This is a genomic window from Acidovorax sp. 22279, assembly GCF_052045435.1.
GTDB lineage: Bacteria > Pseudomonadota > Gammaproteobacteria > Burkholderiales > Burkholderiaceae_C > Acidovorax > Acidovorax delafieldii.
The window spans coordinates 56983-170237 of record NZ_JBQEOV010000001.1 but is presented as its reverse complement, the minus strand read 5'-3'; the positions used below and the strand labels follow the sequence as shown (position 1 = coordinate 170237).

Sequence of the window (113255 nt, the reverse complement as noted above, 5' to 3'; positions counted from 1 at the left end):
GTCGTGCGGGGTCCCCGGGCCGTCCGGACCGACAAGGGGCCTGTGCGAGAATCATTTCCACACACGATTGACTTGTGCAAACAGGTGGCGCCCCGGCCCCTCCTGGCTGCGGCAAGATGTGACATCGTGATCCACGCCCTGCCGTGATCCGACCATGCCCAGTGGCATGCGCACCGGGAGCAGGGCCCCACCGGAGTCCCTGTCCTGCATGTCTGAAATCTCGCCCCTCCCCGAGCCTGCCAGTACCGCCGAAGCGGGTGATGTTGCGGCTGCACGCAAGCGGCCCAAGCCCGGGGAACGGCGCGTCCAGATCCTGCAGGCCCTGGCCGCCATGCTGGAGCAGCCTGGGGCCGAGCGCATCACCACTGCCGCGCTGGCCGCGCGCCTGTCGGTCAGCGAGGCGGCGCTGTACCGCCATTTCGCCAGCAAGGCGCAAATGTTCGAGGGCTTGATCGATTTCATCGAGCAGTCGGTGTTCACACTGGTGCAGCAGATCACGGGGCGCGACGTGCCCGGCCCCACACAGCCTGCCGACGTGGGCGCGCGCCAGGCGGCGCGCATCGTGGCGCTGGTGCTGCAGTTTGGCGAACGCAACCCGGGCATGGTGCGGGTCATGGTGGGCGACGCACTGGTGTTCGAGCACGAGCGCTTGCAGCAGCGCATGAACCAGTTCTTTGACCGCATCGAATCCACCCTGCGCCAGTGCCTGCGCGCGAGTGCAGCCGCATCCAGCACGCCCACAGTCGATGCCCAGGTGGCGGCCAGCGTGTTGACGGCCTTTGTGGTCGGGCGCCTGCAGTGCTACGCCCGCTCGGGGTTTCGGCGCCTGCCCACCGAGCACCTGGAAGCCAGCCTTGCGCTGATGTTGTAGCGGTCCGCGCTGTTGAGGCGGCGCGTCACGGCGGGGGTGGCGCGGCTGCAACGGGTGGTTTGGATGGGTCTCCCTATTTTTTTCGGGGGCTTGGGGGCTGCAGGGAATTTGCTGCAGAATAGAACGAACGTTCGTTTTTATTCGTGCCCATGTCCTCCATCCCCGAATCCCGCCAGGTCACCCGCATCCCGCGCGCTCGCAGTGGTACCGGCCGTGCCTTGCAAAAAGGCCAGCAGACCAAGGCGGCCATCGTCGAGGCCGCGCTGGGTCTGGCCACGCACATCGGGCTGGAAGGCCTGTCCATCGGGGCGCTGGCAGACGTCACCGGCATGAGCAAGTCGGGCGTTTTCGCCCACTTTGGCTCCCGCGAAGAGCTGCAGATTTCGGTGATCCGCGAATACCACACCCGCTTCGAGCAGGAAGTGTTCTACCCCGCCATGTCCGCCCCCCGTGGCGTGGCGCGTTTGTCGGCGCTGTTCGACAACTGGATGAAGCGCACCTCCATCGAAATCGACTCGGGCTGCATTTACATCAGCGGCGCGGTCGAGTTCGATGACCGAACCGGCCCCGTGCGCGATGCGCTGGCCAGTTCGGTGCTGACCTGGCATGCCGCCATGCGCCGCGCCATCGAGCAGTGCAAGGAACTGGGCGAACTGCGTGCCGACACCAAGGAAGAGCAGATGCTCTTCGAGATCCACGGCCTGATCCTCGCGCTGCACTACGAGGCGCGGTTCCTGCAGACCCCGGGCTCCATCGACCGGGCTGTCGTGGGCTTTCACAACATTCTGGCGCGTTACAGCGCGCCGACAGCGGCAGCCAAGGCACCCACAGTGGCGCGCCGCAAAGTTTCCAACCAAACCACCACATCCAAGGAGTAAACCCATGCCCACCTATACGCCGCCCCTGCGCGACATGCAATTCGTCATGCACGAAGTGCTCAAGGTCAGTGATGAATTCAAGGCGATGCCACCCCACGCCGAAGTGGATGTGGACACCATCAATGCCGTGATCGAAGAGGCCGGCAAGTTTGCTGCCGAAGTCGCCTTCCCGCTCAACATCAGCGGCGACACCGAAGGCTGCGTGCTGAACAAGACCACGCACGAAGTGAAGACCCCCACCGGCTTCAAGGACGCCTATGCTAAGTACGTCGAGGGTGGCTGGGCGGCGCTGAGCTGCGACCCCACCTACGGCGGCCAGGGCCTGCCCTTCGTGCTGAACCAGTGCCTGTACGAGATGCTGAACTCGGCCAACCAGGCCTGGACGATGTACCCCGGCCTGTCGCACGGCGCCTACGAAGCCCTGCACGCCCATGGCACCGACGCCCAGAAGGCCCTGTACCTGCCCAAGCTGACCAGCGGCGAATGGACCGGCACCATGTGCCTGACCGAACCCCACTGCGGTACCGACCTGGGCCTGATGCGCACCAAGGCCGAGCCTCTGCCTGACGGCACCTACAAGATCACCGGCAACAAGATCTTCATCAGCGCCGGCGAGCACGACATGGCCGCCAACATCGTTCACCTGGTGCTGGCCCGCCTGCCCGATGCGCCCAAGGGTAGCAAGGGCATCAGCCTGTTTGTGGTGCCCAAGTTCAACGTGAATGCCGACGGCTCGCTGGGCGAGCGCAACCCGATCTTCTGCACGGGCCTGGAGCACAAGATGGGCATCCACGGCAACGCCACCGCGCAGATCGCACTGGACGGCGCCATCGGCACCATGGTGGGCCAGCCCAACAAGGGCCTGGCTGCCATGTTCGTGATGATGAACGCCGCCCGCCTGGGTGTGGGCAACCAGTCGCTGGGCCTGACGGAAGTGGCTTACCAGAACGCGCTGGCCTATGCCAAGGACCGCATCCAGTCGCGCAGCCTGTCGGGCCCCAAGGCCAAGGACAAGGACGCCGACCCCATCATCGTGCACCCCGATGTGCGCAAGATGTTGCTCACCGCCAAGGCCTACGCCGAAGGTGGCCGCGCCCTGCAGATCTTCTGCACGCTGTTGCTGGACAAGGTGCACAGCCACCCCGATGAAAAGGTGCGCAAGGATTCCGAAGAACTCGTGGCCCTGCTGACCCCCATCGTCAAGGCCTTCATCACCGACAACGGCCACATCAGCACCAACGCGTGCATGCAGGTCTTCGGCGGCCACGGCTTCATCAAGGAATGGGGCATGGAACAGTACGTGCGGGACAACCGCATCAACATGATCTATGAAGGCACCAACACCATCCAGTCGCTGGACCTGCTGGGCCGCAAGGTGCTGGGCAACAACGGTGCCACGCTGAAAAAGCTGGGCAAGCTGATTGGCCAGCTGGTGGAAGAAGAAGGCGTGAACGAGCGCATGGCCGAGTTCATCAACCCCGTGGCCATGCTGGGCGACCAGATGACCAAGTTCACCACCGAGATCGGCTTCAAGGGCATGCAAAACCCCGACGAAGTGGGTGCTGCTGCTGTGGACTATCTGCGCGTGGCCGGCCACCTGGTGTTCGGCTACCTGTTCGCCCGCATGGCCCAGGTCGCCCTGCGCGAGATCGCCGCCGGCAACACCGACCCGTTCTATGGCGCCAAGCTGCAGACCGCGCGCTTCTACTTCGCCAAGCTGTTCCCCGAAACCGCCACGCTGATGCGCACCGCCCGTGCCGGCAGCAAGGTGCTGATGGACACCGATCTGGCCCTGGCCTGATCGGTGCCGGATGCGGATTTCAAGCCTTTTTGCCAGGGAGCGCAGATGTTCAAAGCGGTAGCAGCTATTGTTTTGGTAGCGGGTGCGCTGCCGGCCTGGGCGCAGATGACGCCCGAAGGCCTGTGGCGCAACATCGATGACAAGACCGGCGAGGCCAAGGCCGAGATCCGCATCCGCGACATTGGCGGCGGCGTGCTGCACGGAGCGCTGGAAAAGCGCCTGTCCAAGGACGCCAAGCCCGATGAGGTCTGCGACGAGTGCTCGGACGACCGCAAGGGCAAGCCCATCCTCGGGCTGGAGATCATCCGTGGCGCCAAGAAGGCCGACGGCAAAGAGGTGTGGGAGGGCGGCAAGATTCTCGACCCTGAGAACGGTCGCAACTACACCCTGCGCATGACCCCCATCGAGGGCGGCAAGAAGCTCGAAGTGCGCGGTTCGATCGGCCCGTTTGGCCGCACGCAAACCTGGATCCGCGTCCAGTAAACCCCATTCCCGTGGCCGCGCGCACCCCAGCGGTGTCGCGCAGCGCCCCAACCAGGAACCCAACCCATGTCCCGATTCCAAGTGAAAAAAGTCGCCGTGCTCGGCGCAGGCGTGATGGGCGCGCAGATTGCCGCCCACCTCGTGAACGTGAAGGTGCCCGTGGTGCTGTTCGACCTGCCTGCCAAGGAAGGCCCCAAGAACGGCATCGTCACCAAGGCCGTCGAAGGCCTGAAAAAGCTCAAGCCCTCGCCCCTGGGCGTGGCCGACGACGCGGCGCTGATCCAGCAGGCCAACTACGAAGAGCACATGCACCTGCTCAAGGAATGCGACCTCGTGATCGAGGCCATTGCCGAGCGCATGGACTGGAAGCTCGACCTGTACACCAAGATCGCGCCCCACGTGGCCAAGCACGCCATCCTGGCGTCCAACACCTCGGGCCTGTCGATCACCAAGCTCTCCGAAGTGCTGCCTGAGAGCATCAAGCCGCGTTTCTGCGGCATCCACTTCTTCAATCCCCCGCGCTACATGACGCTGGTGGAGCTGATCAACACGCCCACCACCCAGCCAGAAGTGCTGGACCAGCTCGAAGCCTTCGTCACCAGCGGCCTGGGCAAGGGCGTGGTGCGCGCGCACGACACCCCCAACTTCGTCGCCAACCGCGTGGGCATCGCCGGCATGCTGGCCACGATGAAGGAAGTCGAGAACTTTGGCCTGACCTATGACGTGGTGGACGACCTCACGGGCAAGAAGCTCGGCCGTGCATCGAGCGGCACCTTCCGCACCGCCGACGTGGTGGGCCTGGACACCATGGCCCACGTCATCAAGACGCTGCAGGACAACCTGAGCATCGAGACGGATCCGTTCTACGAAAGCTTCGGCACGCCCGCCGTGCTGAAAAAGCTGCTGGAGTTGGGCAACCTGGGGCAGAAGACCAAGGCCGGTTTCTTCAAGAAGGTCGGCCGCGATGTGATGCGCTTCGAGCTGGAGAGCGAAGAGTACGTGCCCGCCGGCCAGAAGGCCGACGAGGTGTATGCCCGCATGCTCAAGAAGCCCGCTGCCGAGCGCCTGCGCCTGCTGCGCAATGCCGAAGGCGCGCCCGGCCAGTTCCTCTGGGCCATCCTGCGCAACAGCTTTCACTACGCTGCCGTGCACCTTTCAACAATAGCCGACAACGCCCGCGACGTGGACCAGGCCATGCGCTGGGGCTTTGGCATGAAGCAGGGCCCCTTCGAGCTGTGGCAGGAAGCCGGTTGGCTTGACGTGGCGAAGATGATCCAGGAAGACATCGACGCTGGCAAGGCACTGTGCAAGGCACCGCTGCCCGAGTGGGTCTTCAAGGGCCCCGTGGCCGACGCCGGTGGCGTGCACACAGCGCAAGGTTCGTGGAGTGCATCGCAGAACAAGTTTGTGCCCCGCCGCCAGCTGCCCGTGTACGAGCGCCAGATCTTCCCCGAGGCCCTGCTGGGCGAAACCAGCCTGCCCGACTGGCGCACCGCTGGCACCACCATTGCTGAATCGAAAGCCCTGCGCACCTGGACGCTGGACGGCCAAGTGCTCATCGCCAGCATCAAGAACAAGATGCACGCCATCAGCCCCGAAGTGATGGAAGCGCTGATGGAAGCGCTGGAACTGGCCGAGTCTGAGTACCAAGGCATGGTGATCTGGTCCGGCGACGCGCCTTTCAGCGTGGGTGCTGACCTGGAAGCCACCATGCCCGCCTTCATGGTCGGCGGCGCCGATGCGGTGGAAAGCATCGAGCAGGAACTGCAGAACCTGATGATGCGCATTCGCTATGCGCAGGTGCCTGTCGTCGCAGCCATCCATGGCATGGCGCTGGGCGGTGGTTGCGAGCTGGCCGTGTATTCGGCCAAGCGCGTGGCCCACATGGAAAGCTACATCGGCCTGGTCGAAGTGGGCGTGGGCCTGGTGCCCGGCGCCGGCGGCCTGACCTACATCGCCCGCCGCGCGGCCGAGAACATGGCAGCTTCCACATCCAAGGACATCCTGCCTTTCCTGACCGAAGGCTTCACCGCCGCCGCCATGGCCAAAGTGGGTACCAGCGCCATCGAATCGCGCAAGCTGGGCTTCCTCCTGGATAGCGACGTGATCGTGCCCCACAAGGACGAGCTGCTGTTCGTCGCCATCAACGAAGCCAAGTCCATGGCTGCGAGCGGATGGCGTGCGCCGCACAAGCGCCTGTTCCCCGTGGCGGGCCGCAGCGGCCTGGCCACCATCAAGGCACAGCTGGTGAACATGCGCGACGGCGGCTTCATCAGCGCCTACGACTTCAAGATCGGCGCCATGATCGCCGAGGTGGTCTGTGGCGGCGATGTGGATGCTGGCTCGATGGTGAGCGAGGAATACCTGCTCACGCTGGAGCGCAAGGTGTTCTGCCACCTGATCGCCCAGCCCAAGACGCATGAGCGCATCCTGGGCATGTTGTCCACCGGCAAGCCGGTTCGCAACTGATCCGGACGTCGATGGATACCGGTAGACCGACATGAGCGAACACGCCCCCAACAAATTGCAGCGCTCGCTGATGCGCCTGGACGAGGCCCCCGCCTTCATGCGCGGGTTCGTGCAGAACATCATCTTGCGCCGGGCTGTGCCCTTTACCGGCACGGCCGGGGTGAAGTTCGTGTCGCTCACGCCTGAGCGGGTCGAAGTGCATCTTGCCAACGAGCACCGTGTGCAAAACCACATTGGTGGTGTGCACGCCTCGGCCATGAACCTGCTGGCTGAAACGGCCACCGGCATGGTCGTGGGCATGAACGTGCGCGACGACTGCCTGCCGCTGGCCAAGGAGCTGAGCATGGCGTTCAAGAAGCGCGCCACGGGCGGCCTCAAAGCCGTGGCCACGCTCACCGCCGAGCAGCGCGCCGCCATGCGGGCCAGCGACAAGGGCGAGGTGCAGGTGAAGGTCACCGTGACCGACGAAGCCGGTGTGGAGCCGGTCGAATGTGTATTTACGTGGGCCTGGGTTCCTTCCAGCCGCCCCCCCAAGAATTGAAGGAGTTTCACCATGGCTCAAAAACAAGTCCAGGACGCCTACATCGTCGCCGCCACGCGCACGCCCATCGGGCGCTCGGGCCGCGGCTATTTCAAGAACACCCGCCCCGACGACCTGCTGGTCGCCGCCATCAAGAGCGCCATGCTGCAGGTGCCCACGCTGGACCCCAAGGCGATTGAAGACGCCATCATCGGCTGCTCCTTCCCCGAAGGTGAGCAGGGCATGAACATGGCCCGCATCGCCGTGGGCCTGGCGTTCGACCACCCCGTGGGCGGCGTGACGGTGAACCGTTTCTGCGCATCGGGCATTACCGCGCTGCAGATGGCCGCCGACCGCATCCGCGTGGGCGAGGCTGACGTGCTGATCGCCGGCGGCGCCGAGTCCATGAGCCTGGTGCCCATGGGCGGCAACAAGCCCTCGTTCAACGCCGAGATTTTTGCCAAGGACGAAAACGTGGGCATCGCCTACGGCATGGGCCTGACCGCCGAAAAGGTCGCCCAGCAGTGGAAGGTGAGCCGCGAAGCGCAAGACGCGTTTGCCCTCGAATCCCACCTGCGTGCCATCAAGGCGCAAAAGGCCGGTGAGTTCAGCGACGAAATCACGCCCTTCGAAATCGTGGAGCGTTCGCCCAACCTCGCTACCGGCGAAGTGGTGGAAAAGCGCCGCACCGTGAGCCTGGACGAAGGCCCGCGCCCCGACACGTCCCTGGAAGGCCTGGCCAAGCTCAAGCCCGTGTTTGCGGCGCGCGGGAGCGTCACGGCGGGCAACAGCTCGCAGACCAGCGATGGCGCGGGTGCGCTCATCGTGGCCAGCGAGAAGGCCGTGAAGCAGTTTGGCCTGACGCCCCTGGCGCGTTTTGTGAGCTACGCCGCGCGCGGCGTGCCGCCAGAGATCATGGGCATTGGACCGATCGAAGCGATTCCTGCGGCCCTGCGTTATGCGGGTCTCAAGAGCGATGACATTGGCTGGTACGAGCTGAACGAGGCGTTTGCGGCCCAGTCGCTGGCGGTGATCAATACGCTGGGGCTGAACCCTGCGAACGTGAACCCCATGGGTGGCGCGATTGCATTGGGGCACCCGCTGGGGGCTACCGGTGCCATCCGTGCGGCGACGGTGGTGCATGCGCTGCGTCGGCACAAGCTGAAGTACGGCATGGTCACGATGTGTGTAGGTACCGGCCAAGGCGCCGCCGGCATCATCGAAGCCCTGTAGTTGGCTGGCTACTGCGCTGGCCATCTGCGTCGTTGGGCGGTGCTCGGAATCCTCACGTACTTCTAGTACGTTCCGGTTCCTGTGCTCCGTCCGCCTAGCAGCTGATCCCGCTCGCTACGCCCTTGAGGGCGGGGTGTGAAGGCAGGGGGAGGTGCACTGCCTATTTTTCTTTTCCATTCAAGCTGGCGCAGATCGGCATTGAACCTAGGAGACAGACATGAACAAGCAAACCTTGCAGGTCAACGGGGCGGTGTCTTTGGCACTGCGTGTCTACGAACCCGAGGGCGCACCGCGCGCCAGCGTTGTCATCGGCGGCGCGATGGGGGTGCGGCAGTCGTATTACGAGGCCTTTGCGCTGTGGATGGCGCAGCAGGGGTTTCGGGTCACCACGTTCGACTACCGAGGCCATGGCGATTCGCTGCAGGGCGCGATGCGCGATGTGAAGGCGGATCTGTTTGATTGGGCGCAGGACTATGAGGCGGTGATCTCTGGCGCCAAGGCCGCGTTGCCTGTGCAGCCGCTGTACTTGCTGGGCCACAGCCTGGGCGCGCAATTGCCAGGGCTGCTCAAGAAGCCCGAACAGGTGGCGGGCCTGCTCAGCGTGGCCGCAGGCAGCGGCTACTGGCGTGACAACGCGCCGCAGCTCAAGCGCATCGTTCCGTATTTCTGGTGGGTGCTGGTGCCGCTGGCCACGCGGCTGTGCGGGTACTTTCCGGGGCGCACGCTCAAGAAGGTGGGCGATCTGCCTGCGGGGGTGATCCTGCAGTGGCGGCGCTGGTGTCTGGACCCCGCTTACAGCGTGGGGGCCGAGGGGCCTGCGGTGGCGCGGAGTTATGGCGCGGTGCGGTTCCCGGTGCTGGCGCTGTCGATGGCGGACGACGAGCTGATGACCTTGCGTGGCACGCACAACCTGGTGAACCTGTACGCCAACACCGAGCGCCGGGTGGAGAGCATCACACCGGCCGACCTGCAGGTGCGGCGCATTGGGCACTTTGGTTTCTTTCGCGACCAGTTCCGCCAAAGCCTGTGGCCGCGCGCAGCGGCTGCGCTGGCCGCACTGGGCGGTGGCGGAATGCCCCATGGCGAAGTCTCCGGTACGACGGCCTGAGCGGTCGTTTCGCGGCACACTTGCAGCATGACTTCCTCTTCATCCACTTCTTCGTCTGCGTCTTCGTCCTCCGCTACCCACCCGCTGGACGAGGCGCTGCAACTGACGGCTTCGTCCGCTGCGACGGGCCAGTACGAAGGGCAGACCCACCCCGGCTACTGGAACATGGTCGGCCCGTTTGGCGGCATCACCGCTGCCACGCTGCTACAGGCCATCTTGCAGCACCCCGACCGGCTGGGCGATCCGCTGTCGCTCACTGTCAACTATGCGGGCGCTTTGACCGCTGGTGCGTTCACGGTGCAGGCAACTCCTGTTCGCACCAATCGTTCCACCCAGCACTGGACGCTGTCGATTCTGCAGGCCGGTGCCGACGGCGCGCAGGTGGTTACCACCACGGCCACCGCCGTCACGGCCGTGCGCCGCGAGACCTGGAGCGTGGGCGATGTGCCCATGCCGCAGGTGCCCCCACCTGCAGAGCAAAAAGCCATCGTCGCCCCTTTGGGCGCTGTGGAATGGCTCAATCGCTACGAGATGCGCCCCATCGCTGGCTTCATCCCGCGCACCTGGGACGGCAGCGGCGACCACAGCCTGACGCAGCTGTGGATGCGCGACACACCACCGCGGCCGCTCGACTTCGTGGCGCTGTCCGCATTGGCCGATGTGTTCTTTCCCCGCGTGTGGCTGCGCCGTGCGCGCCAGGTGCCTGCGGGCACGGTGTCCATCACCGTGTACTTTCACGCCACAGCAGAGCAGCTGCAGGCCACGGGCACGGGCTTCCTGCTAGGCCAGGCGCGCGGGCAGGAATTCCGCAATGGTTTCTTTGACCAGACCGTGCAGCTGTGGAGCGAGGCTGGCACCATGCTGGCCACCAGCCACCAGATCGTTTACTACAAGGAATAGGAAGTCGGCCTGTCGCCCTGTGCCGTACCGCATTCCTCTCGTCCCAATCCATCCGACCCGGAACCTTCACCACCATGACCGAAGCCACCCAAGACATCCTCGTCCACTCCGAAGCGGGCGTGACCACCATCACCTTCAACCGCGTGGACAAGAAGAACTCCATCACGCGCGACATGTACGCCGCCATGGCTGATGCGCTCGATGCCGCCAAGGCCGATGCCAGCGTGCGCGTGGTGGTGTTCCAGGGCGACGTGGCGATCTTCAGCGCGGGCAATGACATTGGCGATTTCTTGCAGCAGCCGCCCGCCACGCAGGACTCGCCCGTGTTCCGTTTTCTGCGCGGAATCGCCACCTTCCCCAAGCCCGTGATCGCCTCGGTGTGTGGCCCGGCCGTGGGCATCGGCACGACGATGCTGTTCCATTGCGACCTGGTCTATGCGGGCGACAACGCGGCGTTCTCCATGCCGTTCGTGAATTTGGGCCTGTGCCCTGAGGCCGCATCGAGCCTGTTGGTGCCGCAGATGTTGGGGTATCACCGCGCTGCGGAAGCCTTGCTGCTGGGCGAGCCTTTCATGGCCGAGGCCGCGTTGGAAGTGGGGCTGGTGAACCGCGTGGTGCCGCCCACCGAGTGCAACGGCGTGGCGCAGGCGCAGGCCAAGAAGCTGGCGGCCAAGCCGTTGTCGTCGCTCATCGAAACCAAGCGGTTGATGAAGGGCGGGCAGACGGCGAAGGTGCTGGAGGTGATGGCGGAAGAGGGCGAGAGCTTTGGGCGCATGTTGCGTGAGCCTGCAGCGCGGGAAGCGTTCTCGGCTTTTATGGAGAAGAGAAAGCCTGATTTCAGCGCGGTTTGAGTCGTTGGTTCTGATGTTTTTTTGGCTGCTGGCGCTTGTACATAAAGCGCTGGCAGCTATTATTTTTATAGTTCGTTCTCGCCCCGTCCGTTTGGGTTGAGCCTACCGAAGCTTGTTTTGGCGGTGGCTACTGCATGCCCGTGTGAAGTGCGGGAGCCGGGAGTCGCCCGGCGTGCGAGTAACTTTCTTTTGCTTCGCCAAAAGAAAGTCACCAAAGAAAAGGCGACCCCCAGTCTGCGACCCCTTCGCTGGCGCTGCGGGGCAAACCTGCGTCGTGTCGGTTGCGGGGTGCGCCGTGGAACTCACTGCGCTGCGTTGCAGCTTCGTTCAAACATTCACGGCGAGTCAGAGCACGAAGCATGGGCGCTTCGACGCCCATGCCACCCCACAACCGCCCCGCCGCAGGCGCAGCCAGCAGGGGGGGCAGCCGAACATCCAACAGCCGAACATCCAAACAGCCACACGGGCCTTTGCTTCGCTCGGCCGTGCTTGCGCAGCGCGCGGCGCTTGCGCCCGCGAGGTGGGGCCGAGCGCAGCGATGGCCCGAATGGATGTCCGATCCCGGTGGGTTCCCTTCTGTATGCGCCTGGGGCGCGCAGGGCGCGCAGGGCGCGGGGTGGCATGCGCGTCGGAGCGCGCGTGCTTCGTGAACTGACTCATCGCAGTTGTCCGAGCGGAGCGCCAAGAGCGCGCAGCGAGTTCTGCGGTGCACCCCGTGACCGAGCACCCCAGGTTGCCCCGCAGCGCAGCGAAGGGGTCGCAGACAGCAGGGTCGCCCTTTCTTTGGTGACTTTCTTTCGGCGACGCGAAAGAAAGTTACTCGCATGCCGGGCGACTCCCGGCCTCCGTCCTTTGCACAAGCACTCCATTTGATTCCAAATACATAACAAATCAGGGATGAATCGCAAGCGCCGCACCTCAAACAGCACCCCATCGCAATGAGTATCAGACAAGCCATCTATTTTTACAAAGCACTTGCTTGCTAAAAATAAACAGTTTTGCTATCGTGCCTGCATGGATTCACCCGTGCCGCGCACCAGCGCCATCGCCCCCGCTCCCAAGAAACCCTCGGCCCGCCCTCGCAGCAAGGCCGTAGCCTCCTCCGACGCCAATGCAGCCACTGCAGAGGCAACCCCCACCCGCCGCCCCCGCGGCCGCCCCCGCAAGACCGCCGAGGAACTCGACGACGGCAACCGCCGCCGCAAGCTCATGGACGGCGCGGCCAAGCTCTTTCGCACCCAGGGCTTCGCCGCCACCAGCACGCGCGACATTGCTGCGGCGGCAGGCATGCACAGTGGCTCGCCCTTCTACCACTTCGAAAGCAAAAGCGCGCTGCTCTATGCCGTGATGAGCGAGGGCATGACCATGGCCACGCAAAGCCAGCAGCAGGCACTCGATGCGTTGCCCACCACGGCCACACCGCGTGAGCAATTGCACACGCTCATTCGACATCACTTCGAGATCCTGCTCGGGCCCCGCAGCAGCTTTATCCCGGTGATGCTGTACGAGTGGCGCTCGCTCACGCCTGCGCAGCGCAAGGGCATTGCCCGCATCAAGGACAGCTACGAGGCCACCTGGATGCCCGTGCTGGAAGCGCTGGCAAAGCAGGGCGCGCTGCAGGCTGAGCCCGGCGTGGCGCGGTTGTTCATCTTTGGGGCGCTCAACTGGGCGGTGCAATGGTTCTCGCCCAAGAAGGGAAAGTCGCTCGACGCGCTCACCGACGAGGCGCTGGCCTTGTTCATCCGTTCATAACAAACAACCCCATCAAGGCAGAGTCACCATGGCCCCCACTGCGCGCAACGCCTACCAGTCTGTGTTTGCTCCGGGCCTGTTCCAGGGCCAGGTGGTGGTGGTCACCGGCGGCGGCTCCGGCATTGGCCGGTGCACGGCGCACGAACTGGCGCACCTGGGGGCGCATGTGGTGCTGGTGGGGCGCAAGCCTGAAAAGTTGCTGGCCGTGGCCGAAGAGATCACTGCCGATGGCGGCCGTGTGTCCTGCGAGGTGTGCGACATCCGCTCCGAAGAAGGTGTGGTGGCGCTGGTGCAGCAGATCATCGCTGCGCAGGGCCGCATCGATGCGCTGGTCAACAACGCGGGCGGGCAGTTCATGTCGCCGCTTGAATCCATCAGCGCCAAGGGCTGGGAGGCCGTGCTGCACACCAACCTCACCGGCGGCTTTTTGATGGCGCGTGAGTGTTATCGGCAGTGGATGGCGCAGCACGGCGGCTCAGTAGTCAACATCGTGGCCGACATGTGGGGCTCCATGCCGGGCATGGGGCACAGCGGGGCTGCGCGCGCGGGCATGGTCAGCTTCACCGAAACCGCTGCGCTCGAATGGGCGCACAGCGGTGTGCGCGTGAACGCCGTGGCGCCGGGTTACATCGCCTCCAGCGGCATGGACAACTACCCGCCCGAGGCGGCAGACATGCTGCGTGCCATGCCGCGCACAGTGCCGCTCGGGCGCTTTGGCAACGAGGCCGAGGTGTCGGCGGCCATCACCTTTTTGCTCAGCCCGGCAGCCAGCTTTATCAGCGGCACCACGCTGCGGGTGGACGGTGCACGGCCCCAGGTGCGCATGGGCTGGCCGCAGCGCCCGCCTGGTGCCACCGCCGCAGCACACCCGGCCGTGCGGCCATTTGACGGCTTTCACCGCGCGCAGGTGCCGCAGGTGTTTGCACCTTCCCACACCCCCAAGACCGAGGCCGCATGACTGCCGTCTTCACTTCCCGATTCAACCCAGGCGGCGCCGAGGCCACGCAGCGCCGCGCGGCGCTGCAGGTCCGCCTTCATGCCCTGCGCGCGTTGGAAGAGCGTGCCGCCGCCGCCTCGGCCCGGTCGCTGCCCCAGTTTGAAAAACGCGGCCAGCTACTGCCGCGCCAGCGTGTGGCGCTGCTGCTGGATGCGGGTGCGCCCTGGCTGCCGCTGTGCACCCTGGCGGGCTACCTGCAGGACGTGAAAGACCCCGAGAAATCCGTGCCTGGTGGCGGCATGGTCGCGGGCATCGGCTTTGTCAGTGGCGTGCGTTGCATGGTGGTGGCCAGCGACTCGGGCATCGAAGCCGGTGCCATCCAGCCCATGGGCCTGGATAAGATCTTGCGCGTGCAGGAAATCGCGCTGCAAAACCGCTTGCCGTTCATCCACCTGGTGGAGAGCGCGGGCGCCAACCTCATGCGCTACCGGGTGGAGGGCTTCGTGCACGGCGGCACGCTGTTCCGCAACCTCGCGCGGCTGTCGGCGGCGGGCATTCCGGTCATCACCGTGCAGCACGGCTCGGGCACCGCAGGCGGCGCCTATATGCCGGGGTTGTCGGATGTGGTCATCATGGTGCAGGGCCGCTCGCGCGCATTTCTGGCCGGGCCGCCGCTGCTCATGGCTGCGACGGGCGAGATTGCGACGGAAGAAGAACTGGGCGGTGCCGAGATGCACACCGCCGTCTCGGGCCTGGGCGAATACCTGGCCCAGGACGACCGCGAGGCCATTGGCCTGGCGCGCGATGTGGTCGCGCAGCTGGGCTGGCACATGCCCCGACGACCCAGCGCGCCCGCACCTCTGTTGCCGGCAGACGACCTGCTGTCCCTGATGTCCGCCGACCTGCGCCAGCCCGTGGACATGCGCGAGGTGATGGCGCGGCTGGTGGATGGCTCGGAGCTGCTCGAATTCAAGGCCCGCTACGGCCCGGCCACTTTGTGCGCGCAGGGCCACATCGGCGGGCATGCCGTGGGCTTCATCAGCAACAACGGCCCCATCGACGTGGCAGGCGCGAACAAGGCCACGCACTTCATCCAGTGGATGTGCCAGCTGGGCCACCCCATCATCTACCTGCAGAACACCACGGGCTACATGGTGGGCAAGGACAGCGAGCAGGGCGGCATGATCAAGCATGGCAGCAAGATGATCCAGGCCGTGACCAACGCCACCGTGCCGCAGATCACCATCCAGTGCGGTGCCAGCTTTGGCGCGGGCAACTACGGCATGTGCGGGCGGGGCTATGCGCCGCGCTTCCTGTTCAGCTGGCCGGGGGCCAAGACAGCGGTGATGGGCGGCGAGCAGGCTGCGCGCACCATGCAGATCGTGACCGAGGCGGCGCTCGCGCGCAAAGGCATCACGCCCGACCCGGCCGAATCGCAGGCCCAGTTCGACAAGATCGTCGCCATGTTCGAGGCCCAGGCCGATGCGTTCTACACCAGCGGCCTGCTGCTGGACGACGGCGTGATCGACCCGCGCGACACGCGCGCCGTGCTTGCGTTTTGCCTGGACACCTGCGCCGAAGCACAGGCCCGAACGCTGCGGCCCCTGAGCTTTGGCGTGGCGCGGATGTAGGCGCTTCGCACGCAATCTCCACGATGGCCGAGCCTCTCAAACACCTGCTGAACGACACCGTGCCGCCGCGCATCGCGGCCATGGTGCGTCGTGCGTGGCGCAAGTTCGATACCACTGCATTTCTGCAGCAGGTAGAGCCCGGCTACGAATCGCTGGAGCTGATGGCGCGCGGCCAGCGCATTGCGCACGCCCTGCAGGCCCACCTGCCGCAAGACGTGCCGCGCGCGCTGGGTGTGCTGGTCGATTCGATGGACCCGTCGATGGGCATCGATGCCGCCGGTGAGCCCGATGCGGGTGACCGCCCCTACAGCGCCTTCTTGTACCTGCCCCACAGCATCTACATCGGCACACACGGCCTGCAGCATTTCGAGGCGGCCATGGCCGCGCAGCACGCACTCACCCAGCGGTTTACGGCAGAGTTCTGCATTCGCCCCTACCTGCTGCACCACCAGGGCGCCACGCTCGCGCGGCTGCGCGACTGGGCGCAGGATGACAACGCCCATGTGCGCCGCCTGGTGAGCGAAGGCACGCGGCCCCGTCTGCCCTGGGCGCCGCGATTGCCTACATTCCAGAACAACCCGCAGCTGGCCCTGCCGTTGCTCGATGCGCTCAAGGACGACCCATCGTCCTACGTGCGCCGTTCGGTGGCCAACCACCTGGGTGACATCGCCAAGGACCACCCCGGCCTGGCCGTGGGCACCGCGCGTACCTGGCTGTTGGGTGCACCCGCCTCGCGTGAAGCCCTGGTGCGCCACGGCCTGCGTTCTCTCATCAAACGCGGCGACGCTGGCGCGCTCGATGCCCTGGGCGTGGGCCATGCCGTGGCGCTGAACGTGCGGGCCGCACGCGTGGTGCCCGCCTGCGCGCGCATCGGCGACAAGGTGCGCATCGAGGCCGAGCTGCACAACCCCACACCCCAGCCCCAGCGCGTGCTGGCGGACCTGAAGGTGCACTACGTCAAGGCCCACGGCGGCGCGGCGCCCAAGGTGTTCAAGCTGCGGACGCTGGACATACCGCCCGGCGCTACCGTAGCGGTGGGCAAGACGCTGTCGCTGCAGCAGATGACCACGCGGACCCACTACCCCGGCGTGCACCAGGTGGAGCTGGTGCTCAACGGGCGGCCCCAGCCGCTGGGGCAGTTTCAGCTTTCGTGATCGAGGTTTGCAGGCACACAAACGTACAAACGCAACAGCAGGAGACAAGCACCATGCAGTTCACGCACGAGCACCGCGAGATCCAGAAGACCCTCAAGCGTTTCATCGACGAGGAGATCAACCCCCACGTGGACGAGTGGGAAGCGGCCGAGATCTTCCCTGCGCACGAGGTCTTCAAGAAGATGGGCAACCTGGGCCTGCTGGGCCTGTGCAAGCCCGAGGAATACGGCGGTCAGGGCCTGGACTATTCGTACAGCCTGGCCATGGCCGAGGCGCTGGGCCACATCCACTGCGGCGGCGTGCCCATGGCCATCGGCGTGCAGACCGACATGTGCACCCCGGCGCTGGCGCGCTATGGCAGCGAAGAGCTCAAGCGCAACTTTCTGGCCCCTGCGATTGCGGGCGACATGGTGGGCTGCATCGGCGTGAGCGAGCCTGCGGCGGGCAGCGATGTGTCGGGCATCAAGAGCGTGGCGCGCAAGGACGGCGACGACTATGTGATCACCGGCCAAAAGATGTGGATCACCAACAGCCTGCAGGCCGACTGGATGTGCATGCTGGTCAACACGGGCGAAGGGCCTGTGCACAAGAACAAAAGCCTGGTGATGGTGCCCATGCGGGATGGCCCGGGCGGCAAACTCACCAAGGGCATCGAGGTAGCGCAAAAGATCCGCAAGATCGGCATGCACAGCAGCGACACCGGGCTGATCTACTTTGACGAGGTGCGCGTGCCGCAGCGCTACCGCATCGGTGCCGAAGGGCAGGGCTTTATCTACCAGATGCAGCAGTTCCAGGAAGAGCGCCTGTGGTGCGCCGCCAGCACGCTCGAATCGCTGAACCACTGCATCCAGTGGACCATCGACTATGCGCAGGAGCGCAAGCTGTTTGGCAGCACGCTGGCCGACCAGCAGTGGGTGCAGTTCAAGCTGGCCGAACTCAAGACCGAGGTCGAGGCCCTGCGCGCACTCACCTACCGCGCCTGCGACCTGTACGTGAACGGGCAGGACGTGCTGGAGCTGGCCAGCATGGCCAAGCTCAAGGCCGGCCGCTTGAACCGGGAGGTGCCCGACACCTGCCTGCAGTTTTGGGGCGGCATGGGCTTCACGCTGGAGAACAAGGTCTCGCGCATGTACCGCGACGGGCGGCTGGCGTCCATCGGCGGCGGGGCCGACGAGGTAATGCTCGGCATCCTGTCCAAGCTCATGGGCATCGCCAAGCGGCCCGTGCACTGACATGGCCGATTCGCTGTTGATCGACCGCGCGCCGCTGGCCAGCGGCAGCGTGGAAACCTGGACGCTCAACGACCCGGCCAGCCGCAATGCGCTGTCAGAAGCCATGGTGGACGCCCTGCTGGCCGCGTGCGAGCGCGCTGCGACCGATGCCGACCTGCGTGGCGTGGTGCTGCGGGGTGCCGGTGGGCACTTCTGCGCGGGGGGCAGCCTGGGCGGATTTGCCAAGACCATTGGCCAGCCCCTGGCTGAGGGCGAGGCGGACCCGCTGGTACCGCTGAACCGCCGATTCGGCACGCTGCTGCAGGCACTGTGCGCGCTGCCGCAGTGGCTCATCGTGGCGGTGGAGGGCGCGGCCATGGGTGGCGGCTTTGGTCTGGTGTGCTGCGCCGACCATGTGCTGGCCCACACCAGCGCGCAGTTCGCCACGCCCGAGGTCACGCTGGGCATCGTGCCTGCGCAGATCGCGCCCTTTGTGGTGCGGCGCCTTGGCCCGTCTGCTGCGCGGCGGTGTTTGCTGACCGGCGAGCGCTGGGATGCTGCTGCCGCCAAGCGTTTGGGCCTGGTCGATGACGTGGTGGAGGGCGACATGGATGCTGCTGTACGGGCTGCCATCGCACGCCACGCCGCCGCCGCACCCCAAGCTGTAGCCGCCACCAAACGTTTGTTGCTGGCCCAAGCCGAAACGCCGTTGCCCGCGCTGCTGGACGAAGCGGCAATTGCTTTTTCGCAGGCGCTGCGTGGCCCCGAGGCGCCGCAAGGGCTGGCGGCGTTTGCTGCGCGCAAGGCGCCGCCCTGGAGCGCGAAGCCATGAAAAAGATCCTCATCGCCAATAGCGGCGTTCATGCCGCAGGCATGGCGAAGCAGATTGCCCGTGCACGCGCAGCGTGCAGGCGGGCGATGGAGCCGCGAGAGCACAGCCTATGAAAAAGATACTGATCGCCAATCGCGGCGAGATCGCCCGCCGCATCATCCACACCGCCCACCGCATGGGCATCGAAACGGTCTCGGTCTATTCCGACCCCGATGCCAACGCCCTGCACGTGCGTGAAGCCACCCAGGCTGTAGCGCTGGGTGGCGCGGCCAGCGCCGACACCTACCTGCGCACCGACAAGCTGCTGGCCGCCGCCCGTGCCACCGGCGCAGATGCAGTGCACCCCGGCTATGGCTTCCTCAGCGAGAACGCTGACTTTGCCCAGGCCGTTATCGATGCAGGCCTGAGCTGGATCGGCCCGCCGCCCGGCGCCATCCGCGCGCTGGGCAGCAAGGCTGGGGCCAAGGCGTTGGCCCAGTCGCATGGCGTGCCCTGCCTGCCCGGCTATGCGGGCGACGACCAGAGCGACGAACGCGTTGCCACCGAGGCTGCGCGCATCGGCACGCCCCTCATGGTCAAGGCCGTGGCGGGTGGGGGAGGGCGTGGCATGCGCCTGGTCACCGACCTGGCGCAGTTGCCCGCCGCACTGGCCAGCGCACGGTCGGAGGCGCTGGCGGGTTTTGGCTGTGGCGACCTGCTCATCGAACGCGCACTGCTGCAGCCGCGCCATGTGGAGGTGCAGATCTTTGCCGACGCCCACGGTGCGTGCATCCACCTGGGCGAGCGCGATTGCTCGGTACAGCGCCGCCACCAGAAGATCATCGAAGAGTCCCCCAGCCCCGCCGTGGACGCAGCGCTGCGCGAGCGCATGGGCGCCTGCGCCGTGGCGCTGGCACAGGCCGCTGGCTATGTGGGCGCTGGCACGGTGGAGTTCTTGCTCGACGGTAAAGACTTGAGCGACGCCGGGCCGCCCCAAGTCGCGAAGGCCCCCTCGGGGGGCAGCGAACCACGCGAAGCGGGGAGCGTGGGGGCGCAATTCTTCTTGATGGAGATGAACACCCGCCTGCAAGTGGAGCACCCGGTGACCGAAGCGCTCACGGGGCTGGACCTGGTGGAGTGGCAGATCCGCGTGGCTCGGGGCGAGCCGCTGCCGCTCACGCAAGATCAGGTGCATCTGCAAGGCCACGCCATCGAAGTGCGCCTGTGTGCCGAAGACGCGCACTTCCGCCCCCACACCGGCCGCGTGCTGCAGTTCAGCGCGCCGCCCGCCACCGCGTTTGAACGGGCTGCGCCGGGCGCGCTGCGCTTTGACCATGCGCTGGAAGAGGGGGCAGAGGTCACGCCTCACTACGACGCCATGCTGGGCAAGCTCATCGTGCACGCGCCCACGCGGGCCCAGGCCATCGCCGCGCTGGTCCGCGCGTTGCAGGGCACCCGCGTGCTGGGCCTGCCCACCAACCGCGCGTTTCTGGCGGCCTGCCTGCAGCACCCGGTGTTTGCCAGCGGCCATGCGCTGGTGCCGTTCCTGGCGGAGCATGCCCAGGAGCTGCAGCGGTTGCTATCAAATAATGAGCTATCAGTGCATATTACTTCGGCGCTATCGGCCATTTTTGCTTCAAATCCGACGTCGGACCTGCCTTGTGCCATGGCCCGGCCCCTGCGGCTGCGCCACCAGGGCGAGGTGCACTCCATTGCCGTGCGCGAGCTGGGCGGTGGAAGGCTGCAGGTGGAGCAGGCCGGTGCAGAGCCTGTGACTTTGCAACTGCCCCAGCGCGGCGTGCATTGCGTGGCGGCTGGTCCCCGTCGTTGGCACTGGCAGTCGGCCGGCGTGGACGGCTGGGCGGAAGACGCCTCGTGGGAACCCGCTGCGCGCGCGGGTGCGGCGGGCGGTGCGACGGAGTTGCGCGCACCCTTCAACGGCAAGGTGGTCGCGCTGCCCGTGGCCGCAGGCCAGGCGCTGGCGGCGGGCGACACCGTGGTGGTCATCGAATCCATGAAGCTCGAACACAGCCTGGCCAGCCCCGCAGCCGCCACGGTGGCCGAGCTGCTGGTAGCGCCCGGCCAGCAGGTGTCGCCCGGCCAGGTGCTGGCCCGCTTTGCACCCGCCACGCAAGGAGCGCCCGCATGACCGCCACATCCGACGCGACCCCTGTGAGCAACGAAGACCGTACCGCGCTCACCGACACCGTCACCCGCTTTGCCCGCACTGAGATCGCGCCGCATGTGGACGCGTGGGATGCCGCCGGTGGATTCCCCCGCAGCCTGTACCGCCGCGCGGCCGACCTGGGCCTGCTAGGCCTGGGTTACCCCGAGCAGTACGGCGGCACGCCCGCCAGCTACCAGCTGCGCCTGCCGCTGTGGCGCGCGCTCAGCCGCCACGGCGCCAGCGGCGGTGTGCTGGCCAGCCTGCTGTCGCACAACATCGGCCTGCCGCCCGTGCTGGCGCATGGCAGCGACGCTGTTCGTGCCGAGGTCATCCCGCCCGTGCTGGCGGGCGAACAGATTGCCGCGCTGGCGATCACCGAACCCGGGGGCGGGTCCGACGTGGCACAGCTCAAGACCACGGCGCGGCGCGAGGGCGATGAGTACATCGTCAGCGGTGAAAAGGTGTTCATCACCTCCGGCATGCGCGCTGACTGGATCACGGTAGCTGTCAGAACGGGAGAAGCTGGAAGCAAAGGCAGCGCAGGCATCTCCATGCTGCTCATCCCCGGCCACAGCCCGGGCCTGTCGCGCAGCAAGCTCGACAAGATGGGCTGGCTCTGCTCCGACACCGCCCACCTGCGGTTTGACAACGTGCGCGTGCCCGCCCGCTACCTGCTGGGCGAAGAGGGCGCGGGCTTTCGCATCATCATGGCCAACTTCAACGGCGAGCGCTTTGGCCTGGCCGCATCGGCCCTGGGCTTTGCCGAGGCCTGCTACGACGAAGCCCTGGCCTGGGCCCGCCAGCGCAAAACCTTTGGCGCCGCGCTGGTGGAGCACCAGGTCATCCGCCACAAGCTGGTGGACATGCAGATGCGCATCCAGTCCACCGCCGCGTGGTGCGAGTCCGTGGCCGCGCAGGCCGATGCGGGCCGCACCGGCCCCGAGTGGGTAGCGCAGGTGTGCCTGCTCAAGAACCACGCCACCCAAACCATGCAGTTCTGCGCCGACCAGGCCGTGCAGATCCTGGGCGGCATGGGCTTCATGCGTGGCACCGTCAGCGAGCGCATCTACCGCGAGGTCAAGGTCATGATGATCGGCGGCGGTGCGGAAGAAATCATGAAGGACCTGGCTGCCAGGCAGCTCGGCATTTGAAGGAGACAGCCACCATGCACAGCACCGACCACGGCAACAAAGCCATCATCACCTGCGCCATCACCGGCGTGCTGACGGACCCCGGCCAGCACCATGTGCCCGTCACGCCCGAGCAACTGGCCAAAGAAGCCCGCCGTGCCTACGACGCTGGCGCCGCCGTGGTCCACGTGCATTTCCGCAACCAGGAGCCCGGCAAGGGCCACCTGCCCAGCTGGGACCCGCAGGTCGCGCGCGACTGCGTGCAAGCCATGCGCGAGGCGTGCCCCGGTTTGATCATCAACCAGACCACCGGCGTGGTCGGCCCCAATTACCAGGGCCCGCTCGACTGCCTGCGCGCCACCCGCCCCGAGATGGCCGCGTGCAACGCCGGCTCGCTCAACTACCTGAAGGTGCGCAGCAACGGCACCTGGGCCTGGCCGCCCATGCTGTTCGACAACCAGCCCGCCAAGGTCAAGGACTTCATCGACGTGATGCTGGAGACCGGCACGCTGCCCGAGTTTGAATGCTTCGACGTGGGCATCGTGCGCTGCGTGGAGATGTATGTGCAGACCGGCATGTACACGCTGGGCCTGCCCGAATACAACTTTGTGATGGGCGTCGAATCCGGCATGCCTGCGGACCCGGACCTGCTGCCCATCCTGCTCAAGCTCAAGATCAAGGACGCCCCCTGGCAGGCCACCGTCATCGGCCGCAGCGAGATCTGGCCCGTGCACCAGCGCGTGGCCGAACTGGGCGGGCATTTGCGCACGGGGCTGGAAGATACGTTCTATCTGCCGGATGGGACGAAGGCGGATTCGAACGGGCCGCTGATTGAGAAGCTGGCGGAGTACGCGCGCAATGCGGGGCGGGAGGTGGCATCGCCGCAGGAGGCGCGGGGGATGTTGGGACTGAAGGAGGTTAGAGACTGACCAGATTGATGCATCTGTGTCGCGACTCAGTACGCAGCAGCTAACAAAAAAGGCCAGCGTGCTGGCCTTGTTGAATTGACAATTTTTTAGATCTTTTGCAGGCTGCGAAAGTAGTTTCCCGAGATCGTACGGTAGACCGACATGTCATTCTCAGAAGCAGGGGATGCTTTTGCCGAACTCTTGCTGCCAGGTGCAGAGACTACCTTCGGCGTCACAGGCGCAGCCAAGTTGGAGGAGACTCCACCTACGTCTACCAGCAACCGCAACTGAAGCTGCTTAGATCTATGCTGTGACTTTGTCATGGTTGTCCTCACTCGAAAAAAGGCTTGGTAGCTGGAGGTTCTTGGTCTGAATTTCTGCGACCACAACCTCCTCTAACCTCGGAATCGCCTTGAGGCTCACTTGAGTCAGTGGCATCGCCTCCATGCGCCCTGTTAATGCTAACACGCCTGACTTTTTGCGGATCCCGCCTTCGAACATTTCGATGAATCGGCGTGGTGCGATCCCGTCGTACTGCCGGACTTGTACTTTGCCGCGCTCGTCAGAGGATTCAGTCAATGCATCGGAGTGAAGTCTTGTCGCTAAACTTTTCCTATACGGTTCGATGTAGTGGACTTCTGAAATCCCGGCTGCGACCAAGTGTCTGGCGCAAGAGTGGCACGGATAAGTAGTGACGAAAATTTTTCCTCTTAGCACTCGCTCCCCCGCAACGCGACTTGCCCCGAGAATCGCGTGCATTTCAGCGTGAACTGCTCTTGAAAATTCGATCAGGTCCTTGACGCGCGTATCACCCAAGATCGTTTTGACAGCTGTGTCCATTGCCTCGCGGTTGAGTACCCCTCCATCTATGAGGCTCTCGACCACTTTTCGCGCGATTGAACCCTTCTCCTCATCGTTGCGGCAACGTCCACCAACCTGCGCGAAGCAACGTTGATCGACAGAGGAAGACTCATGGTCGGAAAACTGGGATGAAAGTGGTTTTGTCCCGTATAAGCCACCGCCACTTTGGGGAACGTCATTCCATCCCACTGCCAAAAGCTCTCCTGTAGAACTGGTCACTGCGGCACCTACTTGTCTTGAAAGGCAGGCTGAGTTTCGAGCAGCTGAGGTCGCCGCATACATAGCAGTTTCTTCCGCCGTCGGCGTGATAACTACCGTTCTAAATATTAAGTCGAAGAAGCGACGTATACGTTCGTTTATCTGGCCAATAGCCTTTGCCTCGGATGGGCCGACAACGGAGTGGTCCACGCGTAGGAAAAAATCACACTGTGGAAATGTGTTACGAACTGACTGGCCGTGGTCAAATTCCTCACCAGAATCAGTGTCGATCAGTTTTTCGATTTCATCTTTTTGTAGCTTGCCAGGCTTGGCTAGGTTTGCTTCCCGCAGTTCTAGGGGTGAGAAGACACCGACTGCAAAAAGCGCATCGCCATAGATCAGTCTGAGCAAGTCCAGTTCAGCAGAGTTTTTGATCGAATCGATCACATGGCAGATGCGCTGACTCTTGATTTTTTGCTGCTCGGACTTTTCAGACTCAGCCGCAACATCTTCAAAAACTCCGAACTGATGCGCTCGATCGGCAGCGATCTTGGCGATAGCGAGCTTGGCTAACACGTCATTTCCGAACTGCTTACGTAGGGCATCCCCAATCTCTATCAAAGATTGAATCTCTTGAAATTTTGAGTCCGTGTTGATCTGAATATTGACATTGGTCGCATTGAGTCGGATCAGGTTGCTTAAGAGAACTATCTCTGTCTGATAGTTGAACTCAGCGAGCGTGTTCTTGATCTGCCGTGCCGTTTCGTGCAGCGGAGATCCAATCGGGCCGCACAGTGCGATGACTAGTTCCGGCGTTAGGCTGCTGACGGCCTCGCCCGTTGCGTTTACGGATGTGAATGCATTCAGCGTTGCAGGAGCAACACTCGCCAGTGACGCTGACATAAAGCCTCCCTCATGTACGTTTTAACCGCTGGCACTATTTCTTGGACGGCCGTGCCAGTCAGGTAAGAGTTTTCCGAACAATCATTGGTTTGGCAATCAGTAAATTGGCTGAGCCCTTTCAATTGCTTCTTGCATCTGGTCATCCACCTCAAAGCCGGCTCCATACTGCGCCGCCAACTCATCCGCACGTTTGAGGAATGCCTCCAAGCCTGTGCCGTAGATAAACTGCATCGCTCCCCCCGTCCAAGCCGGAAACCCAATCCCAAAAATCGACCCAATGTTCGCGTCATGCACGCTGGTCAGCACCCCCTCGGCCAGGCAGCGTGCGGTTTCGATGGCCTGGCGGTAGAGCAGGCGGTCCTGGATCTCCTGCACGCTCCACTCCACGCCGGGCTTTTCGAACAGCGGTTTCAGCTCCGGCCACAGGTGCTTCCTGGCGCCTGCGGGGTAGTCATAAAAGCCGCCGCCACCCGCACGGCCGGGGCGCTTCAGCTCTTTGACCATGCGCTCAACCAGCAGCTCTCCGGGTGTGGCGGTGTAGGTTTTGCCTTCGGCCGCGTAGTCGGCGCGGGTCTGGTCCAGCACGTGCACGCTTAACGTCAGCGCGGTTTCATCCAGCACGGCCAGCGGGCCTACGGGCAGGCCAGCCTGCATGGCGGCGTTTTCAATGGCGGCAGCGGGGATGCCTTCGCCCAGCATGGCGGCGCCTTCCATCACAAAGGTGCCGAAGGTGCGGCTGGTGTAGAAGCCGCGTGAGTCGTTGACCACGATGGGCACCTTGCCCAGGGCCTGCACGTAGTCGAAGGCGCGGGCCACGGTTTCGTCATCCGTCTGTTTGCCGCGGATGATCTCCACCAGCTTCATCTTGTCCACGGGGCTGAAGAAGTGGATGCCGACAAACTTCTCAGGCTTGCTGCTGGCCGTGGCCAGGCCGCTGATGGGCAGGGTGGAGGTGTTGCTGGCAAAGAACCCGCCAGGTGCCAGCTGCGGCTCGGCCTCTTGCGTGACTTTGGCTTTGAGGTCGCGGCTTTCAAACACGGCTTCGATGATGAGGTCGCAGCCCGCCAGGTCGGCCGCGCTGGCGGTGGGCGTGATGCGGGCCAGCAGGGCCTGCTGCGCCTCGGCCGTCATGCGGCCCTTGTCCACGCGGGCCTGGGTGAGTTTGGCGCTGTAGGCCTTGCCGGCTTCGGCCTTCTCCACACTCACGTCCTTGAGCACGGTGGCAATGCCCCGGCTCGCCTGGGCCCAGTCGATGCCCGCACCCATCATGCCCGCGCCCAGGATGCCGACCTTTTGCGGCTTGTAGCGGGGAGCCACAGCTCCATTGACAGCGGGGCGCGACTTGCCGCTCTTGATCGCGTTCATATCGAAGAAGAACGTGTTGATCATGTTGCGCGCCACGGGGCCGGTCATCAGGCGGGCGAGGTAGCGGCTTTCGATGCGCAGGGCGGTGTCGTAGTCCACCATCGCGCCTTCGACCATGGCGGCGAGAGCTGCCTCGGGCGCGGGGTAGCGGCCGCGCGTGGTCTTCTTGAGCATGGCGGGCGCAACGGTGAGGGCGCCTGCAATCTTGGGGTTGGCAGGCGTGCCGCCGGGCATTTTGTAGTTCTTGTCGTCCCACGGCTGCACCGCGTGCGGGTGGGTGGCGATGTGGGCCAGAGCGGCGGGCAGCAGTTGCTCGCGCGTGGCGACCAGTTCGTGCACCAGTTGCAGTTCCAGCGCCTCGGCGGGGTTGAAGAGCTTGCCTTCCAGGATGTAGGGCTGCGCGCCCATCAGGCCCAGCAGGCGCGTCATCTTGGTCACGCCGGTGGCGCCGGGCATCAGGCCCAGCGTCACTTCGGGCAGGCCGAACTGGATCTTGGGGTCGGCCACGGCGATGCGGTAGTGGGCGACCAGGGCAACCTCCCATCCGCCGCCCAGCGCGGCGCCGTTGAGGCAGGCCACCACGGGGATGCCCAGGGTTTCGAGCGTGCGAAAGTGCTTCTTCATGCGCTCGATTTCGCCAAACGCGTTGGGTGCATCGGCGGGTGTGAGGCGCATGGTGGCCTTGAGGTCGGCCCCGGCAAAGAAGCTGGTCTTGGCCGATGCCAGCACGATGCCCTTGAGCGCGGTGCCCAGGCGTTCGCGGTCGCCCAGCACCTGTGCGGTGACCTCGCCCAGCTCTTGCTGCCACTGGCGGCACATGGTGTTGACGGGGGAGTTGGTTTCGTCAAACGTGATGACGGCGACCTGGCCTTCGGTGCCCTGGGCGGGGATGAGTTCGTAGCGGATGGTTTGCATGATGTTCTTGTCTCCTGCCCGTTCAGATACGTTCAACAATCGTTGCGATGCCCATGCCGCCGCCCACGCACAGCGTGGCCAGGCCGTAGCGCTGGCCCCGGCGGTGCAGCTCGTCAATCAAAGTGCCGAGGATCATGGCGCCCGTGGCGCCCAGCGGGTGGCCCATGGCGATGGCGCCGCCGTTCACGTTGACCTTGTCGTGGGGCACGCCCAGCTCGCGCATGAAGCGCATGGGCACGGCGGCAAACGCTTCGTTGACTTCGAAGAGGTCGATCTGGTCGATGGTCATGCCTGCGCGGGCCAGCGCCTTCTTTGCGGCGGGCACGGGGCCGGTGAGCATGATGGTGGGGTCGGCACCGCTCAGCGCCGTGGCCACGATGCGTGCGCGGGGCGTGAGGCCGTGGGCCTTGGCGGCGGCCTTGTTGCCGATGAGCACGGCGGCTGCGCCGTCCACAATGCCCGACGAGTTGCCCGCGTGGTGAACGTGGTGGATGCGCTCCACCTGCGGGTAGCGCTGCAGCGCCACGGCATCAAAGCCCATGCCACCCAGTTGCTCGAACGAGGCCTTGAGCGCGCCCAGACCCTCCAGCGTGGTCTTTGGTTTGATGAATTCGTCCTCGGCCAGGATGGTCTGACCGATGAAGTCGCGCACGGGCACGACCGAATTCTTGAAGTAGCCCGCTGCGCGCGCCGCAGTGGCGCGGCGCTGGGATTCGAGCGCGAAGGCGTCCACATCGGCGCGGGTGTAGCCGTCCAGCGTGGCGATCAGGTCGGCGCCGATGCCCTGGGGGACGAACAGCGTGGCGGAGTTGGTCTCCGGGTCTTGCGCCCAGGCGCCGCCGTCGGACCCAATGGGCACGCGGCTCATGCTCTCCACGCCGCCGGCCACCACCAGATCCTCCCAGCCGCTGCGCACCTTCTGCGCGGCCAGGTTCACGGCTTCCAGGCCCGAGGCGCAGAAGCGGTTGACCTGCACACCCGCACAGCGAAAGTCCCACCCGGCCTTGAGCGCCGCGACCTTGGGCAGCACCGAGCCCTGTTCGCCCACGGGCGAGACGATGCCCATGACCACGTCGTCCACCGCCGCCGTATCAAAGCGGTGGCGCGCTTGCAGTTCGGTCAGCAGGCCCACCAGCAGGTCGATGGGCTTGACCTCGTGCAGGGTGCCGTCCTTCTTGCCCTTGCCGCGCGGGGTGCGCAGCGCATCGAATACATAGGCTTCGGTCATGAATGGTCTCCGGTGGTTTCTCTAAACTTCAAGCAGTGCGGCGGTAAAGCAGCTGGGCTGGCTCACGCCACTACAAGGTGCTTTCTGACGCGGGTGCAGTGGTTTTTGCACTATCTTTCGGCAGTTGCTGTCTACATTTCTGGCTATGGAACGAAATACATCCCCTGCATTGCAGCGCATCGCGCGCAGCGCCATCGAATACGACGACACGCGCCAAGGATTTGCGCTGGAGCACCATGTCGTGCTGGCAGCATCCAGTGCGCTGGCAGTGGCGGCCTTCATGGCGCCCAGTCGCAGCTCGGCGGCCATTCGCGGCATTGGCGCAGGCTTGCTGCTGATGCGCGCGCTGAGTGGCAGCCAGGGTGTGCGCTCCTGGCTGAATGTCACCGACCGCCGCCCCGGTGCGCCGCTCAGCCCCGAAGAGGCCCGCGCCGCCTGGTATCTGTAGCGGCATTCGGCGTCCACTGCGGCGTGGTGCTGGGCATCGGGCACTGCGTTATTCACGGCGCGGGGCATTCCGTTATTTGCCTAGGCCCATGGCCCGTGCAATCACTTCTTTCATGATCTCGTTGGTGCCGCCATAAATGCGCTGCACGCGTGCGTCGGCATAGGCGCGGGTGATGGGGTATTCCCACATGTAGCCATAGCCGCCAAACAGCTGAACGCATTCGTCCATCACCTTGCACTGCAGGTCGGTCGTCCAGTACTTGGCCATGCTGGCGGTTTCGGTATCGAGCTGATCGCGCACGATCAGCTCACAGCATTTGTCCACGAACACGCGGGCCACCTGCACCTGCGTTTGAAGCTCGGCCAGGGTGTGGCGGGTGTTTTGAAATGACGCCACGCTCTGGCCAAAGACCTTGCGCTGCTTGACGTAGTCCAGCGTCCAGTCAATGGCGGCCTGGGCGGCGGCCACGGCGGTGATGGCGATCTGCAGGCGCTCCCAGGGCAGCTGCTCCATCAGGCAGATGAAGCCACGCCCTTCCATGGCGGGGCCGCCCAGCAAGTTGCCCACCGGCACCTGCACGTCGTTGAAGAACAGCTCGGAGGTGTCCTGCGCCTTCATGCCCATCTTCTTGAGGCGCTGGCCTTTTTCAAAGCCGGGCATGCCGCGTTCCACCAATAACAGGCTGGTGCCCTTGGCGCCCGCAGCCGGGTCGGTCTTGGCGACCACGATCACCAGGTCGGCATGCCAGCCGTTGGTGATGAAGGTCTTGCTGCCGTTCAGAACATAGTGCGACCCGTCCGCACTTTTGATGGCGGTGGTCTTGATGCCTTGCAGGTCGCTGCCCGCAGCCGGCTCGCTCATGGCGATGGCACCCACCACGGCGCCGCTGGCCATTTGCGGCAAGTACTTCTGTTTCTGGGCTTCAGTGCCGTAGTGAAGGATGTACGGCGCCACGATCTCGCTGTGCAGACCAAAGCCGATGCCGGTGGTGCCTGCACGCGCCAGCTCTTCCATCTGCGCCACCGAGTACAGCTTGTCGGCCCCAGCGCCGCCGTACTCCTCGGGCAGGCTCATGCACAGAAAGCCGTTGGCGCCCGCCTGGCTCCACACCTCGCGCGCCACATAGCCCTGGTCTTCCCAGGCGGCGTGGTGGGGCGTTACCTCTTTGTCGATGAAGCGGCGAAAGCTGTCGGCAAAGGCCTGGTGGTCGGGCTGGAAGAGGGTGCGTTCGATCATGGTGGGGCAACCAGGTTATTTATGCAAAGTTACTGCTTGGTTAAATTCTGCCACCGACTGAGCCCGGATGCACCCCCTGAAACGCAAAAGCCGCCCGAAGGCGGCTTGAAGGAGGCTGGTCAGGCGCTCATGGCTTGACGTAGTCGGAGACCACCTTCCACTTGCCATCGGTGATCTGCGACAGGCGAGAAAGATCGCTGCCCAGGCGCTTTTGTGGGCCAAAGGTGCCCTCGGCGCTGCCGAACATGTCGGGCGGAATCACCATGGTGTCCATGGCCTTGATGAAGCTGTCAGTGCTCAGGTTGGGACCTGCCTTCTGGGCCGCCTTGATGAAGGCGTCGATGGCGTTGTAGCCGTAGACCGAGAACACGGTGGGGTCTTCGTTGAACTTGGTCTTGTACTTGTTGGCCCAGAAACGGATGGGCTGGCTGGCTTCATCCAGGTAGGGGTGTTGCACCGTCATGGTGGCGTACAGCCCATCCATGGGCTTGCCGCCCAGCTTGTGGATGAGGTCGGTGTAGGCGGCGCTGGAGCCCAGGAAGGTGGGGTTGAAGCCTGTCTTGCGCGCCTCGCCGATCGTGCCGATGGTCTCGCGGATGATGGTGCCCAGGATCACGAAGTCGCATTCGGACGACTTCATCTTGGCGACCTGTGAAGAGAAGTCGGTGGCGCCGCGCTTGTACGAGGTCTTCTCGGTGAAGTCCATGCCCATGGACTTGAGTGCCGCCTCGCCCCCGCGCATCACCTCCAGGCCAAATTCATCGTCCTGGTAGATGGTGCAGATCTTCTTGGCGCCCTTTTCCTTGATGAGCTTGGGGGCGGCAAGGCGGATCTGGTCGTAGTAAGTGGCGGCAAACGAATACTTGAGCTTGTGGAAGGGCTCGTACATTTCCCGCGCGGCCGTCACCGGGAAAAAGTTGATCACGTTCTTGCTGAACTGCACCGGCATGGCGGCCAGGTTTTGCGCCGTGCCGATGTGCGCCACCATCATGAAGATCTTGTCCTGGTTCACGAGCTTTTGCGCGGCCAGCACGGCTTTCTTGGGGTCGTAGCCCGAGTCCTCCACCTTCAGGTCCAGCTTGCGGCCATTGACGCCGCCTTGCTCGTTGGCCTCGTCCACGCGCAGCATCATGCCCAGCCGCACCTGCTTGCCAAAGCCCGCCAGCGGGCCGGACAGATCCTGGATGGAACCCAGCGTGATGGTGTCCTTGCTCACGCCCTGGCTGGGCTGCGCCTGTGCAGCACCTCCGGCCATGGCCACGATGGCCAGCGCGGCAATGTGATGAAACTTCATGGCACGTCTCCTTTGGTTGGATCGAACTCGGTTGCTCGTTATAGAACGATGCCCGGGGTGGGGCACCAGCACTTTCCCTATCCTGATGGGCGTAGCCTGTGGTTGCGTGACGTGCGCACCTACCGGTACATCGCCTCAATCTGGGGGGCGTACTTCTGCTGCACCAGCTTGCGCTTGAGCTTCATGGTGGGTGTCAGCTCTTCATCCTCGGCCGTGAGCTGGGTGTCGAGCAGGAAGAACTTCTTGATCTGCTCCACGCGGGCGAACTTGGCGTTCACGCGGTCGATCTCGGCCTGAATCAGCTCCTGCACCTCGCGCGTGCGGGTCAGGCTGGCGTAGTTGGAGAACGGCACGTCGTTGTCCTGAGCGTACTTCTCCACGTTCTCCTGGTCGATCATGATGATCACCGTGAGGTAGGGCAGCTTGTCGCCAATCACCACCGCATCGGTGATGTAAGGGCTGAACTTGAGTTCGTTCTCCAGCTCGCTGGGGGTGATGTTCTTGCCGCCCGCTGTGATGATGATGTCCTTCATGCGGTCGGTGATGCGCAGGTAGCCATCAGCGTCGATCAGGCCCACATCGCCCGTGTGCAGCCAGCCTTCGGGGTCGATGGTTTCGGCCGTTTTCTCGGGCTGGTTGAGGTAGCCCTTGAACACATTGGGGCCACGCACCAGGATTTCGCTTGTGGCGGGGTCGATGCGCACCTCGTTGTAGCTGGCTGCGGGGCCGATGGAGCCGGGTTTGATGCGGCTGGCCGGCACACCGGTGGAGGCGCCGCAGGTCTCGGTCATGCCCCACACCTCCAGCATGGGCACGCCCAGCGCCAAGTACCACTTCACCAGATCGGGCGAAATGGGCGCTGCGCCTGTGACCAGAAAGCGCGCACGGTGGATGCCGATGAGCTTGCGCACATTGTTGAGCGCCAGAAAGCGCGCCAGCATGAACTGCGCCTTCAGCAAACCGCCCACCGGCTGTCCGGCCAGCACCCGATCTGCGATGCGGGTGCCCACGCCAATCGACCAGGCATAGGCCGCCTGCTGCATGCGCGTGGATTCCTTGAGCGCGATCATCACGCCCGAATAGAACTTCTCCCATACCCGCGGCACGGCGGTGAACACCGTGGGCGCGATCTCTCGCACGTTCTCGGGCACGGTGTCGGGGTTTTCCACAAAGTTCAGGCGCGCGCCGGTATAGAGCGAGAAGTATTCACCCCCCATGCGCTCGGCGATGTGGCACAGCGGCAGAAAACACATGGTCTCGTCGGCCTCGCTGCGCGAGATCAGCGTGTTGTAGCCGCGCACGGTGTAGGTGAGCGCGGCGTGCGTGTGCATGGCACCCTTGGGCTTGCCGGTGGTGCCCGAGGTGTACACCAGGATGGCCAGGTCTTCGGGTCGGCAGGCCTTGACGCGCTGCATCAGCGCGTCGGGGTGTTGTGTATTCCAGGCCCTGCCCAGCTCGCGCAGGCCCGCAAGGCTCAGCACATCGGGCTCGTTCAGGCTGCGCAGGCCTTCCATGTCGAACACCACCACCTTGCGCAGCAGGGGCAGGCTGCTGCGCACTTCCAGGGCCTTGTCGAGCTGTTCATCGTCTTCCACAAACAGCACGGTGGTGCGAGAGTCTTCGCTCAGGTAGTGCACCTGCGCCGCCGCGTCAGTGGGGTAGATGCCATTGGCCACGCCGCCGCAGCTCAGCACGGCCAAGTCGGCCAGCACCCATTCGATGTTGGTGTTGGACAGGATGGATGCACACTCGCCGGGCGCAAAACCCAGCGACATCAGGCCGCCCGCAATCTCCCGCACGGCTTCGGCCGTCTGGTCCCAGGTCCAGCTCTTCCAGATGCCCAGCTCCTTCTGGCGCATCCACACGCGCGGGCCACGCTCGGCCACGGCGTTCCAGAACATGGCGGCGATGGTGTCGCCCGCGAGCACGTCGGTGCCTGCGGGCTGGATGTGATCGAGGTCCCAGAGGTTAGACATTTGCGCTTATCTCCAGGTCTTCTTTTTCTTCCAGCGCCGCTCTCCGCGCACGCCGACATCTTTCATCCCGAGGTAGAACTCCTTGATGTCGTCCTTCTCGCGCAGGCGCTCGCAGCTGTCTTCCATCACGATGCGGCCGTTCTCCAGCACATAGCCGTAGTCCGATGCGTTGAGCGCCATGTTGGCGTTCTGCTCCACCAGCAGGATGGTGGTGCCGCGCTCACGGTTGATGCGCACAACGATCTCGAAGATCTCCTTGGTGAGCTTGGGGGACAGGCCCAGGCTGGGCTCGTCGAGCAGGATGAGTTCGGGGTTGGCCATGAGCGCACGCGAGATGGCCAGCATCTGCTGTTGCCCACCCGAGAGCAGGCCGGCGTCCTGCGCGGCGCGCTCCTTCAGGATGGGGAAGTAGCCATACACCGTTTCGATGTCGCGGGCCACGGCGTCGGCATCGCTGCGCGTGTAGGCGCCCATGAGCAGGTTGTCGCGCACCGAGAGCAGTGCAAACACCTCGCGCCCCTCGGGCACATGCATGAGGCCCCGGCGCACGATGGCCGCCGGATCGTTGGCGGTGATGTCGGCGCCCTGGAATTCGATGGAGCCCTTGCGCGGGTCGATGATGCCGCTGATGGTCTTCAGGATGGTGGTCTTGCCTGCGCCGTTGCTGCCCAGCACGGCGGCGATCTCGCCGCGCCGCACCTGCAGGCTCACGCCGCGGATGGCCTTGATGGGGCCGTAGGCGCTCTCCACGTTCTGCAGGCGCAGCAGGGGCTGGTCAGCTGCAGCAACCGCTGCTGCAGATGTGTTGACGGCGGAAAGTACGGCGCTCATGCCCGAACCCCCATTTGTGAACCCGCCGGACGGCGCAGGTTGCTCACATCGTCGATGGTGCCCAGGTACGCTTCGATCACCCCGGGGTGCGACTGCACCTCGCGCGGTGTGCCCATGGCCACGACCTCGCCTTGGTTCATGGCCAGCACGCGGTCGGACACCTTGGAGACCAGCGACATGTCGTGCTCCACCATCAGCACGGTGATGCCCAGCTCGTGCTGGATGTCCTGGATCCAGAAGGCCATGTCGTCAGTCTCCTCCACGTTCAGGCCCGACGAGGGCTCGTCGAGCAGCAGCAACTGCGGCTCGGTGCACAGCGCGCGGGCCAGCTCCACCACCTTGCGCACGCCGTAGGGCAGGCCGGCGACCATGGTGTCGCGGTAGTGCTGCAAGTCGAGAAAATCGATGACCTGCTCGGCCTTCTCCCGGGCCTGAATTTCCCCTTCGCGCACCGTGCGCGTGAAGAACATCTCGGCCCACAGGCTGCTGTGCTGCCGGGTGTGGCGGCCGATCAGCAGGTTGTGCAGCACACTCGCGTGCTCGAAGAGTTCGATGTTCTGGAAGGTGCGTGCAATGCCCAGGCCTGCTACCTTGTGCGGCGGCTGGTCGGTCAGTGGCAGCAGGGCCCCGCCCGGGCCCGCATAGGCGATGGTGCCGGTGGTGGGCGTATAGATGCGGCTGATCAGGTTGAACACCGTCGTCTTGCCCGCGCCGTTGGGGCCGATGAGGGTGAACACCTCTCCACGGCGCACGTCAAAGCTCACGTTGTTGACCGCGAGAACGCCGCCAAAGCGCACGCTGAGGTTCTGGGCGCTGAGCAGGATTTCGTTGTTCATTTCAGCCGATCTGATTTTTGAAACGATTTCTGCCGCTTGAACAGGCCCTTGCGGTAGAACGGGAACATCTGCAGCCAGGTGCGCACCTTGAGCCAGCGGCCATACAGCCCCATGGGCTCGAACAGCACAAAGGCGATCAGCACCGCGCCATAGACCACTGACTGCAGGCCAGGTGACTGACCGATGGAGTCTGGCAACCAGTCCTTGCCCAGGGATATGAGCTGTGGCATCGAGATCAGGAAGATCGCACCCAGGAACGCGCCATGCACTGAGCCCAGCCCACCGATCACGATCATGAGCAGCAGATCGATGGACTGCAGGATGTTGAACTGGTCGGGCGAGATGAACTGCAGCTTGTGCGCGTACAACGCACCGCCGACGCCTGCGAGTGCGGCCGATATGGAGAACGATAGCGTCTTGTAGCGGGCCAGGTGGATGCCCATGCTCTGGGCGGAGATCTCTGAATCACGGATGGCGACAAACGCGCGGCCCGTGGGCGAGCGCAGCAGGTTCAGGATGGCCAGCGTGCTGACCACCGCAATCACGAGGCACAAAAAGTAGAACGACTCCGTGGTCTCGAACGAGTAGCCCGCGATTTGTGGCGGTACCAGGTGCTTGCCGGAGTTGCCGCCGGTCACCGACTCCCAGCGCGCAAAAACTTCTTCCACAATGAACCCGAACGACAGCGTGGCCATGCCCAGGTAGATGCCCTTGACGCGCAATGCGGGCAGGCCTACCACCACGCCCACAGCGGCTGACAGCCCCGCCGCGCAGGCCAGCGACAGCGCAAACGGCCAGCCCATGCCTGTGAGCACGGCCTGCGTATACGCCCCCACGCCCAGAAACGCGGCATGCCCCAGCGAGAACAAGCCGGTGAAGCCCGCCAGCAGCATCAGCCCCAGGCCCACGATGGCGTAGATGAGCACAAAGGTGAGCTGCGCCAGCCAGTACTCCGGCGCCACCCAGGGCGCGGCGACCAGCGCCAGGCACAGCAGGCTGTACCAGAACACATGCCCGCCATGCTTGGCGAGGCGAATGTCTTGCTCGTACGAGGTCTTGAAGAGAAAGCGCATGGGTCAGACTTTCTTTTTCAGCTTCTCGCCGAACAGTCCGTTGGGTTTGACCATCAGCATGATCAGCACCACGATGTACGCGGCCGTGTCCTTGAACCCATCGGGCAGATAGAAGCCAGAGAGCGATTCGACGATGCCGATCACCAGTCCGCCGACGATGGCGCCCGGCAGGCTACCGAACCCACCGACCACGGCGGCCGGGAAGGCCTTGAGGCCGATCAGTCCCATATTGGCGTGCACGAAGGTAATGGGCGCCAGCAGCAGGCCCGCCACCGCCGCCACAGCGGCGGCCAGGCCCCAGGCCAGGCCGTTGAGCCGCTGCACCGGAATGCCCATGTAGTAGGCGGCCAGCTGGTTCTGCGACGACGCCTGCATGGCGATGCCCAGCTTGCTGTAGCGGAACATGGCAAACAGCAGCACACACAACACGCCGGTGGCGCCGATCACCACCAGCTGCTCGGCATTGAGCACCAGCGCACCGAGGCGAAACGACAGGTCCTTGTAGGGCACGGGCAGCGTGTGCGTCTCGGTGCCGATGTTGGGGATCATGGTCACCAGCCCACGCAGCACGTAGCCGATGCCGATGGTGAGCATGACGATGGAGAAGGCGGGCTGGCCCAGGATGGGACGGATCACGGCGCGCTCCAGCACCACGCCAAAGCAGCCCATGGCCAGGATGCTGGCGAGCACGGCCACCCAGAAGGGAAAGCCCAGCACCGTCATGAGTGCCAGCCCGCAGAAGGCGCCGAGCATCATGAGTTCGCCCTGGGCGAAGCTCACGGTCTCCGTGGCCTTGTAGATGAGCACGAAGCCCAGCGCGATCAGGCCGTAGATGCACCCCTGGGAGACACCGCTGATCAACAGTTGCACAAATTGCACACTGGCTCTCCAGAATAAGTGATACGCAAAGCGGGTAAGAGCGGGGCATATGCCTTGTGGGCATGTGCCAGGTGCATCGTTGCTTGCGCAGGTCCTGCAGATTATTTTTACAAAGCGATTGCTTTGCATAAATAATGGTGCACGCGTGCTGTGCATACCGCACTCGGGGCTAACCCTGATGGGGTGGGCGAGCGGGTAGCGGCGGATATTGACGCAGCGCTGCACCCTGCGCAATAGGAGTAACGTCGGGTGGGTGAACAGGTTCTGAGCACCGGACCACAGGAGAGCCGCATGTCCGTAGAGGTTGAAACGCAAGGTGGTGTCACGCTGGTGACATTGCGCCGGCCTGATGTGCGCAACGCGGTGGACGCCCACACCGCCCGCGCGCTGCATGCGGCCTTTCTGGCCTTTGAGCACGATGAAAGCGCCAATGTGGCGGTGTTCCAGGGCGCTGGCGGGCATTTTTGTGCGGGCTGGGATCTGCAGTCTGGCGCGCGTCTGCTGGCCGACGGCGTCACGCCCGAGGCGCTCGCCGAGACGCTGGACTTCACGGCCGATGCGGTACACCCGCCTGGGCCCATGGGGCCGAGTCGCCTGCATCTGTCCAAGCCGGTGATCGCAGCGATCGAAGGCGCCGCTGTGGCCGGCGGCATGGAGCTGGCACTGTGGTGCGACCTGCGCGTGATGGCGGAGGACGCCTACATGGGCGTGTTCTGCCGCCGTTTTGGCGTGCCGCTGATCGATGGCGGCACCGTGCGCCTGCCGCGCCTTGTCGGGCTGTCGCACGCGCTCGACCTGATCCTGACCGGGCGCAAGGTGGAATCTGCCGAAGCCCTGCGCATGGGGCTGTGCAACCGCGTGGTGCCTGCCGGGCAGGCGCTGGAGGCAGCCCTGGCCCTGGCACATCAGTTGGCCGCCTTCCCGCAGGCCACCCTGCGAGCAGACCGCGCCAGTGCGCTGGACGCCGAGGGCTTGCCTTTGCAGCAGGCCTTGCTGAAGGAGTGGGCGGGTGGCCGCGAATGCCTGGCCGACGCGCTGCGCGGCGCCTCGCGTTTTGCGGCCGGGCAAGGGCGTCACGGCGAGTTTTGAGCCAAAATGGCCGCAGGTGCTTGTGTATCAAGCGCCAGTAGCTATAAAAACAGGAGTCATCGGACCGGTGGGCGCAGCGCGCTGCAGGTCCGCACACAGCACACCATGAGCAAAACCATTTCCCCCCAGCCACAGGCTTTTGAGCCCGAGTTCATCGCCGGGCTCAAGTCCATCTTTGAAGAAAAGATCGTGTTCAACCAGGTCCTGGGGCTCAAGGTCACCGCCCTGGCGCCTGACGGCGTGGTGGGACGCATCGACATGAAGCCCGACCTGGTGGGTCACTACGCCTACAACCGCATCCACGGTGGCGTGATCAGTGCGGGGCTCGACGCCATGGGCGGCCTGGCCGTGATGGCTGCGATTGGCGCCAAGCACCTGGACGAGCCGCCCGAGCAGCGCCTGCACCGCTTTGCCAAGCTGGGCACCATCGACCTGCGCATCGACTACCTGCGCCCGGGCATTGGCAGCCACTTTGAGCTGCGCGCGCATGTGTTGCGGCTGGGCTCGCGTGTCGCCACGACGCGCATGGAGTTTCTGGGGCCGGATGGGCAGATCATGTCGGCGGGGGCTGCGGCGTACATCGTTTCTTGATCCGGGCGTGCTGCCGTGCGCGGGATGTGTGATCCCGCAAGCCTTGCAAGCGCATGCTACGAGAGAACCGTTTGGTTACCGTTCTTGCGTAACGAAGGCATCTTTCCAGGGGCACGAAACCTACGATGACTCTCTTTTCAAGGAGATCTGATGGCCGTGCAAAACCCTTTCTTTGGCAAGCGTGAACCCGAGTCGTTCCAACCCCGCAGCAGCACCACCTCAGGCTCCGTATTGGGCGGCACGGCGGCCAGCAGCGCCGCACCTGCGCAGCCGGTGCCTGCTCCATCTGCCCCCAAGTCGGCCAGTGCCAGCGACAGCTCGGGCAGCAAGCTCACGGTGGGCCCGAACATCAAGCTCAAGGGCGTGGAGATCACCGACTGCGACACGCTCGTGGTCGAAGGCACGGTCGAGGCGACGATGGATTCGCGCGTGATCCAGATCTCGGAGCACGGCGCCTTCAAGGGCTCGGCTGAGATCGACATTGCCGAGATCCACGGCGAGTTCAACGGCACGCTCACCGTGCGGCAAAAGCTGGTGATCTACAGCACCGGCAAGGTCAACGGCAAGATCCGCTACGGCAAACTGGTGGTGGAAGAGGGTGGACAGCTGGCGGGAGAGATCGAGGCCGGTTTTTCCGCATCGTCGTCCAGCAGCACACAGCGGGCAGCAGCCCCCTTGAGGGCTGAGCCAGCCGCGCTGGCAGCCTGATCTGCACTCACAGCTGCGCCCCGATAGGCGCGGTCAGTCCGCTCGATTCCGTTCGGTGGCTCACGCAGGCGCGTTGTGCTTGGGCACCGGGCGCGGCCTGCCCTGGTGGTCGATGGCCACATAGGTCAGGCGCGCCTCCGTCACTTTCACATACTGCCCCTGGGCAGAAAAACGCTCGGCATACACCTCCACCTCCACGGTGACCGAGGTGTTGCCGACGCGCGTGATGGCCGAGAAGAACGACAGGATGTCGCCCACGCGCACGGGCTGCTTGAAGATGAATTCATTGACCGCCACCGTGGCCATGCGGCCCTGGATGTAACGCGCGGGCAGCACGGAGCCCGCCAGGTCGACCTGCGCCATCACCCACCCGCCAAAGATGTCGCCATTGCCGTTGGTGTCGGCGGGCATGGGGATGACCTTGAGCACCAGCTCCTTGTCGGTGGGCAATGCGGCGGGTGGTGGGCTGAAAACGGCAGACATGGGCACAATCTCGGTTGGGGCTGAGCCAATCCTTGGGGAAACCGGTGGTTTCACAAGGCCTCGCGCCCTGAAAAAGCCACCTGGGCATCAGCCAGGTCGGTAAAAACAACAACCGGAATTGTCCCCCATGCGCCACCACGGCGAAACCTCCCCCCCTGCCGCCGCCAGCGCGCCCGGTGCCACCGCCAGTGGCACGGCCGCCAGTCCCGCACCGGCCCAGTCGGACTGGGTCACCCTGCACCGATTGCTGCCCTACCTGTGGCAATACAAATGGCGCGTGATAGCCGCCATCGTCTTCATGGTGGGCGCCAAGTTCGCCAACGTGGGCGTGCCCATCCTGCTCAAGACGCTGGTCGATGCCATGAGCCTGAAGCCGGGCGACCCCGCCGCGCTGCTGGTGGTGCCGGTGGGGCTGCTGGTGGCCTACGGCGCGCTGCGGCTGTCCACCTCGCTGTTCACCGAGCTGCGCGAGCTGGTGTTTGCCAAGGCCACGCAGGGCGCAGCGCGCTCGATTGCGCTGCAGACCTTTGAGCACCTGCACGCCCTGAGCCTGCGGTTTCACCTGGAGCGGCAGACGGGTGGCATGACGCGTGACATCGAGCGCGGTGTGCGCGGCATCGAGTCGCTGATCTCGTTCACGCTGTTCAACGTGGTCGCCACCCTGGTTGAGGTGGTGCTGGTGCTGTCGGTGCTGGCCATCAAGTTCGACGCCTGGTTTGCGTGGATCACGCTGGCGGCGCTGGCGCTGTACATCCTCTTCACGGTGCTGGTGACCGAGTGGCGCACCCAGTTCCGCCGCGAGGCCAACGAGTTCGACTCGGCCGCGCATTCCAAGGCCGTGGATTCGCTGCTCAACTACGAGACGGTGAAGTACTTCAACAACGAAGGCTTCGAGGCCCGCCGCTATGACGAAAGCCTGGAGCGTCTGCGCCGCGCGCGGCTGAAAAGCCAGACCACGCTGTCGCTGCTCAACACCGGCCAGCAGCTCATCATTGCCGTGGGCCTGGTGGCCATGCTCTGGCGCGCAACGCAGGGCGTGGTCGATGGCCGCATGACGCTGGGCGACCTGGTCATGGTCAATGCCTTCATGATCCAGCTGTACATCCCGCTCAACTTCCTGGGCGTGATCTACCGCGAGATCAAGCAGAGCCTGACCGACCTGGACAAGATGTTCACGCTGATGGACAAGGAGCGCGAGGTGGCCGACGCCCCTGGCGCCCAGCCGCTGGCGGGGCTGGACCAGCCCACCGTGCGTTTCGAGGACGTGGTGTTTGCCTATGACGCCAAGGGCGGGCGCACCATCCTGCAAGGCATCAGCTTCGAGATCCCGGCGGGCAAGACGGTGGCGGTGGTGGGGCCCTCGGGCTCGGGCAAGAGCACGCTGGCGCGGCTGCTGTTCCGCTTCTACGACATCCAGCAGGGGCGCATCACCATTGCGGGGCAGGAGATCCGCAGCGTGACGCAGGCCAGCGTGCGCCAGGCGATTGGCATCGTGCCGCAGGACACGGTGCTGTTCAACGATAACGTGGCCTACAACATCGCCTATGGCCGCCCTGGCGCCGCGCAGGACGAGATCGAATCCGCCGCCCGCGCCGCGCGCATCCACGACTTCATCGCCAGCACACCCAAGGGCTACGCCACCATGGTCGGCGAGCGGGGGCTCAAGCTTTCGGGCGGTGAAAAGCAGCGCGTGGCGATTGCCCGCACCTTGCTCAAGAACCCGCCCATCCTGATCTTTGACGAGGCCACCAGCGCGCTGGACTCCGCCAACGAGCGCGCCATCCAGGCCGAGCTGCAGGGCGTGGCGCAGAACAAGACCACGCTGGTGATTGCCCACCGCCTGTCCACGGTGGTGGACGCGCACGAGATCCTGGTCATGGACGCGGGCCGCATCATCGAGCGCGGCACGCACGCGCAGCTCCTGGCCCTCGGTGGCCGCTACGCCAGCATGTGGTCGCTCCAGCAAAGCGATGCTGCCGCCTGAGCGGCATCCTTCTCTCTTTCATTTGTTTCGCGATTTGTCATCCATGAAGCCCGTCCTTCTTGCCCTCATGTTTTTGTCTGAAGAGCACATCGCGCAGATGGCCCAGACCTTTGAAGTGATCTACGCCCCCGATGCACCGCAGGCCGCCACCGCCATCGCGCAGCACGGCAGCCGCGTGCGTGTGGTGCTCACCATCGGTGCGGTGGGCCTGAGCCCGGCGCAGATCGATGCGCTGCCCGCGCTCACACTCATCTGCGCGTTGGGCGCAGGCTACGAGAACGTGGCGGCGGCCCATGCCAAGGCGCGCGGCATTGTGGTGGCCACCGGTGCAGGCACCAACGACGACTGCGTGGCCGACCACACCTGGGGCCTGCTGATCGCGGCGCAGCGCCGCATCCTGCCGCTGGACAAGGCCACCCGCGCCGGCATCTGGCGCACGGCCTTGCCGCTGCCGCCCAACGTGTCGCACAAGCGGCTGGGCATCATCGGCCTGGGCACCATCGGCAAGAAGATTGCCCAGCGCGCGCTGGGCTTCGAGATCGAGGTGGGCTACCACAACCGCAGTGCACGCACCGATGTGCCTTACCGCTACTTTGCCGATGTGGCAGCGCTGGCCGAGTGGGCAGACTTTCTTGTCATCGCCACGCCCGGCGGCGCGGGCACCAAACATCTGGTCAACGCAGACGTGTTGAATGCGCTGGGCCCGCGTGGCGTGGTGGTCAACATCGCCCGCGGCAGCGTGATCGACACCGCTGCCCTGGCCGCCGCGCTGCGCGAAGGCCGCATCGCCGCAGCGGGCCTGGATGTGTACGAGAGCGAGCCCGCGCCCCCGGCCGAGCTGCTGGACCTGGACAACGTGGTGCTCACACCGCACGTGGCGGGCTGGTCGCCCGAGGCCGTGCAGGCCTCGGTAGACCGGTTCATGGAGAACGCCCGGCGCCACCTGGCGGGCGAGGCACCGGTCACGCCGGTGTGATGGGTTTCAGATCTTTCAGGCCGCTAGCGCAGGTGGAATAAGCGCTTGTAGCTATTGAATCAGGAGCAATGAAATGTCTGTCGATCTGACGGAGCTGCAGGCCCGGTTGCGCGTGTTTGCGGCACAGCGGCAGTGGCAGCCGTTCCACACCCCCAAGAACCTGGCGATGGCGCTGATGGTCGAGGCGGCCGAGCTGGCCGAGATCTTTCAGTGGATGACGCCGGAACAGTCGCTCGCCGTGCGTGAGGACCCAGCGCTGAAGGAGCCCATTGCCGATGAGGTGGCCGACGTGCTGCTGTACCTGCTGCAGCTCGCGGACCACGCGGGCGTGGACCTGGCCGAGGCCGTGGAGCACAAGCTGCGCAAAAACGCGGTCAAGCACCCAGTTCCCGATGGTTTGAAGTGAAAGTGGCTGGTAGCGCTAGTGCAATATGCCTTGGATGCTATTAATTGGATAGTGAAATCGCGGGCGCGTCCCCAGCTGTCGCTTTCGCGCACGCCCAGCAAAAAGCCCCGCCATGGCGGGGCTTTGGCAAACACCGGGCGATTGCTCGCACCGGTGACGGACGGGCCCACTCAAGGGTCACTTCTTGCGTGCAGCAATGGCCTTCTCGGCAGAGCCCACGAGGTCGGCGCCGATCTGGCCCTTCCACTTTTCGTACACGGGGCGCGTGGCCTTCACGAACGCGTCGCGCTCGGCGGCGGACAGCTGCGTGACGGTCACGCCGTTGGCGGCGATTTCCTTGAGCAGGGGCTTGTCGGCCTCGACCATGCCCTTGCGGGCGATGGCGATTTCTTCCTTGCCGGCGTCGATGGCGGCCTGCTTCACGATCTCGCGGTCTGCAGGGGTCCACGAAGCCCAGATGTCCTTGTTCACCACGAACACCAGCGGGTCGTTCACGTAGCCCCACATGGTGATGTGCTTCTGCGCCACGGTATGCAGCTTGGCGGCCTGGTACACGGCGATGGGGTTTTCCTGGCCGTCCACGGCGCCGCTGGCAAAGGCGGGCTGCGCGTCGGCCCAGCTCATTTGTGTGGGGTTGGCGCCCAGCGCGGTGAAGGTGTCCAGGAACAGGGGCGAGCCCACCACGCGGATCTTCAGCCCCTTGAGGTCGGCGGGGCTCTTGATGGCCAGCTTGGAGTTGGAGATTTCGCGGTAGCCGTTCTCACCCCAGGCGAGCGGCACGACACCTGCCTTCTCCAGCGTGGTGAAGATCTGCTTGCCCACGTCGCCTTGCGTCACTGCATCGACGGCAGCGTAGTCGGGGAACAGGAAGGGCAGCGAGAAAAGGTTGAGCTGCTTGACCTGGGGCGACCAGTTGATGGTAGAGCCCACGGCCATGTCGATCACGCCCTGGCGCAGGGCGCTGAACTCGCGCGTCTGGTCGCCCTGGATCAGCGACACCCCGGGGTAGAGCTTGATGTTGATGCGGCCCTGGGTGCGCTCGCGCACCTTGTTGGCCCACAGCTCGCCGCCCTTGCCCCAGGGAAAGGCCGTGCCCAGCACCAGCGACATGCGGTACTCGCTCTTGTACGCGGTCTGCGCGATGGCGGCTGGGGCGGTGAACGCCAGGGCGGCGGCAGCGGCCACGGCGGAAGTGAGGATGGTGCGCAGTTTCATTGTTTCAGTCTCCTGGTTAGAAATTCGTCGGCAAGGGGTCAGTAGCCCAGTTTGGCGGGCAGCCACAGGGCCAGTTGCGGGAAGGCGATCACGGCCACCATCACAAGGAACATGGCGAACAGCATCCAGCCCACCCAGCGCACGGTCGATTCCATGCGCACACCGGCAATGCGGCAAGACACCATCAGGTTCACGGCCAGTGGCGGGGTGAACTGGCCCAGAGCCACCTTGAGCGTGAGGATGACGCCAAACCACACCGGGTCCCACTTGTAGTGCTGCATGATGGGCAAGAGCAGCGGCACAAAGATCAGGAAGATCGAGATGCCGTCAAGGAACATGCCCACCGTGATCAGCAGCACGATGAGCAGCGCCAGCACGCCGTACTCGCCCAGGCCCGAGTTCACGATGGCGTTGGCCACCGGGTCGATCACGCCCAGCGTGGACAGCGAATACGCAAAGATGCCCGCGAGCGACACCACGATGAGGATCACGGCGGACAGCTCGCCCGATTCGCGCAAGATGGGGAACAGGTCGCGCACAGAAATCGTGCGGTGGATCACCATGCCCACAAAGAGGCCGTAGAACACCGCGACCACGGCGGCTTCCGTCGGCGTGAACCAACCGGCCCGCATGCCGCCCAGGATCAGCACCGGTGCGGCCAGGCCCCAGGTGGCCTCGCGCAGGCTCTTCCAGAATGGGGGGCGGGGCATGGTGGCTTCGAGCGCGCCCATCTTGTGCTTGCGCGCCATCCACACGGCGGGCACGATCAGCGCCACGCCCGCCAGGATGCCCGGGATCATGCCGGCCGCAAACAGCGCGGGCACCGAGGCGCCGGGCACGAGCACCGAGTAGATGATGAACGCGACCGAGGGCGGGATCAGGATGTCGGTGGCTGCAGCGGCCCCCACCACGCTGGCCGAGAACGAGGGCGGGTAGCCCGCGCGCGACATGGCCGCGATCATCACCCCGCCCACAGCAGCGGCATTGGCCGGGCCCGAGCCCGAGATGCCGCCCAGGAACATGGCCACCGCAATGGCCACCAGCGGCAGCATGCCCGGGCCACGCCCGACGATGGCCACGGCAAAGTTCACGAGGCGCAGCGCCACGCCCGAGCGGTCAAAAATGGAGCCCACCAGAACGAACATCGGGATGGCCAGCAGCGGGTATTTGCCCAGCCCGGCGTAGAAGTTCTGCGGCACGGCCAGCAGGCCGAACCACTGGCTGTCGGCATTGGCCAGCGCGATGGCGGCGGCACCCGCCAGGCCCAGCGCGGCGCCAATCGGCACGCCCACAAACATCAGGCCCAGAAAGGCCACAAACAGCAGCGTGGCGATCATGGTTGCGCATCCTGGTGCGCCGGGGCGGCATCGCTGACCGTGCCGCGGCTGCGGCGGATGAACAGCCCGATGGCGCGTGCCGTGATGAGCGCAGAGAACACGGGCAGCCAGATCGAATACCACCACTGCGGCACGCCGATGCCGGGGGAGGTTTCGCCAAAGCTGTAGTCGTCCCACACCACGCGCACGCTCAGAACGGCGATGACGCCAAACAGCAGGGCCACAGTGGCCGCGCCCAGCATGGACAGGCGCTTGCTGCGCAGGGCAGAGCCGCCCTCGGCAAAGTACTCGATGCGGATGTGCTGGTCGCGCGCCACGGCGGCCGAGCCTGCGATGAGCGCCAGCGCGATCATCAGGAACACCGAGATTTCTTCGGTCCAGGCGAACGAGGAGTTGGTGAAGTAACGCACCAGCACGTTGGCAAAGGTGATGAGTGCGAGGGCCGCCATGACGATGACGGTGAGCCAGTCTTCAAGGCGCAGCGAGCGGGGCTCGGCCTCGGGACTCGCGGCGCCGGGCAGTGCGTCGGTCGCAGGCCCTTGGGGGGAGGAGGAGGACATGGGGCAGGGGAAGGAGGAGAACAAACACGGGAGCATGCGGGTCGCCCTGCCCGGCAGTGTTGTGCACCAGGGGCCTCGACGCTGAGCGCTGTAGGCGCTGCTTTCTATTATGCGATGGGTTGCTATGCATGCACACCATTGGTGCGCCGCGTCAGCACTGTGTAAACCCTCATGCCAGCGGCCAGCACGGTGTAGCCCGCGCGCGGATAATGCACCGATGGAAACCAAGTGGCTTGAAGATTTCGTCAGTCTTGCGGAAACCCGCAGCTTCAGCCGGTCAGCGCAGCTGCGGCATGTGACCCAGCCAGCGTTCTCGCGGCGCATCCAGGCGCTGGAGGCCTGGGCCGGCACCGACCTGGTGGACCGCAGCTCCTACCCCACCCGGCTGACCCCGGCCGGCAAGACCCTGTACGACCAGGCCCTGGAAATGCTCCAGTCGCTGCAGAACACGCGTGCCATGCTGCGCGCGCACACCAGCGCAGGCAAGGACATGATCGAGTTCGCCGTGCCCCACACGCTGGCGTTCACGTTCTTCCCGGCCTGGGTGTCCAGCCTGCACGACAAGTTCGGCCCGTTCAAAAGCCGCCTGATTGCGCTGAATGTGCACGACGCGGTGATGCGCCTGGTCGAAGGCGGGTGCGACCTGCTGATCGCATACCACCACCCCTCGCAGCCCTTTCAGCTCGATGCCGATCGGTATGAAATGGTCAGCCTGGGTCAGGAAGTGTTGTCGCCCTACAGCAAGGCCGACGCCGATGGCCAGCCCGTGCACCGCCTGCCCGGCCGCGCAGGCCAGCCGCTGCCCTACCTGGGCTATGCGCCCGGCGCCTACCTGGGGCGGGTGACCGAACTCATCCTCAAACAATCGCAGACGCCCATTCACCTGGAGCGTGTGTACGAGACCGATATGGCCGAAGGTCTCAAGGCCATGGCGCTGGAAGGGCATGGCGTGGCCTTCTTGCCCCACAGCGCCGTGAAGAAGGAGCTGCGCTCGCGCCGCCTGGTCAGCGCCGCGCCCCCCGATACCGAAGGCCTGCAGATGACCATGGATGTGCGTGCCTACCGCGAAAAGCCCAATGGCAAGGACACCCCCAAAGGCACGGCGCAGGCGCTGTGGACCTACCTGCAGGCCCAAGCGGCCTCATGCTAAGGGTAAATACGGACATAAACACTTTGCATAGTTGTGCGCGCAAACGGCATTGGAATTTCACCGTAACGACACGTACAGTCTGCGCCATCGCCGGATCGGTGGATAGCAGCGTGTGCCTTGGCAGGGCCCCACGGTGGCACGAAGATTGCAAACCCGGTTCATTCCTTCACAGAGGCATCGTATGAAAGTTCAGCATTGGGGATTGGCCTGGGGCCTCGCAGCACTGTGCTGTGCGGTCGGTGCGTCTGCGCAGGCCAGCGTGCTGGAGCGCGTGGCTGGCGGTGGCAAGCTGGTCATTGCCTACCGTGAATCCTCGGTGCCTTTCTCGTACATCGACAGCCAGTCGGGCAAGCCCGTGGGCTATGCGCTGGACCTGTGCCTGCGCATGGCCGAGCTGGTGCGCAAGAAGACCGGCAAGAAGGACATGGAGATCGAGCTGGTGCCTGTCACGCCGGCCAACCGCATCGCCATGATCGAGCAGGGCAAGGCCGACATGGAGTGTGGCTCCACCACCAACAACGCCGAGCGGCGCCAGAAGGTGGCCTTCACCATCCCCCACTTCATCACCGGCGCGCGGCTGCTGGTCAAGTCCTCCAGCACCATCGACAGGGTGGAGGATCTCAACGGCAAGAAGCTGGTGTCCACCAAGGGCACGACGCCCCTGAAGGCGGCCGACCAGGCCAACCGCGAGCGCCTGATGGGCATCACCATCGTCGAGGCACCCGACCATGCCAAGGCGGTCGAGATGGTCGAGAAGGGGGAGGCCGATGCGTTTGTGATGGACGACGTGCTGCTGTACGGCCTGGCGGCCGGGCGGCCCGACCCCAAGGCGCTCAAGGTGGTGGGCCGCTTCATGACCACCGAGCCACTGGCCATCATGCTGCCCAAGAACGACCCTGAGTTCAAAAAGCTGGTGGACGAGGAAATGCGCCGCCTGATTACCAGCCGCGAGATTTACCCGATTTACGACAAGTGGTTCAACAAGGCCATTCCGCCCAACAATACCGTGCTGAGCCTGCCGGTCAGTTACTTGTTGCGCGACTTCTGGAAATACCCTACCGACCAGGTCCCGTTCTGACTAATATCCCTGGTTGCGTGCTACCCCTTTTTGGAGTGCGGTCCTGACCGGTTACCCCCGGCTGGCCCCTGTCTCTAAAATCCCCCCCTTTTTTCGTTTTCAACACAAGGAGATCCCTATGAAGAAACATTTGCTCGCGGTTGCCGTGACCGCCTTGGCTGCAGGCAGCGTATTTGCCCAGGCCAATGACACTCTGGCCAAGATCAAGGCCTCCGGCAGCGTGACGCTGGGCGTGCGCGAGTCTTCGGGTCTTTCGTACACGCTGGGCAACGGCAAGTACGTGGGTTTCCACACCGAAATGGGCGAGATCGTTCTGCACGACATCCAGAAGCAACTGGGCTTGCCCAAGCTGGATATCAAGTACCAGCCCGTGACCTCGCAAAACCGTATTCCGCTGGTGACCAACGGCACCGTGGACCTGGAGTGCGGCTCCACCACCAACAACGCCGCCCGCCAAAAGGACGTGGCGTTTGCCGTGACCACCTATGTGGAAGAAGTGCGCACCGTGGTGAAGGCCAACTCGGGCATCACCTCGATCAAGGACCTGAACGGCAAGACCGTGGCCACCACCACCGGCACGACCTCCGTGCAGACCCTGCGCAAGCACGAACGTGCTGGCGGCATCGACTTCAAGGAAGTGTTCGGCAAGGACCACGCCGACAGCTTCCTGATGCTGGAAACCGGCCGTGCTGACGCGTTCGTGATGGACGGCTCCATCCTGGCTGCCAACATCTCCAAGTCCAAGAACCCTGCCGATTACAAGATCGTGGGCGAAGTGCTGTCGGTGGAACCCATCGCCTGCATGCTGCGCAAGGACGACCCCGCGTTCAAGAAGGCTGTGGACGACTCCATCAAGCGCCAGATCGCCGACGGCTCGCTGGCCAAGCTGTACGACAAGTGGTTCATGCAACCGGTGCCACCGACCAACACCAAGATCGGCCTGCCGATGTCCGACGCTACCAAGGCAGCCTGGGCATCGCCTAACGACAAGCCCATGGAAGACTACGCCAAGAAGTAAGCTCTGCAACGCTTGTGCCCCTTCGGCCAGCTGGTTTGAAGGGGCTTTTTTGTTGGGTCGGCCCAGTGGGCCCCCCAGCGCAAAACCAAAAATTAAAGGGGTGCTCCTATGAGTTGGGATTGGCAGGTGTTCTGCCAGGACACCATGGACCGGGATGTGGTGCAGGGCTGCTTTGGCAAAGGCGGCGAGATCACCTACCTGGACTGGATGCTGTCGGCCTGGGGCTGGACGGTGTCCGTTTCGCTGCTGGCCTTGCTGCTGGCGCTTGTGTTGGGTTCATTCATCGGTACGCTGCGCACCTTGCAGGATCGCCCGATGATCGTTCGGCTGGGCAATGCCTGGGTCGAGCTGTTTCGCAATATTCCGCTGCTGGTGCAGATTTTCCTGTGGTACCACGTGCTGCCCAGCCTGTTCCCGGTGCTGCGGGGCGTGCCCGGTTTTGCGCTGGTGGTGCTGGCGCTGGGCTTTTTCACCTCGGCACGTATCGCCGAGCAGGTGCGTTCGGGCATCCAGGCCCTGTCACGCGGCCAGCGGTATGCCGGCATGGCCATGGGTTTCACCACCTTCCAGACCTACCGCTATGTGCTGCTGCCCATGGCGTTTCGCATCATCATTCCGCCGCTGACCAGCGAGACGATGAACATCTTCAAGAACTCGTCCGTGGCGTTTGCCGTGTCGGTGGCCGAACTCACCATGTTCGCCATGCAGGCGCAGGAAGAAACCTCGCGCGGCATCGAGGTCTATCTGGCGGTGACCACGCTGTACATCATCTCGGCGTTTGCGATCAACCGCATCATGGCCTTCATTGAAAAGCGCGCACGCATCCCTGGCATGGTCGTGAGTGGCGCGGCCGGAGGGGGGCATTGATATGAATCTCGATTTCTCCTTCTACAACTGGGACCTGATCTCCAACTTCGTGCTCAAGGGGCTGTATTTCAGCCTGATCCTCACGCTGGTGGCCACCATCGGGGGCGTGCTGTTCGGCACCGTGCTGGCACTCATGCGCCTGTCGGGCAAGAAGTGGCTGGATGTGCCCGCCACCATCTACGTCAACGGCATGCGCTCCATTCCGCTGGTGATGGTGATTCTGTGGTTCTTCCTGCTGGTGCCCGCCATCATCGGCCGCCCCATTGGCGCGGAAGTGTCGGCAGTCATCACCTTCATTGCCTTTGAGGCAGCGTACTTCAGCGAAATCATGCGCGCTGGCATCCAGTCCATCCCACGCGGCCAGGTGTACGCCGGCCAGGCATTGGGCATGACCTACGGCCAGAACATGAAGCTGGTGGTGCTGCCCCAGGCGTTCCGCAACATGCTGCCCGTGCTGCTCACCCAGACCATCATCCTGTTCCAGGACACGTCGCTGGTTTATGCCATTGGCGCCTACGACATGCTCAAGGGCTTTGAAGTGGCGGGCAAGAACTTTGGTCGTCCGATCGAGGCGTACCTGGCCGCTGCGGTTCTGTACTTCATCATGTGCTATGCGCTGTCCTGGGCGGTCAAGCGCCTGCACCAGAAGATCGCGATCATCCGCTGATCGAGGCTGGTGCAAAAGAGATTGGATTGAGGAAAAAGAAATGATCGAACTCAAAAACGTATCCAAGTGGTATGGCCCGGTGCAGGTGCTCAACGAGTGCTCGGCCACCATCAACAAGGGTGAAGTGGTCGTGGTCTGCGGGCCCTCGGGCTCTGGCAAGTCCACACTCATCAAGACCATCAACGCGCTCGAACCCTTCCAGAAGGGCGAGATCACGGTCGATGGCGTGAAGCTGCATGACCCCAGCACCAACCTGCCCAAGCTGCGCAGCCGCGTGGGCATGGTGTTCCAGCACTTCGAGCTGTTCCCCCACCTGTCGGTGACGGACAACCTGACCATTGCGCAGATCAAGGTGCTGGGCCGCAGCGCGGACGACGCCAAGAAGCGCGGCCTCAAGATGCTGGAGCGCGTGGGCCTGATCGCCCACAAGGACAAGTTCCCCGGCCAGCTCTCGGGCGGTCAGCAACAGCGCGTGGCCATTGCGCGCGCGCTGAGCATGGACCCCATCGTGATGCTGTTCGACGAACCCACATCCGCGCTTGACCCCGAAATGGTCGGTGAAGTGCTGGACGTGATGGTGGGCCTGGCCAACGAAGGCATGACCATGATGTGCGTGACCCACGAAATGGGCTTTGCCCGCAAGGTGAGCAACCGCGTGATCTTCATGGACGTGGGCGGCAAGATCCTGGAAGACTGCTCCAAGGACGACTTCTTCAACAACCCCGATGCACGCCAGCCGCGTACCAAGGACTTCCTCAACAAGATCCTGCAGCACTGAACAATGCTTGCACTCCCGTGCCGCAAGGGTTGGGGGCTACAAAAAAAGCGCTCTCCGGAGCGCTTTTTTCATGGGGCCACCCAGGGCTGAACGTCTGCCGCGCGCAGGCTAGCGCTTGCTCCGCCGACCGGCTGGCGAGGGGCTTTCTACGATGAGTTGCGACTCGAAATCCGTCCACAGATCGTCGCGCCGCTTCAGTGCCTCGGACACCGCCTTGTGCCGCAGCTGGGCCACGGCCGACACCAGCGCATTGCACAGGAAGAACGCGGCGGTGTAGGAGTCGAACGGCGACGCATTGGATGTGCGCACCTGCAGCCGGTGGTGGGACAGCGCGGCCAAGGGCGCAGCGGCGCTGTCGGTGATGGCCAGCACCTGGGCCCCTGCGTCGCGAAAGCGCTGCGCCACTTTCACCGGCCCGCTGGCGTAGCGGCGGATGCTGAAGACCAGCAAGGCATCTTCGGGCTGGATCCACAGCAGCTGGTCGGTGGCGTCCACCGCGCCAGCCCCCAGTTCGTGCACGCCCGGGCGGCACATGTTCAGGTGCAGCGCCAGCCAAGCGGCCACCGGGGCGCTGTTGATCTGCGCCAGCACAAAGATGCGTCCCTTGCCCTGTGCGATACGTGCCGCCATGGCCTCGAAGGCCGCCATGTCCAGTCCGTCGCGCGTGGTGGTGAGGTTGTGCTGGTCGTGCAGCAGCGCGTCGTCCACGCACTGCTGCAGGCTGCGCCGGGTGCCGATGGTGACCGGCGCGCGCTGCCCCGCCGTTTGCAGCAGGGCGGTGACCTCGGCCCGCGCCTCGCGCTGGGCCTCGGCATAGCTGCCGTAGCCCAGCTTGGCAAACAGCCGCACCACGGTCGATGCACTGGTGCCAGTGCGCGCAGCGAGGGCGGTGGCGGACTCCAGCAGGGCGTGGGGGTAGTCGCGCCCCAGGGCCTCGGCCAGCGCCCGTTCGCTGGCGGTCAGGTCGGCGTCCTGGCGGGCCAGCCGCTCGGTCAGCAAGGCGCTGGATTCGTGCAATGATGATTTCATAAACTTCTCATTCGTGCAAAATACGTTGCAGAACCCCGGGTCGCGTACAACACTGCGACCCAAATTTTGCCCCTACCTGGGGCTTGCCCAAGGACAACGATGCTCAATACCCTGAACGAAGGTCTGCTGCCGGTGCGTGCGCAGGTCCTGGACTGGCTGGCCAGACAGCAGCAGTCCATGCAAGACCTGTTGCAAAAAGTGGTCAATATCGAGAGCGGCAGCCGCAATGAGGCGGGTGTGACGGCCGTGGCCCATGCCCTGGCCGAGCGCCTGCAGGCGGCCGGTGTGCCGGTGCAGTTTGAGCCCGTGCCTGGCTATGGCGTGCTGCTGCATGCGCAGGTCAACCCGGCAGAGGGCGCTGCAGCCGGTGGAGCGCCCATCATCCTCATGGGGCACATGGACACGGTGTTTCCCGATGGCACCGTGGCCAAGCGCCCTTACCGCGAAGAAGCGGGGCGCGCCTACGGCCCAGGCGTGGCCGACATGAAGTCCGGCCTGGTGCTCAACGTGTTTGTGGCCGAGGCCTTTGCGCGCTGCGGCGGCCTGCAGGCGCCGCTGCACCTGTTCTTCTCGTGCGATGAAGAGATCGGTTCGCCCGCCACGCGTGACCTCATCATGGCCCGCGTGCGGGGGGCGCGTGTGGTGTTCAACGCCGAGCCGGGCCGTGTCAGCGGCAACGTGGTCACCAGCCGCAAGGGCTCGATGGTGGTGGAGTTCGAGGTGCAGGGCGTGGCCGCGCATGCAGGCATCAACCACGCCGCTGGCGCCAGTGCCATCGAAGCCCTGGCCCGCAAGACCCTTGCGCTGCATGCGCTGACCGACCCGGCCACGGGCGTCACCTGCAACGTGGGCGTGGTGCAAGGGGGCATCGTGCCCAACATGGTGGCCCCACACGCCCGCGCTGAGGTGGACCTGCGCTTTACCGCCGACACCAACCCCGACGAACTGCTGGAGCGCGTGCGTGCCATCGTCGAAGAAGAGTCCGTGCCCCGTACCCAGGGCCGCATCACCACCACGCGCCGCACCCTGCCCATGAAGCCCACCCCGGACGACCTGCTGGCGCTGTACCAGCAAGGCGCGCGGTCGCTGGGCTTTGAGGTGCAAGGCGAGTTCACCGGCGGCGCGGCCGACAGCGGCCTGACCGCATCGGTGGGCGTGCCTACGCTGTGCGCTACGGGCCCGGTGGGCGGCCACGCACACACCGAACGCGAGTACTGCGAGCTGTCCACCTTTGTGCCACGCGCGCAGGCCGTGGCGCTGGCCGTGCTGGCACACCCCTGATTTCTTGTACCTCCCGCCCCTTTTTTGAGTTCTTTGATCGTCATGCACACCACACCTTCCCGTCGCCATCTTCTGACCACCGGACTGGGCCTTGCCGGCCTGGCCGCGCTGCCCGCCATGGCGCAAGACAAGTTCCCTTCGCGCCCGATCACGCTGGTGGTGCCCTTCCCGCCGGGTGGGTCGGTGGACATCATGGCGCGCCAGTATTCCGAGCCGCTGTCGCGCGTGCTGGGCGTGCCCATCGTGGTGGAAAACCGCGCCGGCGCGGGTGGCTCGGTGGGCGCGCAGTATGTGGCGCGCTCCAAGGCCGACGGCTACACCCTGGTGGTGTCGTCGCAAAGCAGCCACCTGGCCAACCCGCTCACCCAGCCCAAGATCGGCTACGACCCCGTCAAGGACTTTGAAAACATCGCCATCCTGGGCCGCCAGCCCAACGCGCTGGTGGTGCACAGCAGCCTGCCGTTCAAGACCTTCAAGGAGTTCATCGACTACGCCAAGAAGAACCCCGGCAAGCTCAACTACGGCAGCGGCGGCGTGGGCAGCATGGGCCAGCTCAACGTGGAAATGCTCAAGGTCTCCACGGGCGTGTTCACCACGCACATTCCCTACCGCGGGGGCACGCCGCTGATCACAGGCGTGCTGGGCAACGAGGTGCAGTTCATCCTCGACAACCTGGTTATCATGCTGCCGCACATCCAGGCGGGCAAGGTGCGCGCCCTGGCCGTGGCGGCCGACCAGCGCCTGCCGCAACTGCCCGATGTGCCCACCATGGCCGAGGTGGGCCACCCCGAGCTCAACCTCACCTCCTGGACGGGCCTGGCCGCGCCTGCGGGCACACCCGATGCGGTGGTGCAGACGCTGTACAAGGCCGTGCGCCAAGTGGCCACATCGCCCGCCATGGTCGCCAACCTCAAGGACCGGGGTGTGATCGTGCCGGAAGAGATGTCGCCCGCCGCGTTCGAAAAAATGATGGCGGACCGGATGGTGAAGTTCGGCGCGGTCGTCAAACGCGCAGGGATCACCGCCGAATAAACCGGCAGATCTGCCTCTGGCGCTACCGTGATGAGCCATTTCACGCGGTAGCGCCACGAACATATGCCTCGCTAGCTATGAAATTGAGAGCGTTTGTAGGCGGCATGTCCGCAATGGGACAATGACGCCCATGACTGCAGCCCCCCAAACCCTCACCATCACCCGCCCCGACGACTGGCACCTGCATGTGCGCGACGGCGAGCCCCTGCACACCGTCGTGCCCCACACCGCCGCCCAGTTCGGGCGCGCGATCATCATGCCCAACCTGCGCCCACCGGTCACCACGGCCGAGCAGGCCCTGGCCTACAAGCAGCGCATCCTGGCCGCCGTGCCCGCAGGCATGAGCTTTGAGCCGCTGATGACGCTGTACCTGACCGACAACCTCCCGCCCGAAGAAATCGTGCGTGCCAAGGCCGCAGGCGTGGTGGCCTGCAAGCTCTACCCCGCAGGCGCCACCACCAACAGCGACGCGGGCGTGACCGACCTGCGCAAGACCTATAAAACGCTGGAAGCCATGCAGAAGGCCGGCATGCTGCTGCTGGTGCACGGCGAAGTGACCAGCAGCGACATCGACCTGTTCGACCGCGAGGCCGTGTTCATCGAGCAGCAGCTCATCCCGCTGCGCCGCGACTTCCCCGAGCTGAAGATCGTCTTCGAGCACATCACCACCAAGGACGCGGCCGACTACGTGGCCAGCGCCGACCGCTTCACCGCCGCCACCATCACCGCGCACCACCTGCTGTACAACCGCAACGCCATCTTTATCGGCGGTGTGCGCCCCCATTACTACTGCCTGCCGGTGCTCAAGCGCGAGACCCATCGCGTGGCCCTGGTGCAGGCCGCCACCAGCGGCAGCAGCAAGTTCTTTTTGGGCACCGACAGTGCACCGCACCCGGCGCACCTCAAGGAGCATGCCACCGGCTGCGCGGGCTGCTACACCGCCCACGCGGCCATCGAGATGTATGCCGAGGCGTTCGACAATGCCGGGGCACTCGATAAGCTCGAAGGCTTCGCCAGCTTTCACGGCCCGGACTTCTACAGCCTGCCGCGCAACACTGCCACCATCACCCTGCGCCGCGAGTCGTGGACACCGCCCGACAGCTTTGCGTTTGGCGAAGCCGAACTCAAGCCCCTGCGCGCCGGTGAAGCCCTGCCGTGGCGGCTGGTGTAAGTCCGCCCTTCGACGCCATCGACTGGAGCGCTCCCTGGCTGGCGCCGTGGCGCGGCCTGGGCCAACCCTTGGCCCAGCAACTGCTGCAGGATGACCCATCGGTGCACCAGGCATTGCAGACCGCAGCGCCGCAGGGTGCTCCCATGGTCTTTGTGCCCCAGTCCGCGCTGCCCGAAGGCACCGCCTACGAGCAGTACATCTGGGACACCCGCCGCGTGCCCACGCGCGACAACCTGCACGACTTTTTCAACGGCCTGGTCTGGCTGCGGTTTCCGCACACCAAGCGGCGCCTGAACCAGCTGCAGGCCCAGGCCATCGCCGCCGATGGCGTGCAGGCCGTGCGCGGACCGCTGCGCGATGCGCTCACGGTGTTTGATGAAAACGGCGCGCTGTTGCAGGCGCCGGATGCCCTGTGGGATGCGCTCCGGGCGAGGGACTGGCAGCGCCTGTTCACCGACCTGCACCCGCTGTGGGGCCAGGCCCGGCTGGTGCTGTTCGGGCACGCACTGCTCGAAAAGCTGGTTTTTCCGCGAAAACCCATGGTGGCGCACGTATTTCATGCGCCGGCAGCTATTGATTCCATAGCGGAGGTGGATGCGTGGCTGGCAGGGCAGGTGGAGGCCTCGGCATGGTCCAGCAAGCCCTTCACGCCGCTGCCCGTGCTGGGCGTGCCCGGCTGGTGGCCGGCCAATGCAGCGCCGGGCTTCTATGCCGATGCGCAGGTGTTCCGGCCCTTGCGGGCTGCGGCGGTTTCGTAATTCCCGCCAAGGCTTGTGTGATAAGGCCCCGGCCGGGGTTTGCACCTACCATAGCGCGATGAAATCGCGGCCATGGGGGGCTGCCACGGCCTCGCCGCCTGGAGGCTGGCGCTTGAAGCGGCGCCCCGGGCCCCCATCTGAGCCTGCAAACACTCGTTGTTGTTTACCCCACGGAGAAACCATTCCATGAAGCGGATCCTTTTGTTTGTGATGACCAACCTGGCCGTCGTTGTCGTGCTGGGGGTGGTGGCCAGCCTGCTGGGCGTGAACCGCTACCTCACGGCCAACGGGCTCAACCTGGGCGCGCTGCTGGGCTTTGCGCTCGTCATGGGTTTTGGCGGCGCGATCATCTCGCTGCTCATCAGCAAGCCCATGGCCAAGTGGACCTCGGGTGTGCGCGTGATCGACGGCTCCGGCTCGCCGGACGAGCGCTGGATCGTCGAGACCGTGCGCAAGTTCGCCGACCAGGCCCAGATCGGCATGCCCGAAGTCGGCATCTTTGAAGGCGACCCCAATGCGTTCGCCACGGGCGCGTTCAAGAACTCCGCCCTGGTGGCGGTGTCCACCGGCCTGCTGCAGGGCATGACCCGCGACGAGGTCGAGGCTGTGATCGGCCACGAAGTGGCCCACATCGCCAACGGCGACATGGTGACCATGACGCTGATCCAGGGCGTGATGAACACCTTCGTGGTGTTCCTGTCGCGCGTGATCGGCTACGCGGTGGACAGCTTCCTGCGCAAGAACGACGAGAACAGCTCGGGCCCCGGCATCGGCTACTACGTGACCACCATCGTGCTCGACATCGTGCTGGGCTTTGTGGCCGCGATGATCGTGGCCTGGTTCAGCCGCCAGCGCGAGTTCCGCGCCGACGCGGGCGCTGCCCAGCTGATGGGCCGCCGCCAGCCCATGATCAACGCGCTGGCCCGCCTGGGTGGCATGCACCCCGGCGAGCTGCCCAAGAGCGTGGCGGCCATGGGCATCGCCGGTGGCATTGGCAAGCTGTTCAGCACCCACCCGCCCATCGAAGAGCGCATTGCTGCGCTGCAAAACGCACAGCAGCAATAAACCGAACCGCCTCAGGCGCAACGCCTGATCAGCACCGAGGGCCGCCACAGTCTTGCACTGTGGCGGCCTTTTTTGTTGGTGCGTTGCGGCTGTTGCTTTGGCGCTCCGGCAGGGTGTGGCCTGTTGTGGGCCGGTTCAAGGACTTGTAACCTTTTGTCGATACATTCCCAACGCCTGCCACTCCCAACGGCTGTCCCGCGTTGCCCCATTCACCCTCACGAGAGCCTCCCATGTCCATCTCCCACGCACGTGTTGCTGTCCGCCTGGCCCTGGCTTTTGGTGTGGTCTGCCTCGTCATGTCCCTGTCGGCGGCGGTGGGCATCTGGCGGCTGGCCGGGCTGCAGGACATTGCGGACGACCTGGGCGGTGCGTCGTCCGAGCGCGCACTGCTGGCGCGGGAGCTGCACGCCATCGTGGTGCTCAGCTCCGCCCGCGCCGAAACGCTGCTGGAGATCGACAACAACCCCGACTACGCGGCGCGCATCGACGCCGACCGCAAGACCACCTCGGCCCGCTCGTCCGAAGTGCGCAAGCGCCTGGACGAGCTGGCGGCAGACCCGGAATCGCAGGCCTTGTTCGATGCCATCGACAAGGCGGGCAACGGTTTTCGCACGGTGCGGGACGACCTCGTCAAGCGCCGCAAGGCGGGCGAGGCCCTGCCGCCCGACGCCATTGCCAAGCAGCTGCGTCCTGCGGCAGACGCCTACGCCGCCTCGGTGAACAAGCTGGCCGAGTACCAGCGCCAGCGTGTGGCCGAGGCCCGCGAGGCTGCCGCCCGCAGCGAGAGCCAGGGCATCACGCTGTTGGCCGCAGGCTCGTTGGTGGGCTTGCTGCTGAGCCTGGGCTGCGCCTGGCTGCTGTCGCGCTCCATCCTGCAGCCCCTGGCCCATGCGTCCGAGGTGACCGACCGCATCGCCGAAGGCGATCTCACCTCCCCCGTGCCCGCGCCGCAGGCGGGCAACCGCGACGAGCTGCAGGCCCTGCTGGCGCGCCTGGGGGGCATGCAGGCACGGCTGGCCGAGCTGGTGGTGGGCATGCGCCAGGCCAGCACCTCGGTGGCCGGTGCCAGCAGCGAGATCGCGGCGGGCAACAGCGACCTGTCGGCCCGCACCGAGCAGACGGCCTCCAACCTCGAAGAGATCGCCGCCAGCATGGAGGAGCTGCTGGCCACGGTGCGCCACAGCGCCGACGCGGCTGCGCAGGCCAGCACCCTGGCCACTGGCGCCAGCAGCGTGGCCCAGCGCGGGCGCGAGGCGGTGGACCGCGTGGTGGGCACCATGGACGGCATTGCGCTGTCGTCGCGCCGCATTGCCGACATCACCAGCGTGATCGATGGCATTGCGTTCCAGACCAACATCCTCGCGCTGAATGCGGCCGTGGAGGCAGCCCGTGCTGGCGAACAAGGGCGGGGCTTTGCGGTGGTGGCGAGCGAAGTGCGCAGCTTGGCGCAGCGTTCCGCCACGGCGGCCAAGGAGATCGGGGGGCTGATCAGCGACAGCGTGCGGCAGGTGGACGAGGGCACCCAGTTGGTCCACGCGGCAGGCGGCACCATGGGCGAGATCGTGAACTCGGTGCAGCAGGTGGCCACCATCATTGGCGAGATCAGCACTGCGGCCCGCGAGCAGACCACGGGCCTGAGCCAGGTGGGCGAGGCGGTCTCGCAGCTCGACCAGATGACCCAGCAGAACGCCGCGCTGGTGGAGGAGTCCTCGGCCGCCGCGCAGGGGCTGCGGGTGCAGGCGCAGCAGCTGGCCGAGCTGGTGGAGGCGTTTCGCCTGCCTTCGGGCAACGCGCTGCCTCGCTAGGCGAGAGAACACCGGGCTTTCACGTCAGATCCACCCGCCAGCGCCTGCGCGGCGCGCGCAGTGCATGGCGCTTGCGGTACTCGGCCGGTGCCATGCCGGTGTAGCGCACAAAGATGCGCCGGAACGCCGCCGGGTCGGCATAGCCGCAGGCCGTGGCAATGCTGGGCACGCTCTCCAGCGTCACCTCCAGCAGCACCTTGGCGCGTGCGCAGCGCAGGCTGTGCAGGTGGTCCAGCGGCGACTGCGACAGCTCCAGCTGAAAGTGCCGCAGCAAAGTGCGCGGGCTCACCGCCGCCGCCTCGGCCAGCCGGGCCAGCGAGTAGGGCTCGTCCAGATGGGTCTCCATCCAGGCCATGGCGCGGGCCAGGGTGCTGTCGCGCGTGGCGGGGATGTGTTGCTGCGCGTTGGCCTGCAGCGCAGCCCGGGCGCGTTCGTGGTCGGGCCGCAGCACGCTGGCGCAGGTCTGGGCCAGCGCGTCGCCCAGTGCGTGGCGCACCAGGGCGATGGCCATTTCTCCCAGGCTGTGGGGCAACGCACAGCTGAGCCAGGGGCCGTCATCGGTCAGGTCGTGGCCTGCATCGAGGTCGATGTCGGGAAAGTCGCGCTCAAACCCGGCCAGGTAGAACCACGGCAGGCCGCAGCGGCGGCCCTGCAGGCGCCCGCTCTGCGCCGCCAGCCAGGCACCGTTGCCGACGGTGAGCACCTTGTGCCCGGCATCCAGCGCAATGCCGATCTGGCGCGAGAGGGCGCGGTGGCGCGACGCCACGCTGCGGATGGCGGGGATGTCGGCGGCGTGGAAGGAGGGAATGAACCAGGCGAATGCCGGCCCCTCGGCAGGTGCCGCCGTGGGCTGCGTGTAGGCCGCCAGCGGGCCCGGCTGGTGCGCCAGCGGCTGGCCTTGGGCGTCCAGCAGCCGCCAGGCCAGGCGGGGCGAGCCAGCGCCGCCCCGCAAGCCGGCCAGCAGATTGGCGCTGCGCAAGAGGTCGATGAACTGCAGTGCGTTGCCCACCGCCGATTCGGGCAGCAGCGGGATGTCGATGCGAAAAACCGGCGCCGTCGCAGATGAGACAGAAGAACGGGGCATGGCGATATTGGCTCTGTGGATGGCCATTTTCGCTTGTCTGCAGCGTGGGGCGGGCTCTTAGCATGAACGTGCGTTTTTTTGCCGCGTTCCCTTTTGTTTTCACTTCCTGCACGGATCTGTCTCATGCACAAACCCCTCTCTGCCATCTCGCTGGCCACCGGCCTGCTTCTCAGCGGGCTGACGTTCGCATCGTCCGCCCAGGCCCAGGCCCTGGACGCCGCCGGCCTGCAGGTCATCGATGCCGCCGTGACGGCCGTGGCGCCCAAGATGGTCAACTGGCGCCGCGACATCCATGCCCACCCCGAACTCTCGGGCCAGGAAGTGCGCACGGCCAAGCTCGTGGCCGAGCACCTGAAGAAGTTGGGCATGGACGTGCAGACCGGCGTGGGCGGTACCGGCGTGGTGGGCACGCTCAAGGGTGGTCTGCCCGGCAAGGTGGTGGCCCTGCGCGCTGACATGGATGCCCTGCCCGTGCCCGAGAACACCGGCCTGCCGTTTGCGAGCAAGGCCAAGGCCAACTACCTGGGCAAGGAAGTGCCCGTGATGCACGCCTGCGGCCATGACGCCCACACCGCTATGCTGATGGGCGCGGCCGAGGTGCTGGCGGGCATGAAGGCGCAGCTGCCGGGCACGATCAAGTTCATCTTCCAGCCCGCCGAAGAGGGCGCGCCCGTGGAGCCCGACGCCAATGGCAAGGTGCCCAGCTTCGGCGCCAAGGCCATGATCGAAGCCGGTGCGCTCAAGGACGTGCAGGCCATCTACGGGCTGCACATCACCTCCAACCTGCCTGGCGGTGTGGTGGGCTACCGCAGCGGCCCGCTGATGGCCGGGTCGGACAACATCACCATCCATGTGGAAGGGCGTGGCGGCCATGGCTCTTCGCCCTGGGCCACCATCGACCCCATCGTGGCCGCCAGCCAGGTGGTGATGGGCCTGCAGACCGTGGTGAGCCGCCAGCTCAACATCAGCCAGGAACCGGCGGTGGTCACCATCGGCCAGATCCAGGGCGGCACCCGCTACAACATCATCCCCGACAAGGTGGAGATGATGGGCACGCTGCGCACCTTTGACGAAGACATGCGCCAGGAAGCGCTCAAGCGCATCACCACCACGGCCGAGTCGATTGCCGCCGCCAGCGGTGCCAAGGCCAGCGTGCGTTTTGGCCCCGTGGCCTACCCCGTGACCACCAACCCCGCGCCGCTCACGCAGGCCTCGCTGCCCGCGCTGAACCTGGCCATGGGCGGCAAGACCATGGTGATCCCGAAGGTGGCGGGGTCGGAGGACTTCTCGGAGTTCCAGAAGGTCGTGCCGGGCTTCTTCTACTTCCTCGGTGCGCCACCCAAGGGCAAGGATTTTGCCAAGGCCCCGCCCAACCACTCTGCGCTGTTCGACATCGACGAAGACCAGCTGCCCGTGGGCGCCCGCTCGCTGGCGGCGCTGGCCGTGGACTTTTTGCAGCGCAAGTAAGCGGTGCCACGGGCCGGCACCGCCAGGAGGCAGGTCAGCCCGCTGCGCCCAGCAGGCTGCGGGCGACGGCCTCGCCGACCTTGATGCCATCCACGCCGGCGGACAGAATGCCGCCCGCGTAGCTGGCGCCTTCGCCCGCCGGGTACAGGCCCGGCGTGTTCAGGCTTTGCAGGTTGTCGCCGCGCCCGATCTTGAGCGGCGACGAGGTGCGTGTCTCCACGCCCGTCAGCACCGCATCGTGCATGTCGAAGCCCTTGATCTTGCGGCCGAACACGGGCAGTGCCTCGCGCAGCGCCTCGATGGCGTAGCCGGGCAGGGCAGCGTGCAAATCGCCCAGCGCCACGCCGGGCTTGTACGAGGGCTCCACGCTGCCCAGCTGGGTCGAAGGCTTGCCCGCAATGAACTCGCCCACCAGTTGGCCCGGTGCGCTGTAGTCGCGCCCGCCCAGCACAAACGCATTCGATTCCAGCTGGCGCTGCAGCACGCTGCCCGACAGGGGATGGAACTGCCCGGCGGGCAAAGCCTCCACGCCATAGGTCTGGCCCAGGTGGGTTTCAAACGCCTGCGCGTCCTGCGGGTAGTCGCGCGGATCGATGCCCACCACCATGCCCGCGTTGGCGTTGCGCTCGTTGCGCGAATACTGGCTCATGCCGTTGGTCACTACGCGGTTCGGCTCGCTGGTGGCGGCCACCACGGTGCCGCCGGGGCACATGCAGAAGCTGTACACCGCACGCCCATTGGCGGCGTGGTGCACCAGCTTGTAGTCGGCCGCGCCCAGCAACGGATGGCCCGCGTGGCGGCCCCAGCGGGCGCGGTCGATCACGCCCTGCGGGTGCTCGATGCGGAAACCGATGGAAAACGGCTTGGCCTCCATGGCCACGCCACGCTGGTACAGCATGGCAAAGGTGTCGCGCGAGCTGTGGCCCAGCGCCATCACCACATGGTCGGCGCGCAGCTCGGTGGTCTCGCCCGTGGCCTGGTTGAGCACCTTCAGGCCGCGCAGGTGGCGCGCACCGCCTGTGCCTTCGATGATCACGTCCGTCACGCGCTGCTCAAAGCGGATCTCGCCACCCAGTGCAATGATCTGCTCGCGCAGGTTTTCCACCACCTTCACCAGCTTGAAGGTACCGATGTGCGGGTGGGCGACATACAGGATTTCTTCGGGCGCACCGGCTTTGACGAACTCGTTCATCACCTTGCGGCCCAGGTGGCGCGGGTCTTTGATCTGGCTGTAGAGCTTGCCGTCGCTGAACGTGCCGGCGCCGCCTTCGCCAAACTGCACGTTGCTTTCGGCATGCAGCTCACGCTTGCGCCACAGGCCCCAGGTGTCCTTGGTGCGCTCGCGCACGGTCTTGCCGCGCTCCAGCACGATGGGCTTGAAGCCCATCTGCGCCAGCACCAGCGCAGCAAAAATGCCGCAGGGGCCAAAGCCTACCACCACGGGCCGCAAGGGAAGCTCGGCAGGCGCCTGGCCCACGGGGTGCCACGCCATGTCGGGCGTGGGCTGGATGTGTGGGTTGCCAGCAAACTTTGCGAGCAGCGCGGCTTCGCGCTCAGGCTGGGCCAGCGTGATGTCCACGATGTAGACCGCCAGAAGATCCACCTTGCGCGCGTCAAAGCTGCGCTTGAAGACGTGCAGGTGGGCAATGTCGGCGTCTGCCAGGCCCAGGATTTGGGCGGCAGCGGCGCGCAGGGGCGCCTCGGGGGCTTCGGCCACGGTGAACGGCAGCCGGATTTCGGAGAGTCGGATCATGGTCTTGCGGGCCCGTGTCGATCGGGCGAAAAGCAATGGCGTGGGGCCGGGATGATACGGGGTCCGCGCAGCGGGCGGAACCCCTGTCGGACCGAGTTACCGGGGTATCGGGCGGCAGGGTTATATAAAAATGATAGCAACAAGGCCAATATGCACTAGCGCATCTGGCACTTTTGGCTGAAATTCTCACTACGGAGTGCGCTGCATGCCTTGCGCAGGCCCCTGGCGCCAGTGTAGCTCGGCCACACCCAGCGCCACGGCCGCCAGCACCAACGGCCCAAAGTAGTACAGCGCCCGGTAGGCCAGCAGTGCCGCCAGCACCTGTTCTTGCCCCAATGCGTCGGTGGCCAGCAGCGCCACGCCCACGGCCTCCAGCACGCCCAGGCCCGCAGGCACGCGCAGCACCAGGCCGGCCACGGCCCCCAGCAGCACCGTGGCCAGGGCGGCGGGGTAGGCCACCTGGTGTTGCAGCACCGTCCACAGTGCGGCGCCCATCAGCATCCAGTTGGTGGCCGATGCCGCGATTTGCCACAGTGCCACGGGCCAGTGCGGCAGCGGAAACGCATGGCCGCGCAGCGTGAGCGCGCGGCCCCTGCGCACCGCGCACAGTGCCAGGTAGGCCAGCGGCAGGCCGCCCAGTACCGTACCGCCCAAGTGCCATTGCCAGGGCGCTACCGTCCACCCGGCCACTGCCGGGGGCTGCCACAACCATGACAGCACGCCTGCCAGCATCAGGTAGCCCACCCAGTTGGTCACGATGCTGGTGCCCACCACCTGGCCGATGGTGCCGGGGTCCACGCCGCGCCGGTCGTACAGCCGGTAGCGCACGCCCACGCCGCCAATCAGCGAGCCCAGGTTGAGCGTGAACGGATAGCTCGTCATGGCAATCGCCAGCGTGGTGCCGCGCGTCAGGCGGTGGCCGCTGCAATGGCGCCCCACCCAGTCAAAGCTGCCGTAGGTGAAGTGGCTCAGCAGCGCCAGCGCGCCGCCCAGCGCCAGTGCGGTGGTGGGCAGGTCGCGCAGCGCCTGCAGCACGGCGGGCCAGTCCACCGAGCGTGCCTGCCGAAAAATCAGCCCGGCCACCACCGCAAAGAAGGCGAGGGCGAGCCCCCGGGTGAGCCAGGGCCACCAGGCTTGCTGCGGCCAACGCCGCCAGCCGCTGGGGGTGTTGCGGTTGCTGCTTCTGCGGGATGGCGCCTGCAGGGCGTCGGTGGCGCCGCCCGCCTGGGTGTCCGCGTGCAGCGTGGGGGGGGCCATGGTGGGCGCCTGCCAGTTCAGGTGGCGGGGCTGCCGGCGGGCTCTGCCGCATCCGCCCCTGGGTTGGCGAGCGTGATCTGGGGCTCGTGCCGGGGCAGCCAGCCCGCCCATGCGGGGAACCAGCGCAGCAGGTGGAACACCGCATAGCTGCGCAGCAGGCGCAGGCCGTTCCAGCGGCTGGGGGCTGTGGCTTCCACCTGCTTGCAGCTGTGCTCCATGAGGTGCGACAGGCGGCGGTGCAGGTGGGCGTTGAAGGCACGGTCCTGGATGATCACGTTGGCCTCCAGGTTCAGCGACAGGCTCAGCGGGTCAAGGTTGCTGGAGCCCACGGTGGACCAGTCTTCGTCCACCAGCGCCACCTTGCCGTGCAGCGGGCGGTCGCAGTATTCGTACACCCGCACGCCTGCGCGCTGCAGGTGGTCGTACAGCAGGCTGGCTGCCGTCTTCACGATCGGCATGTCGGGCTGGCCTTGCAGGATGATGCGCACATCCACCCCCCGTTTCGCGGCGCGCCGCATCTCGCGGATGAACCGGTAGCCCGGGAAGAAGTAGGCGTTGGCAATCACCACCCGGCTGCGCGCTGCGCGCAGGGCCACGCGGTAGTGGCGCTCGATGTCGTTGGTGTGCTGCTGGTTGTCGCGTGTCACGAACATCGCGTGCGCCGTGCCCGCGTGCGGGCGCCCGGTGATGCCTGCGGCTTGGTGGCGCTTGCGGTCCTGGCGGCTGAGCACGGCCTCGCGGGTGAAGTGGTGCATCTGCGCCACGATCGGGCCGCGCACCTGCACGGCATAGTCCTGCTTGGCTTCGGGGCCAAAGTCGGCCACATGGTCGGCCGAGTAGTTGATGCCGCCAATGAACCCCAGGTGCCCGTCCACCACCACGATCTTGCGGTGCATGCGTCGAAGCATGTTCAGCCGCTGGCCCAGGAAGCGGCGGCCCGGGTCAAAGATGCGAAAGTGCACGCCGGCCTCCACCAGGCTGCCGACAAACTGGTCCGACAGATCGGGCGAGCCAAAGCCGTCCACCAGCACATGCACCTCCACGCCCCGCCGGGCGGCCGCCAGCAGCGCGGCGTGCAGCTGTTGGCCGATCTTGTCCTCGAACAGGATGAAGGTTTCCAGCATGACCTCGCGCCGGGCTTCGGCAATGGCCTGGAACACGCGGGGAAAGAACTCCTCGCCGTTTTCGAGCAACTCGAAATGGTTGCCGGGCACCCAGCGGGACGAGCGTGGCGCGCGGAAGGTAGGGCGTTTCATAGCAGGATCTCCGCAGCCAGGGGCGCATGGTCCGAGAGCTTGTCCCAGGGTTTCTTGGGCAATGCCAATGGCGAGTGCACGGTCGCGTTGCGCACGTAAATGCGGTCCAACGCCAGCAGCGGCATCGCCGCCGGAAACGTGCGCACCGCTCGGCCAAACGCCTGCACAAAGACTTCCTGCAATCCCGCCTCGTGCTGTAGCACCCGGTGGGCACGGTGGCGCCAGTCGTTGAAGTCGCCCGCCAGCACCACGGGTTCGTGGGCCGGAAAGCTGTTGACCAGATCGCACACGCGGCGCAACTGGTGCTGTCGGTGCGACTCCTGCAGGCCCAGGTGCACACACACGGCATGCACCGGCAGGTGGTGCCCGGGGGGCTGCAGCACACAGTGCAGCATGCCGCGCCGTTCGGGCCCGCTCACCGAGATGTCGTGGTTCTCGTAATGCGTGATCGGAAACTTGGACAACAGCGCATTGCCGTGGTCGCCGTTGTCATACACCGCATTGCGGCCGTAGGCGTATTGCGACCAGATGGTGTCGGCCAGAAACTCGTAGTGCGGCACCTGCGGAAAGTTGGCGAACCGGCTGGCGTGCCGGTGGTGCGTGCCCAGCACCTCCTGCAAGAACACCAGGTCGGCCGCCACGTCGCGCACGGCCTCGCGCAGCTCGTGCAGCATGAAGCGCCGGTTGAAGGTGGTGAAGCCCTTGTGCACGTTCACGGTGAGCACCTTGAACGCAATAGGCTGGGAGTCTGTCGCGGAGTTCGGGGCCATGGGCAGTTGCAATCGTTGGGAGGGGCTCCGGCGAAATCACCGCAGAGGTGGGCCGGTGCGAACACTGATTGTTCTGGCCTGCGTGCCCCGCCGCTGTAGGACGGCTGGCCGTGGCTTTGTGCTGCGTAGCCCAAAAAAAAGGGCCCCGAAGGGCCCTGGTGTGAGTGCGCTGCGTGCCGGCGGCCATCAGGCCGGCAGGAAACCTTCCACCGACAGGTAGCGCTCGCCCGTGTCGTAGTTGAAGCCCAGCACCTTGGCGCCTGCGGGCAGCTGGGGCAGCTTCTGGGCAATGGCGGCCAAGGTGGCGCCGGACGAGATGCCCACCAGGATGCCCTCTTCGCGCGCAGAGCGGCGGGCGTATTCGCGGGCCGGTTCGGCATCGACCTGGATCACGCCGTCGAGCAGGCTGGTGTCGAGGTTCTTGGGGATGAACCCCGCGCCAATGCCCTGGATGGGGTGGGGCGACGGCGCGCCGCCCGAGATCACCGGCGAGGCCGTGGGCTCCACCGCAAACACCTTGAGTTGGGGGAACTTGGCTTTGAGCACCCGCGCCACGCCTGTGATGTGTCCACCGGTGCCCACCCCCGTGATCAGCACATCAATGCCGTCGGGGAAATCTGCCAGGATCTCCTGCGCCGTGGTGCGCACATGGATGTCGATGTTGGCGGGGTTCTCGAACTGCTGCGGAATCCACGAGCCGGGCGTCTGCGCCTGCAGCTCTTGCGCGCGGGCGATGGCGCCCTTCATGCCCTTTTCGCGCGGGGTCAGGTCGAACTGCGCGCCATAGGCCAGCATCAGGCGGCGGCGTTCGATGCTCATGCTGTCGGGCATCACGAGGACGAGCTTGTAGCCCTTGACGGCCGCCACCAGCGCCAGGCCAATGCCGGTGTTGCCCGAGGTGGGCTCGATGATGGTGCCGCCGGGCTTGAGCGCGCCGGACTTTTCAGCGTCTTCCACCATCGCCAGCGCAATGCGGTCCTTGATGGAGCCGCCGGGGTTGCTGCGCTCCGACTTCACCCACACATTGGCGCCGGGGCCGAACAGGCGGTTGATGCGCACGTGGGGCGTGTTGCCAATGGTCTGAAGAATGTTGTCAACTTTCATGGCGTCTCCTGTGAGGTGTCGGATGGGTCAAAGGGAAGGGGTGTGGTGCGCATTCTGAACCACTTGTTCTACGGCCCTGGTCATATGGATATAGCCAGGGTATGGGTCCATGCCGCGCTGGCCCTTCAGGGCACGGGAGATATCTCAACGTGCATTGCATCCTCTGAGGGGGTGATCTGAACCTGAACCGGCAAGCCTAGCGCGATGGTCTGCGCATTGGTAACCGTGTGCTGCGTAACCTTGGTGCAGGTGTAGCGCGCGGCCTGCCCACTGCGCCACACAGACAGAGCCAGCGGCAGCATCCACTGGTCCGCCAGGTGCGGGCCCAGCGCGCCGGTGCTGCGCTGGTAGGCGCGCACCTCGTCCACCAGCCGCTTGGCCACCTGCTCGGCCGACAGGCTGCGCTCGCCCAACTGGCAAAACACCTCGGTCACCTGCGCATACTCCAGCGTGGCGATCAGCGCATTGCCCGGGCCCTCGTTCTGGCGTGTGGATGGCTGGCGCAGTTGGCCGGCCTCGAACGTCCAACCCATGCGCTGGCCCAGCGCTTCCAGCTCCCGCGTCGCTATGTGGCGCGCCAGGCCGGGTGCCAGTGCCTCGCCCCAGCCGTTTTGCAGCGGGCCGCGCTCCAGCACATCCACCGGCGCCAGCGGCTGCGTGGTGGCGGTGGCGGGCACGATGTGCGCCACCAGCTCGCCGCCCCCGGCGGGGTAGAAGCCCCGCCGCTGCAGTTGCAGCTCCAGCCCCACACCCAGCCGCCGCACCAGCGGCGCAAAGGCGCGTTCCAGAAAATCAAACGGCGGCGCCATCGGGTTGTGCGTGCCACCCGCCAGCTCGACCTTGCTCGGGCCATCGGCCAGCATCAGCGCGGGCAGCACCGTCTGCAGCACCAGCAGGCAACTGCCTGCGGTGGCAATCTGAAAACGGTAGTCGCCCGCACGCACCACGCCGGGTGTGAACACCAGCGTTTGCGAATTCAGCGCCGCGCCTTCGGCCTGCCCGCCGCACACGGCCACCGCCGCCTGCACACATGCCAGGTGCTGGCGCATCAGCCCCGGCTTGGGACGCCCCGCACGGATGCGCGTGATGTGCAGCGGGCGGCCGGTGACCATGGACAGGGCCAGGCCCGTGCGCAGGATCTGGCCGCCGCCTTCGCCGGTGGAGCCGTTTAAGTCCAGTTGCTGCACGTTCATCCCTTTACGCATACGACTTGCTTGAGCGTGTAAACCACCTCCACCAGGTCTTCCTGCGCCGCCATCACCGCGTCAATGTCCTTGTACGCCATCGGAATCTCGTCGATCACCTCGGCGTCCTTGCGGCATTCCACGCCCTCGGTCGCCTTGATCTGGTCTTCCACGGTGAACAGCTTCTTGGCCTTGGTGCGGCTCATGGTGCGGCCTGCGCCGTGGCTGCAGCTGTTGAAGCTCTCAGGGTTGCCTTTTCCGCGCACGATGAAGCTCTTGGCCCCCATGCTCCCAGGGATGATCCCCAGCTTGCCTTGCTCGGCACTCACCGCGCCCTTGCGGGTCACGAACACGTCTTGCCCGAAGTGCGTTTCGCGCTGCACGTAGTTGTGGTGGCAGTTCACCGCCTCAATGTGCGTCTCGAATGGCTTGGTGATGACTTTTCGCAGCGCTGCAATCACGCGGCCCATCATCACCTCGCGGTTGGCGGCGGCGAATTTCTGCGCCCACCCCACGGCCTTCACGTAGTCGCCGAAGTACTGCGCGCCTTCTTCGAAGTACGCCAGGTCCTTGTCCGGCAGGTTGCGCTGGTTCATCTCGGCGTCCTTCTTGGCCAGCTCGATGAAGTGGGTGCCGATGGCGTTCCCCACCCCACGCGAGCCCGAGTGCAGCATCACCCACACGCACTGGTGTTCGTCCAGGCAGATCTCGATGAAGTGGTTACCCGTTCCCAGCGTTCCCAGGTGCTTGTAATTGTTCGTGTTCTTGATGCGCGGGTGCGCCTCGCAAATTTCCTCGAACTCATCCACCAGCCCCGCCCAGGCGCGGTCGGTTTCAGCGGGCGGCGTATCCCAGCTTCCCTTGTCGCGGCCAAAGCGCTTGGGCGTCATGCCTACCGGAACGGCGCGCTCGATGGCGGCTCGCACGCCTGACAGGTTGTCGGGCAGGTCGCTGGCCGTGAGCGTGGTCTTGCACGCCATCATTCCGCATCCCAGGTCCACCCCCACCGCTGCGGGGATGATGGCCTTGAGGGTGGGAACCACCGAGCCGATGGTCGCACCGATTCCCAGGTGCACGTCGGGCATCACCGCCACGTGCTTGAACACGATGGGCAGGCGGGCAATGTTGCGCAGCTGGTTCCTGGCTTCTTCTTCCACGGGCACGCCGTTCGTCCACATCTTCACGGGCACACCGTTCGGGATTTCGAGTTGTTCGTAGTTATTGGCCATGGTTCTTTTCTCGTTGTTTCTTTGTTGTGTTGTTCGTTTTTAGGGCGACGGGCGTTATGCGGTCATCGCGTCAAAAACTGCGCTGATCCGCTCCGGGAGCGGGTAGCGCTGATGGTCCACGGCCCCCGCTGGCAACCAGGAACTGGTGGGGCCTGTGTCCACCAGGCGCATGAGCTTTTCCGCCCAACGTGCCTTGGTGGCGGGCCTGTTCAGCCATTCCTCCATGGTGCGTTTGTATTCGGCCTGGTCAGCGGCAAACGCATTGCCCATCTGGTTGGCATTCCACACATAGTCCCAATAGCACGCGTCCACAAAGTGCAGGGTCGATGCGTCGCTTTCGCTATCGAGCCAGTGCTCTAGCAAGGGCTCCAGCGGCACGCGGGCATAGGCCCACATGAGCAAGATGGTGAAGGCGTTATCCCCCTGGAAAAGCGAATCGCTGCCCGCAGGCCATTGCTCCAAGCCTTGTGCAAAGTACGCCAGCGCAAAGCCCTGCAGCGCAGCCTGTTCTGTCGCTGAAAAGGAGCCGGGCTCGCACCGCCCCAAGCGGTCCAGGTACAGCTCGGTGGAGTGGTGCAACCGGGCGCCTTCGGCCAGCAGTTCCAGCAGCCGTGGGGCCAGGTATTTGATTTCATCCGCAGGCTGCACCTGGCTCTTGGCCGAATCGTTATATTGGTAGAAGTGCTTCTCGGTCAGTTGGGGCATCGGCAGGTGGCTCATTTGCAGCGCCAGGTCAGCATCCATGCAGCAGGCAGTGCAGACATCCAGGGTGCCCACCTCTGGTGCGCTGTATTTGGCAAACGCCTGGTAGACCGCCTGTGTGGCTGCTTCCAGCGGTGTGGTTACAGGTGTCGGTTGCTTCTTCATAGGGTTCTTTCATCTCATCTTCACCAGGCCATTGAGCACCTGGTCCAGGCCGCCAAACACCGAGATCTTGTCGATGCGTTCAGCCACGCGCTCCAGCGTCTCCAGCTCCTTCATGCGCAGGGCGACAGGGTTGTCCTCCATCACTTTCGCGGTGTTGAGCAGCGAGCGCGTTGCGGCGGTTTCCTCGCGGCGGCGGATCACGTTGGCCTCGGCCTGCTTCTGTGCCTGCACCACCTGGGTCAGGATGGTCTTCATCTCGCCCGGCAGCACGATGTCCTTCACGCCCACGCTCTCCAGTTGCATGCCGTAGGGCAACAGCTTGGCGGCCATGTGTGCGCTCACCACGTCGTCGATCACCGTCTTGTTCTCCAGCAGCTCATCGAGCGTGCGGGTGCCCACGGCGGCGCGCAGCGCAAACTGCAGCTCGCGGTACAGGTGGTCGGCAGGCTTTTGCAATTGGGCAAAAGCGCGCAGCACATCGGTGTAGCGGTAGGTGGCGCACAGGTTCAGGCGCAGGCTGACCTTGTCACGGGTCATGATGTCCTGGCCCGAAACCTCCACGGCTTGCAGGCGCAGGTCCACCAGCTCCACGGCCACAGTGCGGCCGTACTTCCAGAAGGCGTAGGTGCCAGCCGTGAGCAGGCGCTCCACCTTGCCGTCGACCGTCAATAGTGCGCACTGGCCCTCGGGCACCTGCACCTGCAGCACACCGGCCAAGCCGGTCACGCTGCGCTGGCGCAGCTGGGTTTGCGTCAATCGTGCCACCAGTGCGGCGGGCAGTTCAGCGCCCGCTTGCAGGTCCACCACTTGCACGCTCACCTCCACCAAGCCTTTCCAATAAAGGCGGCGAGTGCCGGGCGGCAGGATCTCGACCAGCACGCCGTTTTCGCTGCGCAGGCCCACTTCGGTTTCCGACAGGTTGACCTGCACAAACTCAGCCGCCACCACGGCGGGCTCCTGCGCCATCAGGTACTCGGCCAGGCCGTGGGTGAAGGCGGGTTGTTCCAGGGCGAAGGTTTCCACGCGCAACTGGTCGGTGCCCGCAAACAGCCAGTAGGTGCCGCTGCGCAGCACGCGGTCAAAGCTGCCGTTGCGCAGCAGTAGGGCGCGTTCGTTCTTCTTGACGGTGGCGCGTTGGAACATCTTCGTCAGCATTTCTTTTTCCTCTCTCTTCTTCGTTGTCGTATCGGGTTGCCGTTACAGCGATGGCGGGGTGCCAGGGGGTGCAGCCTGGGCCGTGCAGTGCGCCGTGGTGGCTGCCGCGATGCCCAGCGGGAATGGCGGCAGCGCGGCTGGCTGCGGGCGCGGGCTGTGCCGGGTGCTGGCACAAACCGCCACCGGCTGACGGGGTGAATCCCTTGCGGTCGCTGCGCAACCTCGGGGCCTCTCCCCGCGTTCGGCGGGTGGTCTTTCGACCGGTACTTCCAAACAAGGTCTTGCGACCGTGGGCAGGAATCGAACCTGCGACAACCGCCTTTCGGCGGGGCTCTACCAGACTGAGCTACCAGTGGTGGCACGCCTGGAGTCGAACCAGACACTTCCTTTCGGAGTGGTCACCACGACCGTGCCGCTACCCAGCGTTGGCGATGTGCGGCATGCAGAACATCAACAGAACCCGAAGGCCCCGGACGCCCGGCACCGGTGGGGCGAACATTTGTCCTAACCCCAGCCTGTGAGCGGTCACCGCTTGCGCTGGATGCTTCTTCTTTTGCCAGATGTGTGCCAGCTTGTGGTGAGTGGTATTCAACTTGCGCAAGCTGTTGATTTGTATGGTGATATTTTTGTTTTACGAAATTGGCGTGGTATGCGATTGTCAAAATAACTAGAATGAAAGCTAGTTAAATGGACAAAATAAATGCGCAAAAACAAGGTGGTCATAGGGTTCCTTGGCACCCAGCTCGACTCCGGCCGGGGCGCGGGGCGGTGGGAGAAGTGGCGCCCCACCGTATCGCTGGTGCAGCATGAGGACGTGGTGATCGAGCGGCTGGAGCTGCTCTACACACCGCCGCACCGCGAGCTGGCCCATCAGGTGCGCACGGACATGGCGACTGCCTCGCCCGAGACCACGGTGAACCTGGTGCCGATGCCCATTGCCGACCCGTGGGACTTTGGCGAGGTCTATGCCCAGCTGTACGACTGGACGCAGGCCTACCGCTTTGACACCGAGCGCGAGGAGTACTGGACGCACATCACCACCGGCACGCACGTCGCGCAGATCTGCCTGTTTCTGCTGGTGGAGTCGCGCCGCATTCCGGGTGTGCTGGTGCAGACCTCTCCGCCCAAGCGCCAGCAGATGGGCAACCCTGGCAGCTACACGCTGATCGACCTGGACCTCTCGCGCTACGACGTGATCGCGCAGCGCTTCGGCGCCGAGCAGCAGGATGCGGTGCAGTTCCTCAAAAGCGGCATTGCCACGCGCAATGCGCGCTTCAACGCGCTGATCGACGAGGTGGAGCGCGTGGCGGTGCGCTCGCGCGCGCCCATCCTGTTCACGGGGCCCACGGGCGCAGGCAAGTCGCACCTGGCGCGGCGCATGTATGAGCTGAAAAAATCCCGCCACCAGGTCGAGGGCGAATTTGTGGAGGTGAACTGCGCCACGCTGCATGGCGACGGTGCGGCGTCCACGCTGTTCGGCCACAAGAAAGGTGCGTTCACCGGCGCTGCGGCCGACCGTGCGGGCCTGCTGCGCACGGCGCACAAGGGTGTGTTGTTCCTCGACGAGATTGGTGAGCTGGGCCCGGACGAGCAGGCCATGCTGCTCAAGGCCGTGGAGGAAAAACGCTTCTACCCCCTGGGCAGTGACCGCGAGGTGGAGAGCGACTTCCAGTTGGTGGCGGGCACCAACCGCGACCTGCGCACCGAGGTGGCGGCAGGGCGCTTTCGTGAGGACCTGTTTGCGCGCATCAACCTCTGGAGCTATGTGCTGCCGGGCCTGGCCCAGCGACCCGAAGACATCGAGCCCAACGTGGAGCACCTGCTGGTGCGTGCGGGCACGGAACTGGGACGCAGCGTGCGCTTTTCCAACGAAGCGCGCGCCGCCTATCTGCGCTACGCCCAGTCCCCCGAGGCGCTGTGGACCGGCAATTTCCGCGACCTGTCGGCCAGCGTGACACGCCTGGCCACGCTGGCTGACAGCGGTCGCATCGGCCTGCCCCTGGTCGAGGCCGAGATTGCCCGCCTGCGCTGGCTGTGGCAGCCCGCCACCGATGCGCGCAACGGGCTGGCATCTGCAACAGGGACGGTGGGACGCGACGAACTCGCGGCGCTGCTGGGCGACGAGGCGGTGGAATCCATGGACCTCTTCGACCAGCTCCAACTGGCGGCGGTGCTGCATGTCTGCCGCCAATCGCGCACTTTGTCGGACGCGGGGCGCCTGCTGTTCCAGGCCTCGCGCACGCAGCGCACGGTGGTCAATGACGCGGACCGGCTGCGCAAGTATCTTGTGCGCTTTGGTCTGGACTGGGATCGCGTCGCGGCCGCTGGGCGATAATCCTACCCGTGAAGCACGCCAGACCGCCGCTGGTGCAATCTGGGAAACCAGGCACTGGAGGAACGTCCGGACTGCACAGGACAGCGTAGCAGCTAACGGCTGCCCACCGTGAGGTGAGGATCAGAGCAACAGAGACGAGTCCCGGGGGAGTGCCGCAAGGCAAACCACTGGGGGTGAAACGGGCAATCTCTACGCGCAGCAATACCAAGTAGGCCAACGTTGATGTGGTTCCGCAGAGTTGGCGGGTAGGTAGCACCGAGCCGTGGTGGCGACACCCGGCCCAGATTAATGGCGGTCACACTGCGGGCAACCGTGGTGCACAGAATCCGGCTTATCGGCGCGCTTCACACTTTATTTCCACCCCGACTCGCCAAGGGTCGTGTGGTGAGCACGCCGCCCCTGTGGCGCGGCTGTGTTCAGTTTTTTGCGCAATGGGGTGCTTGCCCCCGCTCCAGCTCTGTCGCACGCTCCACCGTGTCGGGGTGGCTGCTCAGCAGCGACCAGACAGGGTGCGAGCCGATCTCCTGAGCCACCTTGCGCTGGCGTGCTGCATCGGGTGTGCTGGCCCCGGAGGAGGGCGCCGATGCCGCGGCGGTCGGGCCCTTGCCCTGGTCCTTTTTCTGGGTCTCTTCGTTGTCCTCATCGCGCGCAATCGCCAGCAGCAGCTGGCCCATGGGCGCAGTGGGCAGTGCGGCGTGGCGCATGACGGCGATGGCGTAGCAGTCGGCCTCGCGCTCATGGCTGCGGCTGTAGGCCAGGCCGGTCAGCAAGGATGCACCCGTAGAGACGATGCCAGACACATCGCCCAGCGCCAGCCCCAGGCCCATGTTGAGCACGCCCTGCTGCACCACCATGCGCGTGGTGTGGCGCTGCACCACGTGGCCGACCTCGTGGGCCAGCACGCCCACCAAGGCGTTGTCGTCCAGGCCCTTGTCGGCGGCTGCCTTCACGATGCCGTCGGTCATCACGATTTTGCCGCCGGGCAGCGCAAAGGCATTGGCGCCCATGCCGGATCGGAACTCCAGGGACAAAGGCGGCCGGTAGCCGGAGTAACGCTGCAGGCCAGGGGGCGTTTGCTGCACCAGGGCATCAAAACGCGCCTTGAGCTGGTCTTGTCGGGCCGAAGGCAGCTTGCTGGGCTTCAGGGTGCCGTTGTCCATCTGCTGGAGCACGTTCTCGGCCACGCTGGTCTCCCAGCTGATGGGCACAAACCGCGTGAGCTGCGTGGCCGCCCAGGGTGTGCCGTAGCGGTAGAACAGCGTGAGGCCAATGACGGCGGCGGCCGTCACGCCCAGCAGCACGGGCCAGCGGGTCTGCATGCGTTGTGCGATGCCGGGGCGCTCGCCTGCAGCAGTCAGGGCGGTGCGCCATTCGGTCACGGCGTCGATCTCGACGCTGCCATGGTCGCGCAGATCGACGACCACGCGGGGCTGCGGCTTGCGCTCGTTCCAGGCCTCGGGCCAGCCCACCTGTTTCCAGGCAAAGACGACAGGCTCGGCCCCGGGCTGTGAGAGCGGGTGCAGCACCAAGGAGGGGCCTTGCGGCGTGGGCCGCAGGCTCACCACCACGGGCCGTGCCTTGCTGCTCTGGCCATCGAACCAGCGCCCGGGGACGAGGGCTGGGTGCGCAGATGCCGACATGTTCAACCGATAAGGTCGAGGCCAGCCGCATCCGCCAGCGCATCGCCCAGGCCCCCCTGCTGCTGGCGCACCATGGCACCGGTCACCTGCTCCACGCCGCCCTTGACGTGCAGGGTGACGGACTCGCACTTCATGCGGTATTCGCTGACCCGCGCAAACGGGCGGTACAGCCCCAGCGTCAGCAGGGTAAGCAGCATGTTCTTGATGCGCAGCCACACGTAGCGGCCGCTCTTGAGGTGGCACTTGAAGCGGGCCACGTGGCTCACGCCGATGTTGTTCCACATCAGCTGGAACATGCGCGCCTCGCGGTATGCGCGGGCCGGTGCCGACGCCAGGATCAGCATGAAGATGCCCGCGATGATGGACACGATGATCACCACAAACATCCACAGGCCCAGGCGGTCGCTCTGGCTGGCCACCAGGGCGATGGAGCTGCCTGCGAGAATGCCGATCAGCGCCGAGAACCCCACCACGCACAGGATGAACACAGCCACGGTGGCCATCCACACCTTGACGAAGTCCATGTACACGGGCTTCCAGCGGCCTCGCTCGGCACCCACCTGGGCCTTGAGCACCAAGAGGCTCTTGAAGTTGTATTCGGTGCGGATCACGCACAGCACCGACAGCACCAGGCCCAGCAGCACCAGGCCGCCCATGGCGGGCGTGAAGCGGGGCATGGGTTGTTTCTTGCCCTCTTCTTCGATGGCCTCCAGCGCCTGGGCCAGGTCGGGCGACAGCAGCTGCAGACCATAAAACACGCCAAACCACACCAGCGCCAGCGCAAACACAGGCCAGCTGGCGATGTAGACCTCTTTCCAGCTCGCGGTGAACTGCAGTCGCAGCCCGCGCCACCGCGTGGCGCCCAGGCGAAACCGCATGGCGCTGGCCCAGATGAAGGGCGCCAGCGCCGCGCCCGCCAGCAGGAACAGGCCCACCGCCGTGTCCTGCCCGGTGTTGGCAGCCAGGTTGTAGGCAATGGTCAGCAGCATCAGCAGCACAAAGCCCATCACCATCTTGCGCTGCTGCGCGGTGAATTCGAGGGGGCTGCCGGCCACCAGCGTGTGGCTGTAGAAATACTGGGCGGTGCGGCGGCGTGCCCAGGGGGTGTAGATGCCCAGCGTGACGATGGACAACAGCACGTTGACGATCCAGACCCGGAAATACTCGCCACCGCTGCCCGTGAACTCGAGCGGGTGGGCATCGATGTTCATCGGCATGAAGGTGGACATCGGCCCCGCAGCGCCGCCTGACGATTGGTTTGTGTTCATGAACTCCCTCCAGAGTGCTGCGCAGTGTAGCAGCGGTGTGGATCGATGGAGTTCAAATGGAAAAGGCCTGAAGCGCTTGTTGTAAAAGCGCTGACAGCTATGTTTTCAGGAGCATATGTGCATCCCCTGTCCCTTGCGCATCGGCAGTGCGCCGCTGGGCCCGTAAGCGCTTAGAGCAGATTCTTAGAACTTCTCCCACGGCTGCAGGTAGCGCCATTGCCCCTCGGGCACCTTGGCCAGCGGCACGCGGCCGATGCGGATGCGCTTGATGCCCACCACCGTCAGACCCACTACTTCGCACATGGCAGGGATTTGGCCGGGGCGGATGCCCTTGAGCGCAAAGCGCAGCTTGGTCTCGTTCTGCCAGCTCACCTTGATGGGGGGCAGGGGGCGGCCGTTGAATGTGAGTCCATGGCACAGGCGCTGCAGGCCATTGGGCGCGATGTCGCCCTTGACCTCGACGATGCACTCTTGCTCCAGCACCTCGATGTCTTCGGCCAGCTTGCGCGCGATGCGTTTGTCTTGCGTGTAGACCACCAGGCCGCTGGCCTCGGTGGGCAGGGTGGTGAAGCATTCGAGCTGCTTGAAGTGGCGCTGCAGCACGCGGATGCCCGACGCGTCTTCCGGCAGGTGCGACGCGGCATTGAGCAGCGTGAGTGCCTGTGGCGCCCCCTGGCTGCGGCTGGCGTGGGCCGCCTGCCCTGTGGCTGCGCCCGGCAGGCCCAGACCGGCTTCAAACCCTGCGGGCTTGTGCAGCAGCAAGGTGACCGGGGTCAGCGCCAGCAGGCTGGCATCGGGCGCCACGGCCACCGCCTGATCGGGGCGCACGCGCGCGCCGGGAGCCTCCTCGATCTGGCCGTCCACGCTCACAAAGCCGCCCTCGATGAATTGCTCGGCCGTGCTGCGCGAGCAGTTCAGTTGTTCAGCCACGCGTTTGGCCAGGCGGATGTGGGTGGGGTCGGGGTTCTTGTCGGTCATTGAATATTGAAGGTGGTCTTGGTGTTCTTGTGGCTCAGTTGTTGCCGGGCTGCAGAGAGCGGATGCGCTCCACATGCGCCAGCAGCGAGCGCTGGGCCACGGGCCACATGCGCGGCGGTACATCGTCGTAGGCGTGGCGCACCCAGTCGTCCATGCTGCCTTGCGGCAGCGCCTGCATGGCGGCCAGCACCTTGGCCTCACGTGCCAGGCGGTGGGCCTTGAGCTTGGCGATGGCATTGCGGGCACCGAGGACCGGGCCCCCGAGCACGTAGCCGTGCGCGGGCAGGATGAACTCCACGCCGAGCTCGGCGCAGACCGCATCCAGCCGGTCTAGCGAATCCAGGTAGTCGGCCATATTGCCGTCGGGCGGGTCGATCACGGTGGTGCTGCCGTTCAGGATGTGGTCACCACTGAACAGCAGCGCGTCTTCCACCAGCAGCAGGCACAGGTGGTTGGCCGCATGGCCTGGGGTGTGGATCACCTGCAGGGTATGGGTGATTTTGCCTTCAGGTGCTAGTCCTTCAAGCACGAGCAACTCATTATTTTGTAGCGCCCGGTCGGGGGTGAACTGGCTGGCCGCGCGGGCCGTGGGGGCGGACGGCAGGCCCAGAACGGGCGGGCGTGCCTTGCCAGCCTGCACACACATCGCCTGCAGTGGCGCGGCGCCGGGGGAATGGTCGGCGTGCGAGTGGGTGCACACAATCATGCGGATGTCGCCCCCCGCTGCACGCCAGAGCTTGTCCAGGTGCTCGGTATCGGCCGGGCCGGGGTCGATGGCGATGAAGCCCGTGGCCGGGTCGCCCACCAGATAGCTGTTGGTGCCAGGGCCGGTCATCACGCCAGGGTTGGGCGCGGTCAGCCGCATCACGTTGCGCAGCAGCGGCACGGGGCGCTCGGTCTGCCAGTCCAGCGGGTGCACGATCTGCCCGTCGGGGCAGACCAGCGCCAGCTCGCCAAACGGCATTTCGTCCTCCATGTAGCGCGCTTCCTTGCCTGCCAGCAGGCCGGCGCGCGGGCAGCTGACCCACAGGGGCTGCTCGTGCGCGACGGCGTCCAGCACTGCCTGGGTGCTGGCAAATTGGGCCAGGCGCTGCAGCGTGCGGATGGTCGGGAAGATCATGAAGAACTGCCCCGCCTCGTGCCGCGCCAGCGCGTCGGCAGGGCGCACCCACACGGGCTCGAACTGCTCTGCCTCGTCGGCCACGGGCTCCTGGCCGTCGGGCATGCGGGCCACCAGAAAGGGCACTTCAAAGCGGCGCGCCAGGTCACGGTCGGCCGTCCAGTGGGCCAGCAGGTACACCCCATCGGCCGCCAGGCGCAGTCCGCGTGCGGCGCACTGTGCGGCAAACGGCTGGTGGCGGTCGATGGCGGCAATGTCCTGCGCATCGGCCATCTGTCCTTGGCGGTGGCCCTCGGCATGGCGCGCCAGCAGCACGCCCAGTTCTTCAAAACTCTCGCGGATGGCCGCAATCGCCTGGGTGAGGTGCAGGTCGCTCTGGGTAGGGCGGCGGTCCGCAGCGGCGTGGGTGGCGGGGGCGGCATCCAGCGCATCAATGCCCCCGCCGGGGAAGACATAGGCACCGGGCGCAAAACTGGCCGTGGCCGAGCGCCGGGTCATGAGGACTTCGAGCCCGCCGCCGTCAGGCACATCGCGCAGCAGCAGCACGGTGGCAGCGGGGCGGGTGGCTACCGGTTCTCGGTGGGGGTGGAGTTGTTGGCTGGAGCGGGGCATCGGGCCATTATCCGGCGTTGCCCTGCAGCCTGCCCGCCAGTTGCTTTCGTCAACGGTCAGGCCTCTTGCCCTTGGGGAGGTCAGTAGGCGCCAGAGAGCAGGGCCCCTGCGTTGGGTACCCGCGTTTCCAGCCCCAGGCGCTTGAGCATCGCCCAGGTGGTGCAGGCTGCAGCGGACACGACAGGAATGCCCAACTGGTCCTGTGCCATCTGCACGGACGCCAGCGAGGGCATCTGGACGCAGGCCGAGATCACCACCACGTCCACGCCGCGCGTGTCCAGCCGTTGCACCAGCTGGGCCGGGGCGGCGGGGTCCTGCGCGCCCACCTGCAGGTTGTCGGCAATTTCCAGCGACAGGCTGTCGTGCACGGCAATGCCCTCGTGCTCGATGTAGTCCACCACCAGTTGGGTCAGCGGCTTCATATAGGGCGTGAGCACCGACACCTTCTTGGCGCCCATGGCCTTGAGCCCTTCGACCAGCGCGCCTGCGCTGGACACCACGGGCGCGGGCTTGCCATTGGCCACGGTGACCTCATGCAGCCGCTTTTCGGAGGCGCGGTGGTAGCCCAGGCCCATGCTCATGATGGCCACGAGGCAGGCATAGCCCATCACGTCCATCTTGCCGTCCGACAGCTCCAGTGCGCAGCGGTCGGAGTCGCGGTCCATCGCGGCCAGCTCTTCCTTGGTGACCTTTTGCATGCGCATGCGGCTGGCGTGGAAGCTGAAGCGCTCGGGCAGGATCTGCTCGCGGGCGCGCAGCATGGCCGGGATCTCGGTCTCCATGGTGGTGTTGGAGCTGGGCACGATCTGCCCGATGCGGTAGGTGCGTTGCATGGTGGTCTTTCAGGAGTCAATGGGCAAAGCGCTGCCCGCCCGGCGCGCGGAGCGCCGGAAATGGGATCGCGCAGGGGATGTTTGTGGGCCGGTCAGTCGGCTTTGATACCGGCGGCCTTGATGGTCTTGGCCCAGTAGGCGGTTTCGGTCTTCACCAGCTCACCGAGGGCGTCGGGCGGCAGGTAGCGCAGTTCGATGCCCGCCGCGTCGGCGCGCTGGCGCGTCTCGGGCATGTCCAGCGCCTTCTTCACATCGGCGGTGAGCTTGGCCACCACGGCGGGTGGCGTGGCGGCCGGGGCGAACAGGCCCACCCAGGCTTCGAGCTTGAAGTCGGGCATGCCGGCCTCGGCCACGGTGGGCACGTTGGGCAGGCCTGGATGGCGCTTGGTGCCGGTGACGGCAAAGGCCTTGAGCTTGCCGCTGACCACATGCTGCATGACCGACGGTGGCGTGGTGATGAACACCTGCACCTGGCCCGCCAGCACATCGGCCACCGCAGGGCCCGAGCCACGGTAGGGAATGTGAGTCATGAAGGTGCCGCTTTGCTGCTTGAAGATCTCGGTGCCGATGTGCGACAGCGAGCCGTTGCCCTGCGAGGCGTAGTTCACCTTGCCCGGGTTGGCCTTGAGGTACGCGATGAATTCCTTGAGGTTGTTGGCTGGCACCGAGGGGTGAGCGGCAATCACGTTGGTGGCCACGGTGAGTAGCGCGACGGGGGCGAAGTCCTTGGCCTCCCAGGGCAGGCTGGGGGTGAGGGCCGGGTTGCCCACGTGGTAGGCCGAGTACGAGATCAGCAGGTTGTAGCCATCGGGTTTTGCGCGGGCCACGGCGCCGTAGGCCACGTTGCCGCTGCCGCCCGCCTTGTTGTCGATCACCACCGGCTGGCCGATGACACGCGCCAGCGGCTCGTTGAGCAGGCGGGCCGAGGTGTCCACCACGCCGCCGGGCGGGTTGGGCACGGTGAGCGTGATGGCCTTGCTGGGGTAGTTGTCTTGCGCCATGGCCAGGCCCGAGAGGGCCAGCGTGGCAGCCAGCAGGCTGTGCTTGATCGTCATGTTCGTCTCCACCAGATGTTGTAGTGAAGGTATTGTGGAAACAAGCGAATCCGCAGTCCAATATATTGTTGGTCTTGATCAAGACCTGAAAAGTATCAATGGAACTGCGCCATCTGCGTTACTTCGTCGCCCTGGCGGAAGAGCTGAGCTTCACACGCGCCGCGCAGCGCCTGCATGTCTCGCAGCCGCCGCTGAGTCTGCAGATCGCCCAGCTGGAACAAGAACTGGGCGCCCAGCTCTTCGTGCGCACCAGCCGGCGCGTGGAGCTGACGCTGGCAGGCCAGGCCTATCTGGTGGATGCACGCGCGGTGCTGGAGCGGCTGGACACGGCGCGCCAGCGTGTGGCGGCCATCGGCCAGGGGCAGGCCGGGCGCATTGAAGTGGGGCTGTCGGGCTCGCATTTCCTCGGGCCGTTTCCGGCGGCGCTGGCGCGCTACCGACAAAGCCACCCGGGCGTGGACGTGGTGCTGCACGAGATGCAGCCCTCGCTGCAGCAGGCGGCCCTGCGCGACAAGCGCATCGACGTGGGCATCTCGCGCACGGCGGTCAACGACGACCAGCTTGCCAGCACCCTGCTGTGGCCCGACCCTGTGGTGGCGGCTTTGCCGCCCGGCCACCCGCTGGCGGCGCGCAAGGCACTGGCCTTGAAGGACCTGCGCAGCGAGGCCTTCGTGATGCTGCGCCGCGACTCGTCGGCCCATGCCGAGCACATGGTGCAGTGCTGCGTGCAGGCCGGCTTTGCGCCCCAGGTGGCGCAGACCACGGTGGAGCTGGCGGCCGTGCTGAGCCTGGTGGCGGCCGGGCTGGGCGTGGCCCTGGTGCCGTCGTCCCTGGGCATGCTGTTCGGGCCGCGCGTGGTGTTCAAGCCCCTGGGCGCCAAAGCGCCGCGCGCCGATGTGCATGCGGTGCAGCGGCGCGACGACCTGCTGGGCGTGGTGCCGGCTTTCGTGCGGGTGATGGCGGGCTGACGTGGGCTCAGTGCCCCACAGGCACCACACCAGCGGCACGCACGGGGATGCCGCTGCGCCGGTCCAGCACACCGCTCCAGTGCGTGAGGGCCAGCGACACCAGCACCACCAGAGCACCGATCCACGGCGTGTGCTGCAGGCCCAGGTGCGTCACGATCAGACCACCGGCCCACGCGGCGCCGGCGATGCCCAGGTTGAACGCTGCGATGTTCAGGCCCGAGGCCACGTCCACCGCCTGCGGCGTGAAGCGCTCGGCCTGCTTGACCACATACACCTGCAGCCCCGGCACATTGCCGAATGCCACGGCACCCCACAGCAGCACGGTGCCCACAGCCAGCCAGGGGTGGGGCGCGGTGAACTGCAGCAGCAGCAACACGGCCGCCAGCAGCGCAAAGATGATGCGCAGCGCCGGGATGGGGCCCAGCCGGTCGGCCAGCTTGCCGCCCCAGAGGTTGCCCACGGCCACGGACACGCCGTACACCAGCATCACCCAGCCCACCGAACCCGCGCTAAACCCCGAGATGTCGGTGAGGATGGGCGCGAGAAAGGTGAACGGAATGAAGGTGCCGCCGTAGCCGATGGCCGTCTTGGCATATACCAGCAGCAGGCGCGGCTCGGCCAGCACCTTGGCCTGCTGCAGCAGCGAGGCGGGCGGGGTATGCGCCAGGTTGCGCGGCACGAAGAGGGCGCTGCCGATGAAGGCTGCCGCGCCCAGGGTTGACACGGCCAGGAAGGTTTCGCGCCAGCCAAAGTGCTGGCCGATGAAGGTACCCAGCGGCACGCCCGTGACCAGGGCCACCGTAAGGCCGGTGAACATGATGGCAATCGCACTCGCGGCCTTTTCGCGCGGCACCAGGCCGGTGGCGATGGTCGAGCCGATCGAGAAGAACACGCCATGCGCCAGCCCGGTGAGGATGCGCGCGGCCACCAGTGTCTCGTAGCTGGGTGCCTGCCAGGCCAGCAGGTTGCCGGCGGTGAACAGCGCCATCAGCGCCAGCAGCAGCGCCTTGCGCGGCAGCTTGCCGGTGAGTGCGGTGAGCACCGGGGCGCCGACGGCGACCCCCAGGGCGTACAGGCTGACCAGCAGGCCCGCCGAGGGGATGCTGATGGAAAGGTCTGCCGCCACGGTGGGCAGCAGGCCAACGATCACGAACTCGGTCGTGCCGATGGCAAAAGCGCTGAGCGTCAGCGCGAGCAAGGCAATGGGCATGGGAGCACTCCAGGTTTCAGACTTTCGGGCTGTGGAGTTTGGGTGTTTCAGTCTTGCTGAAAAAGATCGTTAAGCGCCATTGATAATTGATTTGAAATCAACAATAAAGCGCCAGGATTCCCCATGAAAACCACGCTGGAAGAACTGCAGGCCTTTGTGGCGGTGGTGGACGGCGGTTCGATCACTGCCGCAGCCGACACCCTGGGCCAAACCGTCTCGGGCATCAGCCGGGCGCTGGCGCGGCTGGAGAAAAAGCTGGACACCACGCTGCTGCGCCGCACCACGCGCCGCACCGAGCTGACGGAGGAGGGCCGGGCCTTTTTGCATCGCACGCGCGCCATCCTGGCCTCCATCGACGACGCCGAGGAGCACATGGCCGCGCGGCGCCAGCAGCCCGCTGGCCGCCTGCGGGTGAATGCGGCCACGCCCTTCATGCTGCACGCCGTGGTGCCCCTGGTACCGGCGTTTCGCAAGGCCTATCCGCAGATCACGCTGCAGCTGGACACGGACGAGACATACATCGACCTGCTGGAGCGGCGCACGGACGTGGCCATTCGCATCGGGCAGCTACCGGATTCCACCCTGCATGCGCGCCCGCTGTGCACCAGCCGCCTGCGGGTGCTGGCCAGCCCCGACTACCTGGCGCGCACGGGCAAGCCCAAAAGTGTGGCCGACCTGGCCCGGCACACGCTGCTGGGCTTCAACCAGCCCGAGTCGCTCAACCAGTGGCCGCTGCGCGGCGCCCATGGAGACGCCTGGCCCATCGTGCCCAGCCTCACCGCATCAAGCGGCGAGACACTGCGCCATCTGGCGCTGCAAGGGGTGGGCATCGTGTGCCTGTCGGACTTCATGACGGCCGCTGACCGTGCGCGCGGCGGCCTGGTGCAGGTGCTGGCCAAGGACACGGTGGAGGTGCGCCAGCCCATCAGTGCGGTGTACTACCGCAACACGCAACTGGCGGCGCGCATCGCGTGTTTTCTGGATTTCTTACAGGAGCGTCTGGGCTGAGCAGGCCTGCCTTGCAGGCCCGCCGTCAGCGCAGCGCGCGCAGTTGCTGCAGGCGCTGCAGCACGGCGTCGATGACGGCGTTGGCGCCCTCCACATCGCAGCTCCACAGCATTTCCAGCAACTCGATCAGCGCGATGGCGTTGGTTTCCTGCAGCGCCGCGCGGGCGGCGGCCTGGAGGTCGTGCAGGTCCAGATCCTGAAGAACATCAACGGTCAATCCCATGGGGTGCTCCCTGTTTTTTTGAGGAGGCCCATGGTAGGTGCGTGGCGCCCGGGTGCCGGGCTGCGCGGCATGATCAAGATCAAGGGCGGATGAGAAACCCGGCGCCCTGGCGCCAACCGTCAGCCGCGCGCCGGAATCGCCAGCCCCCGGGCCACCGCCGGACGCGCCACGAAGGCGGCGAGCACGCGCTGCACCTCCTTGAACTGGTCAAACTCGACCAGGTCACCCGCGCCGTAAAAGCCCACCAGGTTGCGCACCCACGGCAGGATGGCGATGTCGGCGATGGTGTACTGGTCGCCCATCACCCACTGGCGGCCCGCCAAGCGCTCGTCCAGCACCTTGAGCAGGCGCTTCGATTCAGCGACATACCGGTCGCGCGGGCGCTTGTCTTCGTAGTCCTTGCCTGCAAACTTGTGGAAGAAGCCGAGCTGGCCAAACATGGGGCCCACACCGCCCATCTGCCACATCACCCACTGCAGGGTTTCGTAGCGCCCGGCGGTGTCCTGTGGCAGCAGCTGGCCGGTCTTGCTGGCCAGGTACACCAGGATGGCACCGGATTCGAACAGCGCCAGCGGCTGGCCGTCCGGGCCGTTCGGGTCCAGGATGGCCGGGATCTTGTTGTTGGGGTTGAGCGAAAGAAATTCGGGCGTGGTCTGGTCGTTGGTCTCAAAGCTCACCAGGTGGGGCTCGTACGGCAGGCCCAGTTCTTCCAGCGCTATGGACACCTTCACGCCGTTGGGCGTGGGCAGGGAATACAGCTGGATGCGGTCCGGGTGCCGGGCGGGCCATTTGCGGGTGATGGCAAAAGCGGAAAGATCGGTCATGCGAGGTTCCTGAAAAGCCGGTGGAATCGAGAGAAGCTGCCAAGCGTACGCCCGCGCGCGGTTTGGCGCAGGGGCGGGGCCATAATCCCGTCCCATGAAGATTCGCTTCACCAAAATGCAGGGCGCGGGCAACGATTTTGTGGTGCTCGACGAAACCCAGGGCCGCCTGGGGCTCAGTGCCGCCCAATACCGCTTCCTGGCCGACCGCCATTTCGGCGTCGGCGCCGATCAGATCCTCACCGTGCGGCCCTCGCCGGGGGAAGGCATCGACTTTGAATACGTGATCCACAACGCCGACGGCGGCGAGGTGGAGCAGTGCGGCAACGGTGCGCGCTGTTTTGCTCGCTTTGTGCACGACCGGGGGCTGTCGGGCAAGGACACCATCCGCGTACAGACCAAAAGCGGTGTGATTGCCCCCCGCCTCACGGGTGACGGCCGCGTCACCGTGGACATGGGCCGGCCCGAGTTCGACCCCGCCAAGGTGCCGTTCGACACCACCGGTCTTACGCCCGTGCAGCAGGGGTCGGGGCAAAAATGGCCGGTAGCGCTAGAGGAATATGCCTCGGGTGCTTCTGTTTTGGTAGCGGTTGCCTCCATGGGCAACCCGCATGCGGTGCAACTGGTGGACAACGTGGACACGGCTCCCGTTGCGCAGACCGGGCCGCTGATCGAGCGCCATGCGCGCTTCCCCCAGCGGGTGAACGCGGGCTACCTGCAGATCGTGGACCGCTCCCATGTGCGCCTGCGGGTGTTCGAGCGCGGCGCGGGCGAGACGCTGGCCTGCGGCACCGGCGCCTGCGCGGCCGTGGCCAGTGGCATCCGGCTGGGGCTCCTCGACCCCGAGGTGCAGGTGGACACGCGCGGCGGCCGCCTCACCATCGCCTGGAGCGGCCAGGAGGCTGATTCCGTTTTCATGACCGGCCCGGCCACCACGGTGTTCGAAGGCCAGATCGACATTCCCGACACGCTCGTATGACTACCCACATCCCACCGATCACCGAAGACGACATCGCCCAGTTCCTCACCAACACGCCGGGTTTCTTCGAGCGCCATGCCGAGGTGCTGGCCAGCGTGCAGATCACCAGCCCGCACGGTGCGCGCGCCGTGAGCCTGCAGGAGCGCCAGGCCGAGATGCTGCGCGAGAAGATCAAGGGCCTGGAGCACCGCATCATGGAAATGGTGCGCAACAGCACCGAAAACGCTGCCATTGCCCACAAAGTGCACCAATGGACCGGCAGCTTGCTGCAGGTGCGCGACCCGTTTGACCTGCCCCAGGCCGTGGTCGATGGCGTGCGCACCCTGTTCGATGTGCCCCAGGCGGCCGTGCGGGTGTGGGCAGTGGCCGCTCCGTACATCGACGCCGACTTCACCCAGGGCGCCAGCGAAGACGCGCGGGCGTTTGCTTCGTCGCTGACCATGCCCTTCTGCGGCCCCAACCTGGGCTTCGAGCCCGCTGGCTGGCTGGCGCAAGAGGGCGGCGAGCCCGCCCAGTCCCTGGCCCTGCTGCCGCTGCGCGCGGGCGCCATCGACAGCGCCACGCCAGCGTTTGGCCTGCTGGTGCTGGGGTCGCACGATCCACAGCGGTTTGATGCCACGATGGGCACCGACTTTTTGTCGCGCATGGCAGAGCTGGCCAGCGCAGCCCTTCTGCGGCTTCAGTAGGCAGTCGCAAGCCCCGCCGCCATTGCCAACCCAACGGCGTCTCAGCCACGGCCTCCATGCCTGAAACGCCTGCGGCACCCACCACGCTCGACCCCCACGTCCTGCGGTATCTGGAACATGTGCGCGTCGAAAAGCGGCTGGCCGCGCGCACGCTCACGCTCTACACCCTCGACCTCGAAAAACTGGCGCAGTTTGCGGCCAGCGCGAATGTGCCGTTGCTGCAGTTACAGACCGCTCACATTCGCCGCTTTGTCGCGCAGATGCACAGCGGCGGCCGCAGCGGGCGGGGCATCGCGCTCATCCTGTCGGGCTGGCGCGGCTTTTTCATCTGGGCGGGGCGGCAGGGGCTGATCCCGCACAACCCGGTGCAGGACGTGCGTGCCCCCAAGGCACCCAAGCCTTTGCCCAAGGCGCTGGGGGTGGACGACGCCGTGCGGCTGGCCGAATTCGACAACACCGGCGCCGACCCCTGGCTCGAGGCGCGCGATGCAGCCATGGTGGAGCTGCTGTACGGCTGCGGCCTGCGCGTGGGCGAACTGGCGGGGCTCGATGCCATCCCCAACGCCGACACCCAGCGCCAGGGCCGTGGCTGGGTGGACCTGCAAGCGGGCGAGGCCCATGTGTTCGGCAAGGGCAGCAAGCGGCGCAGCGTGCCGGTGGGCGCGGCTGCCACGGCCGCGCTGCAGGCCTGGCTGCAGCTACGGGCCACACCGTTTGGGGGCGAGGGCTCTGCACGGCTGGACACTGCCCTGTTCGTGGGCCAGCGTGGCAAACGGCTCACGGCCCAGTCCATCTGGCTGCGCCTGCGCCAGCGCAGTCAGCAGGCGGGGCTGACCACGCCGGTGCACCCGCACATGCTGCGCCACTCGTTTGCCAGCCACCTGCTGCAAAGCAGTGGCGACCTGCGTGCGGTGCAGGAGCTGCTGGGCCACGCCAACATCACGACCACGCAGGTGTACACGCGGCTCGACTTTCAGCACCTGGCCAAGGTGTATGACGCTGCCCACCCGCGCGCGCGAAAGAAGTCCCCCTGAGTTGCCGTGCGGCGTCCCTCCAAAGGGCGGCGCGCCTGCTGGCATGGCGGAACCAAGTGACAACCAGGCGCCTCCGAGCAACGTGGCGCCCGCTGTGGAGCGCCCTGGAGTTGTCCTCATGCTGCTGAACTGGATCCAATCGAACCGGTGGTTCATCGTGCTGCTGTTGTGCTTTGGCGTTTTTCGCACCGCCGTGGCCGACTGGAATCCCATCCCTTCGGGCTCGATGCGGCCCACGCTGCTGGAGGGGGACGTGGTGCTGGTCAATCGCCTGGCCTACGACCTCAAGCTGCCGCTCACGGACATGATCCTGGCGCACATTGATGATCCGCAGCGCGGCGATGTGGTCACCTTCTCGTCCCCACTGGATGGCACCCGCCTGATCAAGCGCATTGCGGCCTTGCCCGGAGACACGGTGGAGATGCGCAACGAGGTGCTCTACATCAACGGCCAGGCGGCCGAATACGAGATGCCCGATTCTGTGCAGGAGCCGGTGCTGCCAGGCCACACGCTCACGGCCACGCGCTGGACAGAGCGTCTGCTGGGGCATGAGCGCCGCGTGCAGTGGCTGCAGGGCGTGACAGCGCGCAGCAGCTTCGATCCGGTGCAGGTGCCCGAGGGCGAATATCTGGTGCTGGGTGACAACCGGGACAACAGTGCCGACTCGCGCTACATCGGCCTGGTGCCACGCCATCTGCTCATCGGGCAGGCGCACCGCGTGCTGCTGTCGGCCGATGTGCTGGGCCACTGGGCGCCGCGCCTGGAGCGCTTTGGCAAGGCGCTGTAGTCCCTCCAGTTCATCAGGGGCGCGGCCGGCACGCCTGGCAGCGCTGCTCAGACGGCTGCCATCGCCGGATGGGCGTGACCGAGCGAGGGGCGGCGTACGGGCCTGTGCTGCGCGACTGCAAGTGGCTCCTGGACGTGGACGAGGGCTTGGACCGCAGGCAGCTTGAAGGTGGCAACCGTGTCGACCAGTTCGCCCGCCTGCTGGTTCAGGCTGGCAGCGGCTGCGGCCATTTCTTCCACCAGAGCGGCATTTTGCTGCGTGGCCTGGTCCATCTGCGTTACCGCTTCGTTGATCTGGTCCACCCCCTGGCTCTGTTCGGTGCTGGCGGCAGTGATATCGCCCATGATGTCGGTGACACGGCGGATGGAGGCAACGACCTCACTCATGGTTTGACCGGCGCGGTCCACCAGGGCAGACCCGGCTTCCACGCGCTCCACGCTGGTTCCGATCAGGCCCTTGATCTCGCGGGAGGCCTCGGCCGAGCGGCTCGCCAGCACGCGCACCTCGGTGGCCACCACGGCAAAGCCCCGGCCCTGGTCGCCGGCGCGGGCGGCCTCCACCGCCGCGTTCAGCGCCAGGATATTGGTCTGGAACGCGATGGAGTCGATGACCCCAATGATCTCGGAGATCTTGTTGCTGCTGTCGTTGATGTCCTTCATGGTGCGCACCACGTCAGCCACCACCTCGCCACCCTGCACTGCAATCGAGGTGGCGGTCTGGGCCAGCTGGTTGGCCTGGCGGGAGTTCTCGGCGTTCTGGCGCACAGTGGCGTTGAGCTGCTCCATGGAGGCGGCTGTCTCTTCGAGCGCACTGGCTTGCTCTTCGGTGCGCGAAGACAGGTCGTTGTTGCCCTGTGCGATTTGTTCCGAAGCGCTGGCTACGTTGATGGAGCTCTGGTGCACCATGGCTACCATGGTGGCAAGGCTGTCCTGCATGCGCTTGAGTTGCGCCATCAGGCTGGAGGTGTCGCCGGGCCTGAGGTCAATGGCCACGGTCAGGTCGCCGTGCGCCACGCTGCGCGCCAGTGCGGCAGCAGTGCCCGGCTCGGTGCCCAACTGGCCCACGATGCTGCGGGTCACGAGGTAGCCAAAGCCCAGGGCGAATAGCACACCACTGGCAATAGCCAGCGCCACGAACCATCGCGTATTGGCATAGGACTCGACCGCTTGGTCATACTCCTTGCGCGCAGTGTCCAGTTGCACCTGCACCAGAGCGCCCAGCACGTCTTGCAGCGGATCGAGTGCGGGGTACATCTCTCGTGCTGCATAGTCGGTCAGGCCCGGCAGGTCCTTGTTACCGATCATGTTTTCCAGCGCTTGGACGGCGCCATCGGCTTTGGGCTGCAGCTCTTTGAATTGGGCTGCCAGGCGCACTTCGTCGGCCACCAGCTCGGTCGCCAGATAGGCGTTCCAGTTGTCACTGATGTCCTTCTTGGCTCTGGCGATCGAATCCAACCCTTGCTGCGGGGTGAGCGCGCCGTCGCGCACCTTGTGTGCGGTATCCACTACGTTCACGGCGTACGCGTCTGACACCAGCTTGATCTGTTTGAGTGGCACCACGCGGTCTTGGTACACGGTATTGAGCCCCGCGTTGGCGCGCTGCGTGCCGGTGAGGCCTGCGCTGCCGATCACAACGGTCAGCACGCAAAGTACGGCCAGCAGCAGAGACAGGCGGGTAGAAATCTTCAGGTCATTGAAGTTCATGATTAGCAGTTCCTTGTGGGTGATGCAGCCGCTCAGTGGCTGGTGGCAGGTGTATCACTCGCTACCGATTTGGCAAGAAATTTCTCGATATCGAGCAGGATCAGCATGCGCGGGCCGACCGAGCCGATGGCCAGCAGGTGTTCGGGCTTGACGTTGCCGCGCAGGGCGGGCACGGGGCGCAGCTGTTCGCGCTCCAGCGTGAGCACGTCGGACACGCCGTCCACCACCACACCCACCGTCCGCTGGCCGATGTGCAGCACGATCACCACCTTCAGGTGGTCGTACTGCACAGCGGTCTGGCCCAGCTTCAGGCGCAGGTCGAGGATGGGCACGATCACGCCGCGCAGGTTCATCACGCCCAAAAGCTCACCGGTCGCGTTGGCGATGGTGGTGGGCTTCTCGTACGACCGGATCTCCTGCACGCGCAGGATGTCCACCCCGTATTCCTCGTTGCCTATCTTGAAGGCCAGAAATTCGCGAAGGTCGGTCATCACGGCCTGGGCCGTGCCGGGCGCGGGGGCCAGGCGGGTGATGCTGGGGCGTGTGGCAGAGGTGGTCATCGGAGTGTTTGTGATAAAAATGATAATTTACGCAATTTTATCGATTGCAAATCATATTTGTCAAATATGCGATTTCAATGCGGCAGATCGGCTGCGTTCCTGCCGGGCTGGGAAGGGCTGGCTGGGCCTGCCTGATGGGGGTGTGACCAGGGGCGTGGGTAGCTTTTGCGCGCAGTTTTCCATCGGCGGGTGGCTCACCCGTGCCCGCCAGCACGCACAATCCGGGTCATGAAAACCCTTCGACTCCGCGCGGGCAAAGAGCGCTCGCTGTTGCGCCGCCATCCCTGGATCTTTGAATCGGCCATCGCCAAGGGCGGCGGCGACAGCGGCGAGACCGTGCGCGTGGAATCGCACGAAGGCCAGTTTCTGGCCTGGGCTGCGTACAGCCCCAGCTCGCGCATCCGTGCCCGGGTGTGGAGCTTTGATGAGGCACAGCGCATTGATGCTCCGTTTTTTATAGCTGCTTGCGCACGTTCCATCATCGCCAGGGCACGTTTTGACGTGCAAAGCGATGGCGTACGTCTGGTGCATGGCGAGTCCGACGGCCTGCCCGGGCTCATCGTCGACCGCTATGGCGATACGCTGGTGGCGCAGTTCACCAGCGCAGGCACCGAGCGCTGGAAGGGCGTGATTGCCGATGCGCTGCTGCGCGAAACGGGGCTGACCAAGCTCTACGAGCGCTCGGATGCCAGCGTGCGTTCGCTGGAGGGCCTGGAGCCCGCCACCGGCTGGCTGCGCGGCGGGCCCACGGGTGCGGCAGGTGATGGCGAGGGGCCGCCGCTCGAACTCACGATCCGTGAACACCAGTGGCGTCTGACGCTCAACATCGCTGAGGGCCACAAGACCGGCTTCTATCTGGACCAGCGCGACAGCCGCCAGCGGTTTGCCGACTACACCCAGCGCCTGGGTTTCAAGCATGTGCTCAACTGCTTTTGCTACACCGGCGGCTTCAGCGTGGCGGCACTGGCGGGCATGCGTGCAGCGGGCACCGTGGCCGACGGGCACGTGACCTCCATCGATTCCTCGGGCCCGGCCCTGGAACGCGCCCGCGCCCATGTGGCGCTCAACGGGTTCGATCCGAACCGGGCCACCTTCCTCGATGCCGACGTGAATGCCTCGCTGCGCCAGTTCCTCAAGGAAGGCCAACGTTTTGACGCCATCATCCTGGACCCGCCCAAGTTCGCCCCCACGGCGGCCCACGCCGAGCGGGCCGCGCGCGCCTACAAGGACATCAACCGGCTGGCGCTGCAGTTGCTGTCGCCCGGTGGGGTGCTGTTCACCTTCTCGTGCTCGGGCGGCATCAGCGCCGACCTGTTCCACAAGATCGTGGCCTCGGCCGGAGCGGATGCTGGGGTGGACGGCTACATCCTGGAGCGCCTGGGCGGCGCGCCCGACCACCCGATGACGCTGGAGTTTCCGGAGGGCGAGTACCTCAAGGGCCTGGTGGTGATGCGGAAATCTTGATGTTTTTGGCCTCTAGCGCTTATCTTTTATGTGCTAGTAGCTATCAAATTGATAGTTAATCGGGTGCAGTGCGTGCCAGGTAGTCTGAGGCGAACTGCACAAACCAGTCGATGCTCTCGGGCTGCGCCAGCGCGTCGCGGTTGAGCACCCGCTCGGCCGGGTGACCCAGAAGCAGCTTTTTGATGGGCAGCTCCAGCTTCTTGCCCGTCACGGTCTTGGGGATGACCGGCACCTGCAGGATTTCGTCGGGCACGTGGCGCACCGACAGCGCGGTGCGCAGCGCCTGGCGGATGCGCTGGCGCAGCGGTTCGTCGAGTGTGGTGCCTGCGCGCAACTGCACGAATAGCGCCAGGTAGGACGGGCGGCCCAGGTATTCCAGATCCACCACCAGGCTGTCGAGCACGTCGTCCAGCCCCTCGACCACGCGGTACAGCTCGGCCGTGCCCATGCGCACGCCCTGGCGGTTGATGGTGGCATCCGAGCGGCCGTAGATGATGCCACCCACAGCCTCGGGCCGGGCCACCAATCGCAGCCAGTCGCCCTGGCGCCACACGGGGCGCTGCTCGGCGTCGTAGAAGGTGTCGAAGTAGCTCTCCTTGTAGCGTGTGCCGTCGGCGTCGCCCCAGAAGTACAGCGGCATCGACGGAATGGGCCGGGTACAGACCAGCTCGCCCACCTCGTCGATGACCGGCTGGCCCGCGTCGTTCCAGGCCTGCACGCTGGCGCCCAGCGCACGGCATTGCATCTCGCCCAGGTGCACGGGCAGCGTGGGCAGGCCCACCAGGAAACCCCCTGCGATATCGGTGCCGCCGGAGACTACGTTGAGCCAGAAGTCGTCCTTGACATCGTAGTAGAGCCAGCGGTAGGCCTCGGGCGACAACGGTGATCCGGTGGAGCACACGGTGTGCAGGGCCGACAGGTCGGCCACCTGCCGGGGCACCACACCGGCCTTCAGGCAGGCGTGGTGGATGGCGGCTCCCACGCCGAAGGTGGTCACGCGAAGGCGGCCTACCAGGCGCCACAGATAGGCCCAGTCGGGGTCGGCGCCCCCGCCGGCCGCACCGGTGACGGAGCCGTCGTATAGCACGATGGTGGCCCCACCCAGCAAGCCCATGACGTGCGCGTTCCAGACCATCCACGAGGTGTTGACCGCCCACAGCACCCGGTCGCCGGGGTGCAGGTCGTTGTGCAGCACCATGGCCACCAGGCTGTTGGCCAGCACGCCACCGTGGCCGTGCACGATGGCCTTGGGCAGGCCCGTGGTGCCGGATGAATACAGCGTCCACAGCGGGTGGTCGGGTGCGAGTGCGAGCGGCTCAAGCGGTGCGTTGCCCGCCACGGCATCGGCCCAGTGCACCACGGTGCGCGCCTGCGCCTGCACGGGGGGCGCAGGCGCCGGGTCGAGGCAGGGTACCCAGACCACGTGGCTCACCGTGGGCAATTGGTCCAGGATGTCGCCCAGCGCAGCGCGGCGGTCAAACGGTTTGCCCGCGTAACGGTAGCCATCCACCGCGACCAGCACCTTGGGCTCGATCTGGCGGTAGCGATCGCTCACGCTCACGGGGCCCATGTCGGGCGCACACAGTGCCCACACCGCACCGATGCTGGCGGCCGCGAGGAAGGCCACCACCGCTTGCGGGATGTTGGGCAGGTAGCCCACCACCCGGTCGCCCGGCTGCACGCCCAATGTGCGCAGCGTGTGCGACAGCGCGCCCACCTGGCGGCGCAGTTCGGGCCACGAGATTTCTCCGGCGCCACCGGACTCGTCCTCGAACACGATGGCCGGTGTATGGGGCTGCGTGCCTCCGGGCGTGTGGCGCAAAAGGGTGTCCACCAGGTTCAGCCGCGCGCCTTCGAACCATTGGGTGGCGGGCATCGGGTCGTCCGAGCGCATGCGGCGTGGGGCTTGCGCCATGGGCACGTCGAAGAAGGCCAGCAGTGCGCTCCAGAACGCTTCGGGTTTGTCCACCGACCACTGCCACAGGGCTTCGTAGCCGCCAAAGTGCAGGCCTCGCTCGCGCGCCAGCCAGGCCTCCAAGGCGGTGATGAGGGCGCGCTCGCGGCGTGCAGCGCTGGGTTGCCAGAGCGGGGTGTCCGGGGTTTCAACAGGGGGCGAGGCTGTTGGGGGCAAGGCTGTCAGGGTGGTCATGAAACGGTTCTTTCGCCTTCTCTTCTCAGGTGTCCGCCGTGAAGCCGATGTTCTTCACATGCACCCGCCACTGCTCGGCCTCGGCGCGCAGCCGCGTGGCTAGCTCTTGCGGTGTGGACGAGCGTGCCGTCATGCCGAATTCCGCCAGGCCGCGCACGAAGTCCGGCTGGGCCACGGCAGCGCGCATGGCGTCGGCAACGCGCTGCACCGTGGCGGTTGGCGTGCGCGCGGGCACGAAGACACCAAACCATTCGGTCATGTCCAGCGCAAAGCCCTGTTCGCGGTAAGTGGGCAGGTCGGGCGCGAAGGCGCTGCGCTCGGTGCCCGAGACGGCCAGCAGGCGCAGTCGGCCGGATTTGAGATGCGGCAGGTAGCTGCCCAGCACTGTCGAATAGGCCGGCACCTGTCCCCCCATCAGGTCCTGCAGCCCGGGTGCATCGCCGCGGTAGGCAATGTGGGTGAAGTCGATGCCCGCCATCTTGCCCAGCACGCTGCCCACCAGATGCGGCGTGGAGCCCGACGCCGGCGAGCCGAAGCTGGCCTTGCCGGGGTTGGCCTTGGCCCAGGCGACAAAGTCCTGCAGCGTGCGCACGCTGTCGGGCACAGCCGGCCCCACTGCCAGCGCAAACGGGAAGGTGCAGGCCATGGACACGGGCGCCACGTCCTCCAGCGCATAGGGCAGCTTGCGGTAGGTGTAGGGGTAGACGGTGAACGGGGAGGGCGGCGACAGCAGCAGCGTGGTGCCGTCGGGCGCGGCGTCCTTGAGGGCGCTCACAGCAATCTGGGTGCCCGCGCCGGGCTTGTTGTCCACGAGCACGTTGGCGGCATAGGTCCCGCGCAGCTTCTCGGCCAGGCGCCGTGCCACGTTGTCGGTGCTGCCCCCGGGCGGAAAGCCCACCAGCAGGCGGGCCAGGTCGGGTGGTTGCTGCGCGTGTGCGGCTGGGGCGATGCCCGTGCCCAGCGCGGCCAGGCTGGCGAATTGGACAGCGAACTGTCGGCGGGTAGTCATGGTTTGTCTCCTGGTTTTGGTGTGCCACTGCGGTGGTGCGGTGCGACTGTGCCGCAAGGGCGCAGGGGCTGCTTTCCAATTACTGCGGTGGGTATCGCAAAGCTGCGGACCTAGGGGAAAACCTGGGCATCGCGCGCGGTGGGGTGAGACCCCCCGGGGCGACTGGGCACGCTACGAGCGGCGATAGTCCGAAGGCGTTACGCCCCAGTGGCGGCGAAAGGCGTGGCTGAAGTGGGCCGCCGAGGGGTGGCCGGTGAGCAAGGCGATCTCCAGCAGGGGCTTGCGCGAATCGCGCACCAGCCGTGCGGCCAGCTCCATGCGCTGAAAGTGCACCCAGGCGTGGGGTGTGGCGCCAAACGACATTTTGAAGGCGCGCGCAAAGTGAAATGGGCTGAGCCCCGCGATGCCCGCCAGGCGGGCTACCGGCCAGGGCTCGTGCAGGCCGGCCATCACGGCCTCGGTCAACTGGCGCATCTGCCGCGAGGTGAGCGTGGCGCCGGTGCGCGGGCGCTCGCCGGGCAGTGCGTAGTTTTCTACGAGGTGGATGGCAATGCCCATCGCGATGTGTTCGCCAAACGCGGGTTGCAGTGAGGCGTTGTTGTCCAGCGACGCCAGAAGCAGGTCGGCAAAGGCCGCGAGCACCGGGTCCTTGCGGCCGAAACACTGGCCCAGCGCCACATCGCCGCCTGCGGCACGATGCAGCCAAGCGGGGGCCAGGTCGATGTGGATGTTGTCGCGCACGGCCGAGCTGCGCCAGAAGCTCGGGGTGTCGCCGGGCAGGATCACGGACTCGCCGCGCTGCCAGAGCCTTTCCCCCACCAGGTCTCCATGGCGTTGCAGCAGCTGCGTGGGGTTGCCCCGGCGCACCAGGATGACGCAGTTGCTGTGGGCGGGTACGTACAGGTCGCCCACGGGGCCCACCTGGTGCCACACCGCGAGGCCCTGCCAGGGGCGCCCGGCGCTGGAGCGGTGGACGTGGTCCGGCAGCGCCTGCCAGGGGTGGTCCAAGCGCTTGTCGGCCAGCGCCCGCCAGTGCGCCGTGTCGAAACCTTCGATGGCAAGCGGAGTGTGGCGGGCGGTTAGGGGTGGCGTCATGGTGAAGATGGCAATGGATTGCCACCAGCGGCCTATCGTAGAGGGTTCCAGGTCCTGGCTACCTGTGTTCCCCGCCGGGCTGGACGGTGGTCGGACCGCGCTCAGGTGTGGCCAAGTGCCAGCAGGGGCTTGACAGCCTCGGTACACTGAAAAAGATGCCCCTGGGTGGGGCACTGCGCCATGCAGCGCAAGTATTTGATTCCCTTGAAAGACAGATTTATGGCACTGATCCCCGTCACCATCCTCACCGGCTTCCTGGGCTCGGGCAAAACGACGTTGCTCAAGCGCCTCTTGAGCGAAGCCCATGGCCAGAAGATTGCCGTGATCGAGAACGAATTCGGCGAAGAAAACATCGACAACGACATCCTCGTGACCGAGTCCAAGGAGCAGATCGTGCAGATGAGCAATGGCTGCATCTGCTGCACCATCCGCGAAGACCTGCGCGAGACGCTGCAACTGCTGGCGGCCAAAAAGCGCAAGGGCTTGCTCGACTTTGACCGCATCGTGATCGAGACCACCGGCGTGGCCGACCCGGGCCCCGTGGCACAGACCTTCTTCATGGACGAAGAGATCGCCGAAACCTACCTCATCGACTCGATCATCACGCTGGTGGACGCCAAGCATGCGCCACAGCAGCTCAACGACCGGCAGGAGGCGCGCCGCCAGGTGGGGTTTGCGGACCAGATCTTCCTGTCCAAGACCGACCTGGTGTCCAAGGACGAGACCGACGCGCTGATCCATCGCCTGAAGCACATGAACCCGCGCGCGCCCATCAAGGCCGTGCATTTTGGCGAAGTGCCGCTCAAGGAGGTGCTGGACCTGCGCGGCTTCAACCTCAATGCCAAGTTGGACATCGACCCGGACTTCCTCAAGGAAGAAGGGGATGGACATGACCACCACGACCATGACCACGAACATGGCGAGCACTGCAGCCACCCCTCCCACCAACATGAGCACGGCCATGGCCATCACCATCACCACGACGACGATGTGAAGAGTTTTGTGTACCGATCGGACCGCCCGTTCGATCCGGCCAAGCTCGAAGACTTCCTTGGCGCCATCGTCAATATTTACGGCCCGCGCATGCTGCGCTACAAAGGGGTGCTGAATATGAAGGGCACTGAACGCAAGGTCATATTCCAGGGCGTGCACCAGCTCATGGGCAGCGACCTGGGCCCCCAGTGGGCCGAGGGCGAGGCGCGTACCAGCAAGATGGTCTTTATTGGCATTGACCTGCCCAAGGACATCTTCCTGCAGGGGCTGGAGCAAAGCCTGGTCTGACCTGTTCGCCGGTTCCGAGGGGGCGATGGAGCCCGATTTGTGTTGTATCTGCAACGTTTCCGTTTGCGTCAGCCCAGGTCGATACAATCGCGCCCCGGCAAGAACCTGTGAACAGGTTCTAGACCCCGGAAGGCTTGCCACACGCCCTTGGCTGCGAATGCAGCTGGGGCCCGCCCGTACTGCGAGGAGACCAGGAAGTGAAAGCCGACACCAGCAAATCCAAGGGGGCCACCAAGGCAACCCCTGCCGCGGCGAAAAGCGCCGCCGCCCCAGCGGCACCCAAAGTTGCTGCGAAGGCCACTGCCAAGGCTGCTGCGGCACCCAAGGTGGTCGCGCCCCCGGCCGTGGCGGCACCCGCTCCGGCGCCCGCACTGCAAGCGGGCTCGCAGGTACCCGTGCGCACAACCCGGCCTTCTTCCCGATTGGCCCAATTGACCGTACCATCCATGGCACAGACGGTGGCTTCGACAGCTGCCAAAGCCAGTTATCAACACACCATGCCCACGACCGCGCAAGCGCAGCCCACTTACACGGCTGCCAAAAAAGACCCCAAGCTGGCGAACAACTGGAAAACCAAGTCCGTCGCCGAGCTGACCGACGCTGAAGTCATGGCCATGCCCGACAGCGAGTACATGAACGAAAAGCAGATGGCGTTCTTCCGCCTCAAGCTCGTTCAGCTCAAGCAGGACATCCACAACAGTGCCGGCGAAACCACCGAACACCTGCGTGAGGACACCGTGGTGGTGCCCGACCCGGCCGACCGCGCCACCATCGAAGAAGAGCACGCACTGGAGTTGCGCACCCGCGACCGGGAGCGCAAGTTGCTCAAGAAGATCGAACAATCCATTGCCCGCATTGATGCGGGTGACTACGGCTACTGCGACGAAACCGGTGAGCCCATTGGTGTGGGCCGCCTGATCGCACGTCCCACCGCCACGCTGTCGCTCGAAGCGCAGCAACGCCGCGAACTCAAGCAGAAGATGTTTGGGGATTGAGCAGGCAGCCGCCTGTTGATCAACGCGCGCACTCTGCACCCTGAGCCATGAGCAAGGAAGAATCCACCCCTGGCGGCCTGCTATCGAAGGTGGTGCGGTTCGTGAAGAATCCGACCGTCAACTGGACGGAGCTGGACTCCCTCCAGGACGACCGGGAGAGCCAATACAGCAAGCAGATGCTCAAGGAGATGATCGAGCGCAAGCGCCGCAACGATTTTGTGCGGCGCCGCGAGTTCGATCAGCTGCGCAAGCTGCGCCAGCGCGAGGTCTTGCACGGGCAGCGGGTGGAAGATGCCGCAGGGCGCCCCTCGTTTTTCCAGAGCAGCATGGCATCGCCCGACGAACGGGCCGTCACGCTCAAGAAGATCGACGAGATCGAAGCGCAGATGTCCCAGCAGTGGTGGAAGAGCAAGCAGGGCGCTGACGCACCCACCCAGCCAGGGGTGATGCCGGATTCCAGCACGGAGGCGTCTGCGGAAGAGCAAGCCCGTGCCTATGCGCCCACGGTGCCCGGGAGCCTGTCTGCCCCACTGGATACCAAACCCGCCGTTCAGCCTCTGTTCGCTGATGACAGCATGGCCATTGGCCGCTTTGGTGGCACGGACGCCACCATGCTGCCCGGCAGCACCCCACACGTCGAAGCATCCTTCAGCCCTGCGGCTCCCACGGCTGCGCCCGCGCCCGCATTCGAACCGGAGGAATTCGTGCACGAACCCGATCTTGAAGAAGCCGCCATCCGGTTTGCCAATGGTGACCATGCAGGGGCCGAGTCTGGCCTGCTGGAGGTGCTGGCCCAGCACCAGCAGGACGATCCAGCGCAGCAGCTGGAAATCTGGATGACGCTGTTCGACCTTTACCGGGCCACCGGGCAGCACGACCGTTTTGACACCCTGGCCATCGACTTTGCCGCGCAATATGGCCGCTCGGCGCCGCTGTGGTTTTCCATCCCGGCGCAACTGGGCCTGGCCGTTGAAGTGGCGCCCGCTGCCGAGCCTGCCGCCGCCATGCGCCGCGATTTCAGCTGGAACGCTCCGCCCACCGTGGCGGTTTCTTCGGTGGCGGCACTGCAGGCCTCGCTGGCCCGTGCGGCGTCCCCCTGGACGCTGTCCTGGTCACGCCTTGCTTCGATTGATGAGGCGGCAGTGCCCCTGTTGGCTGACCAGTTCAGCCTGTGGGCCGACCGCGATGTCCAGATCGTGTTTTCGGGGGTTGAAAAGCTCCATGCCCTGCTCGATGCCAAGACCCAGTCGGGCGACCGCTCGAACAGCCCCGAGTGGTGGCGTTTGCGCATGGCTGCCATGCGCCTCATGGGCAAGCCCGACGAGTTTGAACTGGTGGCGCTCGACTACTGCGTGACCTACGAAGTCTCTCCGCCCTCCTGGGTGTCGCCACGTTGCGGATACTCGGACAACGAGGGGGTGTCTTCAGGCTCTGCGCCTCTGGCCGCCGACAGCGACTTCATGGCGTCCGATCTCGGTGAGTCGTCGGTCCCCGCTCCCTTGGAGACCGGACCCGTCGCACAGCTCAGCGGCCATATCGATGGCGATGCCACGCCCCTGCTGCAGCCATTCGAGGCGCACTTCAAGCCCGGCGTGCCGCTGACCATTGCCTGCGACAAGCTGATCCGGGTGGACTTTGCGGCCGCAGGCTCCGTGCTCAACTGGGCGGCCGAGCAACAGGGCCACGGCCATGTGATCCAGTTCCACAACCTGCAGCGGCTGGTGGCGATCTTCTTCAACGTGATCGGAATCAACGAGCACGCCTGGGTGGTCCCCCGGAAGAACTAGCAGCACCTCTCCTGGGGGGGGGGCTGTTCCGGTCCAGATTCCAGTCTTGCGGGCGTTGGGGAATGGCGTGTCGCGTGGTTGGCCAGGCTGCGTGTGCGGCATCCGTCCCGAGGTCGGCTTGCAAAATGCCTGGTGATCCCCATCTGCCGCAGCTATGGATTCATCTCAAGACAACCATCCGGTGTTCCACGGCACCACCATCCTCAGTGTGCGTCGCCAGACGCCTTCCGGCATCCAGGTCGCCATCGGCGGCGATGGGCAGGTCACGCTGGGCAACATCGTGGTCAAGGGCACGGCGCGCAAGGTGCGCAAGCTCTACCACGGCAAGGTGCTGGCGGGCTTTGCGGGCGCCACGGCCGATGCGTTCACGCTGTTCGAGCGCTTCGAGGCGAAGCTGGAAAAGCACCAGGGCCACCTGACGCGCGCTGCCATCGAACTCACCAAGGACTGGCGTACCGACCGGGTCTTGCGCCGCCTCGAAGCCATGCTGGCCGTGGCCGACGCCAGTGCGTCGCTCATCATCACCGGCAATGGCGACGTGCTGGAGCCCGAGCAAGGCATCGTGGCGATTGGCTCGGGTGGCGCTTATGCGCACTCGGCGGCCAAGGCGCTGCTGGTGAATACCGAGTTGTCTGCCCAAGAGATCGTGAAAAAGTCGCTCGAAATTGCGGGCGAACTCTGCATCTACACCAACATGAACCACACCATCGAGACGCTCTGAGCGTGCGACGGTGGAGCAGGCCCCGCGCTGGCCTCACGGTCAGCGCATCGAGGGCTAAATGCTCTGTTTTTTATAGCTGCTGGTGCATGATTCACTAGCGCTACAGTCCCATTTGATACCAGGAAGACCTGTATGTCGTCCATGACCCCCCAGGAAATCGTCTCCGAGCTGGACCACCACATCGTGGGCCAGGCCAGCGCCAAGCGTGCCGTGGCCATCGCTCTGCGCAACCGCTGGCGCCGCCAGCAGGTGGAAGGCAGCCTGCGCCAGGAGATCACGCCCAAGAACATCCTCATGATCGGCCCCACCGGCGTGGGCAAGACCGAGATTGCACGCCGCCTTGCAAGACTCGCCGATGCGCCCTTCATCAAGGTCGAGGCCACCAAGTTCACCGAGGTGGGCTATGTGGGCAAGGACGTGGATTCCATCATCCGCGACCTGGCCGAGATGGCTGTGAAGCAGACGCGCGAGGCCGAGATGAAGAAGGTGCGCACCCGCGCCGAAGATGCCGCCGAGGAACGCATCCTGGACGTGCTGATCCCCCCGGCCCGCGCAGCGGCAGGCAGCGAACCCGCCGCTGACAACACGGCCCGCCAGGTCTTTCGCAAGAAGCTGCGCGAAGGTGCACTGGATGACAAGGAGATCGAGATCGACGTGGCCGAAGGCCGCCCTCAGCTCGAAATCATGGGTCCCCAGGGCATGGAAGAGATGACCGAGCAGCTGCGTGGCATGTTCAGCCAGCTGGGGCAGGACAAGCGCAAGACCCGCAAACTCAAGATCGCCGAGGCCCTGAAGCTCATCGCCGATGAAGAGGCGGCCAAGCTGGTCAACGAAGAGGACATCAAGACCCGCGCCGTGGCCAGCGCCGAGCAAAACGGTATCGTCTTCATCGATGAGATCGACAAGGTGGCCGCGCGGCAGGAAAGCAGTGGCGCCGACGTATCGCGCCAGGGCGTGCAGCGCGACCTGCTGCCGCTGGTGGAGGGCACCACGGTGTCCACCAAGTACGGCATGATCAAGACGGACCACATCCTGTTCATCGCCTCGGGGGCGTTCCACCTGTCCAAACCGAGCGACCTGATCCCGGAGCTGCAGGGGCGGTTCCCGATCCGGGTGGAGCTGGAATCGCTGTCGGTCAAGGACTTCGAAGCCATCCTCACCCAGACCCATGCGTCGCTGGTCAAGCAGTACCAGGCGTTGCTGGCTACCGAGGGCGTCACGCTGGAGTTCGCGCCCGAGGGCATCACCCGCCTGGCGCACATCGCCTTTGAGGTGAACGAACGCACCGAGAACATCGGCGCGCGCCGCCTGTCCACGGTGATGGAGCGCCTGCTGGACGAGGTGAGCTTTGACGCCACCCGCCTGGCCGGCCAGACCATCACCATCGACGCCGCCTACGTCGATACCCGCCTGCAGACCCTGAGCCAGGACGAGGACCTGTCGCGCTACATCCTGTGACCACTCGGTCAACCCTTGAGAGGTCACTTTCATAGGCCTCTCTAAGTGCTTCTTTTTCAACGACTTTTGGCGTTCTGGTGTCTGAAAAAACGCATCTAAGTCGTTGATTTCATTGAAAAGTTTGTGGGACAACCCCCTTGTTCGGTGTGCTTTTCCTGCTACAGTGCAAAAAAGTGCAATTAAGTGGTGAAAAGTGCCCTCAAGGTCCGTTTCTGGACCTGCGAGGCGCAAAACCGAACTGGGAATCTGTCCGTGTTTCAAGGTGCCTCGTCGCTGAGTCTCGATGCGAAGGGTCGGCTGTCCGTGCCGACCCGGCATCGTGACGTCCTCGCGGCCACGGCATCCGGTCAGCTCACCATCACCAAGCACCCGCACGGCTGCCTCATGGTCTTTCCCCGTCCTGAATGGGAGAAGTTCCGCGAGCGCATTGCCCAGCTGCCCATGTCCGCCCAGTGGTGGAAGCGCATCTTCCTGGGCAATGCCATGGATGTGGACATGGACGCCACCGGCCGTGTGTTGATCTCCCCCGAGCTGCGCGAAGCCGCCGGTATTTCCAAAGACACCATGCTGCTGGGCATGGGCAACCATTTCGAACTCTGGGACAAGGCCACCTACGACGAGCAGGAAGCCAAGGCCATGCAGGGTGAGATGCCGGATGTCTTCAAGGACTTCTCCTTTTAAGGCGCGCTGTGACATCCCCCTTGCAACACACCACCGTCCTGCTGAATGAGGCCGTGGACTCTCTCCTGGGCGGCGCAGGCCCGGAGCCTTCCGGCACCTGGATCGATGCGACCTTCGGGCGCGGCGGGCACTCCCGCCTCATCCTGCTCCGGCTGGGCCCCCAGGGGCGCCTGGTGGCCTTTGACAAGGACCCCGAAGCCATCGCCGAAGCAACGCGCATCACCGATGCGCGTTTTTCCATTCGGCACGAAGGTTTTCGCCATCTGGCCGACCTGCCGCCCGCCAGTGCTGCGGGCGTTCTGATGGACCTGGGCGTGAGCTCGCCCCAGATCGACAGCCCCGAGCGGGGCTTTAGTTTCCGTTTTGACGGTCCGCTGGACATGCGCATGGATACCACGCGCGGCGAAAGCGTGGCCGATTGGTTGGCCACGGCCGAAGTCGGTCAGATTGCGGAGGTGATACGTGACTACGGTGAAGAACGGTTTGCTGGCCCCATTGCAAAGGCGATTGTTGCTCGGCGCGAAGAACGGGGTCCTCTTGCAACCACCGCAGAACTGGCCGACCTCGTGGCTGGCACGGTCAAAACCCGCGAGCCGGGCCAGAACCCTGCAACGCGCACATTTCAAGCTCTTCGGATTTTCATCAACGCCGAGCTTGAAGAGCTGCAACAGGCGCTAGAGGCCAGCCTCTCGGTGCTGCAGCCCGGTGGGCGGCTGGTGGTCATCAGCTTCCATTCGCTCGAAGACCGCATCGTCAAGCAGTTCATCGCCAAACATTCCAAGGAGGTCTACGACCGCCGCGCACCGTTTGCTGCGCCGCAGGCCATGAAGCTCATCGCGCTCGACCGCATCAAGCCCAGTGCGGCCGAGGTCGAGGCCAATCCCCGCTCGCGCAGCGCCATCATGCGCGTGGCCGAGCGCACGGCGGTCGTCTGACATGACGCGGCTCAACGTGGTCCTGTTGCTGGCGGTGCTGGCCAGTGCGATCTATCTGGTGCACACCCAGTACGAATCGCGCCGCCTGTTCACCGAGCTGGACCGCGCCGTGGCCGAGGCCCGCCGTCTGGAGACGGAGCACCAGCGCCTGCAGGTGGAAAAGCGCGCCCAGGCCACGCCGCTGCGGGTGGAGAAGATCGCGCGTGCGCAGCTGAACATGCGCACCGCCACCCCAGCGATCACCCAGTACGTGTCTGACCCGCAAGGCGTCGCAACTGCCACCGCAGCGGCAGCCGCCGCCGCTTCGCAACCCGCCGGAGTGCAGCCATGAGCCGCAGCGTGCTCTACACATCCAGCCCTTTGCTGGCCAGCAAGACGCCGGTCTGGCGCAGCAAGTTCATCGTGGCGGTGATTGGGCTGGGCTTTCTGGGGCTGGCTGGGCGGGCGGCCTATGTGCAGGTGTTTGGCAACGCGTTCTTCCAGCGTCAGGGCGAGGTGCGTTTTGCGCGCACGCTGGAGTTGCCTGCCAACCGCGGCAAGATCGTGGACCGCAATGGCCTGATCCTCGCGTCCAGCGTGCCGGCTGCCAGCATCTGGGCGATCCCCGAAGACGTGGACCAGGACAGGCCCGAGGTTCGCGCCAAGCTCAAGCAGCTGGCCAAGCTGCTGGACATGCCGCAGGCCGACCTGCTGAAAAAACTGGCGGATGAGGACAAGACCTTCGTCTGGATCAAGCGTCAGCTTGACTGGGACGTGGGCCAGCAGATCGCAGCCCTGGACATCAAGGGCATCTACCAGCGCAAGGAATACAAGCGCCAGTATCCCGAGGGCGAGGCTGCCGCACACGTGGTGGGCTTCACCAACGTGGAAGACCACGGCCAGGAAGGCATGGAGCTGGCCTTCGACAAGGAGCTGGCAGGCAAGCCCGGTTCGCGCCGCGTGATCAAGGACCGATTGGGCCGTGTGGTCGAAAGCGTGGGCGAAACCGTGCCCCCGGTCGACGGCAAGGACATGCAGTTGTCCATCGACAGCAAGGTGCAGTTCTTTGCGTACCAGAAGCTGCGCGACCAGGTCGCCGCGCACAAGGCCAAGGCGGGCAGTGTGGTGGTGCTTGATGCCCACACGGGCGAGCTGCTGGCGCTGGCCAACTACCCGAGCTACGTGCCCGACAAGCGCCAGAACCTGACCGGCGAGCAGCTGCGCAACCGTGCGCTGACCGACGTGTTCGAGCCCGGCTCGACCATGAAGCCGTTCACCATCGGCCTGGCGCTGGAGACCGGGCGCGTGCGCCCCGAGACCGTGGTGGATACCAACCCCGGACGCATCACCATCACAGGCTCCACGATCTCGGACACGCACAACTACGGCGTGCTCACGGTCGAAGGCGTGATCCAGAAGTCCAGCAACGTGGGCACCACCAAGCTGGCCATGCAGATGCCCGCGCGCGAGATGTGGGAGACCTTCTCGGCCGCCGGTTTTGGTCAGAAGCCCCAATTGCACTTCCCGGGCGTGGTGACGGGCCGCCTGCGCCCCTACAAGAGCTGGCGCCCCGTGGAGCAGGCCACCATGTCGTACGGCTACGGCCTCTCGGCCAGCCTGTTCCAGATGGCGCGGTCGTACACTGTGTTTGCCAATGGCGGTCGGGTGATTCCCGCTACCATGCTCAAGACGGCCGAGCCCGCCGTGGGCGTGCCTGTTTTTTCCGAGCGCACGGCCGACCAGGTGCGCAAGATGCTGCAGATGGCCGCAGGCCCCGGCGGCACGGGCCAGAAGGCGCAGACCGTGGGCTACTCCGTGGGCGGCAAGTCGGGCACGGCACGCAAGCAGGTGGGCAAGAACTACGCCTCGGGCAAATACCGCGCGTGGTTCACCGGCATGGCACCCATCGACAAGCCCCGCATCATCGTGGCCGTGATGATCGACGAGCCCAGCAACGGCGTGTTCTACGGCGGTGCCGTGGCCGCGCCGGTGTTCAGCGAGGTGGTGCAGCAGACCCTGCGCATGATGGGCGTGCAGCCCGACATGGCCGTCAAGCCGCAGATCGTGGCCAATGCCGTGGAGGAGTCGCTGTGATGCAAGCGCCGCTCCACACCCTGCAGACTGCCAGCGACGCGGTGCAATGGCTGCGCACGCGGGTCACCGGCACCCTGCACACCGACAGCCGCCAGATCACGCCCGGCGACGGCTTCATTGCCTGGCCCGGTGCCGCCACCGATGGCCGCGCGCATGTGGCCGACGCCATGGTGCGCGGCGCGACGGCCTGCCTGGTCGAGCAGGCGGGGGTCGAGGCTTTCGCTTTCGAGGGCGATCACATGGCTGCGCTGCCAGGCCTCAAGGCGGCCACAGGGCCCATCGCCGCTGAATGGTTTGCGCAGCCCACTCAGCAGCTGAAGGTGCTGGCCGTGACTGGAACCAATGGCAAGACCAGCACGGCGTGGTGGCTCGCAGGTGCTCTGAATGTGCTATCGAATGAGGAGCAATCAGGGCAAGATCAATGTGCGCTGGTGGGCACTTTGGGCATGGGACTGCCACCCGCGCTCACCTCCACCGGCATGACCACGCCCGACCCGGTGCGGTTGCAGCGCGCGTTTGCCCAGTTTGTGGCGCAGGGCCTCGGTGCCTGCGCCATCGAGGCCTCGTCGATTGGATTGGCCGAGGCCCGGCTCGACGGCACGCACATCCACGCGGCCATCTTCACCAACTTCACGCAAGACCACCTGGACTACCACGGCAGCATGGCCGATTACTGGCTGGCCAAGCGGGCGCTATTCGATTGGCCGGGCCTGCAGGCCGCCATCATCAATGTGGACGACCCCGCAGGCGCCCAATTGCATGGCGAGCTGAAGGGCAGTGCACTGGATCTGTGGAGCGTCTCGGCCCAGGGGGCTGCGCGCCTGGCGGCGCAGGACATCACCCTGGGTGACCAGGGCCTGCGTTTCACGGTGGTGGAGGGCACTGACCGCCATCTGCTGCAAACCCGCGTGATCGGCCAGTACAACGTGCTCAACCTGCTGGGCGTGCTGGCCACGCTGCGCAGCCTGGGCGTGCCGCTGAACCGCGCCGTGCGCGCCTGCGCCAGCCTGCAGCCCGTGCCGGGCCGCATGCAGCGGCTGGTGGCGGTGGGCCAACCCCTGGTGGCCGTGGACTACGCCCATACCCCCGACGCTTTGGACAAAGCCCTGCAAGCCCTGCGCCCCCTGGCCACCGAGCGTGGCGGGCGGCTGTGGTGCGTGTTCGGCTGCGGCGGCGACCGCGACGCGGGCAAACGCCCGCTGATGGGTGCCGTGGCCCAGCAGCAGGCCGACCAGGTGCTGGTGACCAGCGACAACCCCCGCAGCGAAGACCCGGCAGCCATCCTGCACCAGATCCTGCAGGGCACGATTGCCGGTGGCACCGTGCGCGCCGAGCCCGACCGTGCGGCCGCCATCGCGCAGGCCATTGCCGAGGCCGCACCTGCCGATGTGGTGCTGATTGCCGGCAAGGGCCACGAAGACACCCAGGAGACGGCAGGCGTGCGCGTGCCGTTCTCCGACATGGCCCATGCGCAGGCTGCGCTGCAGGCCCGAGGAGCCCACACATGGGCATGAACACCATTGCACCCGTCATGACACTGCAGCAAGCCTGGGCGCTGCTGCAGCCGCGTATTCCGGCCGCCCGACTGGTGGGCGATGGCGCCACGCCGCTGGCGCGTGTGCACACCGACACGCGCACCCTGCAGCCGGGCGATCTGTTTGTGGCGCTCAAGGGCGAGCGTTTCGATGCCAACGCCTTCCTGGCCGATGCCCGTGCTGGCGGTGCCGCTGCAGCCATTGCACACGGTGGTCTGGAGGCAGCCGGTTTGCCCGGCATCGAAGTGCCCGACAGCCTGGCTGCGCTGGGCGCACTCGCCACCGGCTGGCGTACGCAGTTCCACCTGCCGCTGATCGGCGTGACGGGCAGCAATGGCAAGACCACGGTGACGCAGATGATCGCGTCCATCCTGCGTGCCTGGCAGGGTGAAGCTGCGTTTGCCACGCAGGGCAATTTCAACAACGACATCGGTGTGCCGCTGATGCTGATGCGCCTGCGCGCCAGCCACCGCGCCGCCGTGATCGAGATGGGCATGAACCACCCTGGCGAGATCGCCACGCTGGCCGCCATGGCCCAGCCCACGGTGGCCTTGGTCAACAACGCGCAGCGCGAGCATCTGGAGTTCATGCATACCGTCGAGGCGGTGGCCCGCGAGAACGGCTCGGTGTTTGCCAGCTTGCCCGCCGATGGCGTGGCCGTGTTCCCGTCAGGGGATGCCTACACGGGCCTCTGGCAGTCGCTGGCTCTGGGGCGGCCCGGCCGCCGCACGGTGACCTTTGGTGATGGCGGTGATGTTCGCTGTGCGCAGGCCACGTGGGAGCGCGGCGCCTGGGCGGTCACCCTGACCACACCACGCGGCGAGATCACGACTCGCCTGCACATCGCTGGCCGCCACAACGTCACCAACGCGCTGGCGGCCACGGCGTGCACGCTGGCAGCGGGTGCACCCGTCGCGGCCATTGCCCAGGGTCTGCGCGACTTCACACCGGTCAAGGGCCGCTCGCGCGCTTTCAGTGTGACCGTCGCGGGCCGCGACATCACGGTGGTGGACGACACGTACAACGCGAACCCCGATTCCATGCACGCTGCCATCCAGGTGCTGGCCGAACTGCCAGGCCCGCAACTGCTGGTGATGGGCGACATGGGCGAGGTGGGCGACCAGGGGCCACAGTTCCACACCGAGGCCGGCGCACTGGCCCGTGAGGCTGGTATCCCCACGATGTTTGCGTTGGGCGCGCAGTCGGTGCACGCCACGTCGGCGTACGGCGACGGGCAGGGTGGTGTTGCCCGGCATTTCAACGATATGAGCGCACTGCAGGATGCGGTGCGCAACGCCCTGCCCACGGTGGGCAGCGTGCTGGTCAAGGGATCGCGATTCATGAAGATGGAACAGGTGGTCGAGGCGATCAGCGCCGCCGCACTGCCCCCAGAACAACAACAAAAGCCGATCAATCCACGGGAGGGACACCATGGCGCAACGCATTGATATTGCCCGTACGGTGTCAGCCCATGCCGGAGGTGCCACATGCTGCTGATGCTGTCGCAATGGCTGCAGGGCCTGTCGCCCGAGTTCGGCTTCTTTCGGGTGTTCCAGTACCTCACGTTCCGTGCGGTGATGGCCGCCATGACGGCGCTGCTCATCGGGCTGGTGGCCGGCCCCAAGGTGATTCGCATCCTCACCTCGCTCAAGATCGGCCAGCCCATCCGGGGCTATGCGATGCAGTCGCACCTGTCCAAGAGCGGCACGCCCACCATGGGTGGTGTGTTGATTCTGTTGTCGATCGCCATTTCCACCCTGCTGTGGTTTGACCTGTCCAACCGCTTTGTGTGGATTGTGCTCATCGTCACGCTGGGCTTTGGTGCCATCGGCTGGGTGGACGACTGGCGCAAGGTGGTCAACAAGGACCCCGAAGGCATGCGTTCGCGCGAGAAGTACTTCTGGCAGTCGGTGATCGGCCTCATGGCCGCGCTGTACCTGGTGTTCAGCATTTCTGAAAGCTCCAACGCCAAGGTGTGGGAGCTGTTCGTGGGCTGGGTGCAGTCGGGCTTTTCGCTGGACCTGCCGCCCAAGGCGGGGCTGCAGTTGCCCTTCTTCAAGGAAGTGAGTTACCCGCTGGGCGTGCTCGGCTTCGTGATCCTCACCTATCTCGTCATCGTGGGCTCCAGCAATGCGGTGAACCTGACCGACGGCCTGGACGGCCTGGCCATCATGCCCGTGGTGATGGTGGGCTCGGCGCTGGGCGTGTTTGCTTATGTCACCGGCAGCTCGGTGTATTCCAAATACCTGTTCTTCCCGCACATTCCGGGTTCGGGAGAGTTGCTGATCTTCTGCGCTGCCATGGCGGGCGCGGGCCTGGCTTTCCTCTGGTTCAACGCGCACCCCGCCCAGGTTTTCATGGGCGACGTGGGAGCGCTGGCGCTGGGCGGAGCCCTGGGCACCATCGCCATCATCGTGCGCCAGGAGATCGTGCTGGCCATCATGGGCGGCATCTTTGTGGTCGAGGCCCTGTCGGTGATGCTGCAGGTCACCTGGTTCAAGTTCACCAAGAAGCGCTACGGCGAAGGCCGCCGCCTGCTCAAGATGGCGCCGCTGCACCACCACTTTGAAAAGAGCGGCTGGAAGGAAACGCAGGTGGTTGTGCGCTTCTGGATCATCACCATGCTGCTGTGCCTGATCGGCCTGTCCACGCTGAAACTGCGATGAACCCGAACGATCCTCTTGTCCCTGACCCCCTCGGTACGCCCGAGGCCATGCCCCCGTTGGCAGGGGCCGGGGTGGGCGCGGACGGCACTCCCGAAGGCGATCCTTGCATGCAGGCCCCTTTGCCCGTAGCGCCCGCAGAGCCTGAGGCGAATCCGGAGCAGGATGGTGCCGTGATAGGCAGCGAGGCCAACAACGCTGCGGCCGCAGCCAAAAGCACCAGCACCGCCTGGAACCCCGAGGCCGTGCCCGCCGTCTCCGCCGCGAAGGCAGCAGCGGATTTTGTGGCGCAGATCTTTGCCGAGGTGACCGCCCCCGAGCCGGGCGCTGCGGACAGCGCGGACGTTGCCGAGACCGCTGAGGCCGATGAGCCCACCACGCCCGATGTGCCCGCAGGCCCGGCGCGCGAGGGCGTTGCGAACCTGCTGCAAGACCAGCACATCCTGATCCTGGGCCTGGGCGCCTCGGGCATGGCGATGGCACGCTGGTGCGTGCGTTGTGGTGCGCAGGTCACCGTGGCCGACACGCGCGCTGCCCCGCCACAACTGCCCGCGCTG

Annotated in this window: 100 protein-coding genes, 1 tRNA gene and 1 other RNA gene (2 of these 102 only partly in view); 62 read left to right on the top strand and 40 right to left on the bottom strand. The window is 65.6% G+C overall.

Annotated elements, in window-relative coordinates:
* The 20 genes from ACTJKQ_RS00750 to ACTJKQ_RS00655 all read left to right on the top strand — a co-directional run.
* Position 1, top strand: partial view of a sensor histidine kinase gene (locus ACTJKQ_RS00750; protein ID WP_121941934.1) — a 1-nt sliver only. It extends 1451 nt beyond the left edge of the window; only 1 of the gene's 1452 nt is visible here; its start codon lies off the left edge, out of view; the stop codon is cut by the window's left edge — 1 of its three bases falls inside, at position 1.
* A 207-nt stretch (positions 2–208) separates the two neighbouring features.
* Positions 209–871 carry a nucleoid occlusion factor SlmA gene (gene slmA / locus ACTJKQ_RS00745; RefSeq protein ID WP_121941935.1) on the top strand — a complete coding sequence of 221 codons (663 nt, stop codon included), beginning with the start codon at positions 209–211 and terminating at the stop codon, positions 869–871.
* 149 nt (positions 872–1020) lie between these two features.
* Positions 1021–1749 carry a TetR/AcrR family transcriptional regulator gene (locus ACTJKQ_RS00740; protein WP_099731283.1) on the top strand — a complete coding sequence of 243 codons (729 nt, stop codon included), beginning with the start codon at positions 1021–1023 and terminating at the stop codon, positions 1747–1749.
* A 4-nt stretch (positions 1750–1753) separates the two neighbouring features.
* Positions 1754–3550 (top strand): acyl-CoA dehydrogenase C-terminal domain-containing protein, encoded by a 1797-nt coding sequence (locus ACTJKQ_RS00735; protein WP_116748879.1) that lies wholly within the window; start codon positions 1754–1756, stop codon positions 3548–3550.
* Positions 3551–3595: 45 nt separating this feature from the next.
* Positions 3596–4033 carry a DUF2147 domain-containing protein gene (locus ACTJKQ_RS00730; RefSeq protein WP_110961461.1) on the top strand — a complete coding sequence of 146 codons (438 nt, stop codon included), beginning with the start codon at positions 3596–3598 and terminating at the stop codon, positions 4031–4033.
* Between the two features lie 66 nt (positions 4034–4099).
* A complete protein-coding gene (locus ACTJKQ_RS00725; protein ID WP_440595702.1) occupies positions 4100–6502 on the top strand; it encodes a 3-hydroxyacyl-CoA dehydrogenase NAD-binding domain-containing protein in 2403 nt (800 codons plus the stop codon).
* A gap of 31 nt (positions 6503–6533) precedes the next feature.
* Positions 6534–7043, top strand: a complete 510-nt coding sequence (locus ACTJKQ_RS00720) for a DUF4442 domain-containing protein (protein WP_056059404.1) — start codon at positions 6534–6536, stop codon at positions 7041–7043.
* Positions 7044–7055: 12 nt separating this feature from the next.
* A complete protein-coding gene (locus ACTJKQ_RS00715; RefSeq protein WP_116748882.1) occupies positions 7056–8255 on the top strand; it encodes an acetyl-CoA C-acyltransferase in 1200 nt (399 codons plus the stop codon).
* A gap of 217 nt (positions 8256–8472) precedes the next feature.
* A complete protein-coding gene (locus ACTJKQ_RS00710; protein WP_440595701.1) occupies positions 8473–9363 on the top strand; it encodes an alpha/beta hydrolase family protein in 891 nt (296 codons plus the stop codon).
* Positions 9364–9390: 27 nt separating this feature from the next.
* Complete coding sequence (locus ACTJKQ_RS00705; RefSeq protein WP_440595700.1) at positions 9391–10263, top strand: acyl-CoA thioesterase; 873 nt, start codon at positions 9391–9393, stop codon at positions 10261–10263.
* 74 nt (positions 10264–10337) lie between these two features.
* The gene (locus ACTJKQ_RS00700; RefSeq protein WP_099731277.1) at positions 10338–11114 is read left to right on the top strand and encodes an enoyl-CoA hydratase; all 777 of its coding nucleotides are present in this window, start codon (positions 10338–10340) and stop codon (positions 11112–11114) included.
* A 1014-nt stretch (positions 11115–12128) separates the two neighbouring features.
* Complete coding sequence (locus tag ACTJKQ_RS00695) at positions 12129–12866, top strand: TetR family transcriptional regulator (RefSeq protein WP_440595699.1); 738 nt, start codon at positions 12129–12131, stop codon at positions 12864–12866.
* Between the two features lie 28 nt (positions 12867–12894).
* Complete coding sequence (locus tag ACTJKQ_RS00690; RefSeq protein WP_440595698.1) at positions 12895–13824, top strand: SDR family oxidoreductase; 930 nt, start codon at positions 12895–12897, stop codon at positions 13822–13824.
* Positions 13821–15434, top strand: coding sequence for an acyl-CoA carboxylase subunit beta (locus ACTJKQ_RS00685; protein WP_440595697.1), 1614 nt, complete (start codon positions 13821–13823; stop codon positions 15432–15434). The genes ACTJKQ_RS00690 and ACTJKQ_RS00685 overlap by 4 nt, the downstream gene beginning before the upstream one ends.
* Before the next feature lie 23 nt (positions 15435–15457).
* A complete protein-coding gene (locus ACTJKQ_RS00680) occupies positions 15458–16588 on the top strand; it encodes a DNA alkylation repair protein (RefSeq protein ID WP_440595696.1) in 1131 nt (376 codons plus the stop codon).
* Between the two features lie 53 nt (positions 16589–16641).
* Entirely contained in the window at positions 16642–17820 is a 1179-nt protein-coding gene (locus ACTJKQ_RS00675) for an acyl-CoA dehydrogenase family protein (protein WP_440595695.1), read from the top strand.
* A gap of 1 nt (position 17821) precedes the next feature.
* Positions 17822–18631: an enoyl-CoA hydratase/isomerase family protein gene (locus ACTJKQ_RS00670; RefSeq protein WP_440595694.1), complete on the top strand. Its 810-nt coding sequence runs from the start codon at positions 17822–17824 to the stop codon at positions 18629–18631.
* 109 nt (positions 18632–18740) lie between these two features.
* Positions 18741–20759, top strand: coding sequence for an ATP-binding protein (locus ACTJKQ_RS00665; protein ID WP_440595693.1), 2019 nt, complete (start codon positions 18741–18743; stop codon positions 20757–20759).
* The gene (locus ACTJKQ_RS00660) at positions 20756–21928 is read left to right on the top strand and encodes an acyl-CoA dehydrogenase family protein (RefSeq protein WP_440595692.1); all 1173 of its coding nucleotides are present in this window, start codon (positions 20756–20758) and stop codon (positions 21926–21928) included. Before ACTJKQ_RS00665 ends, ACTJKQ_RS00660 begins: the two co-directional genes overlap by 4 nt.
* Before the next feature lie 14 nt (positions 21929–21942).
* The gene (locus ACTJKQ_RS00655) at positions 21943–22836 is read left to right on the top strand and encodes a 3-keto-5-aminohexanoate cleavage protein (RefSeq protein WP_440595691.1); all 894 of its coding nucleotides are present in this window, start codon (positions 21943–21945) and stop codon (positions 22834–22836) included.
* A gap of 282 nt (positions 22837–23118) precedes the next feature.
* On the opposite strand, the gene ACTJKQ_RS00650 is transcribed toward ACTJKQ_RS00655, so the two are convergent.
* The 3 genes from ACTJKQ_RS00650 to ACTJKQ_RS00640 all read right to left on the bottom strand — a co-directional run bounded on the left by ACTJKQ_RS00650 (position 23119) and on the right by ACTJKQ_RS00640 (position 28285).
* Complete coding sequence (locus ACTJKQ_RS00650; RefSeq protein WP_440595690.1) at positions 23119–24777, bottom strand: anti-phage dCTP deaminase; 1659 nt, start codon at positions 24775–24777, stop codon at positions 23119–23121.
* Between the two features lie 96 nt (positions 24778–24873).
* A complete protein-coding gene (locus ACTJKQ_RS00645) occupies positions 24874–27057 on the bottom strand; it encodes a 3-hydroxyacyl-CoA dehydrogenase NAD-binding domain-containing protein (protein ID WP_440595689.1) in 2184 nt (727 codons plus the stop codon).
* A gap of 22 nt (positions 27058–27079) precedes the next feature.
* Positions 27080–28285: an acetyl-CoA C-acetyltransferase gene (locus tag ACTJKQ_RS00640; protein ID WP_440595688.1), complete on the bottom strand. Its 1206-nt coding sequence runs from the start codon at positions 28283–28285 to the stop codon at positions 27080–27082.
* 145 nt (positions 28286–28430) lie between these two features.
* Here ACTJKQ_RS00640 and ACTJKQ_RS00635 point away from each other — a divergent pair, with 145 nt between their 5' ends.
* Complete coding sequence (locus tag ACTJKQ_RS00635) at positions 28431–28733, top strand: hypothetical protein (RefSeq protein WP_288853089.1); 303 nt, start codon at positions 28431–28433, stop codon at positions 28731–28733.
* Between the two features lie 72 nt (positions 28734–28805).
* Here ACTJKQ_RS00635 and ACTJKQ_RS00630 read toward each other — a convergent pair whose 3' ends face one another.
* From ACTJKQ_RS00630 to ACTJKQ_RS00600, 7 genes are all read right to left on the bottom strand, one after another.
* On the bottom strand, positions 28806–29969 hold the full coding sequence (locus ACTJKQ_RS00630; protein ID WP_288853090.1) for an acyl-CoA dehydrogenase family protein: 1164 nt from the start codon (positions 29967–29969) through the stop codon (positions 28806–28808).
* Between the two features lie 127 nt (positions 29970–30096).
* Positions 30097–31263, bottom strand: coding sequence for an ABC transporter substrate-binding protein (locus tag ACTJKQ_RS00625; protein WP_056059375.1), 1167 nt, complete (start codon positions 31261–31263; stop codon positions 30097–30099).
* Positions 31264–31382: 119 nt separating this feature from the next.
* Positions 31383–33239 carry an AMP-dependent synthetase/ligase gene (locus ACTJKQ_RS00620; RefSeq protein ID WP_440595687.1) on the bottom strand — a complete coding sequence of 619 codons (1857 nt, stop codon included), beginning with the start codon at positions 33237–33239 and terminating at the stop codon, positions 31383–31385.
* A 6-nt stretch (positions 33240–33245) separates the two neighbouring features.
* Positions 33246–34070, bottom strand: a complete 825-nt coding sequence (locus tag ACTJKQ_RS00615) for an ABC transporter ATP-binding protein (protein ID WP_440595686.1) — start codon at positions 34068–34070, stop codon at positions 33246–33248.
* Positions 34067–34906, bottom strand: coding sequence for an ABC transporter ATP-binding protein (locus ACTJKQ_RS00610; RefSeq protein ID WP_440595685.1), 840 nt, complete (start codon positions 34904–34906; stop codon positions 34067–34069). The genes ACTJKQ_RS00615 and ACTJKQ_RS00610 overlap by 4 nt, the downstream gene beginning before the upstream one ends.
* Positions 34903–35979 carry a branched-chain amino acid ABC transporter permease gene (locus ACTJKQ_RS00605; RefSeq protein ID WP_436078397.1) on the bottom strand — a complete coding sequence of 359 codons (1077 nt, stop codon included), beginning with the start codon at positions 35977–35979 and terminating at the stop codon, positions 34903–34905. The genes ACTJKQ_RS00610 and ACTJKQ_RS00605 overlap by 4 nt, the downstream gene beginning before the upstream one ends.
* A gap of 3 nt (positions 35980–35982) precedes the next feature.
* Positions 35983–36858 carry a branched-chain amino acid ABC transporter permease gene (locus ACTJKQ_RS00600; RefSeq protein ID WP_440595684.1) on the bottom strand — a complete coding sequence of 292 codons (876 nt, stop codon included), beginning with the start codon at positions 36856–36858 and terminating at the stop codon, positions 35983–35985.
* Between the two features lie 291 nt (positions 36859–37149).
* On the opposite strand from ACTJKQ_RS00600, the gene ACTJKQ_RS00595 reads away from it, so the two are divergent.
* The 3 genes from ACTJKQ_RS00595 to ACTJKQ_RS00585 all read left to right on the top strand — a co-directional run bounded on the left by ACTJKQ_RS00595 (position 37150) and on the right by ACTJKQ_RS00585 (position 39246).
* The gene (locus tag ACTJKQ_RS00595; protein ID WP_440595683.1) at positions 37150–37947 is read left to right on the top strand and encodes a crotonase/enoyl-CoA hydratase family protein; all 798 of its coding nucleotides are present in this window, start codon (positions 37150–37152) and stop codon (positions 37945–37947) included.
* 105 nt (positions 37948–38052) lie between these two features.
* Entirely contained in the window at positions 38053–38538 is a 486-nt protein-coding gene (locus ACTJKQ_RS00590; protein ID WP_440595682.1) for a thioesterase family protein, read from the top strand.
* A gap of 150 nt (positions 38539–38688) precedes the next feature.
* Positions 38689–39246, top strand: coding sequence for a bactofilin family protein (locus ACTJKQ_RS00585; protein ID WP_056059359.1), 558 nt, complete (start codon positions 38689–38691; stop codon positions 39244–39246).
* A 60-nt stretch (positions 39247–39306) separates the two neighbouring features.
* Here ACTJKQ_RS00585 and ACTJKQ_RS00580 read toward each other — a convergent pair whose 3' ends face one another.
* The gene (locus tag ACTJKQ_RS00580; protein WP_015012492.1) at positions 39307–39729 is read right to left on the bottom strand and encodes an acyl-CoA thioesterase; all 423 of its coding nucleotides are present in this window, start codon (positions 39727–39729) and stop codon (positions 39307–39309) included.
* Positions 39730–39856: 127 nt separating this feature from the next.
* Between ACTJKQ_RS00580 and ACTJKQ_RS00575 the strand changes: the two genes are divergently transcribed.
* From ACTJKQ_RS00575 to ACTJKQ_RS00565, 3 genes are all read left to right on the top strand, one after another.
* Positions 39857–41713: an ABCB family ABC transporter ATP-binding protein/permease gene (locus ACTJKQ_RS00575; protein WP_440595681.1), complete on the top strand. Its 1857-nt coding sequence runs from the start codon at positions 39857–39859 to the stop codon at positions 41711–41713.
* A 43-nt stretch (positions 41714–41756) separates the two neighbouring features.
* Positions 41757–42689 (top strand): 2-hydroxyacid dehydrogenase, encoded by a 933-nt coding sequence (locus tag ACTJKQ_RS00570; RefSeq protein ID WP_440595680.1) that lies wholly within the window; start codon positions 41757–41759, stop codon positions 42687–42689.
* Positions 42690–42762: 73 nt separating this feature from the next.
* Positions 42763–43095: a nucleotide pyrophosphohydrolase gene (locus tag ACTJKQ_RS00565; protein ID WP_440595679.1), complete on the top strand. Its 333-nt coding sequence runs from the start codon at positions 42763–42765 to the stop codon at positions 43093–43095.
* A 177-nt stretch (positions 43096–43272) separates the two neighbouring features.
* Here the strand turns inward: ACTJKQ_RS00565 and ACTJKQ_RS00560 are convergent, their stop codons facing one another.
* Genes ACTJKQ_RS00560 through ACTJKQ_RS00550 form a run of 3 tightly spaced genes read right to left on the bottom strand, consistent with a single transcriptional unit; the run spans position 43273 to position 46207 of the window.
* Positions 43273–44310 (bottom strand): DctP family TRAP transporter solute-binding subunit, encoded by a 1038-nt coding sequence (locus tag ACTJKQ_RS00560; protein ID WP_440595678.1) that lies wholly within the window; start codon positions 44308–44310, stop codon positions 43273–43275.
* Between the two features lie 38 nt (positions 44311–44348).
* The gene (locus tag ACTJKQ_RS00555) at positions 44349–45647 is read right to left on the bottom strand and encodes a TRAP transporter large permease (protein ID WP_056745317.1); all 1299 of its coding nucleotides are present in this window, start codon (positions 45645–45647) and stop codon (positions 44349–44351) included.
* Entirely contained in the window at positions 45644–46207 is a 564-nt protein-coding gene (locus ACTJKQ_RS00550; protein WP_440595677.1) for a TRAP transporter small permease, read from the bottom strand. The genes ACTJKQ_RS00555 and ACTJKQ_RS00550 overlap by 4 nt, the downstream gene beginning before the upstream one ends.
* Before the next feature lie 217 nt (positions 46208–46424).
* Here ACTJKQ_RS00550 and ACTJKQ_RS00545 point away from each other — a divergent pair, with 217 nt between their 5' ends.
* From ACTJKQ_RS00545 to ACTJKQ_RS00520, 6 genes are all read left to right on the top strand, one after another.
* Positions 46425–47357 (top strand): LysR family transcriptional regulator, encoded by a 933-nt coding sequence (locus ACTJKQ_RS00545; protein ID WP_056745314.1) that lies wholly within the window; start codon positions 46425–46427, stop codon positions 47355–47357.
* 181 nt (positions 47358–47538) lie between these two features.
* Positions 47539–48435 carry an amino acid ABC transporter substrate-binding protein gene (locus ACTJKQ_RS00540; protein WP_056059343.1) on the top strand — a complete coding sequence of 299 codons (897 nt, stop codon included), beginning with the start codon at positions 47539–47541 and terminating at the stop codon, positions 48433–48435.
* Positions 48436–48553: 118 nt separating this feature from the next.
* Entirely contained in the window at positions 48554–49453 is a 900-nt protein-coding gene (locus ACTJKQ_RS00535; protein ID WP_056745312.1) for an amino acid ABC transporter substrate-binding protein, read from the top strand.
* A gap of 108 nt (positions 49454–49561) precedes the next feature.
* The gene (locus ACTJKQ_RS00530; RefSeq protein ID WP_440595676.1) at positions 49562–50320 is read left to right on the top strand and encodes an amino acid ABC transporter permease; all 759 of its coding nucleotides are present in this window, start codon (positions 49562–49564) and stop codon (positions 50318–50320) included.
* Between the two features lies 1 nt (position 50321).
* Positions 50322–50987, top strand: a complete 666-nt coding sequence (locus ACTJKQ_RS00525; protein WP_056059987.1) for an amino acid ABC transporter permease — start codon at positions 50322–50324, stop codon at positions 50985–50987.
* 40 nt (positions 50988–51027) lie between these two features.
* A complete protein-coding gene (locus ACTJKQ_RS00520) occupies positions 51028–51765 on the top strand; it encodes an amino acid ABC transporter ATP-binding protein (RefSeq protein ID WP_056059339.1) in 738 nt (245 codons plus the stop codon).
* A 108-nt stretch (positions 51766–51873) separates the two neighbouring features.
* On the opposite strand, the gene ACTJKQ_RS00515 is transcribed toward ACTJKQ_RS00520, so the two are convergent.
* On the bottom strand, positions 51874–52794 hold the full coding sequence (locus ACTJKQ_RS00515; RefSeq protein ID WP_146869987.1) for a MurR/RpiR family transcriptional regulator: 921 nt from the start codon (positions 52792–52794) through the stop codon (positions 51874–51876).
* A gap of 99 nt (positions 52795–52893) precedes the next feature.
* Here ACTJKQ_RS00515 and ACTJKQ_RS00510 point away from each other — a divergent pair, with 99 nt between their 5' ends.
* From ACTJKQ_RS00510 to ACTJKQ_RS00485, 6 genes are all read left to right on the top strand, one after another.
* Positions 52894–54075, top strand: a complete 1182-nt coding sequence (locus ACTJKQ_RS00510) for a M20 family metallopeptidase (RefSeq protein WP_056059337.1) — start codon at positions 52894–52896, stop codon at positions 54073–54075.
* Positions 54076–54117: 42 nt separating this feature from the next.
* Positions 54118–55107 carry a Bug family tripartite tricarboxylate transporter substrate binding protein gene (locus tag ACTJKQ_RS00505; RefSeq protein ID WP_099731250.1) on the top strand — a complete coding sequence of 330 codons (990 nt, stop codon included), beginning with the start codon at positions 54118–54120 and terminating at the stop codon, positions 55105–55107.
* A gap of 130 nt (positions 55108–55237) precedes the next feature.
* On the top strand, positions 55238–56278 hold the full coding sequence (pyrC, locus tag ACTJKQ_RS00500) for a dihydroorotase (protein WP_440595675.1): 1041 nt from the start codon (positions 55238–55240) through the stop codon (positions 56276–56278).
* A complete protein-coding gene (locus ACTJKQ_RS00495) occupies positions 56263–57036 on the top strand; it encodes a DUF3025 domain-containing protein (protein ID WP_440595674.1) in 774 nt (257 codons plus the stop codon). Before pyrC ends, ACTJKQ_RS00495 begins: the two co-directional genes overlap by 16 nt.
* A gap of 186 nt (positions 57037–57222) precedes the next feature.
* Complete coding sequence (gene htpX, locus ACTJKQ_RS00490; protein ID WP_056059333.1) at positions 57223–58101, top strand: protease HtpX; 879 nt, start codon at positions 57223–57225, stop codon at positions 58099–58101.
* A 230-nt stretch (positions 58102–58331) separates the two neighbouring features.
* Positions 58332–59906: a methyl-accepting chemotaxis protein gene (locus tag ACTJKQ_RS00485; RefSeq protein ID WP_056059331.1), complete on the top strand. Its 1575-nt coding sequence runs from the start codon at positions 58332–58334 to the stop codon at positions 59904–59906.
* Between the two features lie 19 nt (positions 59907–59925).
* Here the strand turns inward: ACTJKQ_RS00485 and ACTJKQ_RS00480 are convergent, their stop codons facing one another.
* Positions 59926–60990, bottom strand: a complete 1065-nt coding sequence (locus tag ACTJKQ_RS00480) for a GlxA family transcriptional regulator (RefSeq protein ID WP_440595673.1) — start codon at positions 60988–60990, stop codon at positions 59926–59928.
* A 123-nt stretch (positions 60991–61113) separates the two neighbouring features.
* On the opposite strand from ACTJKQ_RS00480, the gene ACTJKQ_RS00475 reads away from it, so the two are divergent.
* The gene (locus ACTJKQ_RS00475) at positions 61114–62457 is read left to right on the top strand and encodes an amidohydrolase (protein ID WP_440595672.1); all 1344 of its coding nucleotides are present in this window, start codon (positions 61114–61116) and stop codon (positions 62455–62457) included.
* Between the two features lie 34 nt (positions 62458–62491).
* Here ACTJKQ_RS00475 and ACTJKQ_RS00470 read toward each other — a convergent pair whose 3' ends face one another.
* The 10 genes from ACTJKQ_RS00470 to ACTJKQ_RS00425 form a co-directional block, all read right to left on the bottom strand.
* Positions 62492–64210 carry an NAD(P)/FAD-dependent oxidoreductase gene (locus ACTJKQ_RS00470; protein ID WP_440595671.1) on the bottom strand — a complete coding sequence of 573 codons (1719 nt, stop codon included), beginning with the start codon at positions 64208–64210 and terminating at the stop codon, positions 62492–62494.
* Positions 64211–64399: 189 nt separating this feature from the next.
* Positions 64400–65467, bottom strand: coding sequence for a UPF0104 family protein (locus tag ACTJKQ_RS00465; RefSeq protein ID WP_440595670.1), 1068 nt, complete (start codon positions 65465–65467; stop codon positions 64400–64402).
* Between the two features lie 17 nt (positions 65468–65484).
* Positions 65485–66723 (bottom strand): cardiolipin synthase ClsB, encoded by a 1239-nt coding sequence (gene clsB, locus ACTJKQ_RS00460; protein WP_440595669.1) that lies wholly within the window; start codon positions 66721–66723, stop codon positions 65485–65487.
* Positions 66720–67493: an endonuclease/exonuclease/phosphatase family protein gene (locus tag ACTJKQ_RS00455; protein WP_056745297.1), complete on the bottom strand. Its 774-nt coding sequence runs from the start codon at positions 67491–67493 to the stop codon at positions 66720–66722. The genes clsB and ACTJKQ_RS00455 overlap by 4 nt, the downstream gene beginning before the upstream one ends.
* 186 nt (positions 67494–67679) lie before the next feature.
* Entirely contained in the window at positions 67680–68597 is a 918-nt protein-coding gene (gene cysK, locus ACTJKQ_RS00450) for a cysteine synthase A (RefSeq protein WP_288850738.1), read from the bottom strand.
* A 125-nt stretch (positions 68598–68722) separates the two neighbouring features.
* On the bottom strand, positions 68723–69802 hold the full coding sequence (gene rtcA / locus ACTJKQ_RS00445; protein ID WP_440595668.1) for an RNA 3'-terminal phosphate cyclase: 1080 nt from the start codon (positions 69800–69802) through the stop codon (positions 68723–68725).
* Positions 69787–71010, bottom strand: coding sequence for an RtcB family protein (locus ACTJKQ_RS00440; protein ID WP_440595667.1), 1224 nt, complete (start codon positions 71008–71010; stop codon positions 69787–69789). Before ACTJKQ_RS00440 ends, rtcA begins: the two co-directional genes overlap by 16 nt.
* A gap of 54 nt (positions 71011–71064) precedes the next feature.
* Positions 71065–71877 carry a hypothetical protein gene (locus ACTJKQ_RS00435; RefSeq protein ID WP_440595666.1) on the bottom strand — a complete coding sequence of 271 codons (813 nt, stop codon included), beginning with the start codon at positions 71875–71877 and terminating at the stop codon, positions 71065–71067.
* Positions 71878–71886: 9 nt separating this feature from the next.
* A complete protein-coding gene (locus tag ACTJKQ_RS00430; protein WP_440595927.1) occupies positions 71887–73020 on the bottom strand; it encodes a slipin family protein in 1134 nt (377 codons plus the stop codon).
* Positions 73021–73316: 296 nt separating this feature from the next.
* Positions 73317–73389 (bottom strand) — tRNA-OTHER (locus tag ACTJKQ_RS00425).
* A 343-nt stretch (positions 73390–73732) separates the two neighbouring features.
* On the opposite strand from ACTJKQ_RS00425, the gene rtcR reads away from it, so the two are divergent.
* Together rtcR and rnpB are read left to right on the top strand one after the other, a co-directional pair.
* Positions 73733–75367 (top strand): RNA repair transcriptional activator RtcR, encoded by a 1635-nt coding sequence (gene rtcR / locus ACTJKQ_RS00420; RefSeq protein WP_440595665.1) that lies wholly within the window; start codon positions 73733–73735, stop codon positions 75365–75367.
* Between the two features lie 10 nt (positions 75368–75377).
* Positions 75378–75717, top strand: an RNA gene (gene rnpB, locus ACTJKQ_RS00415) — RNase P RNA component class A.
* A gap of 66 nt (positions 75718–75783) precedes the next feature.
* Here rnpB and ACTJKQ_RS00410 read toward each other — a convergent pair.
* The 6 genes from ACTJKQ_RS00410 to ACTJKQ_RS00385 all read right to left on the bottom strand — a co-directional run bounded on the left by ACTJKQ_RS00410 (position 75784) and on the right by ACTJKQ_RS00385 (position 82873).
* Positions 75784–77007 (bottom strand): M48 family metallopeptidase, encoded by a 1224-nt coding sequence (locus tag ACTJKQ_RS00410; RefSeq protein ID WP_440595664.1) that lies wholly within the window; start codon positions 77005–77007, stop codon positions 75784–75786.
* A gap of 2 nt (positions 77008–77009) precedes the next feature.
* On the bottom strand, positions 77010–78275 hold the full coding sequence (locus ACTJKQ_RS00405) for a YjgN family protein (protein ID WP_056059294.1): 1266 nt from the start codon (positions 78273–78275) through the stop codon (positions 77010–77012).
* Between the two features lie 183 nt (positions 78276–78458).
* On the bottom strand, positions 78459–79253 hold the full coding sequence (locus tag ACTJKQ_RS00400) for an rRNA pseudouridine synthase (protein ID WP_015012528.1): 795 nt from the start codon (positions 79251–79253) through the stop codon (positions 78459–78461).
* A gap of 34 nt (positions 79254–79287) precedes the next feature.
* Entirely contained in the window at positions 79288–80985 is a 1698-nt protein-coding gene (locus tag ACTJKQ_RS00395; protein WP_440595663.1) for an MBL fold metallo-hydrolase, read from the bottom strand.
* An 80-nt stretch (positions 80986–81065) separates the two neighbouring features.
* Complete coding sequence (locus ACTJKQ_RS00390) at positions 81066–81818, bottom strand: maleate cis-trans isomerase family protein (protein ID WP_047351093.1); 753 nt, start codon at positions 81816–81818, stop codon at positions 81066–81068.
* A 92-nt stretch (positions 81819–81910) separates the two neighbouring features.
* Positions 81911–82873 carry a Bug family tripartite tricarboxylate transporter substrate binding protein gene (locus ACTJKQ_RS00385; RefSeq protein ID WP_052952277.1) on the bottom strand — a complete coding sequence of 321 codons (963 nt, stop codon included), beginning with the start codon at positions 82871–82873 and terminating at the stop codon, positions 81911–81913.
* A 98-nt stretch (positions 82874–82971) separates the two neighbouring features.
* Here ACTJKQ_RS00385 and ACTJKQ_RS00380 point away from each other — a divergent pair, with 98 nt between their 5' ends.
* Positions 82972–83841, top strand: a complete 870-nt coding sequence (locus tag ACTJKQ_RS00380; protein WP_056745290.1) for a LysR substrate-binding domain-containing protein — start codon at positions 82972–82974, stop codon at positions 83839–83841.
* Positions 83842–83848: 7 nt separating this feature from the next.
* On the opposite strand, the gene ACTJKQ_RS00375 is transcribed toward ACTJKQ_RS00380, so the two are convergent.
* A complete protein-coding gene (locus ACTJKQ_RS00375; protein ID WP_056059279.1) occupies positions 83849–85051 on the bottom strand; it encodes an MFS transporter in 1203 nt (400 codons plus the stop codon).
* Positions 85052–85174: 123 nt separating this feature from the next.
* Between ACTJKQ_RS00375 and ACTJKQ_RS00370 the strand changes: the two genes are divergently transcribed.
* Positions 85175–86059, top strand: a complete 885-nt coding sequence (locus tag ACTJKQ_RS00370) for a LysR substrate-binding domain-containing protein (RefSeq protein WP_440595662.1) — start codon at positions 85175–85177, stop codon at positions 86057–86059.
* Between the two features lie 25 nt (positions 86060–86084).
* On the opposite strand, the gene ACTJKQ_RS00365 is transcribed toward ACTJKQ_RS00370, so the two are convergent.
* Together ACTJKQ_RS00365 and ACTJKQ_RS00360 are read right to left on the bottom strand one after the other, a co-directional pair.
* Complete coding sequence (locus tag ACTJKQ_RS00365) at positions 86085–86282, bottom strand: hypothetical protein (protein ID WP_291437212.1); 198 nt, start codon at positions 86280–86282, stop codon at positions 86085–86087.
* A gap of 119 nt (positions 86283–86401) precedes the next feature.
* A complete protein-coding gene (locus ACTJKQ_RS00360; RefSeq protein ID WP_110961400.1) occupies positions 86402–87106 on the bottom strand; it encodes a glutathione S-transferase N-terminal domain-containing protein in 705 nt (234 codons plus the stop codon).
* Positions 87107–87200: 94 nt separating this feature from the next.
* On the opposite strand from ACTJKQ_RS00360, the gene dapF reads away from it, so the two are divergent.
* The 4 genes from dapF to lepB all read left to right on the top strand — a co-directional run bounded on the left by dapF (position 87201) and on the right by lepB (position 90589).
* The gene (dapF, locus tag ACTJKQ_RS00355; RefSeq protein ID WP_209816187.1) at positions 87201–88082 is read left to right on the top strand and encodes a diaminopimelate epimerase; all 882 of its coding nucleotides are present in this window, start codon (positions 87201–87203) and stop codon (positions 88080–88082) included.
* A complete protein-coding gene (locus ACTJKQ_RS00350; protein ID WP_015012535.1) occupies positions 88079–88768 on the top strand; it encodes a DUF484 family protein in 690 nt (229 codons plus the stop codon). The genes dapF and ACTJKQ_RS00350 overlap by 4 nt, the downstream gene beginning before the upstream one ends.
* Positions 88769–88824: 56 nt before the next feature.
* On the top strand, positions 88825–89802 hold the full coding sequence (locus ACTJKQ_RS00345; protein WP_440595661.1) for a tyrosine recombinase XerC: 978 nt from the start codon (positions 88825–88827) through the stop codon (positions 89800–89802).
* Positions 89803–89920: 118 nt separating this feature from the next.
* Positions 89921–90589, top strand: coding sequence for a signal peptidase I (gene lepB / locus ACTJKQ_RS00340; RefSeq protein WP_440595660.1), 669 nt, complete (start codon positions 89921–89923; stop codon positions 90587–90589).
* Between the two features lie 47 nt (positions 90590–90636).
* On the opposite strand, the gene ACTJKQ_RS00335 is transcribed toward lepB, so the two are convergent.
* Complete coding sequence (locus ACTJKQ_RS00335; protein WP_440595659.1) at positions 90637–92292, bottom strand: methyl-accepting chemotaxis protein; 1656 nt, start codon at positions 92290–92292, stop codon at positions 90637–90639.
* 32 nt (positions 92293–92324) lie between these two features.
* Positions 92325–92852, bottom strand: a complete 528-nt coding sequence (locus tag ACTJKQ_RS00330; protein WP_099731229.1) for a chemotaxis protein CheW — start codon at positions 92850–92852, stop codon at positions 92325–92327.
* A 228-nt stretch (positions 92853–93080) separates the two neighbouring features.
* On the opposite strand from ACTJKQ_RS00330, the gene ACTJKQ_RS00325 reads away from it, so the two are divergent.
* A complete protein-coding gene (locus tag ACTJKQ_RS00325) occupies positions 93081–94316 on the top strand; it encodes a class I SAM-dependent rRNA methyltransferase (protein ID WP_056059256.1) in 1236 nt (411 codons plus the stop codon).
* Between the two features lie 55 nt (positions 94317–94371).
* On the opposite strand, the gene ACTJKQ_RS00320 is transcribed toward ACTJKQ_RS00325, so the two are convergent.
* From ACTJKQ_RS00320 to ACTJKQ_RS00310, 3 genes are all read right to left on the bottom strand, one after another.
* Complete coding sequence (locus ACTJKQ_RS00320; protein ID WP_440595658.1) at positions 94372–96465, bottom strand: acetoacetate--CoA ligase; 2094 nt, start codon at positions 96463–96465, stop codon at positions 94372–94374.
* A gap of 25 nt (positions 96466–96490) precedes the next feature.
* On the bottom strand, positions 96491–97474 hold the full coding sequence (locus ACTJKQ_RS00315; protein WP_218298807.1) for a Bug family tripartite tricarboxylate transporter substrate binding protein: 984 nt from the start codon (positions 97472–97474) through the stop codon (positions 96491–96493).
* 171 nt (positions 97475–97645) lie between these two features.
* Positions 97646–98569, bottom strand: a complete 924-nt coding sequence (locus ACTJKQ_RS00310; RefSeq protein WP_218298806.1) for a helix-turn-helix domain-containing protein — start codon at positions 98567–98569, stop codon at positions 97646–97648.
* Between the two features lie 219 nt (positions 98570–98788).
* Here ACTJKQ_RS00310 and ACTJKQ_RS00305 point away from each other — a divergent pair, with 219 nt between their 5' ends.
* The 13 genes from ACTJKQ_RS00305 to murD all read left to right on the top strand — a co-directional run.
* On the top strand, positions 98789–99850 hold the full coding sequence (locus ACTJKQ_RS00305; protein WP_099731227.1) for a CobW family GTP-binding protein: 1062 nt from the start codon (positions 98789–98791) through the stop codon (positions 99848–99850).
* Positions 99851–100047: 197 nt separating this feature from the next.
* A complete protein-coding gene (gene dksA / locus ACTJKQ_RS00300; protein WP_082522359.1) occupies positions 100048–100845 on the top strand; it encodes an RNA polymerase-binding protein DksA in 798 nt (265 codons plus the stop codon).
* Positions 100846–100892: 47 nt separating this feature from the next.
* A complete protein-coding gene (locus tag ACTJKQ_RS00295; protein ID WP_056059240.1) occupies positions 100893–102632 on the top strand; it encodes an STAS domain-containing protein in 1740 nt (579 codons plus the stop codon).
* A 154-nt stretch (positions 102633–102786) separates the two neighbouring features.
* Positions 102787–103353: an ATP-dependent protease subunit HslV gene (hslV, locus tag ACTJKQ_RS00290; protein ID WP_056059237.1), complete on the top strand. Its 567-nt coding sequence runs from the start codon at positions 102787–102789 to the stop codon at positions 103351–103353.
* A 132-nt stretch (positions 103354–103485) separates the two neighbouring features.
* Positions 103486–104811 carry an ATP-dependent protease ATPase subunit HslU gene (gene hslU / locus ACTJKQ_RS00285; protein ID WP_056059234.1) on the top strand — a complete coding sequence of 442 codons (1326 nt, stop codon included), beginning with the start codon at positions 103486–103488 and terminating at the stop codon, positions 104809–104811.
* Positions 104812–105063: 252 nt separating this feature from the next.
* On the top strand, positions 105064–105492 hold the full coding sequence (gene mraZ / locus ACTJKQ_RS00280) for a division/cell wall cluster transcriptional repressor MraZ (protein WP_015012546.1): 429 nt from the start codon (positions 105064–105066) through the stop codon (positions 105490–105492).
* 8 nt (positions 105493–105500) lie between these two features.
* Positions 105501–106427, top strand: a complete 927-nt coding sequence (gene rsmH, locus ACTJKQ_RS00275) for a 16S rRNA (cytosine(1402)-N(4))-methyltransferase RsmH (RefSeq protein ID WP_288850761.1) — start codon at positions 105501–105503, stop codon at positions 106425–106427.
* A 1-nt stretch (position 106428) separates the two neighbouring features.
* Positions 106429–106758, top strand: coding sequence for a cell division protein FtsL (gene ftsL, locus ACTJKQ_RS00270; protein WP_056059227.1), 330 nt, complete (start codon positions 106429–106431; stop codon positions 106756–106758).
* Complete coding sequence (locus ACTJKQ_RS00265) at positions 106755–108500, top strand: peptidoglycan D,D-transpeptidase FtsI family protein (RefSeq protein ID WP_056745274.1); 1746 nt, start codon at positions 106755–106757, stop codon at positions 108498–108500. The genes ftsL and ACTJKQ_RS00265 overlap by 4 nt, the downstream gene beginning before the upstream one ends.
* Entirely contained in the window at positions 108500–110014 is a 1515-nt protein-coding gene (locus tag ACTJKQ_RS00260) for a UDP-N-acetylmuramoyl-L-alanyl-D-glutamate--2,6-diaminopimelate ligase (protein WP_440595657.1), read from the top strand. Before ACTJKQ_RS00265 ends, ACTJKQ_RS00260 begins: the two co-directional genes overlap by 1 nt.
* Positions 110005–111483 carry a UDP-N-acetylmuramoyl-tripeptide--D-alanyl-D-alanine ligase gene (locus tag ACTJKQ_RS00255; RefSeq protein ID WP_121941980.1) on the top strand — a complete coding sequence of 493 codons (1479 nt, stop codon included), beginning with the start codon at positions 110005–110007 and terminating at the stop codon, positions 111481–111483. Before ACTJKQ_RS00260 ends, ACTJKQ_RS00255 begins: the two co-directional genes overlap by 10 nt.
* A 39-nt stretch (positions 111484–111522) precedes the next feature.
* Positions 111523–112701, top strand: coding sequence for a phospho-N-acetylmuramoyl-pentapeptide-transferase (gene mraY / locus ACTJKQ_RS00250; protein WP_015012552.1), 1179 nt, complete (start codon positions 111523–111525; stop codon positions 112699–112701).
* On the top strand, positions 112698–113255 hold the start of the coding sequence (murD, locus tag ACTJKQ_RS00245; protein ID WP_440595656.1) for a UDP-N-acetylmuramoyl-L-alanine--D-glutamate ligase. It continues 1392 nt past the right edge of the window; 558 of the gene's 1950 nt are visible here — the first part of the coding sequence; its start codon is at positions 112698–112700; its stop codon lies beyond the right edge, outside the window. The genes mraY and murD overlap by 4 nt, the downstream gene beginning before the upstream one ends.

Excerpts from the sequence above, each read along its gene's own strand:
- slmA (WP_121941935.1), top strand. The coding sequence starts at position 209 with ATGTCTGAAATCTCGCCCCTCCCCGAGCCTGCCAGTACCGCCGAAGCG.
- ACTJKQ_RS00740 (WP_099731283.1), top strand. The coding sequence starts at position 1,021 with ATGTCCTCCATCCCCGAATCCCGCCAGGTCACCCGCATCCCGCGCGCT.
- ACTJKQ_RS00735 (WP_116748879.1), top strand. The coding sequence starts at position 1,754 with ATGCCCACCTATACGCCGCCCCTGCGCGACATGCAATTCGTCATGCAC.
- ACTJKQ_RS00730 (WP_110961461.1), top strand. The coding sequence starts at position 3,596 with ATGTTCAAAGCGGTAGCAGCTATTGTTTTGGTAGCGGGTGCGCTGCCG.
- ACTJKQ_RS00725 (WP_440595702.1), top strand. The coding sequence starts at position 4,100 with ATGTCCCGATTCCAAGTGAAAAAAGTCGCCGTGCTCGGCGCAGGCGTG.
- ACTJKQ_RS00720 (WP_056059404.1), top strand. The coding sequence starts at position 6,534 with ATGAGCGAACACGCCCCCAACAAATTGCAGCGCTCGCTGATGCGCCTG.
- ACTJKQ_RS00715 (WP_116748882.1), top strand. The coding sequence starts at position 7,056 with ATGGCTCAAAAACAAGTCCAGGACGCCTACATCGTCGCCGCCACGCGC.
- ACTJKQ_RS00710 (WP_440595701.1), top strand. The coding sequence starts at position 8,473 with ATGAACAAGCAAACCTTGCAGGTCAACGGGGCGGTGTCTTTGGCACTG.
- ACTJKQ_RS00705 (WP_440595700.1), top strand. The coding sequence starts at position 9,391 with ATGACTTCCTCTTCATCCACTTCTTCGTCTGCGTCTTCGTCCTCCGCT.
- ACTJKQ_RS00700 (WP_099731277.1), top strand. The coding sequence starts at position 10,338 with ATGACCGAAGCCACCCAAGACATCCTCGTCCACTCCGAAGCGGGCGTG.
- ACTJKQ_RS00695 (WP_440595699.1), top strand. The coding sequence starts at position 12,129 with ATGGATTCACCCGTGCCGCGCACCAGCGCCATCGCCCCCGCTCCCAAG.
- ACTJKQ_RS00690 (WP_440595698.1), top strand. The coding sequence starts at position 12,895 with ATGGCCCCCACTGCGCGCAACGCCTACCAGTCTGTGTTTGCTCCGGGC.
- ACTJKQ_RS00685 (WP_440595697.1), top strand. The coding sequence starts at position 13,821 with ATGACTGCCGTCTTCACTTCCCGATTCAACCCAGGCGGCGCCGAGGCC.
- ACTJKQ_RS00680 (WP_440595696.1), top strand. The coding sequence starts at position 15,458 with ATGGCCGAGCCTCTCAAACACCTGCTGAACGACACCGTGCCGCCGCGC.
- ACTJKQ_RS00675 (WP_440595695.1), top strand. The coding sequence starts at position 16,642 with ATGCAGTTCACGCACGAGCACCGCGAGATCCAGAAGACCCTCAAGCGT.
- ACTJKQ_RS00670 (WP_440595694.1), top strand. The coding sequence starts at position 17,822 with ATGGCCGATTCGCTGTTGATCGACCGCGCGCCGCTGGCCAGCGGCAGC.
- ACTJKQ_RS00665 (WP_440595693.1), top strand. The coding sequence starts at position 18,741 with ATGAAAAAGATACTGATCGCCAATCGCGGCGAGATCGCCCGCCGCATC.
- ACTJKQ_RS00660 (WP_440595692.1), top strand. The coding sequence starts at position 20,756 with ATGACCGCCACATCCGACGCGACCCCTGTGAGCAACGAAGACCGTACC.
- ACTJKQ_RS00655 (WP_440595691.1), top strand. The coding sequence starts at position 21,943 with ATGCACAGCACCGACCACGGCAACAAAGCCATCATCACCTGCGCCATC.
- ACTJKQ_RS00650 (WP_440595690.1), bottom strand. The coding sequence starts at position 24,777 with ATGTCAGCGTCACTGGCGAGTGTTGCTCCTGCAACGCTGAATGCATTC.
- ACTJKQ_RS00645 (WP_440595689.1), bottom strand. The coding sequence starts at position 27,057 with ATGCAAACCATCCGCTACGAACTCATCCCCGCCCAGGGCACCGAAGGC.
- ACTJKQ_RS00640 (WP_440595688.1), bottom strand. The coding sequence starts at position 28,285 with ATGACCGAAGCCTATGTATTCGATGCGCTGCGCACCCCGCGCGGCAAG.
- ACTJKQ_RS00635 (WP_288853089.1), top strand. The coding sequence starts at position 28,431 with ATGGAACGAAATACATCCCCTGCATTGCAGCGCATCGCGCGCAGCGCC.
- ACTJKQ_RS00630 (WP_288853090.1), bottom strand. The coding sequence starts at position 29,969 with ATGATCGAACGCACCCTCTTCCAGCCCGACCACCAGGCCTTTGCCGAC.
- ACTJKQ_RS00625 (WP_056059375.1), bottom strand. The coding sequence starts at position 31,263 with ATGAAGTTTCATCACATTGCCGCGCTGGCCATCGTGGCCATGGCCGGA.
- ACTJKQ_RS00620 (WP_440595687.1), bottom strand. The coding sequence starts at position 33,239 with ATGTCTAACCTCTGGGACCTCGATCACATCCAGCCCGCAGGCACCGAC.
- ACTJKQ_RS00615 (WP_440595686.1), bottom strand. The coding sequence starts at position 34,070 with ATGAGCGCCGTACTTTCCGCCGTCAACACATCTGCAGCAGCGGTTGCT.
- ACTJKQ_RS00610 (WP_440595685.1), bottom strand. The coding sequence starts at position 34,906 with ATGAACAACGAAATCCTGCTCAGCGCCCAGAACCTCAGCGTGCGCTTT.
- ACTJKQ_RS00605 (WP_436078397.1), bottom strand. The coding sequence starts at position 35,979 with ATGCGCTTTCTCTTCAAGACCTCGTACGAGCAAGACATTCGCCTCGCC.
- ACTJKQ_RS00595 (WP_440595683.1), top strand. The coding sequence starts at position 37,150 with ATGTCCGTAGAGGTTGAAACGCAAGGTGGTGTCACGCTGGTGACATTG.
- ACTJKQ_RS00590 (WP_440595682.1), top strand. The coding sequence starts at position 38,053 with ATGAGCAAAACCATTTCCCCCCAGCCACAGGCTTTTGAGCCCGAGTTC.
- ACTJKQ_RS00585 (WP_056059359.1), top strand. The coding sequence starts at position 38,689 with ATGGCCGTGCAAAACCCTTTCTTTGGCAAGCGTGAACCCGAGTCGTTC.
- ACTJKQ_RS00580 (WP_015012492.1), bottom strand. The coding sequence starts at position 39,729 with ATGTCTGCCGTTTTCAGCCCACCACCCGCCGCATTGCCCACCGACAAG.
- ACTJKQ_RS00575 (WP_440595681.1), top strand. The coding sequence starts at position 39,857 with ATGCGCCACCACGGCGAAACCTCCCCCCCTGCCGCCGCCAGCGCGCCC.
- ACTJKQ_RS00570 (WP_440595680.1), top strand. The coding sequence starts at position 41,757 with ATGAAGCCCGTCCTTCTTGCCCTCATGTTTTTGTCTGAAGAGCACATC.
- ACTJKQ_RS00565 (WP_440595679.1), top strand. The coding sequence starts at position 42,763 with ATGTCTGTCGATCTGACGGAGCTGCAGGCCCGGTTGCGCGTGTTTGCG.
- ACTJKQ_RS00560 (WP_440595678.1), bottom strand. The coding sequence starts at position 44,310 with ATGAAACTGCGCACCATCCTCACTTCCGCCGTGGCCGCTGCCGCCGCC.
- ACTJKQ_RS00555 (WP_056745317.1), bottom strand. The coding sequence starts at position 45,647 with ATGATCGCCACGCTGCTGTTTGTGGCCTTTCTGGGCCTGATGTTTGTG.
- ACTJKQ_RS00550 (WP_440595677.1), bottom strand. The coding sequence starts at position 46,207 with ATGTCCTCCTCCTCCCCCCAAGGGCCTGCGACCGACGCACTGCCCGGC.
- ACTJKQ_RS00545 (WP_056745314.1), top strand. The coding sequence starts at position 46,425 with ATGGAAACCAAGTGGCTTGAAGATTTCGTCAGTCTTGCGGAAACCCGC.
- ACTJKQ_RS00540 (WP_056059343.1), top strand. The coding sequence starts at position 47,539 with ATGAAAGTTCAGCATTGGGGATTGGCCTGGGGCCTCGCAGCACTGTGC.
- ACTJKQ_RS00535 (WP_056745312.1), top strand. The coding sequence starts at position 48,554 with ATGAAGAAACATTTGCTCGCGGTTGCCGTGACCGCCTTGGCTGCAGGC.
- ACTJKQ_RS00530 (WP_440595676.1), top strand. The coding sequence starts at position 49,562 with ATGAGTTGGGATTGGCAGGTGTTCTGCCAGGACACCATGGACCGGGAT.
- ACTJKQ_RS00525 (WP_056059987.1), top strand. The coding sequence starts at position 50,322 with ATGAATCTCGATTTCTCCTTCTACAACTGGGACCTGATCTCCAACTTC.
- ACTJKQ_RS00520 (WP_056059339.1), top strand. The coding sequence starts at position 51,028 with ATGATCGAACTCAAAAACGTATCCAAGTGGTATGGCCCGGTGCAGGTG.
- ACTJKQ_RS00515 (WP_146869987.1), bottom strand. The coding sequence starts at position 52,794 with ATGAAATCATCATTGCACGAATCCAGCGCCTTGCTGACCGAGCGGCTG.
- ACTJKQ_RS00510 (WP_056059337.1), top strand. The coding sequence starts at position 52,894 with ATGCTCAATACCCTGAACGAAGGTCTGCTGCCGGTGCGTGCGCAGGTC.
- ACTJKQ_RS00505 (WP_099731250.1), top strand. The coding sequence starts at position 54,118 with ATGCACACCACACCTTCCCGTCGCCATCTTCTGACCACCGGACTGGGC.
- pyrC (WP_440595675.1), top strand. The coding sequence starts at position 55,238 with ATGACTGCAGCCCCCCAAACCCTCACCATCACCCGCCCCGACGACTGG.
- htpX (WP_056059333.1), top strand. The coding sequence starts at position 57,223 with ATGAAGCGGATCCTTTTGTTTGTGATGACCAACCTGGCCGTCGTTGTC.
- ACTJKQ_RS00485 (WP_056059331.1), top strand. The coding sequence starts at position 58,332 with ATGTCCATCTCCCACGCACGTGTTGCTGTCCGCCTGGCCCTGGCTTTT.
- ACTJKQ_RS00480 (WP_440595673.1), bottom strand. The coding sequence starts at position 60,990 with ATGCCCCGTTCTTCTGTCTCATCTGCGACGGCGCCGGTTTTTCGCATC.
- ACTJKQ_RS00475 (WP_440595672.1), top strand. The coding sequence starts at position 61,114 with ATGCACAAACCCCTCTCTGCCATCTCGCTGGCCACCGGCCTGCTTCTC.
- ACTJKQ_RS00470 (WP_440595671.1), bottom strand. The coding sequence starts at position 64,210 with ATGATCCGACTCTCCGAAATCCGGCTGCCGTTCACCGTGGCCGAAGCC.
- ACTJKQ_RS00465 (WP_440595670.1), bottom strand. The coding sequence starts at position 65,467 with ATGGCCCCCCCCACGCTGCACGCGGACACCCAGGCGGGCGGCGCCACC.
- clsB (WP_440595669.1), bottom strand. The coding sequence starts at position 66,723 with ATGAAACGCCCTACCTTCCGCGCGCCACGCTCGTCCCGCTGGGTGCCC.
- ACTJKQ_RS00455 (WP_056745297.1), bottom strand. The coding sequence starts at position 67,493 with ATGGCCCCGAACTCCGCGACAGACTCCCAGCCTATTGCGTTCAAGGTG.
- cysK (WP_288850738.1), bottom strand. The coding sequence starts at position 68,597 with ATGAAAGTTGACAACATTCTTCAGACCATTGGCAACACGCCCCACGTG.
- rtcA (WP_440595668.1), bottom strand. The coding sequence starts at position 69,802 with ATGCGTAAAGGGATGAACGTGCAGCAACTGGACTTAAACGGCTCCACC.
- ACTJKQ_RS00440 (WP_440595667.1), bottom strand. The coding sequence starts at position 71,010 with ATGGCCAATAACTACGAACAACTCGAAATCCCGAACGGTGTGCCCGTG.
- ACTJKQ_RS00435 (WP_440595666.1), bottom strand. The coding sequence starts at position 71,877 with ATGAAGAAGCAACCGACACCTGTAACCACACCGCTGGAAGCAGCCACA.
- ACTJKQ_RS00430 (WP_440595927.1), bottom strand. The coding sequence starts at position 73,020 with ATGTTCCAACGCGCCACCGTCAAGAAGAACGAACGCGCCCTACTGCTG.
- rtcR (WP_440595665.1), top strand. The coding sequence starts at position 73,733 with ATGCGCAAAAACAAGGTGGTCATAGGGTTCCTTGGCACCCAGCTCGAC.
- ACTJKQ_RS00410 (WP_440595664.1), bottom strand. The coding sequence starts at position 77,007 with ATGTCGGCATCTGCGCACCCAGCCCTCGTCCCCGGGCGCTGGTTCGAT.
- ACTJKQ_RS00405 (WP_056059294.1), bottom strand. The coding sequence starts at position 78,275 with ATGAACACAAACCAATCGTCAGGCGGCGCTGCGGGGCCGATGTCCACC.
- ACTJKQ_RS00400 (WP_015012528.1), bottom strand. The coding sequence starts at position 79,253 with ATGACCGACAAGAACCCCGACCCCACCCACATCCGCCTGGCCAAACGC.
- ACTJKQ_RS00395 (WP_440595663.1), bottom strand. The coding sequence starts at position 80,985 with ATGCCCCGCTCCAGCCAACAACTCCACCCCCACCGAGAACCGGTAGCC.
- ACTJKQ_RS00390 (WP_047351093.1), bottom strand. The coding sequence starts at position 81,818 with ATGCAACGCACCTACCGCATCGGGCAGATCGTGCCCAGCTCCAACACC.
- ACTJKQ_RS00385 (WP_052952277.1), bottom strand. The coding sequence starts at position 82,873 with ATGACGATCAAGCACAGCCTGCTGGCTGCCACGCTGGCCCTCTCGGGC.
- ACTJKQ_RS00380 (WP_056745290.1), top strand. The coding sequence starts at position 82,972 with ATGGAACTGCGCCATCTGCGTTACTTCGTCGCCCTGGCGGAAGAGCTG.
- ACTJKQ_RS00375 (WP_056059279.1), bottom strand. The coding sequence starts at position 85,051 with ATGCCCATTGCCTTGCTCGCGCTGACGCTCAGCGCTTTTGCCATCGGC.
- ACTJKQ_RS00370 (WP_440595662.1), top strand. The coding sequence starts at position 85,175 with ATGAAAACCACGCTGGAAGAACTGCAGGCCTTTGTGGCGGTGGTGGAC.
- ACTJKQ_RS00365 (WP_291437212.1), bottom strand. The coding sequence starts at position 86,282 with ATGGGATTGACCGTTGATGTTCTTCAGGATCTGGACCTGCACGACCTC.
- ACTJKQ_RS00360 (WP_110961400.1), bottom strand. The coding sequence starts at position 87,106 with ATGACCGATCTTTCCGCTTTTGCCATCACCCGCAAATGGCCCGCCCGG.
- dapF (WP_209816187.1), top strand. The coding sequence starts at position 87,201 with ATGAAGATTCGCTTCACCAAAATGCAGGGCGCGGGCAACGATTTTGTG.
- ACTJKQ_RS00350 (WP_015012535.1), top strand. The coding sequence starts at position 88,079 with ATGACTACCCACATCCCACCGATCACCGAAGACGACATCGCCCAGTTC.
- ACTJKQ_RS00345 (WP_440595661.1), top strand. The coding sequence starts at position 88,825 with ATGCCTGAAACGCCTGCGGCACCCACCACGCTCGACCCCCACGTCCTG.
- lepB (WP_440595660.1), top strand. The coding sequence starts at position 89,921 with ATGCTGCTGAACTGGATCCAATCGAACCGGTGGTTCATCGTGCTGCTG.
- ACTJKQ_RS00335 (WP_440595659.1), bottom strand. The coding sequence starts at position 92,292 with ATGAACTTCAATGACCTGAAGATTTCTACCCGCCTGTCTCTGCTGCTG.
- ACTJKQ_RS00330 (WP_099731229.1), bottom strand. The coding sequence starts at position 92,852 with ATGACCACCTCTGCCACACGCCCCAGCATCACCCGCCTGGCCCCCGCG.
- ACTJKQ_RS00325 (WP_056059256.1), top strand. The coding sequence starts at position 93,081 with ATGAAAACCCTTCGACTCCGCGCGGGCAAAGAGCGCTCGCTGTTGCGC.
- ACTJKQ_RS00320 (WP_440595658.1), bottom strand. The coding sequence starts at position 96,465 with ATGACCACCCTGACAGCCTTGCCCCCAACAGCCTCGCCCCCTGTTGAA.
- ACTJKQ_RS00315 (WP_218298807.1), bottom strand. The coding sequence starts at position 97,474 with ATGACTACCCGCCGACAGTTCGCTGTCCAATTCGCCAGCCTGGCCGCG.
- ACTJKQ_RS00310 (WP_218298806.1), bottom strand. The coding sequence starts at position 98,569 with ATGACGCCACCCCTAACCGCCCGCCACACTCCGCTTGCCATCGAAGGT.
- ACTJKQ_RS00305 (WP_099731227.1), top strand. The coding sequence starts at position 98,789 with ATGGCACTGATCCCCGTCACCATCCTCACCGGCTTCCTGGGCTCGGGC.
- ACTJKQ_RS00295 (WP_056059240.1), top strand. The coding sequence starts at position 100,893 with ATGAGCAAGGAAGAATCCACCCCTGGCGGCCTGCTATCGAAGGTGGTG.
- hslV (WP_056059237.1), top strand. The coding sequence starts at position 102,787 with ATGGATTCATCTCAAGACAACCATCCGGTGTTCCACGGCACCACCATC.
- hslU (WP_056059234.1), top strand. The coding sequence starts at position 103,486 with ATGTCGTCCATGACCCCCCAGGAAATCGTCTCCGAGCTGGACCACCAC.
- ftsL (WP_056059227.1), top strand. The coding sequence starts at position 106,429 with ATGACGCGGCTCAACGTGGTCCTGTTGCTGGCGGTGCTGGCCAGTGCG.
- ACTJKQ_RS00265 (WP_056745274.1), top strand. The coding sequence starts at position 106,755 with ATGAGCCGCAGCGTGCTCTACACATCCAGCCCTTTGCTGGCCAGCAAG.
- ACTJKQ_RS00260 (WP_440595657.1), top strand. The coding sequence starts at position 108,500 with ATGCAAGCGCCGCTCCACACCCTGCAGACTGCCAGCGACGCGGTGCAA.
- ACTJKQ_RS00255 (WP_121941980.1), top strand. The coding sequence starts at position 110,005 with ATGGGCATGAACACCATTGCACCCGTCATGACACTGCAGCAAGCCTGG.
- mraY (WP_015012552.1), top strand. The coding sequence starts at position 111,523 with ATGCTGCTGATGCTGTCGCAATGGCTGCAGGGCCTGTCGCCCGAGTTC.